Annotated in this window: 81 protein-coding genes and 1 pseudogene (1 of these 82 only partly in view); 35 read left to right on the forward strand and 47 right to left on the reverse strand. The window is 41.8% G+C overall.

The features are described from left to right. Window positions 1–2,193 carry the 3' portion of a sodium:solute symporter family transporter gene (locus tag H5123_RS07695; RefSeq protein ID WP_182697573.1) on the forward strand. Its footprint begins 1,314 nt before the window's first position, so 2,193 of the gene's 3,507 nt are visible here — the last part of the coding sequence; its start codon lies off the left edge, out of view; its stop codon occupies window positions 2,191–2,193. A gap of 203 nt (window positions 2,194–2,396) precedes the next feature. Here H5123_RS07695 and H5123_RS07700 read toward each other — a convergent pair whose 3' ends face one another. The 4 genes from H5123_RS07700 to mdh form a co-directional block, all read right to left on the reverse strand. Continuing rightward, complete coding sequence (locus H5123_RS07700; RefSeq protein WP_182697574.1) at window positions 2,397–3,068, reverse strand: response regulator transcription factor; 672 nt, start codon at window positions 3,066–3,068, stop codon at window positions 2,397–2,399. A gap of 134 nt (window positions 3,069–3,202) precedes the next feature. Further along, entirely contained in the window at window positions 3,203–5,482 is a 2,280-nt protein-coding gene (locus H5123_RS07705) for a TonB-dependent receptor (protein WP_182697575.1), read from the reverse strand. 198 nt (window positions 5,483–5,680) lie between these two features. After that, window positions 5,681–6,673, reverse strand: a complete 993-nt coding sequence (locus H5123_RS07710) for a PHB depolymerase family esterase (RefSeq protein WP_259395606.1) — start codon at window positions 6,671–6,673, stop codon at window positions 5,681–5,683. Between the two features lie 223 nt (window positions 6,674–6,896). After that, complete coding sequence (gene mdh / locus H5123_RS07715) at window positions 6,897–7,832, reverse strand: malate dehydrogenase (RefSeq protein WP_011638612.1); 936 nt, start codon at window positions 7,830–7,832, stop codon at window positions 6,897–6,899. A 532-nt stretch (window positions 7,833–8,364) separates the two neighbouring features. Here mdh and H5123_RS07720 point away from each other — a divergent pair. Next, window positions 8,365–8,814 (forward strand): GNAT family N-acetyltransferase, encoded by a 450-nt coding sequence (locus tag H5123_RS07720; protein ID WP_182697576.1) that lies wholly within the window; start codon window positions 8,365–8,367, stop codon window positions 8,812–8,814. Window positions 8,815–8,919: 105 nt separating this feature from the next. Here H5123_RS07720 and H5123_RS07725 read toward each other — a convergent pair whose 3' ends face one another. Further along, the gene (locus H5123_RS07725) at window positions 8,920–9,708 is read right to left on the reverse strand and encodes a ribonuclease H family protein (RefSeq protein ID WP_182697577.1); all 789 of its coding nucleotides are present in this window, start codon (window positions 9,706–9,708) and stop codon (window positions 8,920–8,922) included. Between the two features lie 173 nt (window positions 9,709–9,881). Beyond that, complete coding sequence (locus H5123_RS07730) at window positions 9,882–10,691, reverse strand: hypothetical protein (RefSeq protein WP_182697578.1); 810 nt, start codon at window positions 10,689–10,691, stop codon at window positions 9,882–9,884. A 272-nt stretch (window positions 10,692–10,963) separates the two neighbouring features. Between H5123_RS07730 and yjjX the strand changes: the two genes are divergently transcribed. From yjjX to H5123_RS07760, 6 genes are all read left to right on the forward strand, one after another. Continuing rightward, window positions 10,964–11,536 carry an inosine/xanthosine triphosphatase gene (yjjX, locus tag H5123_RS07735; protein WP_124015444.1) on the forward strand — a complete coding sequence of 191 codons (573 nt, stop codon included), beginning with the start codon at window positions 10,964–10,966 and terminating at the stop codon, window positions 11,534–11,536. Further along, the gene (locus tag H5123_RS07740; protein ID WP_182697579.1) at window positions 11,529–12,050 is read left to right on the forward strand and encodes a GNAT family N-acetyltransferase; all 522 of its coding nucleotides are present in this window, start codon (window positions 11,529–11,531) and stop codon (window positions 12,048–12,050) included. The genes yjjX and H5123_RS07740 overlap by 8 nt, the downstream gene beginning before the upstream one ends. A 122-nt stretch (window positions 12,051–12,172) precedes the next feature. Beyond that, window positions 12,173–13,213, forward strand: coding sequence for an NADP(H)-dependent aldo-keto reductase (locus H5123_RS07745; protein WP_182697580.1), 1,041 nt, complete (start codon window positions 12,173–12,175; stop codon window positions 13,211–13,213). A gap of 117 nt (window positions 13,214–13,330) precedes the next feature. After that, entirely contained in the window at window positions 13,331–14,569 is a 1,239-nt protein-coding gene (locus H5123_RS07750) for an aminotransferase class V-fold PLP-dependent enzyme (protein WP_182697581.1), read from the forward strand. A 65-nt stretch (window positions 14,570–14,634) separates the two neighbouring features. Continuing rightward, window positions 14,635–15,090, forward strand: coding sequence for a SufE family protein (locus H5123_RS07755; protein ID WP_182697582.1), 456 nt, complete (start codon window positions 14,635–14,637; stop codon window positions 15,088–15,090). Window positions 15,091–15,117: 27 nt separating this feature from the next. After that, window positions 15,118–16,284, forward strand: a complete 1,167-nt coding sequence (locus tag H5123_RS07760; protein WP_182697583.1) for a membrane dipeptidase — start codon at window positions 15,118–15,120, stop codon at window positions 16,282–16,284. A gap of 124 nt (window positions 16,285–16,408) precedes the next feature. Here H5123_RS07760 and cysC read toward each other — a convergent pair whose 3' ends face one another. From cysC to cobA, 5 genes are read right to left on the reverse strand one after another with little or no spacing between them, the layout of a single operon-like run. Continuing rightward, the gene (gene cysC, locus H5123_RS07765) at window positions 16,409–17,032 is read right to left on the reverse strand and encodes an adenylyl-sulfate kinase (protein WP_124015435.1); all 624 of its coding nucleotides are present in this window, start codon (window positions 17,030–17,032) and stop codon (window positions 16,409–16,411) included. Window positions 17,033–17,076: 44 nt separating this feature from the next. Then, a complete protein-coding gene (locus tag H5123_RS07770; protein ID WP_182697584.1) occupies window positions 17,077–18,801 on the reverse strand; it encodes an SLC13 family permease in 1,725 nt (574 codons plus the stop codon). Between the two features lie 3 nt (window positions 18,802–18,804). Next, entirely contained in the window at window positions 18,805–20,247 is a 1,443-nt protein-coding gene (gene cysN, locus H5123_RS07775; protein ID WP_182697585.1) for a sulfate adenylyltransferase subunit CysN, read from the reverse strand. Window positions 20,248–20,307: 60 nt separating this feature from the next. Beyond that, a complete protein-coding gene (cysD, locus tag H5123_RS07780; RefSeq protein WP_182697586.1) occupies window positions 20,308–21,216 on the reverse strand; it encodes a sulfate adenylyltransferase subunit CysD in 909 nt (302 codons plus the stop codon). A gap of 56 nt (window positions 21,217–21,272) precedes the next feature. After that, a complete protein-coding gene (gene cobA, locus H5123_RS07785; protein WP_182697587.1) occupies window positions 21,273–22,091 on the reverse strand; it encodes a uroporphyrinogen-III C-methyltransferase in 819 nt (272 codons plus the stop codon). Window positions 22,092–22,373: 282 nt separating this feature from the next. Between cobA and H5123_RS07790 the strand changes: the two genes are divergently transcribed. Next, entirely contained in the window at window positions 22,374–23,264 is an 891-nt protein-coding gene (locus H5123_RS07790) for a phospholipase A (protein ID WP_259395607.1), read from the forward strand. A gap of 78 nt (window positions 23,265–23,342) precedes the next feature. Here H5123_RS07790 and H5123_RS07795 read toward each other — a convergent pair whose 3' ends face one another. From H5123_RS07795 to H5123_RS07810, 4 genes are all read right to left on the reverse strand, one after another. Next, window positions 23,343–25,067 carry a hypothetical protein gene (locus tag H5123_RS07795; protein ID WP_124015429.1) on the reverse strand — a complete coding sequence of 575 codons (1,725 nt, stop codon included), beginning with the start codon at window positions 25,065–25,067 and terminating at the stop codon, window positions 23,343–23,345. A gap of 819 nt (window positions 25,068–25,886) precedes the next feature. Next, entirely contained in the window at window positions 25,887–26,678 is a 792-nt protein-coding gene (locus tag H5123_RS07800; protein ID WP_182697589.1) for a phosphoadenylyl-sulfate reductase, read from the reverse strand. Then, window positions 26,671–28,362: an assimilatory sulfite reductase (NADPH) hemoprotein subunit gene (gene cysI, locus H5123_RS07805; RefSeq protein WP_182697590.1), complete on the reverse strand. Its 1,692-nt coding sequence runs from the start codon at window positions 28,360–28,362 to the stop codon at window positions 26,671–26,673. The genes H5123_RS07800 and cysI overlap by 8 nt, the downstream gene beginning before the upstream one ends. A gap of 79 nt (window positions 28,363–28,441) precedes the next feature. Then, window positions 28,442–30,232, reverse strand: a complete 1,791-nt coding sequence (locus H5123_RS07810) for an assimilatory sulfite reductase (NADPH) flavoprotein subunit (RefSeq protein ID WP_124015426.1) — start codon at window positions 30,230–30,232, stop codon at window positions 28,442–28,444. 465 nt (window positions 30,233–30,697) lie between these two features. Here H5123_RS07810 and H5123_RS07815 point away from each other — a divergent pair, with 465 nt between their 5' ends. From H5123_RS07815 to H5123_RS07830, 4 genes are all read left to right on the forward strand, one after another. Next, window positions 30,698–32,227 carry a Re/Si-specific NAD(P)(+) transhydrogenase subunit alpha gene (locus tag H5123_RS07815; RefSeq protein ID WP_124015425.1) on the forward strand — a complete coding sequence of 510 codons (1,530 nt, stop codon included), beginning with the start codon at window positions 30,698–30,700 and terminating at the stop codon, window positions 32,225–32,227. Window positions 32,228–32,238: 11 nt separating this feature from the next. After that, window positions 32,239–33,723 carry a Re/Si-specific NAD(P)(+) transhydrogenase subunit beta gene (gene pntB / locus H5123_RS07820; RefSeq protein WP_182697591.1) on the forward strand — a complete coding sequence of 495 codons (1,485 nt, stop codon included), beginning with the start codon at window positions 32,239–32,241 and terminating at the stop codon, window positions 33,721–33,723. Between the two features lie 95 nt (window positions 33,724–33,818). Continuing rightward, window positions 33,819–34,835, forward strand: coding sequence for a sensor domain-containing diguanylate cyclase (locus H5123_RS07825; protein WP_182697592.1), 1,017 nt, complete (start codon window positions 33,819–33,821; stop codon window positions 34,833–34,835). Window positions 34,836–35,262: 427 nt separating this feature from the next. Next, on the forward strand, window positions 35,263–35,964 hold the full coding sequence (locus H5123_RS07830; protein WP_182697593.1) for a DUF3581 domain-containing protein: 702 nt from the start codon (window positions 35,263–35,265) through the stop codon (window positions 35,962–35,964). A gap of 217 nt (window positions 35,965–36,181) precedes the next feature. Here H5123_RS07830 and H5123_RS07835 read toward each other — a convergent pair whose 3' ends face one another. The 3 genes from H5123_RS07835 to hldE form a co-directional block, all read right to left on the reverse strand. Continuing rightward, window positions 36,182–36,652, reverse strand: coding sequence for a TetR/AcrR family transcriptional regulator (locus H5123_RS07835; protein ID WP_182697594.1), 471 nt, complete (start codon window positions 36,650–36,652; stop codon window positions 36,182–36,184). Between the two features lie 236 nt (window positions 36,653–36,888). Continuing rightward, window positions 36,889–37,869, reverse strand: coding sequence for a hypothetical protein (locus H5123_RS07840; RefSeq protein ID WP_182697595.1), 981 nt, complete (start codon window positions 37,867–37,869; stop codon window positions 36,889–36,891). A 3-nt stretch (window positions 37,870–37,872) separates the two neighbouring features. Continuing rightward, window positions 37,873–39,303, reverse strand: a complete 1,431-nt coding sequence (gene hldE / locus H5123_RS07845; RefSeq protein WP_182697596.1) for a bifunctional D-glycero-beta-D-manno-heptose-7-phosphate kinase/D-glycero-beta-D-manno-heptose 1-phosphate adenylyltransferase HldE — start codon at window positions 39,301–39,303, stop codon at window positions 37,873–37,875. 103 nt (window positions 39,304–39,406) lie between these two features. On the opposite strand from hldE, the gene H5123_RS07850 reads away from it, so the two are divergent. The 3 genes from H5123_RS07850 to H5123_RS07860 all read left to right on the forward strand — a co-directional run bounded on the left by H5123_RS07850 (window position 39,407) and on the right by H5123_RS07860 (window position 41,635). Then, window positions 39,407–40,333: an LpxL/LpxP family Kdo(2)-lipid IV(A) lauroyl/palmitoleoyl acyltransferase gene (locus H5123_RS07850; RefSeq protein WP_182697597.1), complete on the forward strand. Its 927-nt coding sequence runs from the start codon at window positions 39,407–39,409 to the stop codon at window positions 40,331–40,333. A 352-nt stretch (window positions 40,334–40,685) separates the two neighbouring features. Beyond that, window positions 40,686–41,360, forward strand: coding sequence for a nucleoside-diphosphate sugar epimerase (locus H5123_RS07855; RefSeq protein WP_182697598.1), 675 nt, complete (start codon window positions 40,686–40,688; stop codon window positions 41,358–41,360). 104 nt (window positions 41,361–41,464) lie between these two features. Further along, window positions 41,465–41,635 carry a helix-turn-helix domain-containing protein gene (locus tag H5123_RS07860; protein ID WP_124015416.1) on the forward strand — a complete coding sequence of 57 codons (171 nt, stop codon included), beginning with the start codon at window positions 41,465–41,467 and terminating at the stop codon, window positions 41,633–41,635. Window positions 41,636–41,820: 185 nt separating this feature from the next. Here H5123_RS07860 and nqrF read toward each other — a convergent pair whose 3' ends face one another. From nqrF to H5123_RS07905, 9 genes are all read right to left on the reverse strand, one after another. After that, the gene (gene nqrF, locus H5123_RS07865; RefSeq protein ID WP_124015415.1) at window positions 41,821–43,038 is read right to left on the reverse strand and encodes an NADH:ubiquinone reductase (Na(+)-transporting) subunit F; all 1,218 of its coding nucleotides are present in this window, start codon (window positions 43,036–43,038) and stop codon (window positions 41,821–41,823) included. A gap of 24 nt (window positions 43,039–43,062) precedes the next feature. Beyond that, window positions 43,063–43,671, reverse strand: coding sequence for an NADH:ubiquinone reductase (Na(+)-transporting) subunit E (gene nqrE / locus H5123_RS07870; RefSeq protein WP_124015414.1), 609 nt, complete (start codon window positions 43,669–43,671; stop codon window positions 43,063–43,065). Between the two features lie 9 nt (window positions 43,672–43,680). Continuing rightward, window positions 43,681–44,301 (reverse strand): NADH:ubiquinone reductase (Na(+)-transporting) subunit D, encoded by a 621-nt coding sequence (locus H5123_RS07875; RefSeq protein WP_124015413.1) that lies wholly within the window; start codon window positions 44,299–44,301, stop codon window positions 43,681–43,683. Beyond that, the gene (locus tag H5123_RS07880; RefSeq protein WP_182697599.1) at window positions 44,302–45,069 is read right to left on the reverse strand and encodes a Na(+)-translocating NADH-quinone reductase subunit C; all 768 of its coding nucleotides are present in this window, start codon (window positions 45,067–45,069) and stop codon (window positions 44,302–44,304) included. Further along, window positions 45,059–46,273, reverse strand: coding sequence for an NADH:ubiquinone reductase (Na(+)-transporting) subunit B (locus H5123_RS07885; protein ID WP_182697600.1), 1,215 nt, complete (start codon window positions 46,271–46,273; stop codon window positions 45,059–45,061). The genes H5123_RS07880 and H5123_RS07885 overlap by 11 nt, the downstream gene beginning before the upstream one ends. Beyond that, a complete protein-coding gene (locus H5123_RS07890) occupies window positions 46,273–47,652 on the reverse strand; it encodes a Na(+)-translocating NADH-quinone reductase subunit A (RefSeq protein WP_182697601.1) in 1,380 nt (459 codons plus the stop codon). Before H5123_RS07890 ends, H5123_RS07885 begins: the two co-directional genes overlap by 1 nt. A 363-nt stretch (window positions 47,653–48,015) precedes the next feature. Next, entirely contained in the window at window positions 48,016–49,710 is a 1,695-nt protein-coding gene (locus H5123_RS07895) for a heme ABC transporter ATP-binding protein/permease CydC (RefSeq protein ID WP_182697638.1), read from the reverse strand. Window positions 49,711–49,745: 35 nt separating this feature from the next. After that, complete coding sequence (locus H5123_RS07900; RefSeq protein ID WP_182697602.1) at window positions 49,746–51,524, reverse strand: heme ABC transporter permease/ATP-binding protein CydD; 1,779 nt, start codon at window positions 51,522–51,524, stop codon at window positions 49,746–49,748. 325 nt (window positions 51,525–51,849) lie between these two features. Further along, on the reverse strand, window positions 51,850–52,908 hold the full coding sequence (locus tag H5123_RS07905) for a DUF3626 domain-containing protein (protein WP_182697603.1): 1,059 nt from the start codon (window positions 52,906–52,908) through the stop codon (window positions 51,850–51,852). 337 nt (window positions 52,909–53,245) lie between these two features. Between H5123_RS07905 and H5123_RS07910 the strand changes: the two genes are divergently transcribed. Continuing rightward, window positions 53,246–54,676: a DEAD/DEAH box helicase gene (locus H5123_RS07910; protein WP_124015407.1), complete on the forward strand. Its 1,431-nt coding sequence runs from the start codon at window positions 53,246–53,248 to the stop codon at window positions 54,674–54,676. 161 nt (window positions 54,677–54,837) lie between these two features. Here the strand turns inward: H5123_RS07910 and dbpA are convergent, their stop codons facing one another. Together dbpA and H5123_RS07920 are read right to left on the reverse strand one after the other, a co-directional pair. After that, on the reverse strand, window positions 54,838–56,241 hold the full coding sequence (dbpA, locus tag H5123_RS07915; protein ID WP_182697604.1) for an ATP-dependent RNA helicase DbpA: 1,404 nt from the start codon (window positions 56,239–56,241) through the stop codon (window positions 54,838–54,840). Window positions 56,242–56,565: 324 nt separating this feature from the next. Then, window positions 56,566–57,432, reverse strand: a complete 867-nt coding sequence (locus H5123_RS07920) for a pirin family protein (RefSeq protein WP_182697605.1) — start codon at window positions 57,430–57,432, stop codon at window positions 56,566–56,568. Between the two features lie 410 nt (window positions 57,433–57,842). Here H5123_RS07920 and H5123_RS07925 point away from each other — a divergent pair, with 410 nt between their 5' ends. After that, entirely contained in the window at window positions 57,843–58,508 is a 666-nt protein-coding gene (locus H5123_RS07925; RefSeq protein WP_182697606.1) for a hypothetical protein, read from the forward strand. Between the two features lie 47 nt (window positions 58,509–58,555). Here H5123_RS07925 and H5123_RS07930 read toward each other — a convergent pair whose 3' ends face one another. From H5123_RS07930 to H5123_RS07945, 4 genes are all read right to left on the reverse strand, one after another. After that, window positions 58,556–60,106, reverse strand: coding sequence for a PAS domain-containing methyl-accepting chemotaxis protein (locus H5123_RS07930; RefSeq protein WP_182697607.1), 1,551 nt, complete (start codon window positions 60,104–60,106; stop codon window positions 58,556–58,558). Between the two features lie 515 nt (window positions 60,107–60,621). Beyond that, window positions 60,622–60,864 carry a hypothetical protein gene (locus tag H5123_RS07935; protein WP_182697608.1) on the reverse strand — a complete coding sequence of 81 codons (243 nt, stop codon included), beginning with the start codon at window positions 60,862–60,864 and terminating at the stop codon, window positions 60,622–60,624. Beyond that, a complete protein-coding gene (locus H5123_RS07940; RefSeq protein ID WP_182697609.1) occupies window positions 60,830–61,312 on the reverse strand; it encodes a hypothetical protein in 483 nt (160 codons plus the stop codon). The genes H5123_RS07935 and H5123_RS07940 overlap by 35 nt, the downstream gene beginning before the upstream one ends. 24 nt (window positions 61,313–61,336) lie before the next feature. Further along, entirely contained in the window at window positions 61,337–61,585 is a 249-nt protein-coding gene (locus tag H5123_RS07945) for a hypothetical protein (protein WP_182697610.1), read from the reverse strand. A 664-nt stretch (window positions 61,586–62,249) separates the two neighbouring features. On the opposite strand from H5123_RS07945, the gene H5123_RS07950 reads away from it, so the two are divergent. The 9 genes from H5123_RS07950 to H5123_RS07990 all read left to right on the forward strand — a co-directional run bounded on the left by H5123_RS07950 (window position 62,250) and on the right by H5123_RS07990 (window position 71,945). Next, window positions 62,250–62,624, forward strand: a complete 375-nt coding sequence (locus tag H5123_RS07950; RefSeq protein WP_182697611.1) for a hypothetical protein — start codon at window positions 62,250–62,252, stop codon at window positions 62,622–62,624. A 658-nt stretch (window positions 62,625–63,282) separates the two neighbouring features. Next, on the forward strand, window positions 63,283–64,326 hold the full coding sequence (locus H5123_RS07955; RefSeq protein ID WP_259395608.1) for an extracellular solute-binding protein: 1,044 nt from the start codon (window positions 63,283–63,285) through the stop codon (window positions 64,324–64,326). Next, window positions 64,326–67,409: an EAL domain-containing protein gene (locus H5123_RS07960; RefSeq protein WP_182697612.1), complete on the forward strand. Its 3,084-nt coding sequence runs from the start codon at window positions 64,326–64,328 to the stop codon at window positions 67,407–67,409. The genes H5123_RS07955 and H5123_RS07960 overlap by 1 nt, the downstream gene beginning before the upstream one ends. Window positions 67,410–67,901: 492 nt before the next feature. Further along, window positions 67,902–68,483, forward strand: a complete 582-nt coding sequence (locus H5123_RS07965) for a cytochrome b/b6 domain-containing protein (RefSeq protein ID WP_182697613.1) — start codon at window positions 67,902–67,904, stop codon at window positions 68,481–68,483. 93 nt (window positions 68,484–68,576) lie between these two features. Further along, on the forward strand, window positions 68,577–69,074 hold the full coding sequence (locus H5123_RS07970) for a DUF1924 domain-containing protein (protein WP_182697614.1): 498 nt from the start codon (window positions 68,577–68,579) through the stop codon (window positions 69,072–69,074). Between the two features lie 67 nt (window positions 69,075–69,141). Then, on the forward strand, window positions 69,142–69,705 hold the full coding sequence (locus H5123_RS07975) for a diheme cytochrome c (protein WP_182697615.1): 564 nt from the start codon (window positions 69,142–69,144) through the stop codon (window positions 69,703–69,705). Then, window positions 69,698–69,964, forward strand: coding sequence for a PepSY domain-containing protein (locus tag H5123_RS07980; protein WP_124015687.1), 267 nt, complete (start codon window positions 69,698–69,700; stop codon window positions 69,962–69,964). Before H5123_RS07975 ends, H5123_RS07980 begins: the two co-directional genes overlap by 8 nt. Then, the gene (locus H5123_RS07985) at window positions 69,964–70,626 is read left to right on the forward strand and encodes a response regulator transcription factor (protein ID WP_124015394.1); all 663 of its coding nucleotides are present in this window, start codon (window positions 69,964–69,966) and stop codon (window positions 70,624–70,626) included. Before H5123_RS07980 ends, H5123_RS07985 begins: the two co-directional genes overlap by 1 nt. Window positions 70,627–70,628: 2 nt before the next feature. After that, entirely contained in the window at window positions 70,629–71,945 is a 1,317-nt protein-coding gene (locus tag H5123_RS07990) for a sensor histidine kinase (protein ID WP_182697616.1), read from the forward strand. A gap of 272 nt (window positions 71,946–72,217) precedes the next feature. Here the strand turns inward: H5123_RS07990 and H5123_RS07995 are convergent, their stop codons facing one another. After that, window positions 72,218–73,279 (reverse strand): oxidoreductase, encoded by a 1,062-nt coding sequence (locus tag H5123_RS07995; protein WP_182697617.1) that lies wholly within the window; start codon window positions 73,277–73,279, stop codon window positions 72,218–72,220. Window positions 73,280–73,998: 719 nt separating this feature from the next. On the opposite strand from H5123_RS07995, the gene H5123_RS08000 reads away from it, so the two are divergent. The 4 genes from H5123_RS08000 to H5123_RS08015 all read left to right on the forward strand — a co-directional run bounded on the left by H5123_RS08000 (window position 73,999) and on the right by H5123_RS08015 (window position 78,048). Beyond that, complete coding sequence (locus H5123_RS08000; RefSeq protein WP_124015391.1) at window positions 73,999–74,733, forward strand: ABC transporter substrate-binding protein; 735 nt, start codon at window positions 73,999–74,001, stop codon at window positions 74,731–74,733. Window positions 74,734–74,872: 139 nt separating this feature from the next. Continuing rightward, on the forward strand, window positions 74,873–76,366 hold the full coding sequence (locus H5123_RS08005; RefSeq protein ID WP_165870052.1) for a methyl-accepting chemotaxis protein: 1,494 nt from the start codon (window positions 74,873–74,875) through the stop codon (window positions 76,364–76,366). A 480-nt stretch (window positions 76,367–76,846) separates the two neighbouring features. Next, window positions 76,847–77,098, forward strand: coding sequence for a hypothetical protein (locus tag H5123_RS08010; protein WP_124015389.1), 252 nt, complete (start codon window positions 76,847–76,849; stop codon window positions 77,096–77,098). 458 nt (window positions 77,099–77,556) lie between these two features. Beyond that, window positions 77,557–78,048 carry a DUF1097 domain-containing protein gene (locus H5123_RS08015; protein WP_124015388.1) on the forward strand — a complete coding sequence of 164 codons (492 nt, stop codon included), beginning with the start codon at window positions 77,557–77,559 and terminating at the stop codon, window positions 78,046–78,048. A 120-nt stretch (window positions 78,049–78,168) separates the two neighbouring features. Here H5123_RS08015 and H5123_RS08020 read toward each other — a convergent pair whose 3' ends face one another. The 4 genes from H5123_RS08020 to H5123_RS08035 all read right to left on the reverse strand — a co-directional run bounded on the left by H5123_RS08020 (window position 78,169) and on the right by H5123_RS08035 (window position 81,470). Then, window positions 78,169–78,633: a DUF2846 domain-containing protein gene (locus H5123_RS08020; RefSeq protein WP_182697618.1), complete on the reverse strand. Its 465-nt coding sequence runs from the start codon at window positions 78,631–78,633 to the stop codon at window positions 78,169–78,171. A gap of 133 nt (window positions 78,634–78,766) precedes the next feature. Continuing rightward, window positions 78,767–79,900, reverse strand: a complete 1,134-nt coding sequence (locus tag H5123_RS08025; protein WP_182697619.1) for a nitroreductase family protein — start codon at window positions 79,898–79,900, stop codon at window positions 78,767–78,769. A 672-nt stretch (window positions 79,901–80,572) separates the two neighbouring features. Further along, window positions 80,573–81,025, reverse strand: a complete 453-nt coding sequence (locus H5123_RS08030) for a DMT family transporter (protein WP_124015385.1) — start codon at window positions 81,023–81,025, stop codon at window positions 80,573–80,575. A gap of 10 nt (window positions 81,026–81,035) precedes the next feature. After that, window positions 81,036–81,470, reverse strand: coding sequence for a DMT family transporter (locus H5123_RS08035; RefSeq protein WP_182697620.1), 435 nt, complete (start codon window positions 81,468–81,470; stop codon window positions 81,036–81,038). A gap of 95 nt (window positions 81,471–81,565) precedes the next feature. Between H5123_RS08035 and H5123_RS08040 the strand changes: the two genes are divergently transcribed. Next, the gene (locus H5123_RS08040; RefSeq protein ID WP_124015383.1) at window positions 81,566–82,504 is read left to right on the forward strand and encodes a LysR family transcriptional regulator; all 939 of its coding nucleotides are present in this window, start codon (window positions 81,566–81,568) and stop codon (window positions 82,502–82,504) included. Between the two features lie 713 nt (window positions 82,505–83,217). On the opposite strand, the gene H5123_RS08045 is transcribed toward H5123_RS08040, so the two are convergent. The 6 genes from H5123_RS08045 to H5123_RS08070 form a co-directional block, all read right to left on the reverse strand. Beyond that, the gene (locus H5123_RS08045) at window positions 83,218–83,820 is read right to left on the reverse strand and encodes a class I SAM-dependent methyltransferase (protein WP_124015381.1); all 603 of its coding nucleotides are present in this window, start codon (window positions 83,818–83,820) and stop codon (window positions 83,218–83,220) included. Between the two features lie 388 nt (window positions 83,821–84,208). Continuing rightward, window positions 84,209–84,613, reverse strand: a complete 405-nt coding sequence (locus tag H5123_RS08050; RefSeq protein WP_124015380.1) for a DUF1801 domain-containing protein — start codon at window positions 84,611–84,613, stop codon at window positions 84,209–84,211. 144 nt (window positions 84,614–84,757) lie between these two features. Further along, entirely contained in the window at window positions 84,758–85,264 is a 507-nt protein-coding gene (locus H5123_RS08055) for a GNAT family N-acetyltransferase (RefSeq protein ID WP_182697621.1), read from the reverse strand. Window positions 85,265–85,506: 242 nt separating this feature from the next. Continuing rightward, the gene (locus tag H5123_RS08060; protein WP_182697622.1) at window positions 85,507–86,937 is read right to left on the reverse strand and encodes an amidohydrolase family protein; all 1,431 of its coding nucleotides are present in this window, start codon (window positions 86,935–86,937) and stop codon (window positions 85,507–85,509) included. Window positions 86,938–87,187: 250 nt separating this feature from the next. Beyond that, window positions 87,188–88,177, reverse strand: a complete 990-nt coding sequence (locus H5123_RS08065; RefSeq protein ID WP_259395609.1) for an alpha/beta hydrolase — start codon at window positions 88,175–88,177, stop codon at window positions 87,188–87,190. Window positions 88,178–88,523: 346 nt separating this feature from the next. Next, the gene (locus H5123_RS08070) at window positions 88,524–89,756 is read right to left on the reverse strand and encodes a hypothetical protein (RefSeq protein WP_182697623.1); all 1,233 of its coding nucleotides are present in this window, start codon (window positions 89,754–89,756) and stop codon (window positions 88,524–88,526) included. Between the two features lie 191 nt (window positions 89,757–89,947). On the opposite strand from H5123_RS08070, the gene H5123_RS08075 reads away from it, so the two are divergent. Beyond that, complete coding sequence (locus H5123_RS08075) at window positions 89,948–90,343, forward strand: cupin domain-containing protein (RefSeq protein ID WP_182697624.1); 396 nt, start codon at window positions 89,948–89,950, stop codon at window positions 90,341–90,343. A 36-nt stretch (window positions 90,344–90,379) separates the two neighbouring features. After that, complete coding sequence (locus H5123_RS08080; protein ID WP_182697625.1) at window positions 90,380–91,189, forward strand: AraC family transcriptional regulator; 810 nt, start codon at window positions 90,380–90,382, stop codon at window positions 91,187–91,189. Window positions 91,190–91,608: 419 nt separating this feature from the next. Here H5123_RS08080 and H5123_RS08085 read toward each other — a convergent pair whose 3' ends face one another. The 3 genes from H5123_RS08085 to H5123_RS08095 form a co-directional block, all read right to left on the reverse strand. Then, window positions 91,609–91,905 carry a hypothetical protein gene (locus H5123_RS08085; RefSeq protein ID WP_182697626.1) on the reverse strand — a complete coding sequence of 99 codons (297 nt, stop codon included), beginning with the start codon at window positions 91,903–91,905 and terminating at the stop codon, window positions 91,609–91,611. 130 nt (window positions 91,906–92,035) lie between these two features. Further along, a complete protein-coding gene (locus H5123_RS08090) occupies window positions 92,036–92,401 on the reverse strand; it encodes a cupin domain-containing protein (protein WP_182697627.1) in 366 nt (121 codons plus the stop codon). A gap of 104 nt (window positions 92,402–92,505) precedes the next feature. Further along, window positions 92,506–92,820, reverse strand: a complete 315-nt coding sequence (locus H5123_RS08095; RefSeq protein WP_235781613.1) for a hypothetical protein — start codon at window positions 92,818–92,820, stop codon at window positions 92,506–92,508. 138 nt (window positions 92,821–92,958) lie between these two features. On the opposite strand from H5123_RS08095, the pseudogene H5123_RS08100 reads away from it, so the two are divergent. Further along, window positions 92,959–93,471: pseudogene (locus tag H5123_RS08100) on the forward strand (transposase); the annotation flags it as partial. Window positions 93,472–93,652 lie beyond the last annotated feature (181 nt).

A 93,652-nucleotide genomic window follows, 5' to 3' on the forward strand; every position in this document is an offset into this window, starting at 1 on the left:
TTTGTGGGGTTAATTATGGGCAGCATTGTTTGGCTCTATACCCTACTCTTGCCGGTTACGTTCCCTGATGCCCAATGGGTTAACCTTGGCTTATTTGGTATCACTTGGTTAACACCGACAGCATTGTTTGGCTTAACTGATTTAGACAACATCAGCCACGGGGTGTTTTACAGTTTAGCGGCTAACATCGGCTGCTTTGTGATCATTTCACTGGTTAAAGAGCAAAGCATTGGCGAGGTGCTGCAAGCCGATTTATTTGTTAATCGAAAACCCGTTCAGTCAGAGCGTCACTTGTCTGTAGATGATTTAGCCAGTTTGCTAAATCGGTTTATTAATAAAGATGAAGCTGATGCCCTGCTCGCAGAATCCAAAAAAATCGCTGGTAAAGATCAACAGCAACAGCTAGTTGATTACACGCGTTTGAAACTGTCTGGGGTGCTCGGTTCTGCCTCAACACGCATGGTAATGAGCGCTGCATCTCGCACCCAACATGTTCCCTTAGAAGATGTGGTGAGCATTGTCGATGAAGCCAGCCAAATATTTGAGTTTAACCGTGAACTACTGCAATCTGGCGTTGAAAATATTGAGCAAGGCATTAGCGTTGTCGATGCTGATATGCGCTTAGTTGCATGGAATCAACGCTATATTGAACTGCTTAATTACCCTAAACACTTTGTCAAAGCGGGGCTTCATGTTGAACAGCTGATTCGATTTAACATCGACAGAGGCATTATCGTGGGTAACGAAGCCCAGGAACTCATCGAAAAGCGCTTAGAGCATATGCGCGGGGGTAGCCCGCATCATTTCCAGCGAACTATGCTCGATGGAAAAGTATTAGAAATTCGCGGTCAAGCGATGCCTGGCGGTGGATTTGTGAGTACTTTCACGGATATTACCGCACATATTGAAGCAGAAAAAGCCTTACAACTGGCGAATGAAACATTAGAAAAACGGGTAGAAAGCCGCACCAAGGAACTGGAAAAAGCCAAAGCAGAAGCCGAAGCGGCCAATAGCAGTAAAACCCGCTTTTTAGCCGCAGCAAGCCACGATTTAATGCAACCTTTTAACGCATTAACCTTGTTTACTGAGATGTTAAAACAAAGAGTTAAGTCGACTGAACTGCATGATTTAGCAACTAATATTGAAGATTCTCTAAATGTAGTAGAAAGTTTACTATCGGATCTAGTAGAGATTTCACGCTTAGACAGTAATTCGTTAAAAACCGAAAAAAGCCAATTTGCCATTGACGATTTACTGTCCACACTGGTTAATGAATTTAAAGCATTATCGGTGCAACAAGGTATAGATTTTAACTATCAAGTCTCTTCCTGCTTTGTACACAGCGATCAAAGGCTATTACGGCGTATTATTCAGAACTTTTTGTCGAATGCATTTCATTATTCACCTTCAGGCAAAACGCATCATCAAGTCATATCTAATGATGCTAAACCACACCATAAAACAAAAAACACTCTTAAGCACAGCGAGTTTGTGCCTAAGGTGTTATTAGGTGTGCGGCGGACTGAAAACGCCTTGTTGATACAAGTTTGGGACAATGGTCCGGGGATCCCTGTTAATAAGCGCCAAGCCATTTTTTGTGAGTTTGAACGCTTAGAGCTGACTCGCGAAATTCCGGGATTAGGCCTAGGTTTGGCGATATGTGACCGTATCGCCAAATTACTCAATGTAAAAATATCACTGCATTCAGAAGTGGGAAAAGGGACTTGCTTTAGCGTTGAAATACCGCGAGTGTCGCAGCAGAAAAAGCCGGTGCATTTATTAGACATTGCCGAAGAGGAGATCAGTCGCGACAACCTAAATATGACTGTACTGGTTATCGACAATGATGACCTTATGTTGAAAGCGATTTCTTCATTACTCAGTGGCTGGGGATGCCATGTGATTACCGCTAAAGATCAACCCAGTGCTATACAGCAGCTGGCCGATAATCCACAGCCAAAATTAATTATTGCAGATTATCACTTAGAAGATGATAAAAATGGCGTTGATTTGGTGCAGTACTTATTAGCTCAGCATACCGATAGCATTAACAAGCAAACCACCTGTGTTATTTGCTCTGCAGACCCTTCAGAAGCAGTTAGACAACATACTAGCAGCGCTCAATTTAGTTTTGTACGCAAACCGCTTAAGGCGATTGCCTTAAAACGGATTATTAAACAACTTATGCCTTAGATTGATGACATAGAATTGATGACATAGATTTGATGACATTGTATTGATGAAATTGTATTGATGACATTGTATCGACAGCATAATGCTCACGACATGTTTAGAGTCGGTTGATTAGATTTTGTAATTATAGATGCCGCTTAGCTAAAAAACGCCTCAAATTGAGGCGTTTTTTTATGTTGGTATTTGACAATATCAGCATGATATTAAGCATTTAGCTGCTGGTTTTCGCTGGACGTTATCATGAGTTGTTGGAACACCAGTCCTGCCTGAGTGCGGTTGTACACCTCAAGCTTTAGCAAAATAGCCGAGACATGCTTTTTAACCGTGGTTTCTTTAATGTTTAAGTCATAGGCTATTTGCTTGTTTAAGCGACCATTAGCAATATTAGCAAGTACAGTGTATTGCTGAGGAGTTAACTGGGCGAGTTGTTTCGCTAAGCGTTGATGCTCAGCAGCTGTATGCTGATCGGCAGTGATATTAGTGTGTTCAGGTAACCAAATATCTCCTTCAAGCACTGTGGCTATGGCGGTCGAGATTTGGGTTAAATTAGCAGACTTGGGAATAAAAGCACTGGCGCCAAAATTGATTGCTTTGCGAATGATTTCTGGTTGATCGTCAGACGACACCATAATAACGACAATATCGGGGAAATGATTTTGTAATAAGGTTAATCCTGTAAATCCATCGTTTCCAGGCATGTGCAAATCGATAAAGATAATTTCGATGTCGGAATGCTGTTCCACTATGCTGATTAGCTCTTGGAAGTTTTCCGCCTCTAACACTTCAGCATCATTGAAATTTTTAAGCACCGCTTGTGTTAAGGCGGCACGAAATAGCGGGTGATCATCTGCAATTGCCACTTTTATTTGAGACATACTCGGCTCCTAAAAAATTGCGCGGGTTTTGTTTATTATTTTTTAAATCGCGCAAACTTCATTCTCTATAAAAAAGAATAACCGGTTCTATAGGGAGCCGGCTATCCTTTAATCGACAATTGATTCATTAATGCTTAGAACTGGTAGCCAACCGTTAACGAAATCGTTTCTGGATCGCCATAATAGCCAATTAAAGTATTATCCCCACCAAGCCCTGGAGTAAAATCTCCGTTGCCTGTCGGCGTCACAAAAGCGTAGTTACCGACTAAATACTCCTCGTCAGTGACGTTTTTCCAATGTAATCCAGCATTCCAATGGCCGTCATTACTATACCAATTGACACCAAAGTTGAGTAACCCGTATCCATCTTGACTCAGTAAGTTATCCACTACCGCTAAGTCATAATCACCACGGTAATAGTAATTACCATTAATGATAAAGCTGCCAATATCAGCTTCAATATTATAGCTGAAACCAACGTTTGCAGTGGTATCTGGCGTATTAGTAATAGTGTAAGTGTCACTGATATCAATTTTGTTGCCAAGTTCATCATAAGAAATTACTTCATCGAACGTAGCATCTATTAAGCCCAGATTGGCGAACAAGTTAAGTGAATCTGTTGCAGCATATTCAACTTCAAGCTCCAGTCCGCTGGCGGTAGACTTACCTATGTTACCTAAACGCTGATTTAGGTCTGAACTATCTTCACCAGGTAACACGGAGACGAATTGTCGGTCTTTGTGGTTGAGATAAAATAGCGTTGCATTGACGCGAAGATTATCATTCCACTCACTCTTGATACCCACTTCATATGAGTCGACGGTTTCAGGTTCAACAGCAGGTTCAGCGCCGGTCGCCCTAGGATTGAATGTGCCCGATTTGAATCCCTGTGAATAACTGGTAAAGAGCATCATGTCGTCGTTAACTTGATATTCTAAACCCACACGAGGATTGAATTTAGACCATGTTTCTTCATCATCAAGCACTTTAGGGACTTGCGCTTCAATTAACGCTTCATCACGCACAAACCCAGGATACCAACCGGTTTCAGGATAAATACTATCAAATATAACGCCGTTATAAACCGTAGCGTCTTTCGTTTCACGAGTATAACGACCGCCTAATGTCATCGATAATTTTTCAGTAAAGTCATAAGAACCTTGCACGTAAGCGGCATAACTTTCGCTATTATTACACCCACTAATCTCACGAGTAAGGCCGCCGAATGCTTTAAAGGCTTCTTCTAAAATAGCATCGAAAAGTCCACAGGAATCACCTTTAAAATAGTAAAGGCCAGAGACTAACGTAAGATTGTCACCAACATAGTTTGCTTGAAACTCTTGGCTAAATTGTTCATCTTCATAAATGGCGGGCACGTCAAAAATACGTAAACTGGTGTTATCAAAGTCGATGTTTGTTGGTGAGTAACCTTCGCGTTTAGCTGTGACAGACTTTACACTCCAATTTTCATTGAGGTTATACTCAATTGTTGCTCCCCACCCTTCTGTTTCGACCTTATTCCAAGTAGGCATACTGGTATAAGAATCATATTTACTGTCTGGCACTGGGGCGTCGGTTAATAAACTAGGCAGTAGGCGGTAGCCCCCCTTTGAATTTGATTCATCTTGAGTTTTGTCATAAGTAAAACGCATAAACAGGTCATCAGTAGGCGTATATTCAACGCTTAAGCGACCGGCCATAACATCCTTATTATAGTTTTCAGTGTCTTGGCCATCTAATGCAGAAGTTTTAAATTCACCAAAACCATCGCGATTTAAGCTAGCAAAGGCAAAACCAACATAGAGTTTGTCATCGATAAGCGGTAATTGTCCTGCAACTTTAACATCCTTTTGACCATAGGTGCCGACAGTACCTTTAAGGCTCAACTCTCCGTCACCAGTCATTTTCTTCGTAACGTATTTAATCGCTCCACCGATAGTATTTTTGCCGTATAAGGTACCTTGTGGCCCGCGCAGCACTTCAATGCGTTGCACATCAAGAATGTCTAATACCGCGCCTTGTGGGCGTGCAATGTAGACATCATCTATGTATATCCCCACACCTGGCTCATAACCCCATAGCGGATCTTCTTGACCCACGCCGCGAATAAACGCGGTTAGCGTAGAGTTAGTGCCTCGGCTAGATTGTAATGTCGTGTTGGGAGAGAATTGTTGCACTTCAGTCATCACACTGATGCCGTTTTCTGACAGCTCTTTTTCACTGACAGACGTCACTGCAACAGGCACATTTTGTAAACTTTCAACTGTTTTACGTGCGGTCACTTCAATGCGTTCTAAAACTGCGGGCTTATCAGCGCTGCTATTTTCTGCATCTGCGGCATTGGCAAACGAAGCGGTTAACGCAGACGAAATTGCTAGGGCAATACAACTCATTTTAATAGTATTCTGTTTCATACAGATCCCCGTTGTAATATTTATTATTAATGGTTTTTACTGCTTATTTTGGTTTACAACAAACTGTTCACATATTGACTTTATAGTATTTTCAAGTGCATTGAATCGGTACTATAGTAGTATGTGCTTTGGTCTATAGGTGTTGAAAACAAACCTGGCATTACATATTAAAAACAAAAAGTTATGTGAAGACCTTGATTAAAGCCCCCAAAGCTTAATTATCTCAGTGACACTACTTATTGGTGCTTTGAGTAGAAAGTCACTTTCTACTCCGCCATTTTTAATATCTGGATTAACGGCAATTCCATGGCCGAAATTTTTAAGAGTGACTAGCTCTATTACTGTGTTATTTTGAGGGTCTTTCCAGCGCGAAATACTGTAGCCAGACTGAGTGTTGATTTCTGGTTTGGCGCCAGATTGAGTCAATATTTGCCATTGAGAAGCAAGCATCTGCGCATTATTCGCGTCGACGACAGTGTCACTGTCACCGGTCCAAATGGACAGTGAAGGCCAACTTTTTTGCTGTGGGTGTACGGCTTGAGCAAATTGAGCTAACTCTTCGACAGACTGAGCCGGGCCACGCTTCATGCACGATATCGCTTTAATTAAATTATCAGCACATGGATATGGCAACCCAGCAATGACAGCACCGCGTTGAAATAGATCAGGGTAATTGACCAATGCTGCACTGGCCATAGCCCCACCCGCGGATAACCCAATCACGTAGACATGCTTTATCCCAAGCTTTGCTTGAGTGGCTAAGATCATGTTTTTTATTGACAGTATTTCACCACTATCGAGTTGTGTATCTTGACTAGCAAACCAGTTAAAACACCGTTTTACGTTATTGTCATAACTTTGTTGTGGCACTAATACCGCAAAATGATGCTCTAACGCTAAAGCGGTTAACCCACTCTTGTTAGCCAGTTCGACGCCATCTTGAATACAACCATGAAGTAACACAATCAACGACGAATTAGCGCTATCAGAGGTATCTAGGTCTTCCGTTAGCGGAAGATAAAAGCTGGTTAACGCACCAGGATTATCACCAAAATCGGTTAGTGGAAGATAAGGTGTTTCATTAGCTTGAATAGGTTGGATTAAAAAAATCCACCACAGTAAAAACACAGATTTAATTAAGCTGTATGGTTTATTGCTCATTTCAGCGGCTTCCAAATTTAACATAACCATAACTTGCTCAATTTTACTGCAAACAGCAATGGCACTTTAGATCCACATAGGGCATTTGGGGCGAATATGTCGTCATGGATTGGGATGATAGCGCGGGAAATTCACATAGGTTGACACGGCGGGATGCTGGAAATAAAGGCGGTATTGATTGCGGTACTAGTCATGTTAAATAAAAAAAACGCGAAGCCTTGGCTTCGCGTTTTTAGATCATTGATAGTGTTAATTACTTAACAAATTCAACGCCTAATTTGATATCACCTTTAAGGGTATCTAACATTGCATCACGAGCGTTAGCTTCAAATGCACTGATTTCACCGTAAGGTAATACTTTTTCTACGCCATTTTTGCCAAGTAAAATTGGCTGGGCGAAGAATGTAGCGTGCTCACTGCCGCCGTCAACATAGGCACATTCAACAACGTTAGCTTCACCTTGAAGACCACGTACCAATGATAAACCAAAGCGACATGCAGCTTGGCCCATTGATAATGTTGCGCTACCGCCACCGGCTTTAGCTTCAACAACTTCAGTACCTGCGTTTTGAATGCGAGTCGTCATTGCTGCCACTTCTTCGTCAGTGAAAGTCACGCCTTCAACTTGAGAAAGTAATGGAAGAATGGTCACACCGCTGTGTCCGCCAATAACGTTAACTTTAACGTCAGCAACATTTAAGCCTTTAAGCTCAGCAATGAAGGTTTCGCTACGGATAACGTCAAGTGTTGTGATACCGAATAAACGGTTTTTATCATAAACACCGGCATTCTTTAATACTTCAGCAGCAATCGCAACGGTAGTGTTAACTGGGTTAGTAATAATACCCACTAATGCTTTAGGACAAGTTACTGCCACTTTTTCCATTAGGTTACGTACAATACCTGCGTTGATATTGAATAGATCAGAACGATCCATGCCTGGTTTACGCGCAACACCAGCAGACATTAATACGACATCAGCACCAACCAATGCATCTGTTGGGTCTTGACCAGCAAAACCTTTTACTTCCACGTCTGTTGGGATGTGACTTAAGTCTACCGCAACACCAGGAGTAACAGGTGCGATGTCATACAGAGACAACTTTGAGCCCGCAGGCAGTTGAGTTTTTAACAGTAAAGCTAGCGCCTGGCCGATACCACCAGCAGCACCTAATACAGCAACTTTCATAATTATCTCCATCAATTTATGCAGTTTGTGACATTCATCTAAATTGTCGTGGCGTCACATTACTGCATCGTCACAATAATTTCAATTATACGTTAGTGGACAATCTTAAATAAATCAGCCCTAATCCATGCATAGACTGGCGTGTCGCCGTACATTATGAGTATTAACACACGTAAAAATGGTCCCATAAACAGCTTAAGTGGATTATTTTTCAACATGCCAATGTCGCTATCTTTTTATATTATGGACAATCTCATGTTGCACAAAATTAATTCAGCTGTTTTATTACCGGCCTGTAAACATGCTATCAAGCGGATTGAACAATAGTTGAATGTTTATATTAAGGGTTGAAACCTAGAGCTAATGCAGAGAGATCTCGACGAGAGCACACTCAAGCATTGACGCTGTAAACATGCGCTAGATATTATGTCGCCCGTTATTGGCGTACACATTTACTGACGCAACAGGCCAATACATTTATTAAGTGGAAAGATATGATATCCACAGAACATCCTATAAAAACGAGAAATTCATGACAATAAGAATAGGCCAACATGCCGACCTACAAGCTCTAGTTCAGTTTAATCAAGCTATGGCAATGGAAACCGAAAACCTTTCATTAGACACTGAGCAATTAACCCGCGGGGTTGAAGGCTTGCTGAACCATCCAGAACGCGGAGTATATTTAGTCGCTGAAGTTGATGGTGAAATAACTGGTTCTTTGATGGTCACTTACGAGTGGAGCGACTGGCGCGCAAGTAATTATTACTGGATCCAAAGCGTCTATATACGCCCGCAAAATCGTCGTCAGGGTATTTACGCCAAACTGTATCAAGCAGTAAAAGACTTAGCGGCAGAAAATGGCGGCACAGCGAGCTTCCGCCTATATGTTGAACATGACAATGAGATTGCTCAAAAAACCTATGAGTCACTGGGTATGCAGCAAAGCCATTACTTAATGTACGAAGAAAATACTAAGTAACGCTGAGAGATCATAAGATAAATGCAAAAAGCCGGAATTATCCGGCTTTTTTGTTTTTTTTGGTTTCAATAAACCGCTGTTATTGAGAGATTATCGCGACAATCACTAACCAGTGCGTAACCCTAGAATCTTGCTGATATCCATTGGCGCAGGATATTGGCTAAAGCTTTTATGTTGTTGATCGATAGCATGGATTGACATTCTGTCTGCCAACTCATTCCCTTCAATGCCAATATGGGCAGCAACATGCTGCAATACCAAATCCGCTTTCATTGCATCATATAGCTCATGTGCTTGCTTGATAATCTCAAGGTTCGCTATTTCGCCGGTTTTTCGCGTCCAGTTTTTAGCTTTCCAACCATATGCCCACTCACAAACACATTTAATTGAATACTGTGAGTCACTCATAATTTGCACAGTTTCACCCGCAGCTATCACCTTTTTAGCGACAATTAATGCTTGGTGTAACGCATTCAGTTCAGCGGTATTATTGGTACCATTTGGATTATATAAACCAAACCATAATTCGGCTAACTCGCCTTTGCGATATATCGCCATTCCCGACCCGGCTTTACCTGGGTTAGGTTCACAACCGCCGTCGGTATAAATGACCACATCAAATTGGCTTAACACTGCTTGATTGGCACCTTGAGTTTTGGTTGATACAGATCCAGCAGATGTCGCTGTTGCTGAGCCTGCCACTTTTTTAGCGGGTGCACTTTTACCAATACTGTTTGCCGGTGATTGAGCAAACGCAGTTTTGGCTTCCGCTTCGGTGGCAAAGGATTTGTATTTGGCTTGTGGATATTTATCCACTGCACGCTTAGTGACATCCCAGCTGGTAAAAATGCCCGTTTCTCGGCCGGTCCATACTACATAAAACTTCTTTGCCATGATGAACTCTTACTTATCTAATGCTAATTGACTCATATCGGAGCGACATGATGCCATGATTAAACTTGGCGTTAAAACAAAAATGCACCTGAGCCGGTTTGATTAGCGTTAATGTGAATATCTTGAGCTAAAAACCTTATCTACGCTCATCTCAATTAAATATTAAGGGCGAATTAGTCGAGTATCAATGGGCCATCGATGTCATGATAATTAACACTGCCAGAACCGGCATTATGTATGGTTAAGCCTTTAGTGTTAGCAACATTAATGCTACCGGAACCATCTTCAATTTCAACCTGTCCCAATACTTGATTAACCTTGATTGAACCAGAGCCATCATTGATAGCAACATCGCCAACAACATCACTAATACGAATAGATCCCGAGCCATCTTGCAACCTAATAGCGCCTTTAGCATCGGTAATATCAATCGACCCAGAGCCATCAACTAATACCAATTTACCAATACGGTTGATGACAATACTCCCAGAACCATCGGTTAAATCAATATCGGCACTGATATCATCTATTTGAATAGCACCTGAGCCATCATTTATTTTAAGGGCTAGTGTGGGTGGCACTTTAACTAATAAATCGATAAAAGGTGATTCACCTATAACATGATCACTGTGGATTTCTGATAGTAAATAGGCTTGGTTACCTTTGCGGGTCAAACTGAGTTTAATTTCAACATCATCTTGATCTAATGACGGACTATAAATATCGGCATGCACCACGACTTCGTTTAAACCTTTTACGCCAACAACCGTTAACTTACCCGCTCCCGTGTTGGCTACTAGCTCAGTTAACGACCCAGCATCAAGATTCAATTGTTGCTGTACCAAATTAAGATCCGTATGAGTGACTAGCGACGGTTTTAATGATGAAAATACAGACTCAGCTTCACTTTGCGACGCACCAAAGATTGTTGCCCCTAAAATAAGTCCGGCCGTGACACTAATGGTTGCGATACGTATAGACATATGACTAATTCCTTTTATAAGAATAAAAATAAGCTTGGCCGCTACACAAATGTGATTAACAGAGTTAACTGTTACAGGCATGGCTAGCAGCAATTAATCATTAATTAGCAGGTTTCATACCAACTAAACAAAACCATTATTTACAATGACTTACAATTATCAGTAATAAAATTCACTCATCCATCAAACCAAAAAGCACGAAAATCCAATACAATGTGGTTAATTTCACTAGCGTGAACATCACGATTAACTCAAAAAAAAGAACTCTCCCTATGCCGATATCACTTGCAGTACCGCAAACGTTAGAGATTATTGTTGGTTCAACCAACCCAGTTAAAATCAGTGCAGCACAACAGGCGATTAAATTATATTTTCCTGATGCTCAAATCCGTTGTCATGGCATGCATGCCCCATCATTAGTAGCAGAACAGCCCATGACCGAAGCAGAAACTAAATTGGGGGCGATTAATCGAGCTAAGTTTTGCCAAGACAACGCCCATATCACCAACCAAAATGCGGACTTTTATGTGGCGATGGAAGGTGGGGTTGATCAGTTTGATCACGGCCCCGCCACTTTTGCGTATATGGCCATTATTCATAACGATAAATTATCTGTCGGTCGCAGCGCCAACTTACCGCTACCACAGAATATTTTTAACGCTTTACAAGCGGGTGAAGAACTGGGCAAAGTAATGGACCGAGTATTTAATACCCATAATATTAAGCAAAAAGGTGGCGCGATTGGCTTGTTAACTCGAGGTTTAGCCACCCGAGAAAGCATTTATACCCAAGCTTTAGTGCTGGCAATGGCTCCTTTTATCAATGCGGAATTATTTAATGACTAACAATGACCCAACAAATGCAATCAGTGTCGACGCGCAGCCTCCCATAATTCGCGCGCTACACGCTGACGACAATGCAGCCCTAGCCGCAGTGATCCGTGAAGTATCAGCAGAATATGGTTTAACACCAGATAAAGGCTTTAGCGTAGCAGACAAAACCCTCGACTGTTTAAGCGAGGTTTATGACGCACAAGGCTCACAATACTGGGTGATTGAATACCAAGGCAAAGTGGTCGGCGGCGCTGGTGTAGCCCCGTTACCTGGCAATGATGGGGTATGTGAATTACAGAAAATGTATTTTGCCCGCACTATTCGCGGCCAAGGTATGGCGAAGGCAATAACAGGCCAATGTATTGAATTTGCTAAACAGCAAGGCTATCAATCAATGTATTTGGAAACCACGGCGGTATTAGTTGAAGCATTGGCCCTGTATGAAAAGCTTGGGTTTAGTCATTGTCAGCATTTAGGGGAAACTGGCCACGATGCCTGTGAAATCGCTATGATAAAACCAATTTAGTGATTTAAAACACTCATATTGCACATTTTTTACTCACTCTTTCTCTCTGCTAAATGATAGCGCTTTGCAAGGACACAAAAGCTTGTTAGCCTCAGATTAAGCACATTCCATAGGAGGATGAAATGGAATATCAACGTATCGCACATTCTAGCCTTGAGGTCAGTAAGATCTGTCTCGGCACCATGACTTGGGGTGAACAAAATACTCAAGCAGAAGCTTTTGCTCAACTCGATTATGCTATTGGACAAGGCATTAACTTTATTGATACCGCAGAAATGTACCCTGTACCGCCTAAAGCTGAAACTCAGGGCGACACTGAACGAATTTTAGGTAACTACCTCAAAGCCCAGGGCAACCGTGATAATTTAGTGATTGCGACTAAAATAGCCGCACCAGGTGGTAAAAGTGATTATATCCGCAGTGATATGGCACTCGATTGGCGCAATATTCATCAAGCTGTTGATGATTCATTATCACGCTTGCAAATCGACACTATCGATTTATATCAACTACATTGGCCGGATAGAAACACTAATTTTTTCGGCGAAATGATGTATGAGCATGACAAAGAAGAACATTACACTCCTATTTTAAACACCCTTGAAGCCTTAGCTGAAATAATTAAGCAAGGTAAAGTGCGTTATATCGGTATTTCAAATGAAACCCCTTGGGGGTTTATGAAATATCTAAAATTAGCAGAAAAGCATGATTTACCCCGTATTATCAGCGTGCAAAACCCTTATAACTTGCTTAATCGTAGTTACGAAATCGCGATGTCTGAAATTAGTCATCGTGAAGATGTGCCGTTATTAGCCTATTCACCTTTAGCCTTTGGCGCATTAACCGGTAAATATGAAAATAATCAGTGGCCAGAAGGTGCACGCCTGACTTTATTTAAACGTTTTGCCCGCTATAACAGCACCCCTATGGCGCTAGAAGCCACACAGGCTTATATCGATTTAGCTCGTGAGTTTGGGTTAACACCTACCGAGATGGCCTTGGCATTTGTGAATACCCGCAAATTTGTCGCCTCTAATATTATTGGCGCCACTGATTTACATCAGCTAAAGCAAAATATCGACAGCCACAAGGTGAGCTTATCGGCAGAGTTGATGGGCAGAATTAATGAACTATCGGCTTTATATCGCTTCCCTTGCCCTTAAGTTTATTAGCCTAAGCGCAAATGCGATATTGAGCTTATTGCCACAAAACCTTGCATTAGGCATCAAGATCACTGAAGATCTTGATGCCTTTTATTTTCAATATAGAAACCCCTATTTATGAAGCTTGCATCGTCTGTTGTTTTATTTGATCATCAAGCGTTACGCGATCAATTCCCAGCGCTAAAACAGACCATTGGCGATCATCCTTTGTGCTACTTAGACACAGCGGCAACCAGTCAAAAACCCCAAGTGGTGATTGACGCGATGAACGAGTATTACCAACTCAATAATGCCAATGTGCACCGCGCGGCTCATCAATTGTCAGCAAGAGCGACTCAGCAATATGAAGCCGTACGTTTGCAAGTAACCGACTTCATTAATGCATCGCAATCTCAAGAAGTTATTTTCACCCACGGCACCACTGAATCGATCAATATGGTGGCCTTTGGGCTGACGTCACAGATAAAAGCGAATGATGTCATTTTAATTGATACTGCAGCTCACCACGCCAATATCGTGCCTTGGCAAGAACTGGCAAAGCGCACAGGTGCAGTAATTAAACCGATACCACTCACCGCAGATGCCCAACTTGATATAACAGCATTTGAGCAACTATTGCTGCTTAAGCCTAAAGTCGTCGCCATCTGCCATGTATCAAATGCATTAGGCACAGTAAACCCGATCAATGAGCTCGTCGCCAAAGCCAAAGCTGTTGGTGCCTTAACCTTAGTGGATGGCGCTCAGGCAGTTGCCCATTTATCGGTGGATGTACAACAGATTGATTGTGACTTTTATGTGTTTTCTGGCCATAAAATGTATGGTCCAACCGGTGTGGGGATTTTATATGGTCGCTATAAACAACTCGATCAACTAACTCCAATGCTCACTGGTGGCGAAATGATCAAAACAGTGAGCTTCAATCGTACTGTATTTGGTGCACTACCTAATCGCCTTGAAGCTGGCACTCCAGCCATTGCTGAAGTGATTGGTCTCGGGGCCGCCATCAGCTTTTTGCTCCAATTGCCGCGCGAACAACTGCTCGCACATGAACAACAATTGATGCAATACTTACAGCAACAATTACAAAAGCTGGGCGATATTGAATTGTATGGTATTACCCCTATCAATGTGGGTGCTGTGGCCTTTAATTTACAAGGTGAACACCATCAAGATGTGGGGATTTTACTCGATCAACAAGCTGTTGCGGTTCGCTGTGGTCATCATTGTGCCATGCCGCTAATGGCGAGCCTTAATTTAAATGGATGTTGCCGAGCATCGATTGGCATCTATACTAATAAGCAGGATGTTGATCAATTTATTCATGCACTTAATACTGTAAAAGAGTTATTGTTATAGCCATAAGGCACAACACGCTGATCCTAACGCATCTTTTATCTACAGCCGAGGTTAATTGAATTACCATGTTAAACCCAAGCACCACACCTTCAGCGCAGTTATTTTTACCATTATCAGATGAATTAGTTGATGCTGTTAACCTCATTGAGCAAGCGAATAACTGGCAAGATAAATATCGCCAAATTATGTTACTCGGTAAACTAATACCGCCATTAGCGGCAGAATTTAAGCACCAAGACGCACAAGTAAAAGGCTGTGAAAGCCAAGCCTGGTTGTACCATTACAGGTTAAATGAGCAGCATTTTTATATCGCCGATAGCGATGCTCGTATCGTAAAAGGCTTAATGGGATTATTACTGGTTGCTTGCCAAGGTAAAACCGCAGAGCAAATACAACAATTTGATGTAAACCAGTATTTTGCCCACCTTGGACTCAGTGGCCAATTAAGTCCATCTCGTACTAATGGTTTAACTGCATTAGCGCAGGCCATCGTGGCCTATACACACGATGTTGGCACCTGAAACACTCGCCAGCACTAAGGAATAATAATGCCTCAAAAAGTCTGTAACCAAGCTCGCCGTCATATCTTAAAAGGCCTTGGAGCAGCCACATTATTAAGCCCTTTAAGCTCCTTTCCAGCATGGGCAGCTAAACCACACCGTTTATACGTAGATGGGTTATCTTTTTTACCTACCGACATCAATGATGTAAAGGCCTCAAAACTCGATGCCTTTATTGCCGATATTTCAGCAGTAGAAACCATTGAACAAGCCGATGGCACTAAAAACTATAAACGCACTTATCAAGCCTGCATCAACAGCATTAAACAAGCGGCAGACTCAGTCATAGCTAATCCCGATGTGTATCTGCAAGGACTTACAGGGACAGATATAAGTAAAGCCAGAACGCAACAAAAAACAGCGGTGTTTTTTCAAATTCAAGGGGCTGATTGTGTTGAAGATGATGGTTTAAGCAATGAATGGCGGCAATTAGACAATTTACATCAACAGGGTTTACGGGTACTGCAACTGACACACCATTATGGTAATCGTTATGCTGGTGGTGCCTTAGATAATAACGGCTTAAATAGTTTAAATACGCCATTAACATCTGCAGGCAAAGAGCTAATAACAGAGCTGAATCGTAAAAATATTCTTATCGATGTCAGTCACTCTAGTGCTAAAACAGCCCTTGATACTGTTAAAGCCAGTCAATCTCCTATTATCCAAAGCCATGGTGCTGCGCGCGCGATTGTAAACAATGCCCGCTGCTCACCTGATGAAGTGATCCGCGCTATTGGCGATAGCGGTGGTGTTTTTGGGGTGTTTATGATGAGCTTTTGGCTGACGAACAAACCTGTACCCACGATTGAAGACTATATCAATCAACTGGCTTATATTGCTAAAGTTGGCGGATTCGACAGTGTCGCCATTGCCAATGATTTTCCACTTCGCGGCCAAGAAAATTTATTAGCGTTAGACAACGATAACAGCGAAGGAATAAAAGAATACTTAGAATGGTGGCACAGCCTAGAAGACAAAAATGTATTAGGGTTTGATGTTGAGCCAAAGCATGTGGTTATCCCCGAGCTCAATAATATTGACCGTATGAGCCGTATCGACGACGCCTTGAAAAAAGCCCGTTTTAAAGCCACTGATCGCGATCGTTTTATGGGTGGAAACTGGCAAAGAGTATTAAAGCAAGTACTGGTTTAGAGCGGCAAAGTTTAAGGCGTGACTATTGAGATTAACTGCAACTCAACAATAAAAAGGGCTGAATAATCAGCCCTTTTTTTGTCGATTGATTAGGTTATCAATTTAATTGTCGATTTAGTGCAGTTTAAATGCCAGCACCCGCAATTTGTCTTGCTGGGTTGAGCACTTCAATGGCTTTTAAATAAGCCAACAAACCATTCACTTGTGTGCTTAAATCGCCTTTACTGGTATCTATGGTTAGCTCCGCAGATACTGGTACTTCGTAAGGTGATGAAATACCAGTAAAGTTACTAATTTCCCCCTTACGAGCTTTAGCATATAACCCTTTAGGGTCTCGTGACTCACAAACGCTCAACGGAGTAGATACATGCACTTCAACAAATTGGCCTTGGGGAAATAACGCCCGGACACGATCACGCTCTTCACGGGTAGGCGAGATAAATGCCGATAGCACGACTAGGCCTGAATCCACCATCAATTTAGCGACTTCGCCGACACGACGTAAATTCTCATCGCGATCATCAAGGCTAAAACCTAAGTCTTTACAAAGACCATGACGAACATTATCACCATCGAGCAAATAGGTATGAAAACCGTGTTCAAATAACGCTCGCTCTAATGCGCCTGCAAGGGTTGATTTTCCTGAGCCAGATAATCCAGTAAACCATAATAGCACTGGATTTTGGCCCTTTTGGGCTCCACGGGCAGCTTGGTCAATGGCATGCTGATGCCAAACAATATTGCTCATCACTACTCCTATCGAGTGGTTGTGACACCACACTAAATACTTTTTTAAAACGGAAAGAAATATGGGATCGAAAAGATAACCACTAGGGAATATACAATTGATAACGGTAAACCTAAGCGAACAAAATCACTGAATTTATAATTACCAGCATTAAAGACCATAAGATTGGTTTGATAACCGTAAGGCGAAATAAAGCTCGCGCTGGCGCCAAATACTACTGCCATAATAAAGGGTCGGGTATCGACACCAAAACTGGTTGCAACAGCAAAGGCAACCGGGAACACGAGTGCTGCGGCGGCATTATTGGTAATTAACTCTGTAACAATTAAGGTGATCAGATAAATGCCCACAAAAGCGGCAAACACACCATAACCATTAAACACACTTAACATCGCTTGCGCCATGACATCTGCTAAGCCTGTGGTAATCATCAAGTTAGCTAAGCCCAAGGCACTGCCTACAATCACCACGAGTTCTAATGGAAAGCGACGTTTAAGCTCAGTTAAGGTTATTGCGCCAATCGCCACATAGCTAAGTAACAATAAGACTAAACCTTTGGCTAAGGGCAATACTTCTAAAATACTCGCCGTAATGGTGAGTGCAAACCCGATCAAGACCCAATTACCGCGTTTACTATCTAAACGGACACTTAACTCTAAGCCACTGATAGCAGCAAAGTCGGTGGTCAAATTAGGACATTTAGAAAAACGGTCACCAGGGGTTAAGAGTAATACATCACCCGGTTGTAACACTATGTCGCCAAGCCCACCTTTTAACGGTAAATGTCCACGACGAATGGCCATTACGGCTGCATCAAACACTTCACGAAAACGCGAATCTTTTAAGGTTGTGCCAACTAGGCTCGATGATGGCGCTAATACGGCTTCAACCAGATTTTGGCCTTTTGCATGCTGCTTACCGAACCATTCTAAACCATCAAACTGATGCAATAACTCAACCGACTCAACCGCACCACTAAAACGTAAAACGTCATCAGCTTGCAGCACCATTTGTGGTGGCACAGGGCAAATACGTATACCGCTACGTTCTAATTCAACTAAATAGAGCTTTTTCAGCGCCCGTAGACGATTTTCGAGTACGCTCTTACCCACTAAACTCGACGTTTTAGCCACATGCGCTTCCAACAGATAAGGCAGAGACTCATCTTCGTTTTCTTCACGTCTGTCAGGTAAAAAGTTGGCCATAATGGTCAGCACTATTAAGCCACTAATGACCACTAATGAGCCGACTTGTGAAAACTCAAAAAAACCTAGAGGCTCAAGGCCAGCATTTTCAACAAAGGAGTTAACAATCAAATTGGTGGAAGTACCAATGAGCGTAAGCGTACCGCCCAAAATGGCTGCGTAGTTTAACGGCAGTAACAACTTAGATGGCGCATGCGCTTGATTACGGCGCACCACACCAATTAACGAGGCGACTACTGCAGTGTTGTTAGTAAACGATGACAACAGGGCTGTCGATACACCTAACTTAGCTAGAGTAGAAAATAACGAACCTTTACCTATCACATGGCTTAATTTGCCTAATAATGAGGTTTTTTCCAGTGCTGTAGCGGCAAGCACCAACAGCACTAAAGTGATCAGTCCGTTATTGGTAAAACTACCCAATGCGACCGTTAAATCAACAAGCCCGAGCAGATAACAAAGTAATGAAGCGAAGAAAAACATGGCAGCCGGTTTTGCAAGCCCAGCAAGAAGCCCACCGACCAGTGCTAACAAGATAATCGCTAACAACCACATTTCGCTCATTATTTATTTTCCAAGTACGCTAATATCGCGCGCGTTCCAATGTGGATAATGCTTACGTACTAACGCATTAAATTCGACTTCAAATGCACTAAACTCAGTATGACTTTGCTTGTCACCTTGATGACCACTCACAACCATAGCGGCGGCTACAGTGGCATTAGATAGGCGATCAATTAAAATCATTCCACCTGTATCACGCACTAGGCTATAAGCATCTAACACTATTGATTCAGTTAGATCTAACTTAACTCGTGCAATGGTGTTTAAGCTTAATGTCGATGCTGCACTGCGTTCAAGGGTATTCACATCGGTGATGTATTCAATCTCACTCACCACGGCTTGAGTTTTCTTACCCGCGACTTTGACATCATATAACTGACCGATTTGTAATGGTTTTTCATCCATCCAGACTAAGTCTGCCACAATATGGTTAGCAATGTCTGGCGCAGTTGCTGGATGAGCCAGTAAATCACCACGAGAGATATCAATCTCATCTTCAAGGGTAATGGTAATGGCTTGGCCTGCTACCGCTTCTGGTAAATCACCGTCAAACGTCACAATACGCGCAATTTTACTGCGCTTGCCCGATGGCAGAGCGACCAGCTCGTCACCCACTTTAATAATGCCTGACGCTAAGGTGCCCGAGAAACCACGAAAATCGAGATTAGGACGTAACACGTATTGTACTGGGAAACGAACCGGTAATTCGCTCAGTTCACGCTGGGTATCAATAGTTTCAAGTAACTCAAGTAATGTGCCACCTTGATACCAATCACACTGAGTGCTGCGATTAACCACGTTGTCACCATTCAAGGCTGATAACGGCACGTAGTGAATATCTAAATCACCAAAATCTTTTACAAAGTCAGTAAAGTCAGCTTGAATTTTTTCAAACACAGTTTGATCAAAGCCAACCAGGTCCATTTTATTTACCGCAACGACAAAGTGACGTAATCCTAATAAAGAGGCAATAAAGGCATGGCGTTTAGTTTGGGTTTGCACCCCATAACGTGCATCAACCAAAATAACCGCTAGGTCACAGGTAGATGCACCCGTTGCCATGTTACGCGTGTACTGTTCATGACCTGGAGTATCAGCAATAATGAACTTACGTTTTTCACTGGAAAAATAGCGATAAGCGACGTCGATAGTAATGCCTTGCTCACGCTCAGCCTGTAATCCGTCTACCAATAACGCGAGATCAATAGCTTCACCAGTAGTGCCCATTTTAGCGCTATCACTTTTCAGGCTTGCAAGTTGATCTTCATAAATCTGGGCGCTGTCATGCAGTAAACGGCCAATTAAGGTACTTTTACCATCATCGACACTGCCACAAGTTAAAAAACGCAGTAAGCCTTTATTCTGCTGTAATGCTAAATATTCTTTTACACCGTGTAGTTGGATCTCTGCCGCCATGCGGTCAGTATTAGTTTTTGCTTGGTCCATAATCTTTCTCACTCAAATTCGTTCGCATGCTGGATAGGTAAAATAACCCTGTTCAATGACTTAGAAATAGCCTTGACGCTTTTTCTGCTCCATTGATGCACTTTGGTCTGAATCAATTAAGCGCCCTTGACGTTCACTTGAGCGAGTTAACAGCATCTCTTCAATAATTTTCTCTAAGGTATCAGCTTCTGATGGCATCGCCGCGGTTAACGGATAACAACCTAAGGTTCTAAAACGAACCTGTTCAACCGATTCAACATCCCCCTCTTCAATAGGCATACGATCGTCATCTTTATAAATGAGCTGACCGCCTTTGTTCACTACGGTACGAGGCGCAGCAAAATATAACGGCACAATTTCGATGTTCTCTTGATAGATGTATTGCCAAATATCCAGCTCGGTCCAGTTTGATAATGGGAACACACGAATACTTTCGCCCTTATTTACCGCGCCGTTATAAGTGCGCCATAACTCTGGACGTTGGTTTTTTGGATCCCAGCGGTGGTGTTTGTCACGGAACGAATACACCCGCTCTTTCGCGCGAGACTTTTCTTCATCACGACGAGCACCGCCAAAAGCAGCATCAAATCCATACTGATTTAACGCTTGCTTTAAACTTTGAGTTTTCATGATATCTGTATGTTTAGCACTACCATGGGTAAATGGGCCCACGCCTTGTTCAACGCCTTCTTGATTGGTGTGAGTCAACAACTCAAAACCAAATGCTTTAGCTTGCGCGTCACGAAACGCGATCATCTCTTTAAATTTCCAACCGGTATCAACATGCAGTAATGGAAATGGAATTTTACCTGGGTAAAATGCCTTACGCGCAAGATGCAACATAACCGATGAATCTTTACCAATAGAATAAAGCATCACAGGGTTACCAAACTCAGCTGCAACTTCACGAATAATCTGGATGCTTTCAGCTTCCAGTTGTTGTAAATGGCTTAACGAACGGCCTGCCATGATGATTCTCCATTACCTAAATATGCTGCAAAAAAGCAGCGGGTTAAATTATTTGACTACAGCGCCTTGGCGACTGAGTCTAAATCTGTTTTTTGTTGCGCTGTAAGTGGGTCAAACCAATTCAAGCTGTCAGCTAATTCAACGACTTCACCGATAATCATCAGCGCAGGCATCTGCAAGGCAGGATCGGCGGCTAATCGTGCCAGCTCACCTAATTTACCGATAAACCGCTGTTGTGATGAGGTGGTGGCGTTAGACACGATCGCTACTGGCGTATCAGCACTGCGGCCAGCATTAATCAAACCATCACTGATAATATTAGCGTTTAATATACCCATATATACCACTAAGGTGTTGTTAGAGTTAGCATAACCTTGCCAATCCATCGGGCGGCTCGCTAACTGGCAGTGACCCGTAATAAAGGTAACGCCTTGAGCATAGTCACGATGTGTTAGGGGAATACCGGCGTAAGCTGCTGTGCCGCTGGCCGCAGTAATGCCAGGAACCACCTCAAAAGCAATACCCGCTGCCACTAAGGTTTGTAACTCTTCGCCACCGCGGCCAAAAATAAACGGATCGCCGCCTTTCAAGCGCACAACATTTTTACGGGTAAACGCTTTCGTCACTAATAGCTGATTAATGTCCCCTTGAGCAGCACTGTGTTTACCTGCACGCTTACCGACAGCGATTTTTTCAGCATCACAAGGGATTAAATCTAAAATATCTTGGCTCACTAATGCGTCATACAGCACAGCATCAGCATTCTTTAGGATGCGATAGGCTTTTAGCGTTAGCAGTTCAACGTCACCAGGACCAGCACCAACTAACCACACTTTGCCTTTGGCTTTTTGCCCCAGCATAGATACTAATTCCATCACATTTACCTCAAGATATTTGACCATGATCGAATATAGCGTTTTCTATATTCCATATACAATAGTTAATAGTTAGTTTTTATAACTAAATAGAATATGAGATTGTTTGTTTGCTGTTTAATCGATGTCATATGCAAAAATGTATAAAATGATCCACTAGAATCAAAACAATTGTTAACTTAATTCGACAAATCTCTAGCAATTGATGACAATGAACTTCGAAAGATACTCATACTAAGAATCACATTAAAATTACTATTAATTATGCTTATGGATGATGCAATGATAAAAAGCACACAATATCTTGGACTCTCGTTGTTGTTATGGGGTTATAGCTCGATAGCCCTTGCAGAAGATTCTTTAGTCGACGAACGTGTAAAAGGAGAGTTGGCAACATCTGAAAAGCCGTTTGTGATCACTCCGCACAAAGCTAATTATCTACTTCCTGTTACCTACCAAACCAGAACCAACTCATTGCCATTTGAAATTAAATACCCAGATGAAGATTTCAGCATTGATAACTTAGAAGCAAAGTTCCAAATCAGTTTTAAGTTTCCGATTATGTATAACGTTTTTGGTGATAATGGCCATTTGTTCTTTGCTTACACCAATCAATCATATTGGCAAGTTTACAATGAAGAAGCTTCATCGCCATTTCGTGAAACCAATCATGAACCTGAAGTATTTATGTTATTTAATAATGATTGGAAAATTGCTGGCTTTACCAACTCATTTTTAGGTGTGGGTGCTGTGCATCAGTCTAATGGTCAAACCAATCAATTATCGCGCAGCTGGAACCGAATATACGGCAGCGCAATATTCGACCGTGGTCCTTTCGCTCTCGGACTTAGAGTGTGGTGGCGTATCCCTGAAGATGCAAAAGAAGACATTAATTCAGCTAAAGGCGATGACAATCCAGACATCGGCCGTTACATGGGTAACTTCGAACTGACGGGAGTATACGGCCTAGATGAGCACCGCTTTACCATGCTACTGCGTAACAACTTACGCGATAATAATCGCGGTGCAGTTGAATTGACCTGGAGCTACCCGATTATTGGTACTTTGCGTGTTTATACTCAATATTTTAATGGTTACGGTGAAAGCTTAATTGATTATAACCATCATAATCAGCGAATTGGTATCGGTATTGCGTTAAACGATTTGTTGTAACACTGCCACTCAATATCAAAAAGGTGACCACATGGGTCACCTTTTTTATTACCAATTTGTTGAAATCACCAAGTGACCTTATTTTGTATTGGCTTTACTGTTGACCTTAGAACCAATGACTAAGCCTTTATCAGTAAAGTCTACCGACATCTGTAAACGCATGTTGTAGTCTTTTAACATAAGCATTTCTTCTGGCATTGGTTCGCCACTCATTTCGACCATATCAACTAACGGGGCAAACATTTTCTGATAATCAACCGCCATGTTAAAGAATCCGTTAGACTCAAGCGATTGCTTATACATTAAATCAGCAAGTTCTGTGCCTCTGTCGCCAGTGTAAGCCACTAAATGATTGCCCTTGATGGCTAATTTAGCGCTCACACCAAGTTCAGGAGGTAACATCAGCATTGGGGTAATATCAACCGGATCGCCGTTATCTTTTAAGTCGATATTCGCAAGAGGCGGATAAAATGGCTTAAGCATGTCGACTAACATCATCGGTTTTTCAGCCGAGACACTGATTAATGCATCTAACGTTTCAAAGCTAGGTTGGCCATTATTGTCAGCTAACTTGTAATCGGCAAGTGTCACACTAATGCCTTTAACGCCATTAGCCATACCTGTCATCATTCCCAACATAGCAGGATTTAACTCACTCAACTGTAATTGCATTTGAGCCAACGCAGCACACTGATATTGCGGAGTTTGTAAATCGGTCCACACCTCATTCAATGCTGGTGCCAGTTGATTAACATCAACCCCCAGCGCAACCGATAAGATGTTGTCATGACCTTTAGTGGTAAATGATGGCACAAAGCCACGCATTTTATTTAATGCCGACAGGATGACTTGGTTGTTACTCTCAAACACCATAGAGGCATCAATGTTGCTTTCTTCACGACTAATCGAATATGAGTTTAATCCCATGACACTGCGCGGCCAGTTAGCTGCTATGCCATTTAACTCAGTTTGACACACTGGTGTTTTCAGTTCAGCAAATGGATCTTCGCCCTCAATTTCAATCATTTTGGTCATTTGCTTGGCTAGCATGTTACCGTCTGTTGATGTCAGACCTTTAACCAGTTCAACATGGTTAATAAAGCTTATGCTGTCTTGCATAAAACCATGTGCATTCGCGATGTCTTGCAATATGGTAGTTGCACTAATTGGATGTTCAACTTTCTTTTCACCCAATGCAGTTTCAAGTAATTCCGCTTGGTTAAATGACGTATTCAATGTCACGGTTAACCAGTTATCTTTAACAGCAAAGACGATATCTATGTGTTCTTCATCATCTGCATTGGTTAATGCATACCCACGATACTCAACAGAACCAGACTGACCTACAGTGTGAGTTAAGCCACTTTCCTGCTCGGCGCGATCAAGTTCCGCCCAAAATGCTGCAGGATTACTCAACTCAATTTTCATTACCGGCAATGCGCCTAAGGTATAAAAATAACTCTGAATGGTATCGGGTAAACCGTAAGTCGATAGCAAGGTTTCTGGTTCAGACAATACGCTCATGTATTGCTTGTATAAACTGACAAAAAAGCGCTCTTTTGCTGATGAATTCTCATCTAACGGCAGCATTTTATCAACGTCATAAGCTTGATAATTACCTGCAATGCTATACAAATAATCTTTTAACGGAAATGGAACCAGCTGCCCAGAAAACGCTAATGTATCAGCAGGGATATAGTCCAACATGGGGTCGTTTTTAACCACTGACGTCCCTTGTTGTGACAAAAGATATCCACCAGCACCAACAGCCAATACCACAGCAGCAATTGCCATTTTATTCATTTATAAACTCCAATTTATATTATTGTTAACTCTTCCTTGAAATGAGTTAGCATTTGAAAATTTGTTATCTTTTGAGATAAGTATTATCGATTCCACCGATAAACTGCGGAATAATTTAGCACTAAATGTTAACAAACGCATTAAACCTTACCTTATTGCATACGACTTATGCAGCAAAAACGAATATCGCACTATCAAAGCACGACATTATGCTGCCAAGTTTAGCAGTCAATAGCACAAGTTTAGTCATGACGAGGGGGCGTAAAAAACAGTAAGCAGATGATAAATTAAAAGTCGGTTTTCCCGATAACTCTTCAATAGAGAGTTATCGGGAACAACCTAATCGATTGCTTATACGCTAACAAGTCAATCAATGTGCTCGAGGATGCGAGCGAAGCTTTTGAAGGTACGTGGATTGCAAAAACAATCCCAAAACGTCAACAAAAACCATCTACGGGGACTTCTAAATCTAGACTACTATCGGCGTGGATGCATGAAAATTTAAATAAAATTTAATTCTTTTTTATTCATGCTAAGTAAATTAATCAATTAGCGAAAATACTGTGTATACCATCGCCCAAAACAGCATCAATCGCACCAGTCATATTGTGGCGATAACCTATTACCATGTGATGAAATAAGAGTAGATTGCAACAAAGTTCAATCTTATAAATGATTGAAAATCGGCTTACGAAATACGCCTTATTAAACAGAAGCTCATTAACAGAAAGAGTAACCTAGCAGCACAGCAAAGAGTAAACACATTCATCTGCATTTGACTACGGATGAATGCAATACTTTACGGTAAATAGCTTAAGCCTAAATATCGAAATGCAAACCACATTCACGCTGTAAACCATTAAAGCGCGTGTCTTCTTCAGACATGCCTAACTCCAGCGGCTTACTTGAGTGAGTATCACCAACCGACACATAGCCTTGTTCCCACAATGGATGATATGGCAAGTCATGCTCGGTTAAATATAGGTGCACATCTTTATTGCTCCACTCAATAATAGGCAATAACTTAAAGCGTTTACCGCTAATGGCCAAAATCGGCAAGGCTTCACGGGTACTAGACTGACTGCGACGTAAACCCGCAAACCAAGTACCAACATTGAGTTCAGCTAATGCACGCTGCATTGGCTCAACTTTATTGATGCGGTTATATTTCTCCAACCCATCAATCCCCTGCTGCCACAGCTTACCAAAACGCGCTTCTTGCCACGCCTGGGTTTGGCCCGCTTGGTACACTTTAAGATTCAAGTTTAAGCGCTCAGTTAACTGGTCAATAAATTGATAAGTCTCAGCAAATAAATAACCCGTGTCAGTTAAAATTACTGGAATATCACTTTGCGCCTGAGTCACCATGTGCAGCATCACGGCACCTTGAATACCAAAGCTAGACGATAGCGCATGCTTACCAGGTAGGTAGGCTAAGCCCCAAGCCACTCGCTGCTGCGCCGTTAAGCCTGCTAAAAACTGGTTAATCCTTTCTAGCACTGCAGTTTGCTCAGCTTTAGGCGCTGATAGCAACGCCTGCAATTGAGCCGGAGTGATAGAATGATCGACGGCTGCACTTGTTGATGCAGTCGTTACCACGTCATTACGCATGAAAATCCTTAGCGGCGTCATTAACCGCCTTCACTACGCCAATGCGCACAGTGAAGTTACCAAAGGTTTCGCCAGCATCACGTTCGGTGGCGTAACGGCCAAACAAGCCATCCAATTCAGCTAAAATTTCAGCTTCTTGAATGTTTTCTTTATGCATTTTATTTAACCGCGTACCTTCAAAGCTGGCACCTAAATACAAGTTATAACGTCCTGGAGCTTTACCCACTAAGCCAATTTCGGCGGCAAATGGACGAGCACAACCGTTTGGACAGCCCGTCATACGCACCACAATTGATTGCTCACTAATGCCATGTTTCGCCTGTAGTGCATCGATATGATCAATAAACTCAGGGAAGTAACGCTCAGCTTCAGCCATCGCTAACGGGCAAGTTGGTAATGCCACACAGGCTATTGAATGACCACGTGTACCACTTAACACTTGACCTAATAAGCCGTGCTTGCGCGCTAAACCTTCAATTTCGGCTTTATCTTCTGCCGCAACACCCGCAATAATCATGTTTTGATTAGATGTCATGCGAAAATCGCCTTTATGGATTTTAGCAATTTCACGTAAACCCGTTTGCAAGGTTTGGCCAGGCATGTCTTTAATACGGCCGCTTTCAATAAATAAGGTTAAGTGGAACTTGTTATCGATACCTTCAACCCAGCCATAACGATCGCCGCGATCACCAATGATCACATCACGCTTTGGCTCAAAGTTAACCCCAGCACGCTTTTCCACTTCCGCTTTAAAGGCATCATATCCGTGGTCAACAATGGTGTACTTCAAACGCGCACGTTTACGGACAACACGGTTACCCCAGTCACGCTGAACTGTCATTACGGCTTCGGCAAACTTAGTCACATCCTCAGTTTTAATAAAACCAAAATCGTCAGCTAAGCGTGGGAAGGTTTCAACTTCACCGTGGGTAGAGCCCATGCCGCCGCCAGCAACCAAGTTGAAACCAACCAATTCACCCGCTTCTGCTACCGCAATAAAACCAAGGTCGTTGGTGTATACATCAACATCATTATGTGGCGGAACGGCGACAGCCATTTTAAATTTACGTGGCAAATAGGTTTTGCCGTAAACAGGTTCAACGGTTTCGGTACCTAATAGCTTCTCTTCATCTAACCAAATTTCAGCATAAGCGCGAGTATGTGGTAATAGATGATCCGATAAATGCTTTGCCACCGCATATGCTTGCTCATGCAGTTTAGACTCAACCGGGTTTGGGTTACACATCACGTTACGGTTTACATCACCACAAGCAGCAATAGAATCAAGTGCTGCGCGATCAAGACCTTGGATCAAGGTTTTTAGATTACGCTTAGGAATGCCGTGGTACTGAAACGTTTGACGCGTGGTTAAACGAATGCTGTTTGAGGTGGTTAGTGTAGATGAAATTTTATCCACTTCTAACCATTGTGCTGGGGTACAGATACCACCTGGTACCCGTGCTCGAAGCATAAAGCTATGCAATGGCTCTAACTTTTGCTCTTTACGTTCATTACGTAAATCGCGATCGTCTTGCTGATAAAAACCGTGGAATTTGATCAGCTGCTGATCGCCATCACTAAACGATCCTGTTACTTGGGTATCTAAACCCTCTTGGATATCACCGCGTAAATAATCACTGTCGATTTTTAAGTATTCGTTTAACGCTAACTTTTGCTCACTCATGGCCTAGGCCTCTCTTAATTCTGTTCAATTCAGTAGTGCGATTGGGTTGCTAGATTTGTGCTAACAACCGAGGTCGAATTTAGTACACGTCTTTTTGGTAGCGTTTTTCACTACGTAGTGTTTCAAAGTAAGCTTCTGCGTCATCAGCACTTAAGCCCCCCTGTTCAACCGCAATATTGACTAATGCTTGATGGACATCTTTTGCCATACGTTCTGCATCACCACAGATATACACATGGGCGCCATTTTGTAGCCACTGCCACAACGTTTCGGCTTGTTCTGCAATGCGATGCTGAACATACACTTTATGAGCTTGATCGCGTGAGAAAGCCACATCTAAACGCGATAAATCGCCATTTTTAAGATACTGCTGCCACTCAACTTGGTACAAGAAATCTTGTTCAAAATGCGGGTTACCAAAGAATAACCAGCTATCACCCGAGGTGCCGTCAGCAGCACGTTGCTGCATAAAGGCGCGAAAAGGCGCAACACCAGTACCAGGACCCACCATGATCACCGGTGTGTTTGGATTTTCGGGTAAACGGAAATGGTTATTAGACTCAACATAGACTTTAACGTGTTGGCCTTCTTCAGCCGAGGCTAAGAAATGCGATGCCCCACCAAAACGAGCTTGGCCTTGACGTTCGTCTTCAACCAACGCGACCGTTAAGTGTACTTCTGCTTCCACTTCGGCTTGGCTAGAGGCAATTGAATATAAGCGTGGCGTGATTGGGCGCAACATATCAACTAACTGTGTCGCGCTTACCTTTGCCGGATAAGCAGCCACTAAATCGGCAAATTGATGTTTAATAATAAACTGTCTGATGTGTTCTTTGTCTTCACAAATGGCAGCAAGTTGTGCATTACCACTCAACTCAGCCCATGTTTTCACTAGGCCTGGGTATAACTGAGTTAATTCTTTCTTATCGGTTAACGCAGCTTTTAATGATAGTGACTCTTTCGACACTGTGACATTATCGTCTGCAGCTAAACCGAGCGCGGCGATCACTTCATCAACAAGTACTTCGTTATTGCTAAACCACACACCTAACGCATCGCCGACTTGATAAGTTAATCCCGACTCGCCTAAGTCAATTTCAACATGGCGTACATCACGATCAGAACCTCGACCAGTAATTTTTTGGCTTACCAATACTTCAGCGGTATAGGGATTTTGCTTGGTGTATTCACTTTCACCCGTAACAGATGCGGCACCAATTGACACCACATTTGCACTTGAGGCTTGAATGTACGGCTTAACAGTTTCGACAACACTGTCCTGCCATTGTTGTGAAATATCTTCATAGTCAACATCACATTCTACCAAAGGTAATAATGATGTTGCCCCTAATGCACTTAAACGCGCATCAAAGTCTTTACCTGTTTGGCAGAAAAACTCATAGCTTGAATCACCTAGCGCTAACACAGAATAATGTAGTTTATCTAGTTTAGGGGCACGCTTTGAAGCTAAAAACTTGTGTAACTCAATGGCATCATCAGGCGCTTCACCTTCACCATGGGTGCTGACAACTAATAGCAAGATGGTTTCTTGCTTTAACTGACGCACATTGTATTCACCCATTGATGTCAAATTAACCGCATAACCTTGCGCCTGCGCTTTAGCCGCTAACTCTTTGGCAACACCACGGCCGTTACCCGTTTGGCTACCGTATAAAATTGTAACTGTTGGGGCTGTACTTGTCTCTGCTGTCGTCTCGACACCGCTTTGACCATGATTAGCACTCGCCGCTAGATAACCGCTGACCCATGCGAGCTGAACTGAAGATAATTCTGATGTGAGTTGTTTTAGCTTATCGATTTGTCCTTGAGACAAAGGCGAAGCTAAAGCTGAAAGTTCTTTTAACAACATAAGACGGCCTTATAACAGTGTAATGTGGAACAGCTTACTCCTGAGTATCAAAACAAAAAAAGAATAAAAGATAATTTTTTATTCCATTTAGGAATATGCAAAGTTGTTTTTTTAAGCTACAAAAGTGTGGCGCAGTTAAAAGTTTTTAAATTACCTCTATTTAAAACCAAGTAATTAGCCCAAAGGCACTTGTACCGAACACGCTTCCTGTCGCAAGCTAGGAGGTTCAATTAACTGATGAATAATGTTCAGCTTGATTGTTCTCTGAGTAAAACGACGTGCAAATACAATGTAACTATGTCAGCGTAAAGCCATTGATTAAATAGTTTACCCGACTTCAATGTTTACATGCTGCACTTTTTCTATCATTAAAGTGTCCATGTTAGGCTGTAATACTCAAACGGAATGGTCTATTGGTGGGGAACAACAATAGACGGTCTTTTTATCAACCATCAGGAAACAGTCATGCAGATTGGAATACCGAGAGAAAGTATCGAAGGTGAAACTCGAGTCGCCGCGACTCCAGCCACTGTGATACAACTAATAAAACTCGGCTTTAGTGTGGCAATTGAAGCACAGGCAGGTGTGAAATCAAGCTTCGATAATGCTGCATTTGAAGCCGCTGGGGCAGATGTTGTCGACAGCGTCTATCAAGCGGACTTTATTTTTAAAGTCAATGCGCCAAGTGATGAAGAAATCGCTCAAATGAAGCCAGGCACTACCCTGGTAAGTTTTATTTGGCCAGCACAAAACCCTGAGCTTGTTGAAAAACTGTCAAGTCACAATATTACTGTGATGGCGATGGACATGGTGCCGCGTATCTCACGCGCACAATCACTCGATGCTTTATCATCGATGGCCAACATTGGTGGTTATCGCGCGGTGATCGAAGCTGCTCACGAGTTTGGTCGTTTCTTTACTGGGCAAATTACCGCCGCAGGTAAAGTACCACCAGCCAAAGTATTAGTTATTGGTGCTGGTGTAGCCGGTCTTGCCGCTATTGGCACTGCAGGCTCGCTAGGTGCCATAGTACGCGCATTTGACACCCGCCTTGAAGTGGCTGAGCAAATTGAGTCAATGGGCGGCAGTTTCTTAAAGCTTGAATTTGAAAATAAAGAAGGCGGATCATCAGACGGCTACGCAAAAGTGATGTCAGAAGAATTTATAGCCGCTGAAATGGCGCTCTTTGCCGAACAAGCTAAAGATGTCGATATTATTATCACCACCGCATTAATTCCGGGTCGCCCGGCGCCAAAACTGATCACCAAAGACATGGTCGATACCATGAAACCTGGCTCAGTGATTGTTGATTTAGCCGCAGCCACGGGCGGTAACTGTGAATATACCGTCACTGGTGAGCGCTTTATTACTGACAACGGCGTCAAGGTATTAGGTTATACCGACCTGCCAGGTCGTTTACCGGCGCAATCGTCACAACTTTATGGCACTAACTTAGTCAACTTGATGAAGCTAATGTGTAAAGCCAAAGACGGTAACGCAGTACTCGATTTTGATGATGTAGTAATGCGCAATATGACCGTGACCCGTGGCGGCGAAATTACTTTCCCACCACCAGCGATTTCAGTGTCTGCCGCGCCGCAAAAACCAGCTGCCAGCATTGAGCCTAAAGCGGCGAAAGTCGATAAAGCACCGTCAAAACTTAAATACATTTTAGGTGTGTTAGGTCTTGCCGGCTTTGCAGCAGTCGCTTCGGTTGCCCCCGCTGAGTTCTTGTCGCATTTCACCGTGTTCATCCTAGCCTGTGTAGTGGGTTATTACGTGGTGTGGAATGTGTCGCACTCATTGCATACGCCGTTAATGTCGGTCACTAATGCGATTTCAGGCATTATTGTGGTCGGGGCGTTATTGCAAATAGGTCAAGGTTCAGCATTAGTCACGGCGCTTGCGTTTGTCGCGGTGCTTATTGCCAGTATCAACATCTTTGGCGGGTTTACCGTCACTCAGCGTATGCTGAAGATGTTCCGTAAAGATTAAGGAGTTATATCGTGTCTCAAGGACTGGTTACAGCATCTTATATCATTGCCGCGGTGTTTTTTATTCTCAGCTTAGCTGGATTATCAAAACAAGAAACCGCCAAGAATGGTAATTTATTTGGCATTATCGGGATGGCGATTGCACTCATTGCCACCATCCTCAATCCTGCTACAAGTGGCGTAGAATGGATTATTCTTGCCATGGTTATTGGTGGATCGATTGGTATTCGCTTAGCATTAAAAGTTGAAATGACTGAAATGCCAGAGCTAGTGGCTATTTTGCACAGCTTTGTGGGCTTAGCCGCAGTATTAGTTGGCTTTAATAGCTTTATTGATATTCAGCCACATGAAGTGTCGGAAATTGTCGTCGTTATGGGGCAAGATCTCAATACTACGCTCGAAACCGCAAAAGCGGCATTTGCCCAAGCAAGTCAAGCTCAACAAGCACAGCATTTAACCGGCGCCATGCTTAACATTCACTTGGTCGAAGTGTTTTTAGGTATCTTTATTGGTGCAGTCACCTTCACCGGTTCGATCGTAGCTTTTGCTAAGCTACGTGGTTTGGTGTCATCAAAAGCGTTAATGCTGCCGCATCGTCATAAATTAAATTTATTGGCTGTTGTGGTGTCGTTTATTCTGATGGTGCTATTTGTTCAAGCTGGCGGTGCAATCACACCACTGATTCTGATGACATTAATTGCGTTTGCATTTGGTTGGCATTTAGTCGCATCAATTGGCGGTGCAGACATGCCAGTTGTGGTGTCTATGCTGAACTCATATTCAGGTTGGGCAGCAGCAGCGGCCGGTTTCATGCTATCAAATGACTTACTGATTGTCGTCGGTGCACTTGTGGGCTCGTCGGGTGCAATTCTGTCTTACATTATGTGTAAAGCAATGAACCGCTCGTTTATTTCAGTTATTGCCGGTGGTTTTGGTAATGACAGTGTTGCCTCTTCAGGCGATGACACTGTTGGCGAATACCGTGAAACAACCGCTGAAGATGTCGCTGATATGCTAAAAGCATCTGATACCGTCGTTATCACCCCTGGCTATGGCATGGCTGTGGCTCAAGCTCAGTACCCTGTCGCTGAAATCACTAAAAAGCTGCGAGCGTTAGGTATAAAAGTGCGCTTTGGTATTCACCCTGTAGCAGGTCGTTTACCTGGTCATATGAACGTACTTCTTGCAGAAGCTAAAGTGCCTTATGACATAGTGCTGGAAATGGACGAAATCAACGAAGACTTTAGCAGTACTGATACTGTGCTAGTCATAGGTGCCAACGATACGGTTAACCCCGCAGCGATGGAAGATCCAACTAGCCCTATCGCGGGCATGCCAGTATTAGAAGTATGGAAAGCACAAAATGTCATTGGCTTTAAACGTTCAATGAATACGGGTTATGCAGGTGTACAAAATCCATTGTTCTTCAAAGACAATACGCAAATGTTGTTTGGTGATGCTAAGGACAGTGTTGAGGCGATTCTTAAAGCCTTATAAGGTTATCTTTTAATGCTAAAATACCAGCAGTTTGCTGGTATTTTTTTGTTTAAGAACCCGCTAAACTAGAACGATTAGACTCTATAGGATTATTGATGACACCGCAGGACGTCATTACTCAATTACAGCTTGAACTTGCGCAACAAGAGCAAAAAATCAAGCAATTAGAGTATGAAAATAATCGGCTTACTCTATTGAATAAACGAGTAAACGAACAACTCAGTGCCACGCTAGATCGCACTGGCTTATGTTTGTGGGAGCAACATATTCCCACAGGCAATTTAACTATTTTTAATCAACAATGGGGACACCTCCTCGGTTTTACTCGCGAAGAGCTGCCCGCCCATATCGACAGCTGGAAAAACAATCTCCATCCTGAAGATAAAAACTGGGTTATCCAGGCCTTTGACAACCATGTTGCAGGTAAAGCCGAAACCTATCACGCCGTGCACCGGATGATACACAAAGATGGCAGTGTTTCTTGGGTTTCTGACCGTGGCCGTATTGTTGAATATGACATTGACGGTAAACCGCTGCGCATTATGGGCACCCATATTGATGTCACTAAAGAAAAACGTTACGAGGAAGACCTCGCTAAGCGAGCTCATCGTGATCAGTTAACTCATCTCCTCAATCGAAATGCTCTCATCGAAGTATTTGAGCAAGGAAGAAAAGCTAACCCTCCCCATAAGGGCGCCCTTTGCTTCATCGATTTAGACGGTTTTAAGATGATTAATGATCGCTTAGGACACAGATATGGCGATAGCATATTAATCCATGTCGCAGATCATATTTGCCAGGTATGTGAGCAGGTTTTTAGTACTACTGATAGCGCCCAGTCTCAAGATCACTATGTGGCTCGATTTGGTGGTGATGAGTTTGTTATTTTAGCCCATTCCAATAACGTTGAATTATTAACAACCATGGCTAAAACATTGTTATCACATTATCAACACCCCATAGAATTAGAGGGAGAAACCATTAAAATTGGCCTCAGTATTGGTATCAGTCTGTTTGATGAGTTAGACCATTTTTCGAATGTTTGCGAGCAGGCTGATAAAGCCATGTACAGTATTAAAAAAGATGGCAAACATAACTTCTTATTTTGGTAAATACGACTCTAAAGTAGCCAGCCTTGGTAACTTAAGCCTTAACATGAGGATGATTAATCTCAATTCGCTTAAGCGTTCAAGTTAATTAAATAAGCCAATCTTATGCGACTAGGATATGCTGCAGACTTAAAAGATGAGTTCAACGCAAAAGCCTAACTGGACAAAATAGGTAAGGAATTGATATATATGGAAATGCATTATTATCTGTCACTAAAAGCCATCTTAAACCGTTACCATGCTTAGCCTAATCTGGCTATCGACATAGTCATCGGGTGAGTGTATTTGGCGTTTTACAGTAAACTCTCGCTCAACTACTGATTTTATTAATTACTTTGTTTGCCCTACGCTTTCGCTTTCTTGTTACTGAATGTTGAGTAACAAATACCATATGCGACAGCAGGCAACTGACCAATAAGAATTATTGTTTATGTTTTTATCACCTTATTTTACCAAGCAAGATCAAAGCGTATTTATTTCGGCTCAACAAGCCAGTGACTTCGCAAAAAAAATCGCTGGCGATTTTAATCCTATCCATGATGTGGGCGCTAAACGTTTTTGCGTACCGGGCGATTTATTGTTTGCCCTCGTGCTGACCCAATATGGCTTAAGCCAAAATATGCAATTTAAGTTTGCTGGCATGGTAGGTGACAATGTTGAACTTCACGTTGATAAGAGTGTTGGCGAAAAATTTAGTATTAGTGACACCAAAGGTAAAGAATATCTGCATATTCAACGTCAAGGTGAAGTGTGTAAATGCGATATACAAACTGCCGCATTCATTCAAAGCTATGTGGCTTTTTCAGGCTTAAATTTTATTCATGTACTTGTGCCAATGATGAAGCAATACAAGGTAATGATTAACCCTGATCGTCCATTAGTCATTTATGAAAGTATGTCTTTTCATTTAGATAACTTTGATTTCAGTACTATCAGTTTGCATTTGGTTAAGCAAAACTTAGTCATTGATGGTAAGCGTGGTGATGTTACCCTTACCTTTGAACTGCAAAGCGAAGGCAAGGTTATCGGTAGCGGCGTAAAAACATTAGTATTAAGTGGATTACGTGAGTTTGATGACGAGAAAGCGCAAGACATGTGTGACAGATACGAAAGCAGAAGCTGGAATAAGTAAACAGTAACTTCATCGTAGAAGAAATACCATACCGTAATGATATCTGCTCGATTCAGTATATTGAAGGCTCAGATGCCAATACGGGATGGTTGTTTCGATGCGGTATTGATCATAATGTCAATTTGAACATCGATTTGTTACTAACAGGGTAAAAATTTAAATAGCCAAACGTTTGGTGCATATAACAACTTAGTCAAATATTGTGTATGACTTATTGTTAATCTACGCTGCCATCTTGCAATAAAACCAATGCACTACTGCCGATAAGTTGTTCAACGCATTGGCGTCCTTTCTCAGCAAAATGACTCATAGCAACCTCACTCACAACATTAAGCGAATTTAGCTTTTTGATGTTTTGATCATTACTGGCACATAAACTGAAAAACAGTTGTAAAACTGCTTTTCGATCAGGTTGTTGCATCACTTCTCCCCATGATTGCTCTAATACCTCTAGCGAAGAGAAATCGAGTCCTTCAATAAAAAACTGCCCAATACGTTGATCTAAACGCACTAGGAATTCTGTTTTACGAGGAAAGTGATGACTAATACCCGTACGACTGATCCCGGTGGCAGCAGACAACGTGGTATACGACATCGCCTCAAAACCAATCGTGAGTATTTGTTTAAAGGCTTCATCTAAAATTTGGTTAACGGTTAACTCAGTTTCAACTCGCGAACGTTTGGCCATAAACTTGGTCTCTCTAATTATTTTTGGTGCAAGAGCTTACCAGACCAAACTAGAAAATTCTGCTATGAATTAGCAAATTTACAACATATTTAACCGTACAATATCCAGATAGACAGGATAAAACAGAACATTATCGCGATAACGATTTATTTACCTCTTTAAAATCAAAGGTTATTAGAAAACACTATAGAATGAACTGCATACGGTAAAAAATAGGCGCAATAAGCGTTTACAAACTACTTTACCGTTGAGAATTGATTTTTCAACCATCGCTGGGATTCAGCCTTACCCATTAAACGATCCAAAGTCGGTGACAACACTTGGATGAGTTCGGGCTGACGCCAAAATATATACCCAGGTAGAGACTGAACTGCGCTAAAAGTACGTTGGACCAAGCTAGAAAACTCGCCCATGTCACGCGTAGACCATAGCGGCATTAATGGATAAACTGCGGTGATAAAATCTTCATAGCGAGTAAAATCGAGCAATTGCTGGGCATTATAATGGCTGAGCACTATTTGAAGTTGTGGTGCACTCCAATGTGACAAATTACCGCTGTCATTAATAAGTGCCAGATTACGTCGATGAAACTGCTGCCAAGCTAAATCGAGCTGATGATAATGCTGCGCAATCTGCCACAGAAGGTACAAATCGGCTAGCCACTCATGCTGATATTCGCTTAAAGAGGAAGGTAAAATAGTGCCTTGCAAGGTAATATTATATAAATGACCTATTTCATGCCACAAGGTTAATTGGGCTTGTTTCACTAATGGCAACTGATAAGTGACTAGACCAATAGAGCCACTCTGCTCGAGCATGTCTCTAGCACGATTAATCACAATAACCCCTGCTACAGTGTCATGTTCAGCAACCAGTACCATCGCACTTTTACGCCCAATCGCGCGGCGAATATTGGCAACAGAAAAAGCTGTTTGTTGTTGTAATGAAGCAGGGAGTAACTCAACACACAACTCAAGGGCAGGTAAATAACACACGAGTGCTTGTTTGGAGGCGACGGGGGAAAAATAAGCTTGACGAATCGTCTGATCCGCCAAACTATCTACTGCACTGATCTGAGTGGTGATGACAGGGTCTATCGCCACAGATTGACTGATACTTGACTGGCCGGCATTAACAAAGTGACAAACCAATAACATTGCGCAAGCAAGGCTACAGCTTAATAACTTGAGGAATGCCCCTTGCCAGTATCTAAGCATCGACTACTTTTGTGACATAATATTTTGAATAATGGCAGTAGTGGACACCCCATCTTCAAATCCAAGCACCTCAACCTTACCGCCAGCGGCAATGACTTCCGCCCCGCCCGCAATGTCTTCCACTTTATAATCGCCACCTTTAACCAATGCATCGGGTAACAAGCGCGCAATAATCCGTTGTGGTGTATCTTCAGAGAATGGCACAACCCAATCTGCCGATGCGAGTCCCGCTAACACAGCCATGCGACGATCAACAGGGTTAACCGGACGTCCTGGGCCTTTTAAGCGTGTTACCGAGCTATCATCATTCACAGCCACGATAAGACGATCGCCCAAGGCTTTGGCTTGTTGTAAATAGCTCACATGGCCAGCATGGAGAATATCAAAACACCCATTGGTCATGACAATGCGCTCACCGCGTAAACGGGCCTGATCCATGGCATAAGCTAATTGATCTTCAGTCATTACGCCAAAGCCAGACTCGCCATGATTAAGCGCCAGTGCCTGAATCAGTTCAATACGGCTTACCGTTGATGTACCTAACTTACCCACAACCACACCTGCTGCAGTATTGGCAATCGCGCAAGCTTGCGCCAAAGTTGCACCTGCGGCAATCGAAGTTGCTAAAGCAGAAATCACCGTATCACCAGCCCCCGTAACATCGTGAACCTCACGGGCAACGGTTGGGATGTGCAATTCTGGTTGGTCTTGCGACACTAACGTCATCCCCTTTTCTGAACGGGTCACTAAAATCGCGCCAAAATCGTGTAACTTAATCAGTTTTTGGGCTTTTTCGATTAAATCATCTTCGCTAGTAACGCTACCAACAACCGCTTCAAACTCACTCATGTTTGGCGTAATTAATGATGCGCCATGATAACGGGCAAAATCATGTCCCTTAGGGTCAACTAAAACGGTTACCCCTTTAGCACGAGCTTTAGCGATAAACTCTTTCGGTTCATCGATAGCACCTTTGGCGTAATCTGACAGCACCAATACGTCAATATTATCTAAAATGACTTCGCTTTGAGCGAATAATGCTTGGCTCGTGGCTTTATCAAATTGCTCTTCAAAATCTAAGCGGATCAACTGCTGATTACGTGACAATACGCGCAATTTAGTAATCGTCGGCTTGTCTGCTACCGTTAACCACTGCGGTTCAACGCCAAACACTTTTACCCCTTGGGTTAATGCTTGTGCGGTTTCATCTTGACCGACAATGCCCGCTAACTGGACATGTCCACCTAATGTCGCAATGTTTAATGCCACGTTGGCGGCGCCGCCGGGTCTATCTTCAATTTGATTAATTTTAACAACAGGTACAGGGGCTTCGGGTGAAATGCGTCCCGTAGGGCCTACCCAATAGCGATCTAACATCACATCGCCAATCACTAAAACGCGCGCATTTTCAAAAGCTGGGAGAGAAACCTTCATGGTGTATTCGCTGTCTTGTAAAATTTAACCGTGATTGTACCTAATTTTCATCAAAATATGAGGTAGAATAACAAATAATTTTTGTGAACTAGACGAGTTGTCCGTGGTCGAGAAAGCCGAATTTTCTTCTGATTTATATCATCCTAAACACTGGCCTATGTGGTTTGGCGTCGGTTTAATGCGTTTAACTTTGCTATTACCTCTGTCTTGGCAAATGAAAATCGGCCGTGGTATTGGTCGATTAGTCATGAAAGTGGCAGCCGGAAGAACCCACACCGCTAAGCGTAATATCGATTTATGCTTTCCAGATATGAGCGATGCTGACAAACAGCAACTGCTTGAACGGACTTTTGAAGAAACCGGTAAAGCGGTATTTGACACCATTAACGCATGGTGGTGGTCAAACGAACGCGTGCAACAACACATGACTATTAAAGGCACTGAGCATGTTAGCCAAAGTTTAGACAATGGCAAAGGGGTGATTTTATTTGCAGTGCATTGTTTACCACTTGAAATGGGCGCGCGAATATTTGGCCAGTTTGCTCCGGGAATTGGCGTGTATCGTCCACATAACAATCCGGTGATGGAATACTTACAAGTTAAAGGTCGCTTACGTTCAAACAAAGGCTTAGTGCCTAAACGTGACGTTCGACAAATGATCCGCAGTTTGCGCAGTCCTGATGTTATTTGGTACACCGCCGATCAAGATTTTGGTCGTTCGAGCGCCGTATTTATCCCCTTTTTTGGCGTACCCGATGCCGCCACAATTACAGGCGCAACGTCACTGGCAAGACTCGGTAAAGCCAATGTGGTGCCTTTTTTTGTTGAACGTAATAGCGATGATAAAGGCTACACCCTTGAAATCATGCCGCCTTTAGAGAATTTCCCTGGCGACAATGAAACAGACGACGCCATTCGTGGTAACCAGATTATTGAACAGCTGATTAGCCGCAACAAAGCTCAATATATGTGGCTACATCGTCGTTTTAAAACTCGTCCAACCGAAGACACCCCATCGTTATATGACTGATGTGAGTTAATTGAGTGAGATGTTTGCTTATAAAGCGCCTTTGGGCGCTTTTTTTATCGACTCATTATGCCATGGGTTATCTCAAGGCCATCTTAATAACCGCACTTAGGCACAATGAGTACTCCCCCCAGACAAATAGCCCTCCAAGCATCACGCCCATAAAATCAATCTAGATTTTGTCGTGCAGCTAAATAGGCTAAAAACCTCAACCCTCTCGAGTCAACGCTCACGTTTAGGGGACTAATATAGTGTGAGCAAACCGAACAATAATGACGATTAAAATATTCTTATTGAAACCGTTAAGACGACAGATTAGAGTTTAGCCAGTGTGTTTAGCTTTCTAAAGGATTATATGATTGCAGCAATTATAGGTGCGACGGGGTTAGTAGGTAATGCCTTGTTAACTCGCATCATTGAAAGTGAACAGTACAGTAAAGTTTTGGTCATTGGCCGTTCGGAACCAAATTTAGTAGAACACCAATTTGGTGAGCAAAAGGTGCAGTTTATTAGCTGCCAACTTGATGAGTTACATGAGCTTACCTTGGACGAAAAAGTTGATCATGCATTTTGCTGTTTGGGCACCACAATCAAACAAGCTGGCAGTGAAGAGGCCTTTATACAAGTCGATAAATTAGCCGTAGTAGCGTTTGCGAAACTCTGCCAAGCACAAGCGAATCCTGCGCTTAAATTTATGGTGGTAACCGCATTGGGCGCGGACGCTAAATCAACTGTGTTTTATAATCGAATTAAAGGTGAAGTAGAGCAAGCACTGAAGGCATTATCTTTACCCGTTCTGAATATTTTTCAACCGAGCTTATTATTAGGACCGCGAACGAATAGGCGTTTACTGGAAGATATTGGCCAAACCATTTTTGGTGGCCTATCATTTTTATTTATCGGACCTCTTCGTCAATATCAACCCATTGATGCGAAAATGGTCGCAGAGTCGATGTATCAGGTCGCGTTAAAGCCTCAGGTCGCCCCTGCGACTCAGATCATCAATAATGCCATGATGCATCGTTATTAAGACTACTCTCGACAACTAGGTACGTTTATGACAAGTTAATACACATGTTGTTCAATGTTAATAACGTAACGGGTAAAGATAACCATAACGTAAGGAGAATGAGCATGAGTGATGATAACGATTTAACCTTAAATGAAGTCTGTGAAATACTCGACAAAAGCCCTACTACGATTAAGCGTTATGCTCGCGAAAATTTACTGCTTACTGAACAAAACGGTAACGTACTTAGTTTTAGCAAAGCCGAGGTGATGCGTTTAGCATGTTCTGAACGATAATCCTTTGTTTACCTCTATGACTAAAAATCCCCAAACTGTTAAAACAGTATGGGGATTTTTATTAGCGCGTTAATATGAGTACTCTGTGACTAACGAGATGGTGATTAACGAGTGGGTTATTAAACCAGTCTTTTACGCCACAATCCTGCACAAGATTGCCCCATAAGGCACGCATCACACAACAACTAATCGCCAAAGTCATCAAGTAAGATATTTTCCGACTCAACCCCTAAACTTTCTAGCATGGCTATCACTGATGCGTTCATAATCGGAGGGCCACACATATAAAATTCGCAGTCTTCTGGCGCTTTATGCTGCTTTAAGTAGTTTTCGAATAACACATTATGAATAAAGCCGGTATAACCCGTCCAGTTATCTTCAGGAAGTGGATCAGACAAAGCAACATGCCATACAAAGTTGTCGTTTTCAGCGGCTAGTTGATCAAAGTCTTGCTGATAGAACACTTCACGAGTTGAACGAGCACCATACCAAAAGCTCATTTTGCGCTTAGTTTTGACACTTTTTAGCTGATTAAAAATATGCGACCGCATCGGTGCCATACCAGCACCACCACCAACAAACACCATTTCAGCATCAGTTTCTTTGACAAAAAACTCACCAAATGGGCCAGAAATGGTCACCTTATCGCCCGCTTTTAAATTAAAAATATACGACGACATTTTACCTGGTGCCATACCTGCTTTAGGCGGCGTTGCAATACGCACGTTTAGCATTATCATCCCCTTTTCATCGGGGTAATTGGCCATTGAATAAGCCCGTAATACGTCTTCATCAACGGTAGACACTAAATCAAACAAACCGTACTTAACCCAGTCACCACGATACTCCTCTGGAATATCAAAATCGGCATAACGTACTTCATGAGCCGGTGCTTCAATTTGAATGTAGCCACCTGCTTTAAATAATACCTCTTCACCGTCGGGGATTTTTAATAACAGTTCTTTAATAAATGTCGCTTGGTTATTATTTGAAATAACCTCACATTGCCATTTTTTAACCCCAAAAATTTCTTCATCAACCTCAAGATCCATGTCGGTTCGCACTGTGACTTGGCAAGCCAATCGGCAACCATCTTTGGCTTCTTTTTTAGTAATATGATCAAGTTCAGTTGCTAAAATATCACCACCGCCGGATTTCACTTTCACGCGGCATTGGCCACAAGTACCACCACCACCGCAGGCCGATGGAATAAAAATATTCTGCCCAGATAATGCGCCCAATAGCTTGTCACCCGCAGGAGTTCGTACACTTTTGCTGGCATCACCATTAATGCTGATTGTAATATCATCAGTGTTCACTAACTTACTTTTGGCAGCTAAAATTACCACCACTAGCAAACTTACCACTATGGTAAACATGCCAATACCTATTGCCATTTCCATTAAATAACCCTTCTCTTTACTGCGTTATAACGTAATGCCCGCAAATGACATAAAGCCCAGAGCCATCAAGCCGGTGGTAATAAAGGTGATACCAATACCTTGTAACCCATCAGGAATAGCATGAAACTTCATTCGCTCACGCAATCCCGCTAATAACACAATCGCCATCGCCCAACCCACAGCTGAACCCGCCGCAAATACCACAGACTCAGTAAAGTTATAGTCACGGTTAGCCATAAAAATGACCCCTGCGAAAATGGCACAATTCACCGTTAATAACGGCAAAAAGATCCCCAATGACTGATATAACGTTGGAATATAACGGTCTAAAAACATTTCTAAAATTTGCACTAACGCAGCGATTACCCCAATAAAGGTAATCAACTGTAAATAGCTTAAATTCAGCTCAGGAAACCCAGCCCAAGCTAATGCGCCTGGAGCTAAGATATTGACGTAGATAATTTGGTTTAATGGCACTGCCAGCACCATGACCACAATCACTGCAACGCCTAAACCAAATGCAGTAGAAACCTTTTTCGACACGGCTAAAAAAGTGCACATACCCAAGAAAAATGACAGCGCCATATTGTCGATAAACGCCGCTTGGATAAATAAATTAAGATAGTGTTCCATGCTGTTTCCTTATCCGCGCTTACGCTGAATGATTTTAATGACCCAAATCATCACGCCAATTAAAAAGAACGCGCTGGGTGGTAAAGTGAACATCTCATTGGCAAGATACCAACCGCCATTTTCAATAGTGGTAAATATGCTGTGACCAAACAAACTGCCACGACCCAGAAGCTCACGAATAAACGCTACTCCCATTAAAATTAAGCCATAACCCAAGGCATTGCCCAAGGCATCAAATACGGCTAAGTGAGGAGGATGTTTCATGGCAAAGGCTTCTGCGCGGCCCATAATGATACAGTTAGTGATGATCAAACTGACAAACACCGACAGCTGTTTTGACAATTCATACGCCACATCTTGTAACACCATATCGACAATAATCACCAACGAGGCAATCACCGTCATTTGCGCAATAATCCGTACACTATTAGGAATAAAATTGCGGATACTGGAGATAATCAAGTTAGAAAATACCAACACAAAGGTCACAGCAAGTGTCATGACGAATGCGGTTTGCATCGAATTACTGACCGCTAAAGCCGAACAGACACCTAATACCTGCATTGCCACTGGATTATTAGCAAAAATAGGTGATGTCAGGATCTCGCGAGTTGAAGTGGTATTACTCATTTACTTACCCTCCGCAGCTAACGTGTGTAGATAGGTTTGGTATCCTTCTACGCCAAACCAAAACTCGACTAAGCGCTGAATGCCAACACCTGAACGAGTAGCACCACTTACGCCATCAATACCGTGAATGTCACCGTCTTTGGCGCCGCCTTTAATCACTTTAATGGCAATTTTACCTTTATCATCAAATAGCTTTTTACCTTGCCACAAAGCTAACCACTGTGGGTCGGTAATGAAATCTGCAATACCAGGGGTTTCACCATGTTCATAAAACACGATATTTTCGATAGTGTTTAAGTCGGGTTTTATCGCCATATAACCGTAAATAATCGACCATAAACCTTTGCCATAAATCGGCATAACAATGCTGGCAAGTTGACCATTAGTGTCATACACCTCAAAAATACGAATGTCAGTCGCCATGGTTTTAATTTTGGCGATATCCTTTTTCGGCTTGATAGACGTTTCTGGGTTAATCGATGCCATGCGCTCGTCAAAATCGAGTAAATTGGCTTTTTCAGTGACCTTGCCGGTCGCTAAGTTAACCATCTTAGGTTTCACTCGTTGAGCAAATAACTCACTAAAGTCACCTTGGCTAATGTCGATATCTGCTGCCTTTAACACAAACTGCTGCACTTCTTCACGCTTTTTAGCCAACTTACGCTCTTTTAAGATCTCAACGGTACCTGTGATCATAAATGAGCAAACTAGACTTAAAATGATAATAAAAACCATTGTTCCAGCGATGCTATCTTTCTTAATGGCCATGACGTTTTAGTCTCCGTTTAATATTGGCACGTGCGACTAAGTAGTCGAATAACGGTGCCCATAAATTAGTAAACAAAATAGCCAACATAATGCCCTCGGGCATTTTTGTATTCAGTAAGCGAATAATAATGGTCATAAAACCAATCATAAAACCATAAGCAAACTTGGCTTTACGGGTATATGATGCCGTTACTGGATCGGTGGCCATAAACATCATTCCCAATGCAAAACCACCAGTGACTAAGTGCCATGTCCACGGCATTGCCGCCATCGGATTTCGGCTAGAACCAAAGTAGTTAAACAGCACCACGGTAATGATCATTCCCAGCATCACACCAGCTACCACACGCCAATCAGCTACGCGAGTCAGTAATAAAATACCGCCACCAATTAAAATGGCTAAGGTGCTGGTTTCACCAACCGCGCCTGGGGTAAAGCCTAAAAAGGCATTCCACCAGCTAGTGTCGGTCAACACGCTAAACCAACTCACATCGATAAAGCTTAATTTTTTTGCCGCGGTAAGGGTTAATGTGGTGGCACCAGAAAAGCCATCAACGGCCACAAACTGACCTAACGCCACCACCTCTGTTGGATATGCAAAATAAATAAACGCATAGCCTGCTAACGCAGGGTTTAAAAAGTTATACCCCATGCCACCAAACATTTCTTTGGCCACGACCACCCCAAAACTAAGACCTAAAGCCACAATCCATAAAGGTGTCGATATCGGTAAAATGAGTGAGAACAGTAACGCAGTGATAAAGAAGCCTTCGTGCAGTTCTTGGCGGCGCACTTTGGCAAACACCACTTCCCACATCAAACTGACCACCAACGCCGTTAAGTAAAATGGCACATAAAAACTGGCACCATAGGCGAACAAACTGATCAAGCCTGCGCTTTCTGTGAGTGAGCCGAACAATAAATTGTAAAAGGCAAGTTGCCATACATCCGGCTGTGTTGCCCCGGCAATAATAGCCATTTGAGCTTGCAGACCAATGTTGTACATACCCACTAACATGGCAGGGAATAAACACATGCCCACAATGTGCATAGTACGTTTAACATCAATAGCATCACGAATATGTACATCACCTTTGGTGCTGCGGCCATTGGCGATCCACAACGATCGTAAATAGCTGCGCATCGAGTCGCCATGAGCGTAATAGCTGTCTTGTTTGCTGGGCTTTTTCTGTTGCTGACTCATTAACCTTCCCTCTCGATAATATCTAGGCAAGCACGAAGTTCTTTGCCAAAGTCATATTTTCCTGGGCACACAAAGGTACACAAGGCTAAATCTTCTTCGTCGAGTTCTAATGCGCCAAGCAATTGCGCTTCATCGGTATCTCGCACCACTAAATCGCGTACTAATAAGATGGGTAAAATATCTAATGGCATTACGCGGGCGAGTTGGCCATAGGCCATCATTGCGCGCGGAGATCCACCAGCATGGGTGGTAAAATCGAAGAGTTTTTTGGTATGACTAAAACCTGACATCATGATGCCGGTAAGGGAAAACTTACTGCTATCGTGGCGAACCCAAGGCAACAATTCTTGACGTTCATTTTCAGTCAATACACTGATTTGATTATGGAATCGGCCAAGATAATCATAAACGTCTACCGCGGTATGGCCAGACAACACTGAACCCGACACTATCCGTGATTGTTGTTGATTAATTTCATCTGTAACCCATTCACTGAGTTTGGCGCCCATTTGGGTGCGCACTAGTCGTGGTTTTAACACGTTAGGGCCAGCTAATGCCACGATGCGATCGGTATACAGCTCGCCAGTTAAAAACAGTTTGCCAAAGGCGATCACGTCTTGATAACCCACATGCCATACTTGGCGTTCAATACTGGCGGGTAACAAATAATGAATGTGGGTGCCGACTAATCCGGCCGGATGCACGCCGTTAAAGCGGTGCACACTCACTTTTGATAAGTCGTATTCGCTAGCTGCATCAGCTAATAATGAGGCACCATCGTCTTGGCATAAATACACTTGACCGCTTGTCAAAAACGTTAAGGCAAATAATCCAGCTTGAAAAGCCTGTGCTTGAGTGGCAATGATGACCCGTGGGTCTGGCGCCAGAGGATTAGTATCAACAGCGGTAACAAATATACCAGCAGGAGCGACATCTAATTGAGGTACGCGAGAAAAAGGACGTGTCCGCAACGCGGTCCATAAACCACTGCGAACTAAACCGTCTTTAACGGTTTGATTTGATAGCGCATGAATATCTACTGATCCAAGAATAATGGCAGGATCTTGCTTAGCATCGCAATCAATCACCACCGACTGCAGCACGCGACGGTCTCCGCGATTAATCGCGCAAACAACTCCGCTTGCAGGCGCGGTAAATAATACGCCGGGGGTTTTCTTGTCTTCAAACAGCACTTGGCCTTTGACGACCATATCGCCGACTTCAACCAACATCGTTGGTTTTAAACCCACATATTCCTCACCAATTAACGCAACTTGGGTCGTTTTAGGGGCGTCATCGATTTGCTGCAGCGGTTCTCCAGCAATCGGGATATCAAGTCCGCGCTTAATAGTTATTACTGGATTGGTAACACCAGCCATCACATTCACCATCTAAAAATATTCGATAGCTAATGTTATATGTTTGCAACTACTAATATAGTAACTAAGATCACACTCCGGGCGAGGACTGTAATTTTGAAACATAACTGAATAGCAAAAATGTGAACCCGGTCAATTTATCATTCAGGATAAAACAATTTATGTAATTTTAATGTCAAAATGGTTTGTACATTCAAACTTGGTCACGCGGCTTGGTGGCCACAATCCTAGGCACAAATACTCACCTTCAATCTATGGTCAATTAAGGTATTCCCCTTAACATATTCGCGCAAAACACCAGTAAAATGAAAGAGTATAGTGAATGCCGGATAACATTTAAGCCCAACAATAACCTTACATGAATCAGTTAGATTGCCGTATCAATCGGCCTTGTTCTAACAGGTACACGGCATCCATTTGCTCTAAAGCCGTTAAACGGTGGCTGATCATTAATAGCGTTTTGTGCTGAGCAAAATCGAGTAACACTTTAAGAATCTCACGCTCAGTTCGTTTATCAAGTCCTTCTGTCGGCTCATCTAGTAGTAACAAAGGTGCATCACGTAATAGTGCTCGAGCTACGCCAATTCTGCGCTGTTCGCCACCGGATAATTGCCGGCCGCCTTCACCTATCCAGCAATCTAATGGTGTATCACCTTGCAACAAGGTTTGCAGGCCCACTTTATCTAATACTTCAATAAAACGTTGATCATGGGCTTTTTTGGCTTCGCCTTGTAAGTACGGCAACGCCAAAGCTAAATTGTCACGTAAGGTACCGGAAAACAGATAAATACGTTGGCTTACAACAGTCATTGCTGCCCGTAAATTAATATCGCTATAGTCACTTATTGGTTGACCATCAAGCGTAATCGCTCCCTGCTGCGCCGCCCAATCACGGGTAATCAATCCCAATAAACTTGATTTACCACACCCTGTAGGACCCAAAATAGCAACTTTCTCACCGGCATGAATGCTCAAATCTAAGCCTTGCAACACCGGAGAATGACTATGATAACCAAAGTGAATATCAGTGATCTGCAAGGCCCCATGATAGGCTTGCAAATCACCATTAAGATTAAATACTACACTCGGTGTTTGCTCAGTAATTTCAGTCACCCTTCGCGCGGCAAGTACTGTGCTTGATAAATGTTGAAATGCACCCGCTATCGGCATCATCATTTCAAGGCTGGCCATAGTGGCAAATACCATAAGCGCCATCAAAGGTCCTGGAGGCGAGAGCTCACCCACACCTTGACCAGCAAAATACAACATAAGCACAACGGCAGTGCCATTGATTAATATCAATAACGCTTGGCTTAAGCCAGTGATATTGGCCATCGTCGTTTGCTGGCTAAATAAACTGTGCTGTGCTTGCTCAAGCTTAGCCAAATAGCGCTGATTTGCGCCAAATATACTTAGCTCAGCTTGCCCCTGAATAATATCAAGCAACTCTATTCGATATTGCCTTTGTGCCTGCATTAGTACTTGTCCTGGAGCCTTACCTAAATAATAAAATACCAGTGGTAAGATAAGCCAAGCGGCCAGTAATAAAGCACATAAACTTAAGGCTAAATGGCTATCAAACCATCCAAGAAATACCAACAAAGTGCCAATCATCATCAAGGACGCGGCCATTGGAGTGAGCAGGCGTAAATAGAGGTGATCTAAGGTATCAATATCCGCCACTAAACGATTGAGTAAATCTCCGCGGCGTAAACCTTGTAAGTTAGCCGCACTCAAAGGCAACAATTTATTCCATGCCCAAACACGCAATTGGGTCAACAATTTAAAGGTTGCTTCATGGGTGGCTAAGCGCTCACCATAACGGCTTGCCGTGCGGGCGATAGAGAAAAATCGCACCCCTCCGGCAGGAGTAAAAAAGTTAAACGTTTGCGCGGTTACTACCGTCAACCCCGCTACAGCACTGGCAGATAAAAACCAGCCAGATAATGACAATAAACCAATCCCTGTCAGTAAAGTGATAAATGTGAGTAACAGTCCGACTAACATCATCAACCACTGGCGGCGAAACAAAGCAACAAAAGGGCGTAATACTTGGATAATACTGCGCGGGGTGGCGTCAACGGGTTGCGACATTAGCACACCTCCTGTTGTTGATTAATCATTTGCGACAATAAGCCGTCAACCTGTTGTAAATCATTAACATGGCCTTGTTGCACAACGCATCCTTTCTCCATCACCAAAACACAATTCATACTGTGTAAATCGTCTAATTTATGGGTCACAGTTAATGCCGTTACCGACTGCATCGCGGTATTTAAGGCAGCCAGCACCGATTGCTCACTTTGAGTATCTAAACTGGCTGTGGGTTCATCTAATAAAAATAACTTTGCTGGTTGCGCTAACGCCCGAGCTAAAGCAAAACGCTGCGCTTGGCCTACCGATACGCCAGCACTTTGATCACTAATAACTAAATCGAGCCCTAATGGATGTTGGATAACAAACTCGCTGATATTGGCCTGTTCAAGCAACGCCATAATCTGTTCATCGTTCAATTGTGGGTTGGCCAAAGCAACGTTTTCTCTCACAGTGCCATGAAATAATTGCGGGTCTTGGCCTAACCAAGCCAGATGTTGACGCCATTGCGCCACATTAAGCTGTGATAACTCATGACCATTAATCAGTAATGAGCCTTGATAAGGTAAAAAGCCTAGTAAGGCATTAAGCAAACTGGTTTTACCTGCGCCACTGGGGCCAACTATCGCCCACTGCTCACCAGCTGGTAACGTAAAGGATATCGGCCCTGCTAAACGCTGGCCGTCTAGGCTAAACACTTCAACGCCAATAGCTTGAATACTGATACTGCTAGCAGAAAAAGCCATAGTTTCTGAGGTAGGTTCGACATTAGTAGGTGTACTGACTTGATAATCAAGCAACTCGACCAGCGCTTCAGCAGCACCTATGGCTTGAGCTTTGGCATGATAATGAGTGCCTAAATCACGCAGTGGTTGATAAAACTCTGGCGCTAAAATGAGCACAAACATACCGGTAAATAAACTAATGGGTACGCCATAATGACCAAAATCTAAATGGTCTAAATAACTAAAGCCAAAATACACCGCCAATACCGCAATCGACACCGCAGCAAAGAACTCTAAAACCGCTGAACTCAGAAAAGCCAAGCGTAATACCGACATCGTTCTGGCTCGAAAATCTTCCGAGGCGTGTTCAATATTAACTAACTCAGCCTCACCACGATTAAACAGCTTTAAGGTTTGCAGCCCTTTTAATCGATCCATAAAGTAGCCACTTAAACGCGACAACGCCTGCATATTTTTACGATTGGCATCAGCCGCACCCATGCCAACTAAAATCATAAACAGCGGAATTAATGGCGCGGTAGCCAACAAAATGATCCCCGCGGCCCAATTTAGCGGAAACACGCACACTAATATCAATAAAGGAATAAACCCGGCTAACATCATCTGCGGTAGATATTTAGCATAAAAGTCATGTAAATCTTCAACCTGTTCAAACACTAAGGTTGCCCAAGCACCAGCAGGTTTTCCTTTAATAAATACTGGCCCTAAAGCAACTAACTTATTAAGTACGGCTTGGCGTATGTCTTCACGTAAACGTTTACCGGCCTCAAAGCTTATCCGTTCACGTACTTGTGCTAACAATGCGCGTATCAATAACAAAGCGGTAAGCGCAAAGAACTCACGACTCAATGCAGCGGGAGCGACCATATCAATAATCACCCCCTGCAAAATTTGCGCAATAAATAAGGCTTGCCCCACTATTGCGATGCCATTTAGCACGCCACACAACACAGATAATTTGAGGAAAATACCACAAGAGGATTGCTGACTTTTGAGCCATTTGGCTAATGACTTTTCTAACGACTTGTCCATGAAACTCCGGTAGCGTTATCGATGACCACTTTAAGCACGCAGTATCGCAGTACTGGCGTTGAGTTAACACTTAAAGCAGTGTAAATGTTATCTGATTCACATTTTGCTAATAAAGGCTTATGTAAAGATTAAATTTAGCGACATTGTGGCTAAAACGTATTCCATTCAATAAAGTATATCGTTTAAAAAGAGTCCGATGGATTGCAAGTCAACATAACTATGCTCATCACAAGCATGAGCAATAACATGACACGGCTTACGAGCAAACAGAAGGACTAAATGGTGACGGTAAGTTACTGTGGGTAACCCCGTTTATTGAGCACGACTATTGATCACGACTCTGGCCATATTTTACTAATACGTGCCAAAGTAACTTTAGGTCTTGTCGCTTTTTTGAATGTGCTCCACGCTCACTCCACGAAGCTGGTTTTTTTTGCAATTGATAGGCCGCGCGACCAATAATTTCTGCATTAATTAACTCATCTTCAGCAATGCTTTGAGCCAAAATAGGCATAGCAGCACCACGGAAATCATCGGGTACTTGCGCAACATTGATTTGCCGCCCTTGATGCCAATACAATTCAATTTCGTATTCATGGCACAAAGCAATCAATGAATCACCAATAGCCGTCCCTTTAAAGGAGGGATCCGCCACTAGCATAGCAATATCTTGATCCAGCGATACAGTGCCGTGAATTTGAGCTTCAATATAATGGTCTAAATTCCCACTTGGCACCTTGTCAAAACGGTGGCTCATGTCATCAGTCAAATGCTGACTAAAATAGTCAATCAGCTTACTCGGCTTAAGTCCTGAAATCCCCAACGCATATTGACGCTCAAAACTTTCACTGAGTAATGCCGCTAGAATTGCGTCAAAGCACTTTATGGTGCCCTTTTCTTTAGGCAATCGATAAGAGTCCATGTAACTAAAAGTACATCGTGATAAGACTTGAGGATGAGTGACTAAATAGCAGCTGCCAAAGCGAGGTGCTGGGCCTAGCGGACATAAACCAAAATCTAACGCACCATATTTAGGTCGATGCTTAATGCCAGAATAACAGTGCCCAAATAATTGGTTTTCCCAATGGTCACGAGACCCACCTAACTCGGGTGATAAATGACCATTAGACACGTGGGTTTCAAACTGGCTTTTATACACGCCATCACGAAATAAACCATCAACTACAGTGAGACCTCGGTTATCTATTTGATCGGGATGAAAATGCAATGAGACTCGACTATGTTGCGCCAGCTCACGCATAGCTAGCTGGAGTGATAAGGTTGAAATATTAGACATTAACAGCACATTTTTGATCACGGCATGAGCATGATCTCGCAGCTCATATGCCATTTTCTCTATGTGGGTTTGAGCCGTTAATTTCATCAGTAAAAGACACCTTATGGTAAACCAGCTCAGCTAAGTCGCTGAATATATTTAATACAAAACGAGTGATGATTTTATTGTATGTAATAAGTCGACTTTTAGCACTGATCCAAGTGTGAAGATTAACACGATTTCATTAAATCGCTGTATTTCGACATCAAAATCGACGCGTTTTAACGATTAAATAGCCCATTATGAGTCGCTTTATGAGGGGATATATCGCTGGCCACGCAGGGATTTGATAGCACTTATAACGGTTTTCAGGTAAGCTTCACGGCCGCCGTTAATGGCTACCTTTTATTCAAAGCAACAATGCGTTGCCCAAAGAGATTTTTCTATGAGTTTTTCCTCACTTGGTCTGAATGCTGCTATTTTAAAAGCGGTTGAAAAACAAGGTTACGACACCCCCTCTCCAATTCAAGCACAAGCAATACCAGCAGTTTTAGCCGGCCAAGATGTTATGGCAGCAGCACAAACAGGGACAGGAAAAACAGCTGGTTTTACCCTGCCAATTTTAGAACTATTATCTAAAGGTGAACGCGCGCAACGTGGTCAAGTCCGTGCATTAGTGTTAACACCTACCCGCGAGCTTGCCGCACAAGTACAAGAAAGCGTCGCAACTTACGGCATCAACTTACCGCTCAAATCGGCGGTAGTATTTGGTGGTGTGTCTATCGTGCCACAATTAGCTGCGCTCAGAAACGGAGTTGACATTTTAGTGGCAACGCCAGGTCGTTTACTCGACTTATGCCAGCAAAAAGCCATTAGCTTCAGCAAATTAGAAATTTTGGTGTTAGACGAAGCAGACCGCATGCTCGACATGGGCTTTATTCGCGATATCAAAAAGGTATTGGCACTATTACCTGCCAAACGCCAAAACTTAATGTTTTCAGCTACATTTTCGAATGAAATTCGTGAGTTGGCGAAAGGTCTAGTTAACAATCCAGTCGAAATTTCAGTCACGCCGCGTAATGCCACGGCAAACACTGTGACTCAATGTGTGTATCCAGTAGATAAAACGCGTAAATCACTGGCACTAATTGAACTGATTAAAACCAATGATTGGAAACAAGTGTTAGTGTTTTCTCGTACCAAACATGGTGCTAACCGTTTAGCCAAAAGCCTGGACGCTGCGGGCATTAAAGCCGCTGCCATACATGGTAATAAAAGCCAAACAGCACGCACTAAAGCCTTGGCTGATTTTAAAGCCGGCGCGGTGCAAGTGATGGTCGCGACCGATATTGCTGCCCGTGGTATAGATATCGATCAACTGCCATTTGTGGTTAACTTTGACTTACCGAACGTACCTGAAGATTATGTGCATCGTATTGGCCGTACTGGCCGTGCAGGTTCAACAGGTCAAGCAGTATCATTAGTCGGCCTTGAAGAAGTTAAGCTACTGCATGATATCGAACGATTAATTAATCGTGTCATTGAGCGTAAGCAACTTGCTGGTTTTGAAGCGCCGTTTACTATCCCAGAAGCAGGTAGCAGATCTGGCGGCAGTGGAGCCAAAAAGCCCAACCCGAACCGCAGTAAGCATGCTCAACAACATGCCAATGACGGCACTCAAGCTGAAAAACCTGCACGTAACCACGATTCTCGCCAGCAATCTCGTGGACAAGATAAGCCTGTAGATCCTAAAGCTGCAGCAAGAGCCAATGGTAATAAGCCACCACAGCGTAATCGTCCACCACGTCGCAGTGGTACTGCACCAGTCACATCTGCAAGCAGTAATCCTTATGCCAACGCTAAAGTAAAAAGCTAATTCGTTAACCGCTAACTTGCGATAAACATAAAAAAACCGGTGAACATTGTTCACCGGTTTTTTATTATTCATTGATAACCCAATTGAATCTCACGGATAGCAATTACACAAAATTGGGTTATCAGTTGTACGTTTTAAGCGATTCGTTTTAAGTGCAGCCGTTACATAAACCAAGCTCGGTAGCTACGGCCTTTTAACTTACCTTTACTGATAATGTTTAATGCTTGCTTAGACACATTACTTTTTACAGCAAAGTACGCACGAATGTCAGTCACTTTAATTTTACCGATATCGTTAAAATCTAACCCATTACCACCGGTTAATGCACCAACAATGTCACCTGGACGAATTTTTTGCTTTTTACCGGCTTCAATTTGAATTGTAACCATTTCAGCAGCAAGCGGTTGCTTGTTTAACGCACTCATTGGCGGTAAAGGCTCGCTGACCACGTCTTTATTCATGGCTTCTTCAATCATCGCCATTTTGTAACCATCTTCTTCACCAAAGAAAGTATAAGCGCTGCCCGAACTGCCTGCACGGCCAGTACGACCAATACGGTGAATATGCACTTCGGTATCGTAGGCAATATGATAATTAAATACCGCATCTAATTCATCAATGTCCAAACCACGTGCCGCGACGTCAGTGGCCACTAAAATGCGCGCACTACGATTAGCAAATTGGAGTAACATTTGATCACGATCCCGTTGCTCTAAGTCGCCATGCAATGCTAATACACTAAAGCCAAACTCATGCAATGAGTCAGCCACTTGTTGGGTTTCACGCTTGGTATTACAAAACACCACAGAGCTTTCTGGCTGCTTATCCAGTAACAATAAACGCAATGCTTCAAGACGACCTTGGCTATCTTCAATACGGTAGAAATGCTGATCAATCGTTAAGTTGTCGTGCTTAGCCTCAACTTTAACCATTACTGGGTTATACATAATTTGATCGGCAATCGACTTAATTTGATCAGGGAAAGTCGCGCTAAACAATAACGTTTGACGCTCACGCGGCGCGGCAGCAATAATTTGATCAATATGCTGTTGAAAACCCATTTCTAGCATGCGATCCGCTTCATCTAAAATCAGCGTATCCATGTTGCTTAAATCTAAACGGTTACGATCTAAATGATCGACAATCCGCCCCGGCGTGCCGACAATAATATGCGCGCCATGTTCTAGTGAACCCACTTGCGGCCCCATTGGAACACCACCACAAAGCGTAAGCACTTTTACGTTATGAATACCACGAGCTAAGGTACGGATTTCTTTAGCGACTTGATCGGCTAATTCGCGTGTTGGACACAACACCATAGTTTGGATACGAAAGCGTTTTACATCCAACTTATTCAAAAGCCCTAAACCAAAAGCGGCAGTTTTACCCGAGCCAGTCATCGCTTGACCAATAACATCTTCACCAGCCAAAATCGGCGGTAAGCTCTCGGCTTGGATCTGAGTCATCGATTCAAAACCCATAGTTTGGAGGTTTTCAAGCAATTCAGGTTTTAAATTAAGTGATGCGAAAGCCGGGTTAACGACTTGTTCTGTAGACTGACTCAAGGCAAATATCCTCTGATATCGAAAGGTAAAAAGCAGACAAAAGCTGCAAAAAAATATACCAATACCATTACATAAATGAGCCATTATCATGCAAAAAATCCGTTAATAGCGAAACAAAATGAACCTATACAATGATGTATATGAAAAAATGCTTACTGCTATTTTTGAACGATTTATCTTGCCAGAAGGAACAGATAATAAATAAGATTGGTGTTAGCACAGGTATTAAAACAAACCCGAGCCAGATGTCAGCTATTGTAGCAATTTTATTGCTAGTTCGCAGACAAATATTTACCGAGAGCTCTACTTATGGTGCACCTAAGACTACACAATTTGGCCAAAATGACCTTGCTGATAATCGCGAACAGCTTGCTCTATCTCAGCTCGGGTATTCATTACGAACGGGCCCATCTGGACAATTTTTTCATTAATAGGCTTGCCCGCTAATATTAACAGCCCAGCACCGGTCGCCTCAGTTTGAAAACAGCACACTTCTTGTGCGTCCAACACTAACAATTGCCCTGCTCCTGCGGTTTCACGTAGACCTTGTGAATCAATATAGTTAAGTTCACCTGCATACACATAAACGCATACGGTTTGGTGCTCAGCAAGGCTCAAGGTGCCATGACCATATGCAGTTAAGGCTAAATCGGCAATGGCCCCTTGACCAGCTAACCCCTGAATAGCTGACGTAATCTTATGTGGTTGATTAATAAATCCCCAACTCCCCGCCAAGGCAACAAGTGATGCACCGTGTTCGTTATCTAAACGTGGGTTAGCCTGTTGGCTGGTGTCTTGGTAAATCGGCGGGCGCATTTTGTGTTTTGCTGGCATATTGATCCAAATTTGGAACCCATGCAGCCCTTCTTTGGCATCGGCTAATGGCATTTCAGAATGCACCACGCCACTGCCAGTACTCATCCACTGTACGTCACCAGCACGAATAGGTTTAACATTGCCCATTTGATCACGATGTTCAAAGCCACCTTTACGAATATAAGTAAAGGTTTCTACACCTCTATGTGGATGCGGCGGAAAACCACCAATAAAATCTTGTTGATCATCAGACTTAATCTCATCGATCATTAAATATGGATCGAAACGAAGCTTATCAAAGTCAGCAACACGATTGATGTTCACACCATCACCGTCCATTGCGGGCAAGGCGTTAATACGCTGTAATACTTTCATGAAAACCTCGGCGACTAAAAAATAATCTTCCAATCATAGCAGCCATCTAACTGAATAAATATTGCATAATAGTGTCGTTTCCTTTCGAAAAAATCGACCAATAAAAGGACTTATGTCTTTTGCTCAAACACATTAATGAACTTTACGCCCTATTAACAATCAAAAAAACTGATAATACTGCGATAAAGTGATTGATATAAATGGAAGTAATAACGGTTGGCAGGGAGCCACAACACTCTCTATCTTCAACACACGCGCATAAAATATATTGGCTTAAGCCTGTGCTAACGGCATTAATCATCCATGTTTTATTGATTTATATGCTGATTGCGTTTTGGTATCAAGACACAACGCAGCGAACGTCTACTTTAATGGTTAAACCTTCAACAACCGCAATAAAAAGCTATCTCATGACTTCAACGCAATCCCAATCAATGATCCACGCAAATTTACCACCAAAGCTTAATGAGCAAAGAGATATCGAATACGTAAATCGTAACCCATCCATTATCGATGTTAGCCAATCGACGTCCATAACAACAGATACGCAAGCCTCATTAGATGAAGACGCAGTCATAGATGAAGTGGTGCCATCAAACAACAAACGCAACACTATACAATCGATTTCGAGTGCAAAAATACCTAATGCTTTGCCAAGTCAAATAAAACCAGAGACTACCACTAACCTAAACAAGTCCGTGCCTTCATTAACATCAATACAGCAAGCATCAAGCCAGTATATTCAACGAGATAACATTAATGAACTAGAGCTACTCATCAGTTCACAGACCGCATTACCCAAAAAAAACGTTGGCACCATGAGCGAAATGGATCCTCAATTAGATTTCATTGAGTTAACCCCCAAAGTCGATACAAGCCAGCCCAACACCTTAAATCACCGATTAGACCCTAATAGAATTGTAAAACAAGGAGATTATTGCTACCGAGTAGTCGATCTCGCTACCCAGGTTAACCCCCATGGTTGGGGATTAGGTTTCGCAGAATATTGTGGCGAAGATGAATCTAAAAAGCAGCTAACAGAAGCGATTAACAACAGGATAAGCAAAGTAAAATAATCTCAGCCTTAGCTAAGTCATCAGATCCAAATCGATGATAGTACAATCTAATTAAATTGATTTACCAACTCAGTTTGACGGTTTCCCTGACCGCTAATTTCTAGACTATGTATTGCTGCATGATGACAATTCTGTTCGAATTGATTAATGCCATCTTGTAATATCATAGCATTAGTATAAATTTGATTAACAACAGCAGCTTGCTCTTCTGCAGCAACTGAAATTTGCTCGCCATTACTTTCGATAATTCCCATCACTTCGCTCACCGAAATCAGGCTTTGCTCGAGCATTTTACTGGAATCGATACTCCTATTGGTCAAGATATCACTTCGTTCCATTTGCGCAACCGCCTTTGCGGTTGTCTGACTCAGTGTATTGATAATAGCGTGTATTTCATGAGCAGAAGTTGCCGAGCGACTGGCCAAGTTACGTACTTCGTCTGCGACCACCGCAAATCCTCTGCCCGACTCTCCAGCTCTCGCAGCTTCAATAGCAGCATTGAGTGAAAGTAAGTTTGTTTGCTGCGCAATACTCTCGATCACATCGACCACTTGGTTTACGTTTTGACATTGCTGATCCAATGAAGAAATAGCAAGACGAGACTCCTCCAATAAGTTATTAATTTCCGTAGTCGCGATTTGGCTGCTAGCTAATGCCGCCTTAGTTGACTGTATTTGGTTAACTAAGTGATGAATTTCTGTTGTTGAATTTGTGGTATTTTTAGCGATATCGGTAACCGAAGAGCTCATTTGGCCGATGGCTGTGACAACTTGTTCCAGGTTTTGCGACTGCGTCACCAACTGGTTTTGATTTGCTTGATTTTGTTGTTGATGCTCTTCTAAACCTTGCTGCAACTCCTCGCCACTGTCTTTTATACGTCCAACCACCGCCAGCGTTTCAGCTTTTTGCATCCGTAGACTTAACTCGATGTGGGAAAGCTCATCGGTATAACCAGTGTAAACAAATTGATTTAGCGGATTATCGTGTATTTTTTCACTCAACATCAGGATTTGGCTAAAACGCTGCTTAAGAACATAAAGCGGCCGACAAAAACAGATAATGGCCACAATAAATGCGAGTACCGTGAAAAAACCATTGGAGTAAGGTAAGGACATCAATAACCCTACTGATAACAACCAAGCCAATAAGAGTTTGGTAATAATACTGGCGCCAAACTTTGGCTTGGCGGCTTTTCCAGCATTAATGGCATCGTAACAGGCTTGGGCGCGTTCAGTCAGCTCTGCTTCAGGCTGAGTTCTTACCGACTGGTACTCGCAAATAATTCCATTACGTTTAATCGGGGTGACATAAGCATTAACCCAATAATATTGACCGTTTTTGCAGCGATTCTTCACCAATCCCATCCAGCTTTTTCCCTGCTTAATAGTGTCCCATAGGTCACTAAATGCAGCTTTAGGCATATCAGGATGACGAACTGTACAGTGGGGATGATTGATAAGTTCATCTTCTTTATAACCACTGACAGTCATAAAGTCATCGTTAACATGAGTAATAATACTGTCTAAATCGGTTGTCGAAAGAATCATATAATCCGACGGATAAGTGACTTCTTCATCGATGATATCTTTTATGGTCATGTTGATATATTAAACGTCATTAAGTAAATAAGTGAGCCGATTATTAAACAATCAGTATTACTTGTATGTGATGACTCACGACTTTAATCAGTAAATAATTAACATCTTTAAAATATATGCGATAAGTCACATTGATAACAACCAAAATCAATGTGGTATCAAAGTTTACGTTGCGAAGTATTGATTAATCATATAAATGATTATAGCGCTATAGGTAGATTTTTGAGGCCAGTCGCTACCATAAGACAATCAATAGTGACGAAATAACAGCTATTATGCCAATGAGTAGAATCACTCTTGATGATTTGATATCAAAGAAACAAGCAATATTAAAATACTGTGACACGCTTATTACCAACAGTGCCCAAAATAATACGCCTTGACACCTTATAGCACCAAGCGGAAACCGAGGTATAGGAGTAACCACTATTCAGACTCACTACAATGCAAACAATTAACTTGATAATATGATGAGCAAGATAATGACTATTATCATTATTTATTCGGTTTTAATTTTACTTAAAATAATTAAAACCTAAAGATGCCATAGGATAAAGTGATTTAATATTACGTCTATATTTAGCAAAGATAATAGTGGCTATGGTGACAGCAATAGTGACCCCCAAAGGATGCTTTTGGGTTTGTTTTTTAACAGAGTAAAGTAATAAATTGATCGATAATTCACTCTGTCTAGCTGATACGTTACCTTGCATACGCTTTAGCTTAATCGAGTGATTGAGATGCTTTAGAGATGACATCCATACCCTCCTTTAATTGCGAGATAGTGTCTTTAAAGCCAAAAAACTGCATTAGGTATTTTTGCCAGTAAACTAGACCGACTAAAACCATACTCATTGTGAATAAAAATAGTCCTACTCCGATAAGCATGTTGTGAGTAATGCTATATGAAACAATTCCTACACTGACACATATACTGAAAATAAAAAGTACCAATAAAGGAATAAACAAAAGTTGGCAAACAAGAAATTTTTTCGCCACAACAACATTTCTAGAGACTTCCATAAAGAAAAGTTGGACAGTAGATTCTGACCACTGCCCAATATCTTGCGCGACTTTTGATACCTTATTAAAAATATCAGTTATTTCGTCAACATTAGCATTAACCTCATCGGAATTAGATAACGGATCGGTTTGCGTACCGTCAGAGATCTTATTGTTACTCGACACTGTCTTGGTGTTTTCCATAATAAAATCTCTCCGGTTACCTTTTTACTTTGTAATTTTCGAAATTGCCCAACCAGCTAAAAATGCACACCCAACGCTGAGTAAAGGATGTTCCTTTATCATGTTTCCAGCTTGATGGGTTGCAGACTTAACTTTTGCAGAGCCTTCATTGAGAGATTCTTTGGCGTGATCTTTTAAAGAACTAACGGCTTCTGATGTTGCCTCTTCAGCCAAATGATAAGCATCTTTGACTTTTTCTTGAGAGTCTTGATTTTTTTCTTTTGTTGTAGCCATTTTAATCTCCTTAAATAATCTTTCGAGTTCTATTATTACGAATAAATAGCAATAATAAATGATTACATCCAAACATTACTATCTAACATAAAATAGGTAAATCAATACAATATCAATTTAAAAACGATAAAGTATCGATTGTTATTAGTTATGATGCGAATGACATGCCACAATCATAATATTAACCATAAAAGTTATATATGAATGATATAAATAGCTTTTTATTACAACCACATTAAATTTAAATACCTAAATACATTTAACTTTGTATTTTTTACAGGTAATTATATTAAATCATGTAAAAATTACTCAAAAAACCATGATTAGAATCAACTTTTATTATAAAAACATTTATTCGCTAGATGATTAAACATGCTGAAATATTCTTTGATAATAAAATATGTATGAGTAGTATTAGAGACGAACTCTATCCTTCATTACCCCTATAATATATCCTCACGGTTTGGGCATTTCATCAATCTAATATACAAAAAAGAAAGCAGTAAAGAATCAACTCAACAATGGTTATGCATAAATGCCATAGTGTCGATATACCAGCACTGTTAGCGTTTATATGGGTCACACAATTGATGTGTGCTAGATAACGGTAAATCAATCAAAACACGGTATAATCACGGTGAATTAATGATAAGAGGAAGATAACGTGCTGACAAAAATTCTAGTCACACTATTAGTGATTATTGGCGCTATTGTGTACTTACGTCGCGGTCGAGGTAATAAAGTCAGTCGCAGCGCTGCAATGGCTGAAGCAGAAAAATATCCCTTTTTTAGTCGGGCAATTATTTACGCAATGATTGCTATGTCGATGTTAGCAACTGCAGGTTATTGGGGCTGGAGTTTGTATGACGACAACACTGTGGTTGATGTAACAATTTCATCCCCCATAGAAGCGATGACAGCAAGTTACAAAGTCCATAAAAAAGATATTGAAGCAAAGAAGATTACCACTATTGACGGGATTCAAATCCGTTTATCGAATCAAGAAAGATTAACCATCAAAGCGACCAAGGGGCAATAATACCTCAAGCTTCAATGCTCATGCTTTGACTTAATCATGCCAAACATACTGCCATCTCTATGATCTTTTATCCTAGTTCTGCCGATTTCAATCATCAAGGCGATTTATTCGCCAGCAACATGGCTTAGCCCCACCATAATATTGTGCTGCGCCTCTGTCCCATGGTGCAGATCATTACGATAAAACAATCATCAGCACTATAGGTAAACCCTCAGAACAATGGTATTGAGGCTAGACAAGATCAATGTCGTACCTTTGGCCGAAAAACAACAGCCAGCAGCGGCCTCAGGATAAAATTAACGACTCCATCTTCATCGACACAATCCACAATACCATGATGAGTAACATTGATATCTCAGGGCAGAGACTGGCTTGAGCTTAACATTAGGTTTACCGATCTCATCAACAATCTAGTTGCAGAATGAAAAAATTGTTTTCATCGCTTCACATGCTAAAGACCCGTTTGCTAAACACTTGATATAATCCTGGTAAGTTATTTTTATTTATCGTGCTGCTAATTACCACTTTTCTACTATCCTAGGTCTATAGAATATAATTTTTATTCAATAGCATTATTTAAGCAAAAAATACTTTCTCTAAGTGCATCAAATCCTTGTATTATTAATGTTGAAATGCTTTAACATCAGGTGGTAGTTAGATGTCTAATACGTATAAACAAATGCGTTGCTTTATTATATTCCTGTCATCTGCTTGTTTTAGCCTTGCTGCCTATTCTGAAGATACATTAAGTGTATTGGCATGGCCTGGGTATGCAGATCCAGATTTAGTTAACATTTTTGAACAGCGTTATCAGGTTAAGGTTAATGTCACCTTAGTTGAATCTGATGACACTATGTGGAATCGGTTAAATGCAGGTATTGGGGATAAATTTGATGTATTTGCTGTCAATACTGCCCAATTACAACGTTATATTGATAAGGGTATTAGCGTCCCCTTAACATTATCTAATATCCCCAATAGTCAAAATCAATTGCCACGTTTTAGCGACCTTTCTTCAATACCGGGTCTGATCCGAAACGGCAAAGTATATGCCATTCCCTACACCTATTCAGAAATGGGCCTTATTTATGATCGAAATGAGTTTAGTCAGCCTCCTGATTCTTTTTCGATAATGTGGGATAAACGTTATCAAGGCCGAGTATTGATGTATGCGGGCAGTGAGCACAACTTTTCGTTTGCTGCGTTATCGCTTGGTTTAAAAAATCCTTTTCAAATTCCAAATTCAGAGTTTGGCCTGGTGACCCAGCAAGTTATTGCTTTGCGTAGAAATATTTTGACTTACTATGAAAAACCGGAAGAAGCGACGCTGCTATTTAACGAAAACCATATTGCATTAATGTTCGCCAATTATGGTTCTCAACAAGTTAAAATGCTCAAAGAAACTCAAGCTAATATTGGCTATGTTATCCCCAAGGAAGGCGCTTTAGCTTGGTTAGACTGTTGGTCTGTTACTCGAGATGCTAAAAATAAAACGTTAGCGGAGAATTGGATTAACTTCCTATTAGAACAAAAGGTGAGTCATGCTCTATCAGAAAGACAAGGCTTAGCAAATACGCTTGAAGAACCTGAAGGGTTAACAGCATCGGATAAACTCATCTGGTTGGAGCGGGTCGAAAATATGGATAAACGTAAATTGCTATGGGATAGAATTATCTCTGGCGAAGTGCCGGAAGAATTTTAATGGCTGCAGTGTCATCAAATAATCAGCCTGTTAAATTTGGCATTGCGATTAAACTTACCATCTTGCTGTCCCTGTTTGGGATTTTAGCCAGTGCTTCTACAGGCTATTTCACCTTTAATGCCACCCGCGATATCTTATCGGATAAAGCGACGCAAGGAATGATTGATGCCACAAAACTTCTCGGCCGACGTTTTTATTCGATGGCTAATGAGGCGGCTAACCAAACCAGAGTTCTAGCAAATACTAAGTTAGTAGACGATTCATTTGGTCATGATAATGCCTCAGTTATTGCTCGAGAATCTTTGTCAGATAATTTCAAAAGTTTATTGTCGGTTTACCCTGAATATTTTCAAGTTAGATTAATTGGCGCGCAAGAGTATGGGCGCGAGATGGTTAGGGTTGATCGGGATGATGGCCAATTAGTTGTGATCCCTCAACCCCATCTACAAGAAAAACAACATTATCCTTATGTCTATAAAACCTTAAAACTGAATAAAGGCGAAGTGTTCTTTTCTAAAATTTTCATTAATCATGAACGGGGGGCTCATGCTGGATTAGGCCAACCGACATTGCAGGTGGCATCGCCTGTTATTGATGATAAAGGCAAAGCCATTGGGGTGATTGTCATTAATGTCGACTTGAATTTGATGTTTAGCATATTGAAGTCAGATATGTCTGAAGAGTATCAACTGTATTTGACTAATGAGACAGGTGATTTTCTTATTCATCCAAATAGACTAGAAACCTTTGGTTTTGATCGTGGACGACAATTTTTAGTACAAGATACCTTTGAGGCGGTTGATCAAATTATTAATTCTGGCGTACAAGCCGTCACGATTCGCCAAACGCTAGGTTTTGATAATATTGAAAGTATCGGTGGATTTACCAGTATTCCTTTTAGTCAATCTACCGGTAATCGCTTTGTGATTATCGGGTTAACTGTGCCGATTGATTTTGCTTTATCTGAAACGAACATTTTGACTGAAACAGGCCTGCGAGTTGTTCTGGGATTGAGTTTTCTCGGTATTCTTATTTCGCTCATAGTGGCAAGAATATTTGTGCGCCCCTTGAAGAACTTGGTCGCGGTTGTGCGTCGGTTTAGTGAGACAAATCAGGTGACTCGACTCTCAAATTATAAGCAAGATGAACTAGGGCTGCTGGCAAATAGTATCGTCAGTATGCAAGAAGGTATTTTGACTCATTTAACGAGTCTTAATGACCAAAATACTCAACTCAATCACGAGATTCACGAGCGAGAAAAAATTGAAGCTTATGATAAATTCCATACACATACTCTAGAGTTATTGGCCCAGAATAAAAATTTAGATGATATTCTTGAATCGATCGTATTAGGGATCGAGGGGCTAAAAGAAAAATTTATTTGCAGCATTCTGTTGATTGATAAAAGCGGTAAAAAATTTATTAAAGTGATCGCCCCTAACTTACCTGACTTTTATAATGAAGCGCTTGAAGGGGTTGAAATTGGCATAGGTGTTGGCTCTTGTGGCACTGCGGCGTTCACTAAAGAACTGGTCATTGTTGAAGACATTCAGACACATCCTTTTTGGAGTAATTATAAAGCACTGGCAACACAGGCAAACTTAGCTTCATGCTGGTCTCAGCCTATTATCTCTTCAACAGGCTTAACATTAGGTACTTTTGCAATGTATTGCCGTGAAGTGGCGACACCTTCTGCAGATGATATCGAACTCATTAAGAGAACGGCTCGCTTAACCAGTGTGTCAATTGAACGAAAGTATGCAGAAGATGAAGTTAATAATCTGGCTTTTTTTGACTCACTGACCCTGCTTCCGAATAGGCGCTTATTACTCGACCGTTTAAATCAGGAGCTCGCTGCAAGAGTTCACAGTAAAAAGCAAGCCGCTCTTTTATTTATTGATTTAGACAAATTCAAGGCGCTCAATGACTCATTAGGCCATGATATGGGTGACCTATTATTACAACAGGTTGCAAGTCGCATCAAAGCTTGTGTAAGAGAGAGTGATACCGTGTCTCGTTTAGGTGGCGATGAGTTCGTGGTCATGCTTAAAGGGCTCAGTGAACAAGCGATTGTCGCGGTGTCAGAAGCGGAAGTTGTCGGCAAAACAATTCTCCACTCATTGTCTGAAACCTATCAACTTGCGTCTCATCAATATCTTATAACCCCTAGTATAGGTGTTACATTATTAAGTGCAGACCATCAAAATGCTGATGAAGTATTTAAGCAAGCTGATATTGCTATGTATCAGTCTAAAAAATCAGGTGGCTGTGCACTATTTTTCTATGACCCCGACATGCAAGCCCATCTTATTTCGCGTATTCGTATTGAAACCGAATTACGCGAAGCCATTAGCAAGGGAAAACAATTTGAACTTTATTATCAGCCTCAGATTAACTCATTAGGTATTGTAACGGGAGCTGAAGCGCTAATTCGTTGGAATACTGCGGATCGAGGTATTGTTTCACCTTTAGAGTTTATTGCTATTGCGGAAGAATCAGGTTTGATTTTACCCTTGGGAGATTGGGTTTTAGAAACAGCCTGTCAGCAGCTTGCAACTTGGGCATTAGAACCGAAATCAGCTCATTTGACCTTGGCCGTGAATATTAGTGCAAGACAAATGGGCATTCCAGCATTTGTTGAGAATGTATTAACTATCGTGAGTCAGGCGAATATTAACCCAGAGAAACTTAAGCTAGAGCTTACAGAAAGTATTTTATTGGAAAATATGGAAGATACAATTACAAAAATGACCGCTCTTAAGGCACGGGGGATCAAATTTTCTATCGACGATTTTGGTACCGGATATTCGTCCTTGCAATACCTGAAACGCTTACCCTTGGACCAGCTTAAAATTGACCAATCATTTATTCAAGATATTGAAAATGACCCCAATGACAGGGCAATTGTGCGGACCATTATTGCCATGGCAAATAGTTTAAATCTAGAGGTGATCGCTGAAGGCGTTGAAACAGAAAAACAGAAAGAACTACTCACTAACAAAGGTTGTTTAAACTACCAAGGATATTTATTTAGTAAACCCTTGCCGTTAAAAATGTTTAACCAGTATCTGACAAAGCATTAAGTCTATTCTACAAAACCATGGGGCCAGAATCTTATAGCGTGGCTCCCATTATTGCCATTGCAACGGTTCATTTGCTTGATTGACAGCAAGCAGTTCTGCTTTGCTGAAATAACCTTGTTGGCGAAAACTAGGCTATTGCTTTGAAGAAACCATCTTTTAAATCGATAAACAGTGATAACAATCTATCGCCATCGACATGAATACAAGCAGTGTTAGTCAATAATGATTCTGCCTTACTCTATTAATAGGGTGCTCAATATTTATATTCCTCAAAGTGACAATCCCCACTCAACAAGTGTGTACACATCCTTGCTATTTCGTTGTTCGAAACCATAAAGCTCAACAGCAACGTTTTTGCTAATCAATCATAAAGCCCGCTGGGCTCATATCATTTCAGCTTAAAGCAACTCCTTTGACCTTCTGAAAATTTAAGCGAGGTTTAAGTTTGGGTTCAGTAACCTACTCCTAGACCACAATTAGGAGAGTCACATTATGTCATCAAATACACTGCAAACCATTAAAGTCTGGGATGTGTTGATCCGCGTATTCCATTGGTCACTCGTTGGCTTTTTTACCTTAGCGTACCTCACAGAGGGCGAAGATGAATGGATGACGATCCACAGCTACGCAGGTTACAGCATTTTAATCCTGCTGGTGTTTCGCTTGTTATGGGGTGTAATTGGAACTCATCATGCGCGCTTCAGTAACTTTGTCACTCGGCCTAAAAACGCCTTAATTTATGTCAAGGCACTTGCCACTGGTAAAGCCAAAGATTATGTCGGCCATAACCCTGCTGGAGCCTTGATGATCATCACCTTGATAATCAGTATCGCCATCACCGGATTTTCAGGAATGGCCCTATACGCCACCGATGGGTATGGGCCATTAGCCACCAGCTTTTTTGCCACTTGGCCAGAAGGCGCAATAAAAGAAGTCCATGAGTTTCTTGCCAACTTTACCGTGTTCTTAGTGGTTATCCATGTCGGCGGCGTGTTAGTCAGCAGCTTGCTCCACAAAGAAAACTTAATCAGAGCCATGATTACCGGCAAAAAACACCGTCCACTAGAAAAGTAATACTGATTTAATCAACCTATTTTGAGATAGAAAGCACTCATAAAGTGAGCTTTCATCGTCAACCTGACATTTTTAACCCAAAAGGAATGCCCTATGAACACAATGACTCAAACCACCATTAGCCAAAAGCTGAATCTGGTTAAGATATCGGCCTTAATGCTGAGCAATATAAGTTTAACCCTTGCTTGCCTTGCTATCACAAGCATAAGTTTCACCAGCTTTGGTGTAAATGCCGCTAACAGTAAAGTGGATAGCCTCCCCTTAAGTGCCGAGCGCATTGGCAGACAACTGCAAAACTATCAATCCCTAGGCGCAGGGCCATTCTCTGCGGCAGCGGGACAAACATTATGGATGAAGGAAATGGATGGTCGTAGCTGCACTAGCTGCCACACGGCTAAAGTCAGTGAAATGGGCATGCACCAAAATACCCGTAAGATGATTGATCCTATGGCGCCATCTATCACACAAGCTCGTCTAACAGACACAGCCAAAATAGAAAAATGGTTTACTCGTAACTGTAATTGGACCTTCAAACGCGACTGTACAGCACAAGAAAAAGGCGATGCTTTACTCTGGTTAAGCCAGCAATAACAAAGATTAACCAGTGATAAACAATCATTATTTTTATTAAAGACAACTGCGAACAAAGGAACATCTCATGACAAAGCAAACGCATCTGATAAGCTGGATTGCAGGTTCATCGATTACGGCAGCCGCACTAGCCATTGGTATTATCGGTATCAGCCTGACTCTAACAGGCACAGGATATGCCGACGATGACCATAACCGAGGGCGGGGAATTCCACAGAATGTGGAATATAGCGCCGAATGTGGCAGTTGCCACATGGCCTACCCTGCCAATTTATTACCTGCAGAAAAATGGCGCGCCATCACAGCTAATCTTGAGGATCATTTTGGTGATAACGCCAGCCTAGACCCTCAAGCAACGGCTAGAATTGAGGAGTATCTGCTTCTACATGCAGCTAAAAATGGTAAAGTGCTAAAAAACAGTAAGCCATTAATAGCAGGCATGGGGCCGCAAAAAATCACCGAGCAGGCATTTTTTATTCGTAAACACGATAAGATCCCTAAACGCATGGCACAAGATAACCCTAAAGTCGGCTCATTCAGTCAATGCAGTAATTGCCACAACCTCGCAGAGAAGGGCGTATTCAATGAAGATACCGTTAATATTCCTGGTTTTGGCCGTTGGGATGATTAGCAGCTCAAGCTGTGATGCTCACGATGATGATCTTTCAAGCAAAGTAGTAGAGTGGGTAAAAGAAGGCAAAGTGTTATCGTTTGACAGCATAATGCAACGCTATGAATCACGATTAAATGGCCGATTGCTCGACCTAGAAGTTGAGCAGAAACATGGACGTATCATCTACGAACTCGAAATCTTACGCGATGATGGCATAGTGTATGAGATCAAGATTGACGCCAAAACCGGCGAGTGGTTAAAAGAAAAGGTCGACTAATGCGTTTGCTATTTATTGAAGATGATACCGATCTAGTCGCTCGCCTCATTCCCGCCCTTAACAAGGCGGGATATGCTGTCGAACATGCAGATAATGGTATCGATGGGGCTTTTCTTGGGGAGGAGGAAAACTTCGAAGCCGTGATCCTCGATCTCGGCTTACCCGGCAAGCCAGGTTTAGAGGTTCTCAGTCAATGGCGACGACAAGGTTTAACTATGCCAGTACTTATCCTCACCGCGCGTGATGCCTGGCACGAGCGTGTTGATGGTCTCAAAGCGGGAGCAGATGACTACCTAGGCAAACCTTTTCATGTCGAAGAATTACTCGCAAGGCTCGAAGTATTAATTCGCCGTCATTTTGGTCGTGCCGATAATGTATTACAACATGCAGGCGTCTCTCTTGATGTCGACAAACAAGCCGTGACTAATTGCGATGGTGAAGTGATAGAGCTGACTAAAATTGAATATCGCCTGCTGCATTATTTGATGGTCAATCCAAGCAAAATAGTCTCTAAAACAGAGCTAAGTGAGCGCATATATGAGGAGGAACATATCAAAGACAGTAATGTTATTGAGGTATATGTTAATCGCTTACGTCAACGTTTGGGCAAAGATTATATTGAAACTCGTCGTGGCCAAGGGTATCGGCTTAAGGAGCAATAAGCGTGTATTCACTCAAAGGATATCTTACCCGTAACTTACTGATCACTCTTACCTTTACTATGGTGTTATTACTGTATTTCCTGTATCAGGGTATCCAAATATTAACTCAAGACTTTGTCGCCTCGCGCCTGCAACATGATGCCGACAGTCTGATCTCCGCACTTGAACAACATCCTGATACCACTTGGTCGCTCACCTCAGACCGTTTACCCAATGTCTACCATAGGGTAAATTCAGGACATTACTTTGCCATTCAGATTGGCACGCAAACCCTGCGATCGCGTTCCTTATTCGACCATGAAATAAGTATTCCCGCCCTAAAAGCAGGTCAGCAACAACAAGCCAGCCAATTTGTGGGTAAAGAACATTGGTTAATATTCAGTCAAGCGATTATCAAGAACGATCAATTAGTTATCCTTTGGATAACGGAAGACATCAGCGCACTTGAACAAACTCAAGTACACTTTTTAGCCTTTGCCAGCGCGGCGGTATTACTCACTATTATCATTCTATTACTTGCACAAAATCAGCTACTCAAACGCGGATTTAAACCCTTAGAACAGATGCCTGAAGCCATAAGGCAGATGCGTACCCAAGGACAAGAAATCAATCCTGGCAACATGCCGAGTGAGATAGTTCCGCTGATTGAAGAGATAGATCGCTTAGTTAATCAGTTGGGGCAGCGAGTACAACGATCCCGCAATGCCCTTGGTAACTTAGCTCATGAAATGAAACGCCCTCTGCAAGGGTTGCAGTCCTATCTAGAAAGTCTGCCACCGGAACAAAGAACGCAAGGCAGCAAGGTATTATCAAACCTGCACCACATTATAGAGCGGGAGCTCAAGCGGACTAAAATTGTTGGCCTCTCTATGCCAGGTCGCTTTACCGTTCTAGATGATGATCTCGCGCCACTTATCCAAGTGATGTTGCGCATCTACCCCCAGCAGATCATTCTAAGCCACTACGATAACGGTTTAGTCATGCCCTTTGATCGCGACGATTTACTCGAACTGCTGGGTAATTTGCTTGATAACGCCTGCAAACATGCCAGTAAAAATATTGAAATACAGATCAAGCAGCAAAGTATCCCTAAAGCTGGCTATCTCATTGAGGTAAGCGACGATGGTGAGGGAGTCTCTGATGCGGCATTATCTATGATTATTAATCGTGGAGTCAGACTAGATGAGAGTATCCAAGGCCATGGCTTGGGTCTGTCCATCTGTAAAGATATCGTCGATAGCTATCAAGGCGAACTCAACTTTAGCCATGCAAAACAAGGCGGATTAACCGTAAGCGTCTTTCTCCCCATCCACACCTAAATGGGCCTAACCAGGTTAATGAATGATGAGAAAAAGCTGACGGCTGACAAAAAACACTTGTCACCATAACAGTGATTATCGTTGCTATGGTGGCTTAATGCTGTGGTATCAGCAGCAATGTAAAATGCAGTATACAGCAATCAACAATGACCAAAGATCACCTTTTCTAATGTGGATGATAATTGACACTGTGATGGCCAAATCGATGTTAACCTCGGTTTGAGGTAGAGCAAGCTATTAGGCTAATCATAGACACAAGTGAATCCAAAAGATTAACGATTAACTTTAGGCATGAGCATTGTTTTACCACTCATACTGCTTATTTCCGCTAACTCAAGTATCCGTAACACCTCGACGACATCATTTGGTTCGACAGGATTAGGACCACCTAAAGTGATTGCTTGTGCTATTTCGGCATAATATTGCTGATAACAACCATTGACTGTTTCGACTGTGGTTTGCCTAATTTGGCCACTAGTATCGCCCGAAATTTCACCGTAAAAACGGCCATAGTTGGCGGCCTTTTCCACACCATACAATGGATCATTTGGAGTAATACCGGTTTTTAATTGCTCTTCCTGAGGATCTAAACCGTATTTAACATATGTTCCCTGCGTACCCTCAATACGAAAACGCATATTTGGAGCTGCTGAAAATGAACTCGCGTGCAGCACGACTTCAAGATTTTCGTAATGGAGTATCACATGAAAGTAATCCGTCGTTTGCGATCCTTCTCTTAACGGTAAGCATCTTGCAGTAAGTGCTTCTGGCAAACCAAAAAGACAGATAGCCTGATCAACGATATGAGCACCAAGATCAAACCAAATACCAGCGCCCTCGCCTGGTTGTTCTCGCCATCTTGGCCGAACGGTGGGGCGAAAACGATCAAAATGAGATTCAAAGAATCGTACACTACCAAATCGATTCTGTTGCAAAAGGCTTTTAGCAGTTAAAAAATCGCCGTCCCAACGCCGATTATGAAAAACAGACAATAATAAACCGCGATCCTTAGCAAGCTGAATTAACTCTATCGCTTGTAAACTTGTGGTCACCATAGGTTTTTCGATAACAACATTAATGCCTTTTTCTAAACATAATTTTGCCAATGAAAAATGAACATTATTGGGCGCGGTAATAATGATTAAATCTAGGTCGGCACCCGCGATTAACGCTGGTGCATTATCATAAAGTGAAATAGTAGAATATTTCATCCTAAGTAATTCTGTTTGAGAACTACTGATTGCAACTAATTCAAAAGATGCTGACGATTCAATCAATGGAATGTGAAATGTTTTCGCAGAATATCCGTAGCCTATTACACCAACTTTTATCATTTTATCGTTAACCTATTTTTAACCGCATGAATCTAAATATCGCGCCAACTGACAAGAATGAAACGGTTCTATTGTCGTTTGTTAGATTGTCACTGAATGCAACTTATAACATCCCATGACTTAAATCGATACTCAAAACTCTGATCCATACTAGGGAGCTGTTGCAATATTAACATCAGGTTGTCGTTGATCAGCATCCGATAACGCACAACAAAGAACTCATCCCCTTGAGCTAAAACTTGTGCCGCAGTGCTAAATTTGTAAATAAAAAGAAATCGTTTATATCAGCCCCATTCCCACAAAGACTTAAAGCCCATATCACGCTGAACCACATCACATTAACGACGTAATTAACTCAAAATCAAAAGTCGATAAACATCAATTAATGAGGTTTATGGTTTAAATTCGATTGCTTGCTCTTGTTTTAAAATTTAAGTCTATACTAAAGGAGTCATTGTCTCGGTCAGACGCTGTATGCCATAAAGTGTCGTAACATATGAATAATCACAGGCATACAAGTTAGGTAAATCGACTTATTTAAATGCTCATGGATGATATTGGAAACATGATAACAACAAGACTATTGCTAAATAATAAGTTGATTTAACAATAAAAAAATTGAGGTTTTACCTTAGGTAAGCAAGAAAAACGCTTGATACCTCTCAAGGTACTAACGTGTTATTGACTCTGATTTACATCTTTCATTTCTAGGAGATTTTATGAAGTTTAACTATGCCATATTAGGATTATTATTCGCTATCGGTGGCAGTACAGCAAACGCTGAAACCGTGCACCTTACCTCATTAGATTGGGCGCCGTATTCAGGAAAAACCTTAGAAAATCAAGGTGCCAGTGTGGTTGTTGCCCAAGCTGCATTTACAGCCATGGGCCATGAGCTTGTGGTCGATTTTTTTCCTTGGAGCCGTGCGGTGAAATTAGCCTCCGAATCAGGCTCTCAATATGTGGGGTATTTTCCAGAATACCTATATGAATCAAGCGAATTTACTTTTTCTGCTCCCATGGGACAAGGTCCACTAGGTTTAGTTGAAAAGAAATCGTCACCGATCAGCTGGGCTAAGGTAAGCGATCTTTCCAAGTATAAACTGGGCGTAGTTCAAGATTACGTCAATACAGAAGAACTTGATGCACTTATCGCCAGTAAAGAGATCAAACCTCAAGTGGTCACATCAGATGAAATTAACGTACAAAAAGTCCTAGGTGGCCGCATCGATGCAGCTGTAATTGACGCTAACGTTCTCAATTACATGCTCACCCATAGCAGCAAACTCGCTAAGGACAAAGATCAGGTTCAGATGAACGCTAAGCTATTGATGAATAAAGACCTTTACATTGCATTTCGCAATGATGCTGAGGGAAAGAAATGGCAAGATATCTATGACCAAGGTTTAAGTAAAATTGATATTAATGCACTCATGACAGAGCATTTAAAGTAACAGTGAAGCAGTACTGCACATTAAGTGTCGATATGATCCGACTTTATTCGGACGCTGTTATCGATACCTATAATTTTAAAGTATCGTAATAAACTAGATTACGATGCGTTATTGAACTCAAGTTAAAATGAGTAATTTTATGACGCTATTCAAATCAATTTCTTTTAAGTTAATTATGGCAGCCTTAGTCGCAGTCACCTTTTTAGTAGTGATCTTTGGGGTGTATGACTATTTTGCTCAAAGTGAAAAATTACGACACAAACAAGATGTGCAACTAGATTTAGTCGCCTCAAGATTACAGTTAAGCCTTCCTAGCGCAGTTTGGAATTACGATGAGCCTCAAATGGCTCGGATACTTGATTCAGAACAGCAGTCTGATGATGTTGCTTTTTTAACTTATCATAACGATAAAGGTGATCAGATAGCCCAATCCAAGGGGGAAATGAGTGCTAATTTTAGAACCATAAAATTGCAATATGTGGAAGATGAGACCGCTACTGAGATAGGTTCAGTCAAGTTATACATCGACGATACCAGTATTAAAGACGAGCTCGCAGAACTCGCCTTTAAAATAATTTTAAAAGGTCTATTGCTGGATATTTTTCTCGTCACCGCACTGTCTATTCTTTTTAGTAAGTTGATCACTCGGCCACTCACCCATGTCGCTAATGCCTTAGAAGATATCGCCAGTGGCGAAGGCAATTTAACCCGTAGGCTCAATGTCAGTCGTGAAGATGAAATTGGCAAGGTATCCAGTTCATTTAATCTATTTGTAGATAAAATTCAAATACTCGTGCAGTCAATTCAAGTCTCGGTTGATGATGTATTTCGAGCCGCGAGAAATGTACACACAGGTGCAGAAAGCAGTCGTGGTCATGTACACGACCAGCAATTAGAAACAGATCAAGTTGCAGCAGCAATCACACAAATGTCGGCCTCAGCCAAAGAAATCGCTACTAGCGTGCAACTATCAGCCGACTCTGCACTTCAAGCCAACATGGATGCTAAACAAGTATCTGACATTATTAATCATTCTATCGACTCTATTAATGATTTATCTAACCAATTGACCGAAGCCGCCGCTGTGGTCAACTCGCTAGATAAGGACGTAACAGACATAGTATCTATCTTAGATGTTATCCGCAGTATTGCAGAACAAACAAACTTACTGGCATTAAACGCCGCGATTGAAGCCGCGAGAGCTGGGGAACAAGGCCGTGGCTTTGCGGTTGTGGCCGATGAAGTACGCGCCCTTGCTAGCCGTACCCAACAAAGTACAGCCGAAATTCAAACTGGTATCAATAAGTTGCAATCCGGTGCTAAGTCAGCCGTTAAAGTCATGCTTGATAGTCAGAGTAAAAGTGAGGCTTCAGTTGTTAATGCCCAAAGTTCGGGAACAGCCATTAATAGAATCTTAACGTCCACAGAACAAATTACCGATATGGCGACGCATATCGCAACAGCAGTAGAGCAACAAAGTACCGTGGCAGAAGACTTAACCCACAATATCAATCGTATTGTCTCATCTGGTCAGGACAACCTTACGCTGCTCAGTGAAATGAATCAAAACTCTGAAGATTTAGAGTCGACATCACGGGACTTAAAACAACTCACTAACCAGTTTAAGGCATAATATTAAACCTTATCAATCAGCGATAATTATTGAGTCGATGCTGAGTGATAATGATGGTGTAATTAAGAGCATTTAGTGTTGCCGTAGCCAACTCAATTTAGACATCAATTGAGTTGGCTGCGTCATTTTTGCTTAATAAGCATTTGAGTTAACAACGATGCTTATCAAAAAATCAGCTGCGAATCTTAATATATTGTTGCTTCTACTTTATGGTTTACCCGCGAATTTTAGTTCCTACTCCACAGCGAATATACGAGGTAAACTTCGGTACTCCCTTTATATAGTCACTTTCAAACCAATCGCTATTGAAACCGCAGCGTTATTCATTTTCAATCATAGATCTATTTACATTACGACCACCAAAAGCGTTACCCCATATGCGATTTAAGCGGTTTTACCATTTTTCATGGAGTCAACTTTAGCCTAATCCTACGGTTTTCATTACAATGGGTCGAATACCGACTTTGAAGTAACCTAAAGATGGCAAAACCGAATAAAAAAGGCCCTTCACGTACCGTTGATATCTTCTGCGCTAAATGTAAAACCCAACTGTTTAAATATCGTAAGGGAGGTAAAGGTGCCTTAGTCAAATGCTTCAAAGAACGAATCGTTGAAGATAGCACTAAAGTTCCCTGCACTTGCCCAGAGTGCGGCCAGATATTTGCCCGTGATACCTTAATAAGAGGCGCGCCAGCATTTAAAATGATAGGCGGTAAAGTCACTTTCAAATAGCCTCATCGCACTCTCATCAATATCATAAGCATCAACTGCACTAATTCAGACGGATGCATTAGGATGTTAGTATCAGTTTTAATCACCCTTCATGCCAAAGACTTATCTCTAAAGCTAAGCACAACCCCGATGTGTACAATTAACACCTGCTGAACCTTAGGGTTTGTTACCCTTTAGATATTTGCAGCATTTGCCCCAACAATGAGTACAAGCATCTTATTTGTATCACTTTACTGATCGCTCAACCCAATCTTAATCATATAATAAGACGGCAATGAATCAGCTTTCCTGGCTACAAAATAAGTCATCCACTTACCTAGCCAATAATGTTTGGTTTTATTAGCCTTTGCGATTATTTGCGAACTGGATCGAGTTTTATAAGACAAAACTGCAACAACCTCATTTATTGTGCTAAATTTAGAATTCAGAGTTCTAAGTTTATCTTTTAAGAGGCGGCTATGGCCCATCGTTGGCAAATTGCAATTTCTGCGGGTTTATTAGCGGCTATTTGGGCTGGAGTTGCTGATGTGTTTCATCTGGTAACCTGGGTCGGGTTTCTCGGTTGCAGTACTTTCTTCGCTCAAACTGAATCGGGCGCTAAAGGCATGATAATGGCGATGATGACCAATCTTTCCGGCGTATTCTGGGGATGGTTAATTATTGCGGGTAGCGGTGTTTTGGGGTCGCCCGTAATAAGCTATGCATTAACGGGAATTGTTACTGCGCTTATGTGCTTACAAGCCAGTAATAAAAACTTTGCTTTTATTCCCGGCACATTTATTGGCTGTTGTATTACGTTTGCCCTAAATGCAGATATCGCAGCCATTATTCCACCGCTCGTTATAGGCGCTGTACTCGGTTACAGCATGAGCTTACTCACGAGCTTATTGATAACGTTAACGGATAAAACAGCTGAATCGTTAAAAGACAAAACCATAGAAGAAATCTAAATACAAAGTAGATTAATTATAAAATAGCTCGCCTGTTGACTCATATGTGCCAATTACAATGGCCAATATGATCAATGATTAGGAAGCAAAGCTCTGTCGTAAAAGCGACGCTACGCCTTGTTAGTTTGTCTTAGTCTCAAGTAACTCTTGTAATGCCGTTTCTTGATTAATAAGCCCAAGCGAGTAATTACCAGAAATACTTGATACGCCGCCCACATAAGCTGCATTGGCAAGCTCAGCAGTTAAGCGAACAAAATACGTTTTATTGGCTTGAGCATCAAAAGATATTTGCAATCCACCGGCACGCCAATTGGACATAATCCCTCCTTCTTTAACTGCAATTATCACCCTACCAGGATTAAGATCCAAAACATGGTAGCCTCCGTTACTGATATTGAAACTGTCGACACCATTTAGCTGTATTGTCGGAGCTGCTGCGCCATCCAACATGGCCCAAGGACGATAGAAATATACTTTAGCTTTATTTGCCTCGGGCGCTTGCGTTTGAGTAAATTTAGCGCCGGTGGCACTACAAGCGGTCAGCGATGCAATCATAACTAGCGAACAAATAAATTTCTTCAACATCGACTACGCTCCTTCTCACCTCAAATTAACGCTCGCATCTGCGACACTGTGTGGCATGCATTTGTTAGCAATATTCACTATTTAAATTCTATAGGTATACTTACAAAGCTTAATAAAATTGGTTTAGTTCATATCAATCTACGATCCAGCTTATGTCATAGTGTGGAAATTCAGGAACAGCTTCAGACGCTCTTTCTTTAGATGAAAGCACTGCAAAATGGCCTCGTCTATTCAGAGCCGCACAACCGGTTTCCCAATTCGCACACCAGATGCCAAGAGCAACAGCGGCGTAATACCGTGAACTGATAGAAGTGCAGAAATCAAAGCGAATGAGTTTTTCTTCACCATTAATTTGCTCTGTTACGGCAGCAGAGCGGGTGGTCTGTCCATTGTATGAAGACGGTGACCACTGACAAACCTCATAGCAACGTCCATAATCACAATAGGGATTGGATTTAGTATCCAGCGGCGTTTCGAATGACGGATCGGTAAAAAACAGTTCCGATAACGGTAAACGTTTATGCATTAACTTATTAAACAAACGAATAAATAATGGCTTATACATAGAATCATAGCCGATTGCACACACACAAATAACATGATCTTTTGTTGGGTCGATCTTATTACCGAGGTGCTGCAGAATGCTTTTATTATCAGCGCCAGGTCCTATCCAACAAGTTGCAATTCCCATACGTGTTGCTTGAATAACAATTTTTTGCAAACTTCGACCGACATCTATTATTGATAAGCGATCATATTCGCGTGGAGCAATGGCAACTAAAAATTCGTGTGCACCAACCACTGGCCAAACCGTTAATGCGGCTTTGATATATTCAAACCGAATGGGTTTTTGCCCAAGTAATTGACTTGGTTGACTATGAAACTGAACCGTCTTAAGTAATTCAGCATGATGTTCCGCCGTTAAATTGCGAGACTGAAATGAACGGCATGATTTGCGAGATCGCATCAGATCAAATACATCAAGATGGTGTTTATTGGCAGGTACCTTTTCGGTAGGATGGAGTCCATATTTAACCATAACAATGGTGCCAAGCAGCGCGATACTCAACAATGTCGCCAGACCAAGCGGCAGCCAAAACAACAAAGCTTGCCAATGCCCAATAATCCAGCCAATCCCAGCAATCAGTAGCAATACCAATATCCATATTGCATGGATAATATATTGTAACCAACCACTAAATTGAAGCCTTAACTTTAGCTTCCATATCGCACTATCTTCAAAGGACCATTGTTTTTCTAATGGCATATAGCTCTCCCATACACTTAAAATGCGCTTGAACACATGTAGACATTAACTTAAGGAGCCACTATCGCTCTGTGTGACCGACTAACGCCTAACACATTGCTCTGCCGCACAAAATAATTGGCAATTTTTACCAATACGCTGAAGTACAAAAGGTAACAACGGTTTTGTGTGAGTAGCTGTAACGTCTTATATGCCTAATTCTTGATAGAGGCTGTATTTTTAAAACCAACCGTCTTTCGAAGATATCTGTCCATTTAAACCACATTTTCACTGCGGGACAACATTTTTAATTCCTCACTTTGGTGCATTTCGAATAACAAATCATGAACGCCTGAGTCAACCATATCGGTTACCCTTTGTTTCATTAGATATTTTTCTATGGGTTCAGATAATTTTTCATTTGAACTTTTTATAACGGCTCAATAACAATGACCAATTTCTATGTCCAAGTCCAAGTATCGATTTAACGTCACTAACTGGTGGATAGATTAATTTGCTGAATATATCTAATTTATTCATAAGTGATTGGCTCTCTTTTACCTATAACGTCACCAAAGCGCAAAGCGTTAACCGTCCGACTTGAGTCGCTTGTATCGCCAAACGACTCTCAACGTCACTTAAACACGCTTTAACACCCGATCAAATAACAATAAACTGCAATGTCATCCAGCTTTATTCCACGTTGGCTTGGTTACTGGCATGGATATAGTACAGCGCGATAGCTAAACAGATAACCGCCGCTATTCGACTTGGTGAAAACACTATCGCGTCATTGCCGAACCAGCCGAAATTATCGATTAACATGCTCATTAACAGTTGCCCAAAAATAACGGCTACGGTTGCTACCGCAGTACCAATTTTTTGCACCGCAAACACCATGATAACTATGTATGGTACGCCGCACATCGCGCCCAGCAACTGCCATTTAGGTACCTCTAGCAAAGTTAACGAATGCGCAGGTTCAAAATAAAAAATAAGCAGACCTGTCACCAAGGCGCCTAACGAAAAGGTTAAAAAGGCACAACGAAATACGCCGACTTTACTGCCAAGTTGTCCATTAATTGCCGCTTGAATACTCAATGTTGCGCCACCGATGACCGCCAACATAATCATAATAAATGTCATTACTCCCCCCTTAACCCTGTGCCATTAAAATAAGTGCTGCTACGATAAATCCCAGTGCGATAAGCCGTTTTCGATCAATTGGCCGCGGTTGACTGGCAAATAAGCCAAAGTGATCAATAATCAGACTCTTCGACACTTGGCCGGTTAAAATCCCTATCATAGTCATGGCGATACCGATTGCTGGCGCAGTAATGGTTAAAATCACAACGTATATTGGCCCTAATATTCCGCCAAGCAGTGTCCAAGAAGGCTGGGAAAAAAATGACGGACTATTTCTTGGGCTGAAAAAAAGCATCAAGATAAAGGTTAACGCCGCACCTACCCCAAATATGCTAAAGGTTGCCCATAGCTCACCCACCTCAGCCCCTAACGGACCTAACAACCCTGCTTCAACGGATAATCCCATCCCGCCGAGCACCACAAGTAAAATCAACATCAACTGCATAACTGAACCCCTAATCATAAAGCGCGCATCATAACCTAGTGCTTTAACGCGAAAAATGGGATAATACAACAAACACCTTTGCAGGAATTGCACAGATGAACGATGCAAGCTCAATCAATATCAGAGCGTTAAAGTTTTTTATCGAAGTTTATGAAAGTAAGAGTTTCTCTATTGTTGCACGCCGTGAAGGTGTCTCGCCGTCTATGATATCAAGAGTGATTCAGCAGCTTGAAGAGTCACTAGGACAGCAGCTGTTTTACCGCAATACCCGCGCAATTATCCCAACTGAAGCTGGCAGGATTTTTAACGATTACGCCCGCTCGATGACTGAGCAATTAAATGAAGTTCGTAATGAATTACAAGATAGGGCGACCGAGCCAAAAGGTTTAATAAGAATTAATGCACCCGTTTTCTTCGGCCAGAAACACATAGCCCCTTGGTTGGCAGGCTTTTTAACTCAATATCCAAAGGTGCAAGTTGAGCTCATTCAAACCGACGATTTCATCAATCCGCATATTGACGCCGCAGATGTCATCTTTCGAATCGGCTCACTTGCTGACTCAACACTTCATGCCCGAGTACTTGGAGTACAGCGCTACCATTTGGTCGCCTCTCCGGCATATTTAATCAAGCACGGCACTCCCGAAAAACCTAGCGATCTCACTCGCCATCACTGCCTAGTGTATAGCGGTTATTCTGGGCAAAATCGCTGGTTATTCAGAAGCAATGCAACCACTTGGCTTCACCAAGCCGTAACGCCGACACTGGTATCGAACAATGCCGAGTCATTACTTATCTCAGCGTTAAATGATAGCGGGCTGGTATTATTCCCTAATTGGTTAATCGGCAACCATTTAAACAATGGCACACTGGTGTCACTGCTCAACGACTATCAACCGACAATTAAAACTGGACCACAGAATATTACCGCTATTTATCCTAATGCGCGTCGCCCACCGTTAAACGTTAGGGTACTGATTGATTACTTTATTGATGTTTATGGCACACCAGCCTATTGGGAGTATCAAACTTAAAGTTATTTTGATCAATTACTTCAAGCATGAGGCAACACAGTTACTTGCTTGCTGTGAACATGTCAGTTCGCCATAGAATATTCAAGAATATTGGGAATAGTGAAACCATACTTGAGGAAGGTATAAGCACGTTTTTCTTGCAGGTAAATTTCACAGCTGGGATGTTTGAAGATGATCTTAAGAGTTTGCTTTTATGTTTATCAATCGCCTCCTCCGGATATGTGCAAGCACTTGATTAAATGTTTATTCGAGTGGGCTTTAATGATGATCCTGATTAACGGTTAACTTATTTTGGAAAACATGTCAGGATTTGAAACAATTAGAATATGTAACCTGAACTAGTTATAACTGCATCCATAACCGGGTTATTGCAAGCTAATTCAACGCAGTTAACAAGGCAAAAGACTATTTAAGAGACGTTTGCGATACCGAGTTCAGGTTATGTAATATTCTTATTAGCAGTGCACTTACTTTTTACCTTTGCTACAACCATTACACCGATAACTTAACTTAACACTATAATATCTAGATAAAAATCGATTTTAAGTGTAGTGAAAACTGTACCGATAGCAGTTAGCATTAAACTCAATGAAAAATAGTGACTCTTTGATTTTTAAAATATGTTAAATCAAACACTGATAAGTTATAGGGTTTAAAAGCACACACTATAAAGCCTGCCAACGCCTTAAGAAGAACAATACTTTTGCAATTTGTTAGATTTTTTGTGCGATAACGGCATACCTATGCCAAGACTGATGCTCTCCATCAGGACCAACACCCAAACTTTTGTGTTCAGTATAAGACTCTATTCTATAGCCTCGAAACAAATTGATAATTTCACTTTCTGATACTACGAGTACATCCGGCCAATAGGCCTCCTTGTTATAATTAGGGCCAGCCATTGTATCTTCGCACCCGACAAACGAACCAACGAATATCCCACCAGGCAGTAATGAGCGAGTAATCTTGTGCCATACTTCATCGAACTTATTTTCAGGACAAAAACACAGACTTGAGTCAGCCACTATGAGTGAAGCTGAAGGGTATGTGAAAGCATCAAACGTACTTTGTGATAACCAAACGTTTTTATCACTACCAAACCGCCTTTTACAGCGTTCAATAGCTTCTGATTCTATATCAAAAGCATGCACTTGAAACTGCTTAGATCGAAGGAACGCAATATCGCTTCCTGAACCACAGCCACAATCAATCGCTATCTTACGGTCACCAACTAATTCTATCGCTCGCTTAAGATCATCTCTAGTTTGCCGATTTTCTGTTGCTTTGAAGTACGTAGATATTTCTTTGGAAGGCATTCAATGGCTCCGAGTGTAATCTAACGCCCAATAATGGGGCAGCTAATCGTTTGTTAACATGCTGTACGAAGTGAACCAAGCAAACTGTAACAGCCCCACTTGAATTGCCTATTAGCGTGTATTTATCAGAATATTCTGTAACTCTTCAACATAGAAGTAATCTTTTTGCTGCTGAGTTAGCTTAATGAATGTTTTTGCCTTTGCCGCATACAAATGAACATCTACAGTGTCAGCACTATAATAGCCTCTAGAGTTCGTAATTTTACCTTTGTATTTGATGGAATAAACCATAAAGGTTCCAGCCTCTAGCGTTTATTCTTTACAAGATAACACCTCAGCATCTTGGATAATTGCACCTTCAGTGCAATCGTCACCTTTCCAATGTCCCTCAAGCGCCAAGCAAAGGTCGATGTTTCAAACTATGGTACTTCAATGCCATTTGGAGACAATGGCCTAGAGGCCCTTCTTTGATAGCAGCATCCAGAGGAACCACAATCGCACGTTTACCCTCATATGCGAATTCATCTCGATATATCTCCCTGAAGGTTTCAATCAATCGAGTCTGGCAATGGAAATATACCTTTATAGAATCAGGATCTTTTGGCTTCCAGTCCATTCGAATCGTCGTGCCGCCTTTTACAAGATAGCTGGCCTCGCCCCACTTAAGCGTTTCTTCAACAGCACCCAAGTCGTTTTCTTCCGCAACGGCAAGAATGAGATGACGAATGGCGTTAAGCAGTCTTTGCGCTTCAGCGGGGTAAGTCGCAAATTTTGCCTGTATTTCTGCTTTCACTGGGCCTCCAATTGCAACACACGTAACGCCGCGTTAAGCGGTGAGCAACGCGACGACCTAAACTAAACATTGCACCTTAAACACCAAACTCAACTTGAGCTGAAACCACCAAGCATAGGGAATCAGTCTTGAACACTTTTTAAATTACAATAACTTGAAGAAGTAGACCGTTGCTTCCAACTCCCCTGTAGAGCTACGAGCAAATTGAGGGATTTGACCTGCCTCGGTGTAACCAATTGAACGATATAACGAAGAAGCTACGTCGCCTAACCGAGTATCTAACACAAGTAGTGACAAGCCCATTTCAGATGCGGTACTTTCCATTAGCGACATCAGCTTTTTACTCACGCCTTTGCCTCTAGCCCTCGTATCAACCATGAGTTTTTCAACTTCTCCTCTATGTGCACCATTAGCTTTAGCAAAAAGAGATAATTGAACGGCGCCAATGACATTATCATTGTCATAGGCTAAAAACAGCTTTCGAGTACCCGACTCAAGTTCTGTTTCAACAGACTCCCAATATGATTTCACTTCTTGGTCATTGATTGGTGTTAAGAAACCGACAGATGCACCACTCACGATACAATCAGCAAGTAACGAATGTAATTGCTCAACTAAACCCGATATCGAACTGACTTGTTTTATTTCCACAAAACTATCCTTGTATTTAACGCCCTAATAATGAGCACAAAATTGATGACTAAAATAAGCGAAGCACGATCAATAGTCAGCTGTTTTTAGTCCTTTGCAATGACTTAATATATGCTCGTTTCGATCACTGTCAACGATTCGCATAATCATCCTTGAGCATATAACGCCAACGTAATTGGTGCGAGTTTACCAGCGTCCTAATTGACGCACCTGTTAAATTAAAATAATCACTGCCAATATTGCTAGGGCATTGCTCGTGAGATAATGTCTTCAAGCAACCTCCCCATACTTATGTATAGATTTGATGGTTTCTCTGCGGAGATTCTTAATGCCGATAATTCACTGCTGTTGATCCATTGCCCGGCCTTAATAACCGCAATGGGTGCAGCGAGTGCTTGCAAATCATCTAAAGGGTTCTCTTTTAGCACAACCAAATCAGCTACCTTGCCACTCTCTATAGAGCCGTATTTATCGTCAACTCCCAATGCGGTTGCCGCATTGATAGTCGCAGCCCGTAAGACCTTTATTGGCGATATTCCCGCTTTCACCATCAGTTCAATTTCAAGGTGGGTTGATAACCCTGGTGGCATATATAAGGTTCCGCCATCAGAGCCTAACAACAATGTCACCTCTTGTTTATCCAGCTCCCTAACGATGTCAAAAAGAAACTGCTCCTCTTTGCTATTCCAGTCCGCTTGTTCCTGTGATGCTCCTAGCCATCTTTTAACGCCAAACTCAGTATTAATTATGCGATAAAGAGGATTTAAGGTGTTCAACGGCAGGCTATCGACGAACGCGGCTTTGTCTTGGCTTAATTTGGTCAAGTGATGGAATGTCGCCAACGTCGGAGTAACAGTCGGATTAATCGCCTTTAATTGGCTCACCCAAATAGCCATGCTGTTTTGATCAAATGAAAAATTAAGCGGGCCTTGAAAAATATCTTCTACATGCTCCAGAGATTGCAAGCCACTGTTAGATTGCAATCCAAGCCCATCTATCGGGTTAGGACCATGCTTGGCTATGGGGAAATCCAACCGGCTGGCTTCATCAGTAATGGCTTCAAAAACCTCCTTATCTAAGTAGCCATAGGCTTTGATAAAATCATATCCATCATCTTTATATTTTCTAACCAGTTCACGTGCTTTTGCTGGTGATATCACTACCTGCTGAAGAGCATGAGCATATCTTTCACCGTCCCAAACGGGGGATGACGTATACAAATTGCTGCCAAGCCAATCACCTCTGTTTAACTCATTTTTCCATCTAAGGTGCATGGGTAACCCTCTCATATTCCTCACAGAGGTAACGCCATATGCGAGGTACAAGGCTAGGTATTTTCGGTCATGCAGATGAACGTGCATATCAAACAGGCCGGGCACGACGTATTCGCCGTGCAAATCGATCACCCGAGCATCTCGACTTTGGCTAGATGTTTTTTCTCCAATAGAGACGATCCGGCCTTTGGAAAGGTAAATTCGTTGATTTCTTATTGTTTTACCGGTTAATACATCAATGTAATTTGCATTGTCGAGCACAATATCTTCCGTATTATCAACGGCGTGCAAATCGTTAGGCATTTCATAAATTGATATTGGGATGGCGAGTAATATCAGAGCGAGTACACATAACAGCGATAGGATTGTATATTTCAGCAAGTTAATGAAAATCTTCATATTAATAAGCCAATTTGTAAACTTGGATTTAACGCCCGCAGAAAACGGGCGAGTTTTTGATGACGATGGTTAGCTGAACTTAGCATCTCACTGTAATACAACATCTTTCAATTGCGTTATTTCAATTTTTTATCTTTATATGAGCTCAAAGCTTGATTGAAATAAAAGTTTGTCTTGGGTTGGTTTGCTGACTTTTCATCCAACAAACCAATTCTTAGCTACTAAGAGTCAGATGATGCAAAAATTGCCACTACTTAATCGCATTTCTTAACCATGGACCAATAAAGTTGGCAGCATTCAACATTATTGAAAAATGATTTTCTTTATCCACTATTTCAATTACCTTGCGAGCGTCTTTACCACTGTATTTCTCTGCGAACATAGTGACTTTTAATGGATCAAACGCCTCATCTTGCCTTCCTATCCATAAGCCAAATTGGTGTATATCAGATAATTGAGAGTCAGGTGAATGAGGGGTCACAGCGTTCGACATATTAACAGTGTTAAACGGGACAATTTCAGGGTTATCTCTTAACACAGAATCTGGAAAATTGAATTTTACTGCTTTTGAATGACCGAAAAATAAACCACCGCTCATCGTATTGATGACAAAGTCAGAGGTTGTTACTGTAGAAAACTCGAAGCGTTTACTCTCACCAGCATCGTAATTAGTTTCTGAACGATAACCAAAATATGGCGCTAGAAATACATAGCCATCAATCTCAGCTCTTTGATCCCAACTAGAATAATTTAGCGCTAAACCAGCACCACTTGAGTGACCACCAACAAATAGAGGAAGATTTGGGTATTTATCACGAGCAACGTTAACCATTGTATTAATGTCTAACCACACTTGTTCAACCTGTGGAGTATCACCTCTATTTCCGCCAGATCCTCCATGACCTCGTATGTCTGGCATATATACAGCGATATTAAAATTATCACGTAAACCCGTACCGATGTGATTGTAGCTAAGGCCGCTATGAGCACCTGCGCCATGATAAAAGATTAACATTGCTTGGGGCTGTTTTGGCAGATAAGCACGATAGGCCAAGGAAACATCATCACTTGCCTGTACATAATTAATAGGCTGTAATGATTTTTTAGGGGCATTTTTAATCTCAGCAAGTGAGAAAAAGTCATTAGTACTTTGCTCATCAGAGCTAGCGTGCACATTATTTGCAAGAAAAGTAAATAACAGTGTTATCAAAGCCTTCATCGCTATGGGGTTAAAGTTCATTAATTAATAGTTCCTTAAATAAAACCTTTTCAAAGTGAGAATTTTCTATTCGCTCAACCATAAAGTGCATAGCCGATTTGCACAACTAACGTCGCGATATAACGTCGCTGTAATTTGCGACTTAACACGCTGAGTAAAGCCGTCAATTATTTTGAGCTAATATATGCTCACAAAAATGACGACCTCATCGACTAAAAAGCCGTATGAATAAACCGTCTGGGCTTCAAATATAACCACCTGCATGATTATCGCCAGACTAATGAAAATGGTTACTCTTCGATACAGCGACCGGACCGGTACTCCTGATAATGAGCTCCGGTCTGATTAATTGTGGCAATTTTTCGTCCTAAAAGCGATCCTGCAAAACCAAGGTGCCGCACATATCAACACCGCTAGACGTCCAACAGATTTCGACATGCTCTGCTTCGCTACTGAGTAAGCCCCTAATTTCATCAAAGTTAATTTCATTGATTTTATTGCCGTTGATGTTGGAAACCACATCGCCTAGGGAAATCTTGAGTGCCTTTAGGCCAGCGGTCTCCCCTAAACCCTTTACTAATCCGCCATTTCTATGCGGCTCTAGTTGCAAACCACTTCGGTCAATAAAGGTTTGAGGGTTAAACTGTATATTCTTTTTCAGAGCTAAGTAGCCATTTTCATAATTGAAAACCACATCAAAATTTCGCAGCAGACCACTACCAATTAAGCCAATACCATTGTCGTCTTCGAAGTCAGGTAGATCATGCACTGCGATATTTTCAAAGCTTGTGCCTGCTATTTGAAAATAATTAATTCGGCTAGTTTTTACCGTCTGTTCGCCATTAAAATTCTTGGTGTTACTTTCAAAGTAGGAAGATGGAAAATTAAAGTCGGTCGCAAGTAACGAATTAATGTATAGATAATCGGGAGCGCCAGTATCTACAACTAAATCATAATGGGCTGGCTGACCTTGCTGATTAGGTATTGCACCTGAAACGTAAGGGAGTCGGCCATGAATAGCCATGGGTAACTTTACCCACTCAGTTGATGTTAAAGCGGTCGAACTATCTTTAATAAAGGTAACCGTTTTGTCTGCATAATTGATACGAGTCATGTATCGATTGAGAATATCAAACCCAATAGCACCATCAAAGTAAGCTTCATCATAAGAGCCAAATAAAGGAGATTGATCGATGGGGACCTGAATAATTGTCATTTCCGATAACGTTATCTGACCGATAGTAATCTCCGCATCGTTGACTACATTAACTTTCCGACCTTGCAGATCTATTTGCATCTCAAATGACAGTGGCTGATCTTTGGTTTTTTCAGTTTCAAACAACACCGTCGCTGCGGCCCCTGAGTCGAGCGCAAAGCGCAAATCCTGCTGGCCGTTTAAGGCTATATTTATGATAACGTGACCGTCATGCCATTCAAATGGTACGGTGAAACTGCTATCTGCCCCATGCCAGTCTTGCTTGGCAAATTGATTACCGCTTTGCAAGTTAATCAGCCCAGTGACACCGCAACCGGCGAGTAAAATGATTACCAAGTGTAAGAAGGATAGCTTTGCAATGCGCTTTGAACCTTTAAATTTCATTTTGACGACTCTCTAATAAATACATATCAACTGTGATATCAAATATTACGAGAAGCCATGGGCATTTTATAGAACGATATTGCGGCGATTGAGGCTATAAATACGCCGGTAAAATCGCAATATCGTTCTATAAGTTTCAGGTTTATCAACTATGCTTGGCCTACACTAAACCAATACAAATTGAAGTCGTTATGAATCGAAAATTAAATGTCTCAGATTGCTTCGATATGTTTTCAGACACCTTTACCCCAAAAGTACTTTTAGATGTTAACGATTCTAGGATTATGCTGGTCAAAATTATAGGCGATAAGATACCTTGGCACTGCCACGCTAACGAAGACGAGTTACTTTGGGTAATGAAAGGAAATATCGTCGTGCACACTCGAACCGAGTCAGTGCATCTCTGCTCTGGAGAATTGTACATGGTAGCGAAAGGGATAGAGCACAAAGTGACTACAAATGAATTGGCCCAAGTGTTGTTGATTGAATCAAAGTCATTTAAGCATACTGGTGAGACTGAAAGCGATATAACTCAAGACGCTTTTGAATATTTGCTAGAAAATAATATCGCCACCTCCTCATCATGATATATTCAATCATCGGAACTAAAGTACGTTAACACTATGACGACCCCAAAATTGAGCACATGGTTCAACACTGCTGTAGGCGACAAACCTCGTATTGAGGTGAATTTGGTTGGCTTTACTTTTGCTCCGCATCGACATGATACTTATACTCTGGCATTAACAACCACTGGCGTACAGTGCTTTAATTACCGAGGAAGCCTGCGCTATTCTTTGCCCGGTGAAGTCGTTGTTTTACATCCGGATGAATTACATGACGGGTTAGCGGGAACAGATGCTCCTTTCGGTTATCGAGCCATTAACATTGATCCTGTCGACGTACAAAATATTTTGCAAGGGCATCATTTGCCATTTTTACCTAATGGCGTGACAGGCAAACCCTGTTTAGTCGATATTGCACAGAGATTCTTGACTGAGTTCCAACGGCCACTAGAGCCGTTAGAATACCAAGACCTTATCTATGATTTTGCCACGGCCTTACAAAAAGAAACCACAATACATCACAAGCATACAACAGCCAATTATCAGGCTATTCAGATGGCCAGGGAATATATCGATGACTCGCTAGATAATGACATAACATTGGATCAGTTAGCCACGATTACAGGCTACAGTAAATGGCAAATCACTCGAGATTTCAGATCATTGTTTGGCACCAGCCCTTATCGATACTTAACCTTAAGACGTCTTGAAAAAGCCAAGTCACTTATGTCGCAAGGAATACCCATTGCGCAAGTTGCGCAAGATTGTTTTTTTTCAGATCAAAGCCACTTTACTCGCCAATTCAAGAAAAGCTTTGGTACAACGCCAAATATGTGGAATAAGTTGAACGAAAGTCCCCAGCGATAAGTGAAGTTAACATAGCATTTTTGTAAGTAACGCCAATATCTGCTTTATTTTTGCGCCACCAAGTCCAAAGTCGGGCTTTCACTGTGGCATGCTAAACGCTGCACATTTTCAAACAAATGATAAAACGTTCACGGACCGAAATTGGGGCGTGAGTGTGAGATCAGCTATTGTTTAAAGTGCGGCAGTACACACAAGGCTGGATCAACGACTTTGCTATAGCCAATGCCTATCAAGGATGTATCGCCTATTTTTAGCAAAGTGACCATATTGCATGTTTTGATTTCTAAGAGCACGACGATTTGACAGCTAACTGACAAACGAAGTAGATGAATTTGTTGATTGGTTTTAATTTGACTGCAAAAGCAGTCAAATAAGCTAGGCTCGCCGATTGACTGACGCCAGGCTCATATGTGTTAGCATTACTCTTTAATACGCCAACCTTTTGATTTTATACATGAAGCGTTTGCGCTAAAAAAAGATAAAAGTTGAACACTTGCAAAAGCTATTTCAGGCTCTTCTGAGTTTTTAGTTAATGTTGTACTCCTAATGCCTTGCCTAGCTTCTAACGCGCATTCACTAGCTTCTTTTCGAAACAGTTCGTTGTCAGCTGACATCTCACCGTATTCGTTATGAATGACAATTGGTGGAGTCGTTGAGCAAGAGCAAACCATAGACAGTATAAAAGCTAAAGATAGTATTCTTGTTTTTATAATCATAACTTTTCATCAAATCCTTGTAATGATAACGCCTATTTAAAGGACTAATAATTGTTTGCTAAAATGTACAGCAAAGCGGTATCGAGCAAAACGTTACGAGTCATGCTTTAAATTCTCGTTAGCTGTAACTTTACACCCATACATCATTTTCAGCTGTAAGTTCACTACCTGAATCACCAGTGTTAACAACACCTTTAGGTTCAACAATCATTATTTTACATTCACTGTTAGCAACTGGTTTATGTTCTACACCTTTAGGGATTACAAACATTTCTCCGGAGTTTAGAGTTACTAGACCATCACGGAACTCTATATTAAGGATACCTTCCAAAACGATGAATACTTCATCAGTATCAGGGTGATCATGCCAAATAAATTCGCCTTCAACTTTCACTAATTTGAATTGGTAATCATTCATTTCTGCAACAACACGAGGAGACCAGTGTTCAGTAAATTTCGAGAACTTATCTTTAAAATTTATAGCATCAAACTTCATTTTTACTCCATACATTCATTTACTGATAATGCCGCAATTTGCGGCTGATTTTTTGAGCGGAGCGAGAAAAACAGTCCGACAACAGCGCCTTGTTAACTGCAAATTTATGATTTAGAAATAATTTCACTAACTGCATGAGATACATCTTCCTTTATTACTGACTCTTCGATAATTGGTATGACCCATGAAGAACCTACCATCTCTAAAGAGGAACGCCAGTCTTTCCATTGCTCACCTCCAATGGAATCAAGATTATCAAGCCCAAATCGATAAGATGCCCCCCACTGAGCAATCGAAGGCAACTCAGGGTCAGCACTTTGAGCACCTAAAACAAAAGGACGATCTATTTCGCCTGGCATGATTGCAAAATAATACTCTACCTTTTCGGCCCTATTTCGAAATTTAGAGATAATCTTCATTTTCCACCGAGCAGTTAACGCTCAAAGCAGCTGCGCGGTACGCGTCGGCTGGCTTTGTTTGATACTCATTGAGCCTCCTCCCTAGCAAGCCGCATCAGCGGTATGCTTAAGGTGACTAAACCAACAGGAGAAAACTCAATGAGGTTTTATAATAACTCACATCCATACTACTGTGGTATCGATTTACATGCACGCTTACTTTATGTCTGCATCATTGATTCTAAAGGGGAAGTTGTTGTTCATAAAAAGATAGGTGCTGACAAAGATGACTTATTACTCATACTCGAACCTTATATCGGTAATGTGATTGTCGGCGTTGAGTGCATGCATTGTTGGTATTGGGTGTCAGACTGGTGTGCTGAACTGGGCATTGATTTCATCTTAGGCCATGCGTTGTATATGAAGGCCATTCACGGCGGTAAAACCAAAAATGATAAAGTCGATTCCTTTAAAATTGCCTCATTACTGCGTGGTGGTAACTTTCCGATAGCCTACGATTACCCCAGCGAAATGCGCGCTGCCCGTGACCTATTACGTCGACGAATGAAAATTGTCCGTCACGGTGCCATGCTCAAAGGTCATGTGGTTAACACCAACAGCCAATACAACTTGCCTGCCACTGAGCTAAATCTTAAAAACATCAGGCAGCGATAAGATCGCATTAAGAGAGCCTCTATATGTGTTTGCATGTTTTGATTTCTAAGAGCACGATGATTTGACAGCTAAATGACAGACGAAGTAGATGAATTTGTTGATTGATTTTAATTTGACTGCAAAAGCAGTCAAATAAGTTAGGCTCGCCTATTGACTGGCGGAAGGCTCATATGTGTTA

The organism is Shewanella sp. SR43-4 (assembly GCF_014163845.1).
Lineage (GTDB): Bacteria > Pseudomonadota > Gammaproteobacteria > Enterobacterales > Shewanellaceae > Shewanella > Shewanella vesiculosa.

Bases quoted from the DNA above. Each gene is read 5' to 3' on its own strand.
- H5123_RS07700 (WP_182697574.1), bottom strand. From the start codon at position 3,068: ATGTCTCAAATAAAAGTGGCAATTGCAGATGATCACCCGCTATTTCGT.
- H5123_RS07705 (WP_182697575.1), bottom strand. From the start codon at position 5,482: ATGAAACAGAATACTATTAAAATGAGTTGTATTGCCCTAGCAATTTCG.
- H5123_RS07710 (WP_259395606.1), bottom strand. From the start codon at position 6,673: ATGGTTATGTTAAATTTGGAAGCCGCTGAAATGAGCAATAAACCATAC.
- mdh (WP_011638612.1), bottom strand. From the start codon at position 7,832: ATGAAAGTTGCTGTATTAGGTGCTGCTGGTGGTATCGGCCAGGCGCTA.
- H5123_RS07720 (WP_182697576.1), top strand. From the start codon at position 8,365: ATGACAATAAGAATAGGCCAACATGCCGACCTACAAGCTCTAGTTCAG.
- H5123_RS07725 (WP_182697577.1), bottom strand. From the start codon at position 9,708: ATGGCAAAGAAGTTTTATGTAGTATGGACCGGCCGAGAAACGGGCATT.
- H5123_RS07730 (WP_182697578.1), bottom strand. From the start codon at position 10,691: ATGTCTATACGTATCGCAACCATTAGTGTCACGGCCGGACTTATTTTA.
- yjjX (WP_124015444.1), top strand. From the start codon at position 10,964: ATGCCGATATCACTTGCAGTACCGCAAACGTTAGAGATTATTGTTGGT.
- H5123_RS07740 (WP_182697579.1), top strand. From the start codon at position 11,529: ATGACTAACAATGACCCAACAAATGCAATCAGTGTCGACGCGCAGCCT.
- H5123_RS07745 (WP_182697580.1), top strand. From the start codon at position 12,173: ATGGAATATCAACGTATCGCACATTCTAGCCTTGAGGTCAGTAAGATC.
- H5123_RS07750 (WP_182697581.1), top strand. From the start codon at position 13,331: ATGAAGCTTGCATCGTCTGTTGTTTTATTTGATCATCAAGCGTTACGC.
- H5123_RS07755 (WP_182697582.1), top strand. From the start codon at position 14,635: ATGTTAAACCCAAGCACCACACCTTCAGCGCAGTTATTTTTACCATTA.
- H5123_RS07760 (WP_182697583.1), top strand. From the start codon at position 15,118: ATGCCTCAAAAAGTCTGTAACCAAGCTCGCCGTCATATCTTAAAAGGC.
- cysC (WP_124015435.1), bottom strand. From the start codon at position 17,032: ATGAGCAATATTGTTTGGCATCAGCATGCCATTGACCAAGCTGCCCGT.
- H5123_RS07770 (WP_182697584.1), bottom strand. From the start codon at position 18,801: ATGAGCGAAATGTGGTTGTTAGCGATTATCTTGTTAGCACTGGTCGGT.
- cysN (WP_182697585.1), bottom strand. From the start codon at position 20,247: ATGGACCAAGCAAAAACTAATACTGACCGCATGGCGGCAGAGATCCAA.
- cysD (WP_182697586.1), bottom strand. From the start codon at position 21,216: ATGGCAGGCCGTTCGTTAAGCCATTTACAACAACTGGAAGCTGAAAGC.
- cobA (WP_182697587.1), bottom strand. From the start codon at position 22,091: ATGGAATTAGTATCTATGCTGGGGCAAAAAGCCAAAGGCAAAGTGTGG.
- H5123_RS07790 (WP_259395607.1), top strand. From the start codon at position 22,374: ATGATAAAAAGCACACAATATCTTGGACTCTCGTTGTTGTTATGGGGT.
- H5123_RS07795 (WP_124015429.1), bottom strand. From the start codon at position 25,067: ATGAATAAAATGGCAATTGCTGCTGTGGTATTGGCTGTTGGTGCTGGT.
- H5123_RS07800 (WP_182697589.1), bottom strand. From the start codon at position 26,678: ATGCGTAATGACGTGGTAACGACTGCATCAACAAGTGCAGCCGTCGAT.
- cysI (WP_182697590.1), bottom strand. From the start codon at position 28,362: ATGAGTGAGCAAAAGTTAGCGTTAAACGAATACTTAAAAATCGACAGT.
- H5123_RS07810 (WP_124015426.1), bottom strand. From the start codon at position 30,232: ATGTTGTTAAAAGAACTTTCAGCTTTAGCTTCGCCTTTGTCTCAAGGA.
- H5123_RS07815 (WP_124015425.1), top strand. From the start codon at position 30,698: ATGCAGATTGGAATACCGAGAGAAAGTATCGAAGGTGAAACTCGAGTC.
- H5123_RS07825 (WP_182697592.1), top strand. From the start codon at position 33,819: ATGACACCGCAGGACGTCATTACTCAATTACAGCTTGAACTTGCGCAA.
- H5123_RS07830 (WP_182697593.1), top strand. From the start codon at position 35,263: ATGTTTTTATCACCTTATTTTACCAAGCAAGATCAAAGCGTATTTATT.
- H5123_RS07835 (WP_182697594.1), bottom strand. From the start codon at position 36,652: ATGGCCAAACGTTCGCGAGTTGAAACTGAGTTAACCGTTAACCAAATT.
- H5123_RS07840 (WP_182697595.1), bottom strand. From the start codon at position 37,869: ATGCTTAGATACTGGCAAGGGGCATTCCTCAAGTTATTAAGCTGTAGC.
- hldE (WP_182697596.1), bottom strand. From the start codon at position 39,303: ATGAAGGTTTCTCTCCCAGCTTTTGAAAATGCGCGCGTTTTAGTGATT.
- H5123_RS07855 (WP_182697598.1), top strand. From the start codon at position 40,686: ATGATTGCAGCAATTATAGGTGCGACGGGGTTAGTAGGTAATGCCTTG.
- H5123_RS07860 (WP_124015416.1), top strand. From the start codon at position 41,465: ATGAGTGATGATAACGATTTAACCTTAAATGAAGTCTGTGAAATACTC.
- nqrF (WP_124015415.1), bottom strand. From the start codon at position 43,038: ATGGAAATGGCAATAGGTATTGGCATGTTTACCATAGTGGTAAGTTTG.
- nqrE (WP_124015414.1), bottom strand. From the start codon at position 43,671: ATGGAACACTATCTTAATTTATTTATCCAAGCGGCGTTTATCGACAAT.
- H5123_RS07875 (WP_124015413.1), bottom strand. From the start codon at position 44,301: ATGAGTAATACCACTTCAACTCGCGAGATCCTGACATCACCTATTTTT.
- H5123_RS07880 (WP_182697599.1), bottom strand. From the start codon at position 45,069: ATGGCCATTAAGAAAGATAGCATCGCTGGAACAATGGTTTTTATTATC.
- H5123_RS07885 (WP_182697600.1), bottom strand. From the start codon at position 46,273: ATGAGTCAGCAACAGAAAAAGCCCAGCAAACAAGACAGCTATTACGCT.
- H5123_RS07890 (WP_182697601.1), bottom strand. From the start codon at position 47,652: ATGGCTGGTGTTACCAATCCAGTAATAACTATTAAGCGCGGACTTGAT.
- H5123_RS07900 (WP_182697602.1), bottom strand. From the start codon at position 51,524: ATGGACAAGTCGTTAGAAAAGTCATTAGCCAAATGGCTCAAAAGTCAG.
- H5123_RS07905 (WP_182697603.1), bottom strand. From the start codon at position 52,908: ATGAAATTAACGGCTCAAACCCACATAGAGAAAATGGCATATGAGCTG.
- H5123_RS07910 (WP_124015407.1), top strand. From the start codon at position 53,246: ATGAGTTTTTCCTCACTTGGTCTGAATGCTGCTATTTTAAAAGCGGTT.
- H5123_RS07920 (WP_182697605.1), bottom strand. From the start codon at position 57,432: ATGAAAGTATTACAGCGTATTAACGCCTTGCCCGCAATGGACGGTGAT.
- H5123_RS07925 (WP_182697606.1), top strand. From the start codon at position 57,843: ATGACTTCAACGCAATCCCAATCAATGATCCACGCAAATTTACCACCA.
- H5123_RS07930 (WP_182697607.1), bottom strand. From the start codon at position 60,106: ATGACCATAAAAGATATCATCGATGAAGAAGTCACTTATCCGTCGGAT.
- H5123_RS07935 (WP_182697608.1), bottom strand. From the start codon at position 60,864: ATGTCATCTCTAAAGCATCTCAATCACTCGATTAAGCTAAAGCGTATG.
- H5123_RS07940 (WP_182697609.1), bottom strand. From the start codon at position 61,312: ATGGAAAACACCAAGACAGTGTCGAGTAACAATAAGATCTCTGACGGT.
- H5123_RS07945 (WP_182697610.1), bottom strand. From the start codon at position 61,585: ATGGCTACAACAAAAGAAAAAAATCAAGACTCTCAAGAAAAAGTCAAA.
- H5123_RS07955 (WP_259395608.1), top strand. From the start codon at position 63,283: ATGTCTAATACGTATAAACAAATGCGTTGCTTTATTATATTCCTGTCA.
- H5123_RS07960 (WP_182697612.1), top strand. From the start codon at position 64,326: ATGGCTGCAGTGTCATCAAATAATCAGCCTGTTAAATTTGGCATTGCG.
- H5123_RS07965 (WP_182697613.1), top strand. From the start codon at position 67,902: ATGTCATCAAATACACTGCAAACCATTAAAGTCTGGGATGTGTTGATC.
- H5123_RS07970 (WP_182697614.1), top strand. From the start codon at position 68,577: ATGAACACAATGACTCAAACCACCATTAGCCAAAAGCTGAATCTGGTT.
- H5123_RS07975 (WP_182697615.1), top strand. From the start codon at position 69,142: ATGACAAAGCAAACGCATCTGATAAGCTGGATTGCAGGTTCATCGATT.
- H5123_RS07980 (WP_124015687.1), top strand. From the start codon at position 69,698: ATGATTAGCAGCTCAAGCTGTGATGCTCACGATGATGATCTTTCAAGC.
- H5123_RS07985 (WP_124015394.1), top strand. From the start codon at position 69,964: ATGCGTTTGCTATTTATTGAAGATGATACCGATCTAGTCGCTCGCCTC.
- H5123_RS07995 (WP_182697617.1), bottom strand. From the start codon at position 73,279: ATGATAAAAGTTGGTGTAATAGGCTACGGATATTCTGCGAAAACATTT.
- H5123_RS08000 (WP_124015391.1), top strand. From the start codon at position 73,999: ATGAAGTTTAACTATGCCATATTAGGATTATTATTCGCTATCGGTGGC.
- H5123_RS08005 (WP_165870052.1), top strand. From the start codon at position 74,873: ATGACGCTATTCAAATCAATTTCTTTTAAGTTAATTATGGCAGCCTTA.
- H5123_RS08010 (WP_124015389.1), top strand. From the start codon at position 76,847: ATGGCAAAACCGAATAAAAAAGGCCCTTCACGTACCGTTGATATCTTC.
- H5123_RS08015 (WP_124015388.1), top strand. From the start codon at position 77,557: ATGGCCCATCGTTGGCAAATTGCAATTTCTGCGGGTTTATTAGCGGCT.
- H5123_RS08020 (WP_182697618.1), bottom strand. From the start codon at position 78,633: ATGTTGAAGAAATTTATTTGTTCGCTAGTTATGATTGCATCGCTGACC.
- H5123_RS08025 (WP_182697619.1), bottom strand. From the start codon at position 79,900: ATGCCATTAGAAAAACAATGGTCCTTTGAAGATAGTGCGATATGGAAG.
- H5123_RS08030 (WP_124015385.1), bottom strand. From the start codon at position 81,025: ATGACATTTATTATGATTATGTTGGCGGTCATCGGTGGCGCAACATTG.
- H5123_RS08035 (WP_182697620.1), bottom strand. From the start codon at position 81,470: ATGCAGTTGATGTTGATTTTACTTGTGGTGCTCGGCGGGATGGGATTA.
- H5123_RS08040 (WP_124015383.1), top strand. From the start codon at position 81,566: ATGAACGATGCAAGCTCAATCAATATCAGAGCGTTAAAGTTTTTTATC.
- H5123_RS08045 (WP_124015381.1), bottom strand. From the start codon at position 83,820: ATGCCTTCCAAAGAAATATCTACGTACTTCAAAGCAACAGAAAATCGG.
- H5123_RS08060 (WP_182697622.1), bottom strand. From the start codon at position 86,937: ATGAAGATTTTCATTAACTTGCTGAAATATACAATCCTATCGCTGTTA.
- H5123_RS08065 (WP_259395609.1), bottom strand. From the start codon at position 88,177: ATGAACTTTAACCCCATAGCGATGAAGGCTTTGATAACACTGTTATTT.
- H5123_RS08070 (WP_182697623.1), bottom strand. From the start codon at position 89,756: ATGAAATTTAAAGGTTCAAAGCGCATTGCAAAGCTATCCTTCTTACAC.
- H5123_RS08075 (WP_182697624.1), top strand. From the start codon at position 89,948: ATGAATCGAAAATTAAATGTCTCAGATTGCTTCGATATGTTTTCAGAC.
- H5123_RS08080 (WP_182697625.1), top strand. From the start codon at position 90,380: ATGACGACCCCAAAATTGAGCACATGGTTCAACACTGCTGTAGGCGAC.
- H5123_RS08085 (WP_182697626.1), bottom strand. From the start codon at position 91,905: ATGATTATAAAAACAAGAATACTATCTTTAGCTTTTATACTGTCTATG.
- H5123_RS08090 (WP_182697627.1), bottom strand. From the start codon at position 92,401: ATGAAGTTTGATGCTATAAATTTTAAAGATAAGTTCTCGAAATTTACT.
- H5123_RS08095 (WP_235781613.1), bottom strand. From the start codon at position 92,820: ATGAAGATTATCTCTAAATTTCGAAATAGGGCCGAAAAGGTAGAGTAT.